Here is a 115343-nt window from a genome sequence, read left to right as displayed (position 1 = left end):
CCCAGGCGCAGGCCCGCGGCGCCGAAGGCCTTGGACATCGTGCGCGACAGCACCAGGTGGGGGCGGCCCTCGATCAGCGGGAGCAGCGAGGCGTGGTGGCTGAACTCGCCGTAGGCCTCGTCGACGACGACCATCGAGGGCCGGGCGGCCTGGGCGGCGTCGTACAGCGCGAGGACGGTCCCGGCGTCGACGGCGGTGCCGGTGGGGTTGTTGGGCGAGGTGATGAAGACGACCTCGGGGCGGTGCTCGGCGATGACCTTCTTCGCGGCCTCCACGTCGATGGTGAAGTCCTCGTTGCGCGGCCCGGAGACCCAGCCGGTCCCGGTGCCCCGCGCGATGAGGGCGTGCATCGAGTAGGAGGGCTCGAAGCCGATCGCGGTGCGCCCGGGGCCGCCGAAGGTCTGCAGCAGCTGCTGGAGCACCTCGTTGGAGCCGTTGGCCGCCCAGACGTTGGCCGCGGTGACCTCGTGCCCGGCGGTGCGGGTGAGGTAGCGGGCGAGCTCGGTGCGGAGCTCCACGGCGTCGCGGTCGGGGTAGCGGTTGAGGTCGCGGGCGGCCTCGCGGACCCGCTCGGCGATGCGGTCGACGAGCGCGTCGGGCAGCGGGTACGGGTTCTCGTTGGTGTTCAGCCGGACCGGTACGTCGAGCTGGGGCGCCCCGTACGGGGACTGGCCGCGGAGTTCGTCGCGGATCGGGAGGGCGTCCCAGGCGTTGTTCACGTTGCTCACTGCTGCGGAACCTTCCAGCCGAACCTGGCCTTGAGCGCGGCGCCGTGGGCGGGGAGGTCCTCCGCCTCGGCGAGGGTGACCACGTGGTGGGTGACCTCGGCCAGCGCGTCGCGGGTGTAGTCGACGATGTGGATGCCGCGCAGGAAGGACTGCACGGAGAGGCCCGAGGAGTGGCAGGCGCAACCGCCGGTGGGCAGCACGTGGTTGGAGCCGGCGCAGTAGTCGCCGAGGGAGACGGGCGACCAGGGGCCGACGAAGACCGCTCCCGCGTTGCGGACCCGGTCGGCGACGGCCGCGGCGTTCTCGGTCTGGATCTCCAGGTGCTCGGCGGCGTACGCGTCGACGACCTTGAGGCCGTCCTCGATGTCGTTGACGAGGACGATCGCGGACTGGCGGCCCGACAACGCCGGTTCGATCCGGTCGGTGACGTGCCGGGTCGCGGCGACCTGGGGCTTCAGCTCGGCCTCGGTGGCGGCGGCGAGCTCCTCGGAGTCGGTGACGAGGACGGCTGCGGCCATGGGGTCGTGCTCGGCCTGGCTGATCAGGTCGGCGGCGACGTGCACGGGGTCGGCGCTCGCGTCGGCGAGGATCGCGATCTCGGTGGGGCCGGCCTCGGCGTCGATGCCGATGCGGCCCTTGAGGAGGCGCTTGGCGGCGGCGACGTAGATGTTGCCGGGTCCGGTGACGAGGTTCACGGGCAGGCAGTCCTCGGTGCCGTACGCGAACATCGCGATGGCCTGGGAGCCGCCGGCGGCGTACACCTCGTCGACGCCGAGGAGGGCGCAGGCGGCGAGGATCGTGGGGTGCGGCAGGCCGCCGAACTCCTTCTGGGGCGGTGAGGCGACGGCGAGGCCCTCGACACCCGCCTCCTGGGCCGGGACCACGTTCATCACGACGGAGGACGGGTAGACCGCACGGCCGCCCGGCACGTAGAGCCCGACGCGCTCGACGGGGACCCACTTCTCGGTGACCGTGCCGCCGGGGACGACCTGGGTGGTGTGCGTGGTGCGGCGCTGCTCGCGGTGGACGAGGCGGGCGCGGCGGATCGACTCCTCCAGGGCGGCGCGCACGGCGGGGTCGAGGGCGTCCAGCGCCTCGGTGATCGCGTCGGCGGGGACCCGGATCGAGTCAAGCCGCACGCCGTCGAGCTTCTCGCCCCAGTCGATCACTGCCGCGGAGCCACGATGGCGTACGTCCTCGCAGATGGGCCGCACCGTCTCCAGGGCGGCTTCCACGTCGAACTCGGCACGGGGCAGCAGGTCGCGCAGGTCGCCGCCCTCGGGGAGGGCGGTGCCGCGCAGATCGATTCGAGAGATCACACCGCAATTCTCTCAGACCGGTTCCGGCGTCCGGTCGCCCGTATCACTGGCTGATACATGTCCCGGCTGTCACTGCTGACCGTTAGCTTTCACACGGTCACACAGAGGGAAGAACGGCTGTACGAAGCGCGGGCGGACCGCGCGGACGGAGGTGAGCGGTGACCGAACCGCACGACGGAGAGATCCCCGACGGGCTCAGCGCGGCGGAGCTGGGGATGTGGCAGTCCTTCCGGAACGGCACGACCTACGATCTGCGCTCCCACGACCCGGTGCGCGACGATCCCTTCTCACCCCACATCTGGGGGCCCGAGCGCAGCGTCGGGGCCCGGACGGTGGCGCGGCTGCTGCTGAGCGGGCCGCCCGCCAGGCCGGGGCGGGTGGCGGCGCTGAAGCTCCGGGGTGTGCGCATCACGGGCAAGCTGGATCTGGCGGGCGGCCGCGTCTCGCCGTACGTGGAGCTGACGGGCTGCCGCTTCGAGCAGGAGGTGGTGCTGCCCGAGTGCCATTTCACGACGCTCCGGATGGTGGGCTGCGCGGTGCCCCGCCTGGACGCGGCCCGGCTGCACACCGAGGGCGATCTCCATCTGCCGCGCTGCCGGATCGAGCGCGGCATCCGGCTGACCGACGCCCAGATCGGCACGGACCTGCTGATCAACCAGATCCGCATCGGACCCGACCGGCGCGGCCGTTCCTTCGTGGGCGACGGGATGGCGGTGGCGCAGGACCTCCAGGCGGAGATGATCGAGACGCGCGGCGAGCTGAGCCTGCGCGGGGCGAAGGTCGGCGGTTCGCTGAGCCTGCGGGGCAGCCGGCTGCGCGCCTCGGACGGGCGGCGCGCGCTCAACGCCCCGCAGCTCAGTGTGGAGCGCACGCTGTACATGACGGAGGCCTGGGTCAGTGTCGACACGGGGAACCAGGGCACCACTCCCCCGTTCGGCATCGCACGCGGCGGCGGCCCCGCGCGCGGGACGCGGGCGCAGGTCTTCGAGTGCCGGGGCGCGGTGCGGCTCGACGACGGCCGGTTCGGGGACGCGGTGGACCTGCACAAGGCCAGATTCGTCCTCGCCGGGCGCGAGGAGCTGTCGCTGCGCCGGATCGTCACCCCCGAGCTGCGCTTCAACGCGGAGCGCCCCCAGGAGGGCCGGGTCGTGCTGAACGGCGCGAGGGTCGTCACGCTGATCGACGTGTCGACCAGCTGGCCCGGTCCCGGCGGCCTGGCGATGGGCGGCTTCGTGTACGAGAACCTCGTCCCGTACGGGCACTTCCCCCTCTCCCGGCGCCTGGAGTGGGTGCTGGCCGCGACCCCGGAGTACGTCCCGGAGCCGTACGAGCGCCTCGCGACGGTGCTCCGCAGCTGCGGGGAGGACGCGGACGCCCGCGAGGTACTGCTGGCCAAGCAGCGGCGCCGGCGGGAGACGCTGCCGCCGGCGGGCAGGATCTGGGGCTACCTCCAGGACTGGACGGTGGCGTACGGCTACCGGCCGGGGCGCGCCCTGGTGTGGATGGCCGTGCTGTGGGCGGCGGGGGCGGTGGCCTTCTCGCAGTACCGCCCCGAGTCGATCAAGGGGAGTGAGCATCCGCAGTGGAATCCCGCGCTGTACGCGCTGGATCTGCTGGTCCCCGTGATCAATCTCGGGCAGGACGGCTACTGGCTGCTGAAGGGCGGCTGGCAGTGGGCGGCCGCGGCGCTCGTGCTGCTGGGGTGGATATTGGCCACGACGGTGGCGGCGGGCGCTTCGAGGCTGCTGCGGCGGGGCTGAGCGGCGGGCGGACGCCCGTCGGGGCGGACGCCTGACGCCCCGGGGCTCGAAAGGCCGGTCGAGGCCCGGCAGGACGGCCGGTCGGCGCTGACGCGAAGGTCGGAATCCGGCCAGCCACAAGCGCTTCCTTTGCCCTTTCTTGACCATGTTCAGGGCAACCCTTCCACTCGCTACAGAAGCTTCACAGAGCTCCTCTGGCGCAGCCCCCACCAGGGCTTTTCAATGGTCTGCACCATGGCTTTCCTCCGTGCACTGCTGACGTCCGCGCGCACGTTCCGGTACGGCCCCGGGCTGTCCTCCGGGCTGCCGGCGGACGACGCGGTGCTGCTCGACGCCCCGGACGAACGGCTCGCCCCGGCGCTGGTCGCGGCGGCCCTCGGAGAGTTCGAACCGGCCGCCAAGCTCCTGGCCACCACCCGGGACGCCGCCGACTGGGAGACCCGCGACCGCAGCCTGGCCCGGCTGGTCGCCTTCGCCCGCAGCCGGGACGGCTGGCTCACCGGCTGGCTGGCCGCCTCACCGCGCGATCCGGACGCCCTGCTCGTCAAGGCGGGACTGGCGGTGCGCCGGGCATGGGAGTCACCGGCCCACGCCGAGCTGCTGCGCGAGGTCGGTCCGCTGATCTCGGCGGCCGCCGAGGCCGATCCCCGCGACCCGGTGCCCTGGCGGCTCGCACTCGAACACGCCCGCGGCACCCACGCCTCGCACACGATGTTCGAGTCGCTGTGGGAACAGGCCGTGCGCCGCTCGGCCCACCACTACGGCAGCCATGTCGCCGCGCTCCGTTACCTCTCGGCCCAGTGGTACGGCTCCCACCGCGAGTGCTTCGACTTCGCCGAGCGGGCGGCCGAGGACGCGGCGAGGGACTCCCTGGTGCAGGCCCTGCCGGTACGGGCGGCCTTCGCCCTGCTGCGGGACGAGAAGGCCGCCGCGCGGATGACCTCCGTGCAGGCGGACCGGATCGACCGCGCGGCCGATCTCGCGATCAGGCTCTCGGCCGGATTCCCGGCCGGTGATGCCTGGCCGGCGGAGGTCCGCAATCTGCTCGCCTACGTCCTGGTCGCGCGGGGCCGCCCGGCCGACGCCCTGGAGCAGTTCCGGCTGATCGGGCCGTACGCCACCTCCTTCCCGTGGGCGTACGTGACCGGGGAGCCGCTCGGCGGATTCCTCGAAGCGCGGGCGGTGGCCAGGCTCCGGGTGGCCTCTTCCACACCGTTGCGCGGCAGGCCGGAACACAGCGGGCGCCGGGGCCATTAGGCTTGGCCGTTGTGACCACCGCTCGCCTGCCACTCTTCCCGCTGAACGCGGTGCTGTTCCCCGGCCTCGTGCTGCCTCTCAACGTCTACGAGGAGCGCTATCGCGCCATGATGCGCGAGCTGCTCGAGATCGACGAGGACGAACCGCGCCGCTTCGTGGTGGTCGCGATCCGCGACGGCCGCGAGACCGCTCCGACGGCCACCGGGATGCCGGGCACGGTCGCCGCGGCACCCCCCGCCGAGCGTGCCCCGGCCGACGGTTTCGGGCCCGATCCGATCCAGACCTTCCACCGGGTCGGCTGCGTCGCGGACGCGGCAAAGATCCGTGAGCGCGCCGACGGCAGCTACGAGGTCCTGGCGACGGGCACCACACGCGTCCGGCTGCTCTCGGTCGACGCGAGCGGCCCGTTCCTGACGGCCGAGGTCGAGGAACTCTCCGAGGACCCGGGCAGCGCCGAGGGCGAGGCCGCGCCCCCGGACGAGGCGGGAGCCCTCGCCGAGGGCGTCCTGCGGGCCTTCCGCAGCTACCAGAAGCGGCTGGCCGGGGCGAGCGAGCGCTCCCTGATGACGGGTTCGGACCTGCCGGACGACCCGTCCGTGATCTCGTACCTGGTGGCCGCCGCCGCGGTTCTCGACGTCCCGTCGAAGCAGCGGCTGCTCCAGGCCCCCGACACCGCGACCCGGCTGCGCGAGGAGCTCGCGCTGCTGCGCAAGGAGACCGCGGTGATCCGGCACCTGCCGTCGCTGCCGGCGATCGACCTGACCCGCGCCCCCACGCACCCCAACTGACCCGAGGACCTGCCAGGTGGCGAAGAAGTCCAGGAAGCAGCAGCCCGGCGGCACCCCGGCCACGGTCGCACTGACCACGGCGGGCACCGCGTTCACGGTCCACTCCTACGAGCACGACCCGGCCTCGGCGTCCTACGGCGAGGAGGCCGCCCAGGCCCTGGGCGTCTCCCCCGACCGGGTCTTCAAGACCCTGGTGGCCGAGGTCGACGGCGAACTGGTCGTCGCCGTGGTCCCGGTGGCGGGATCACTGGACCTGAAGGCACTGGCATCGGCGGTGGGCGGCAAGCGCGCCACGATGGCGGACCCGGCGGCGGCGGAACGCACCACGGGCTATGTACGGGGCGGAATCTCCCCGCTGGGCCAGCGCAAGCGGCTGCGTACGGTGCTGGACGCGTCGGCCGGAGCGCACGCCACGATCTGCGTGTCGGCGGGCCGCCGGGGCCTGGAGGTCGAGCTGTCCCCCGGGGACCTGACGACCCTGACCACGGCGACGGTCGCCCCGATCGGCCGGGCCTGACCGGGCGTAGCCCATTCAGCCCGTCAGGCGCTTGAGGCCCGGGGCCCGCTCACGGGCAGGCGAACAGGCCCGCCGCGGGCGCCCCGCCCGCACGGGCAGGAGAACAGGCCCGCCGCGGGCGCCCCGCCCTACGACCGCTCCGGCCACTCCCCCGCGCGCTTGCCGTCCTCGCCCACCGGCCCGGGCCCGAACGCCGACTCCGGCTCAGCCCCGGGGGACCCGGCCGCGGAGGCGTCCGAGGACCCGGACCCGTAGGACGCCCCGTACGCCCCCCACTCCGGCTCAGGGTCCCGCGGCCCGAACAACGCCGTCAGGCCCAGGTGCACGATCATCGCGGCGACCGGCCAGGAGAGCATCCCCGCGCCCACCGCGTGCAGTTCCAGCGGCGCGTCGAACGTGACCCCCTTGCCGACCTCCTTGGCGTGGGCCACCACATCGGACGTGGGCCCGAGCCAGGTGCCGATCCCCCACGCAAGCAGGGAGCCGAGCAGCCCGCCCACGGCGAGTGCGACCACCAGGGGGATGCCCCCGCGGCGGCGGAAGAGGAAGACGACGACCGCCGAGACCAGGCCGAAGGCCAGCGCGAGCAGAACGAACGTGCCGTCCGCCCCGATCGCCTCCTCGCCCTCGCTGTTCTTGAGGAAGACCGCGGTGTCGTCGGAGACGAGCGGCACCCTCGGTGCCAGCAGCAGCCAGAGAAGCCCGAGGCCGATCCCCGCCACCGTCAGCAGTCCGGTGATCACCGCGGCTTCGCGGATCTCCGCGCGCCGCTCGGCCCGGCCCGGCTGCTCCCCGGGCAGAGCGTGCGACCCGGAGGGCGGGACCTGCCACGGATCGTTCGGCTGGGGCTGGTGCGGCGGCGTCAACGGTGCGGTCACGGTGCCATCGTGCCAGGCGTGCCCTCGTACCGCCTCACCGGACCGCCGCACGGCGGTACGCCCAGGTGGCGACGGCCAGCGAGAGCACACCGACCGCCGCGCACACCGCGAGGTCGAGGGCGACGACCGCCCAGTCGGGGTGGGCGTCGAAGGACCGGGACAGGGCCTCGACTCCGTACGTGGAGGGGAGCAGATCGCGCGCCCAGCCGACGGGGCCGGGCAGCCGCTCGGCCGGGAGCACGCCCAGCAGCAGGGCGGCCGACATGCCCAGCTGTCCGAGGAGCGTCGCCAGCTCCTGGCGCGGCGCCAGCAGACCGAGCGCGGCGCCCAGCCCGGAGAGCGCGGCTCCGGAGAGCGGGATGACCGCGACGAGCACCCAGAGATGGGTCATCGGCAGGCCGAAGAGCGCGCTGCCCGCCACCGCGGTGACGATGGTGCCGGGCACGGTGAACGAGGCGTACGCACCCGCCGCCCCCAGCACCACGGCGGCCGGCGGCACCGGAAGCGTGGCGTAGTGGTCGAGCCCGCCGCCGGCCCTGAGCTGGCCGAAGTACTGGGCGAGCAGATTGAGCGCGACGAAGGCCACGACCAGCACGCTGGACCCGGCGACGACGGCCCGCGCCTCCTCACCGCCGTCGACGACCCCGCGCATCAGGACCATGATCCCGACGGACTGGAAGGTCGCGACGAACAGCAGCGGAATCCGCGCGACCCGCGCCCGTGACAGCTGCGCCCGGTACACGGCGGCGAGCGACGGCAGGAGCCTGGCCCGGGGCGCGAGCGGGGCGGGGGCGGTGCGGGCGGGAGGACCGGTGCGCACCGCGGGGGTCCGCGGCTTCGCGCCGGTGGCCTTCGCGGACTCCGTGGGAACGACGCTCGTCACCTGGCACAGCTCCCGTCCGACACGTACATGGTCACGTCCACCGTCATGATCACGCCTTCACCAGTCCCTCGGTGGCCCTGGCCGCGTCCCCGCCGAGCGCCAGATAGACGTCCTCCAGGCTGGGCGTCGCCAGCGTGAAGTCGTCCAGCGAGGAGAACGCCGCCCCGCCGGTCACCGCCGCGACCGCGGCCCGCGCCTCGTCCGGGCAGAGCCGCAGCACCCACCGGCGCCCCGACTCCTGTGCGGAGGCGCGCAGCGCGGCGACCTCGGGGACGTCCAGCGGCGCGCGCTCGCGCCACACCAGCTCGACCCGGACCTCTCCGGCGACGCGTTCCTTGAGGCCGGAGGGGGTGTCGCAGGCGATGACCTTGCCGCGTTCCATCACGGCGACCCGGTCCAGGACGGTCTCGGCCTCGATGACGTTGTGGGTCACCAGCAGCACCGTCGCCCCGTGCTCGGCGCGCCGCCGGTCGACGGCGGACCAGACGGAGCGACGGGCGACGGGGTCCATCCCGGTCGTCGGCTCGTCCAGCACCAGCAGGGGGCGCTCGCCGACCAGCGCGGCGGCGAAGCAGGCGAGCCGCCGCTGCCCGCCGGACAGCTTCTTCAGCGGGCGTCCCGCGAGCGCGGTGAGTCCCAGCTCCTCCAGCACCTCGTCGCGCGCCGCCCGCGCCTCCCGTACCGGCAGGCCCCTGAGCCGCCCGGTGGTCTCGGCGGCGAGCGACACGGTCAGTTCGTCGAGGGCGGTGGACTCCTGGCCGAGGTAGCCGATGAGCCGGGAGGCCCGCTCGGGGTGGCGCACGAGATCGTGCCCCAGCACCTCGACGCTTCCGGAGTCGGGGCGCATGAGCCCGGTGAGCTGGCGCACGAGCGTGGACTTGCCCGCGCCGTTGGGTCCGAGCAGCCCGAAGATCTCGCCGCGCCGGACGTCGAGGCCGACCCCGTCGGTGGCGCGCACCTCGGGGGTGGCGGCCCGGCCGCGTCGGCCGCGGACGGCGGGGTAGGTCTTGACCAGATCACGCACCGCGCACACGGTCCCGGTCCCGGTCTGTGCCTGTGCTGTGCCCGTACTCACGAGGTATGAGAGTACGGGGTCGGATGCCCCGTATTGCGTCCGGGGCATGGCAGTGGCGCCCCGCTCACTCCCCCACGGGGGCGTGCTCGGCGGCGGCCCGTACATCGATCTCGCGCCAGAAGCCCGCCCGGATGGCATAGCGGTCGTGCTCGTCGATCTGGTCGTCCTTGTGTGCGAGCAGCCCGAAGCGCGCCGCGTACCTCAGCAGTTCCCCGTCGATGCGGTGCGGGATGCGGGGGTACATCGTGGACAGTTTCTGCAGGTGGACGGTCTCCGGGAGCCGTTCCATCCAGCGCCGGGCGAAGACCTGGCCGACCTCGAAGGGGTCACCGCCGACGGTGGTGATGTCCTCCTCCCGGTCCGCCCAGCGCTGCTCGGCGCTGGTGAGCTGGGCCAGGGTCGGCAGGGACGCGGTCTCGGCGGGTTCGCCGAGCGGCCCGCCGCGCTCCACCCAGCCCTTGTCGGACGACCAGCGCAGGGTGGCGTTGGGGGCGGGCTGCGGGGCGGAGGGCTGCGCCGTCCGGTCCCCGGGCGCGCGCAGGCTCGCCAGGTCCTTGGGGGTGGGGACGCCCTTGTGTCCCGGCGCGGGCTGGGGATGCGGCGCGGTGTCGCCGGCCGGTGCCGCGGTGCCGTTGCGGGCCGCGGCGGCCTGGGCCTCCGACGCCCGCTCGGCGGAGGCGGCGAGGGCCGCCTCCGGCAGGGGCGCGGAGAGGATCGCGGCGATCTCGGGGCGCGGGACGGGCGCGGGCGCGCACACGCCGCCGGTCTCCTTGGCGCGTACGGCCTTGGTGATCCAGGCCCGGTCGAGCACCCGCCGCTCGTCGGCCTCGGCGACGAGGTCCTCGGACTGGTTGTAGTCCCCGTCGGCGGCCTGGACCGCCCAGAGGTGGACGGCGACTCCGTGTTCCTTGGCGGACATGAGGCCGGGGAGCAGATCGCCGTCACCGGTCACGAGCACCACGTCGGAGCAGGCGCGGTTCCTGGCCAGCTCGGTCAGCTCCGCGTGCATGGCCGCGTCGACGCCCTTCTGCGCCCACCGTCCGTCACTGCGGGTGAGCGCGCCCAGCCGAACCGTGACCCGCGGCATGACCCGCAGCCTGCGGTGCTCGGGCTGCGGTACGCGGTCGGGGGCGCCGTCGAACCAGTAGATGCGCAGCAGGGGCTGTTCCGTGTCGGCCTCGGCGCGCTCGCGCAGGCCCTGGATCAGGGCCGTGTGGTCGACGGTGATGCGGGAACGGGCGGGCTCTCCGGCCAGCAGACTCGCGGCTGCGCCCAGCAGGTAGCCGGCGTCCACCAGGACGACGCAACGGTCCACGCGTTCCACCCTCTTCCAGGAGATCGGGAGCGGAGTCAGCGGGCCCGGACATGGGGGGTGGGCACGCTCACCCGGGGTGTCCGGGTTCGCTCACTCAGGGTTTCCTTCGAGTCTGCCCGACGGCAGGGTCGTTAAGGTCCGGAACTCGATCATCGGCGTGGCGGATCCGGAAAACGGCGCATCATACCTCCCCTACTACACTGGGTAATGATCCAACATGCGGCCTTTGTGGTGATATGTGAGTCTGACAGCGGTTCTGGACCCCCCGGATCTCCCACAGGAGGTAGCACCATGGCGAAGAACAAGAATCGCAAGCAGGGCAGCCAGCACGACCGCGCGTCCGCCGCGGAGCGAGGCGCCGAGGAGGCCAAGTCCACGGCCTACGAGTCGCAGACCCAGGCGCAGTCCCAGGCTCAGGGCAGCCCGTCCGATGTCGCCCGCAAGCACCAGAAGCGCTTCGGCCACAACTGACGGTCCGTAGGGCCGACAGGCCGAGAGGGGCGCCCCGCCGATGGCGGGGCGCCCCTCTCGCTGTACCCGGGCCGGTCAGCCGGCCAGGCAGGACGGGCCGAGCAGCACCTTCAGGTCGCCGAAGAGGGCGGGGTCGGGCTTGACGCGGTGCCGGTCGAGCCGGAGCACGGTGGTCTTGCGCGGGCCCTGGAGCCTGATGCGCACCTCGGTGTCGCCCCGGTGGTTGTTCAGCACCTCACCGAGCCTGCTGACCATGGGCGGGGTGACCCTGACCGTGGGGATGGTCAGGACGACGGGCGCGTTGGACCCGGCGTTGGAGATGTCGGGGACCTGCATCTCCATGGCGACCAGGCGCGGCACGTCCTCGCGCTTGTCGAGGCGTCCCTTGACGAAGACGACGGTGTCCTCGACGAGCTGGGTGGAGACCAGCTGGTAGGTCGCCGGGAAGAACATGCATTCGATGGAGCCCGCGAGGTCCTCGACGGTCGCGATGGCCCAGGCGTTGCCCTGCTTGGTCATCTTGCGCTGAAGGCCGGAGATGATGCCGCCGACGGTGACGATCGCGCCGTCGGAGTGCTCACCGCCGGTGAGCTGGGAGATCGCGGCGTCCGACTTGTCGGACAGGACGTGCTCCAGCCCGAAGAGCGGGTGGTCGGAGACGTACAGGCCGAGCATCTCGCGCTCCTGCGCGAGCAGATAGGACTTCTCCCACTCGATGTCGGAGAACTCCACGTCGAGACCGAAGCCCGGCTCGTCGCTCGCCTCGTCGCCCATGCCGCCGAAGAGGTCGAACTGTCCCTCGGCCTCCTTGCGCTTGACCTGGACCACGTTGTCGATCATCGGCTCGTGGTGGGCGACGAGCCCCTTGCGGGTGTGGCCCATCTCGTCGAAGGCGCCGGCCTTGATCAGCGACTCGATGGTGCGCTTGTTGCAGACGACCGCTTCGACCTTGTCGAGGAAGTCGGGGAACGTGGAGTACTTCCCCTTGGCCTTGCGGCACCGGATGATCGAGTCGACGACGTTCTGTCCGACGTTGCGGACGGCGGTCAGGCCGAAGAGGATCACGTCGTCGCCCTGGGCGGCGAAGTTCGACTCGGACTCGTTGACGTTCGGCGGGAGCACCTTGATGCCCATGCGCCGGCACTCGTTGAGGTAGACCGCCGACTTGTCCTTGTCGTCCTTGACGGAGGTCAGCAGGGCCGCCATGTACTCGGCGGGGTAGTTCGCCTTGAGGTAGGCCGTCCAGTAGGTGACCAGGCCGTACGCGGACGAGTGCGCCTTGTTGAAGGCGTAGCCCGCGAAGGGCACCAGGACGTCCCAGAGCGCCTGGATCGCCTGGTCCGAATAGCCGTTCTTCTTGGCGCCGGCCTGGAAGAGGACGAAGTTCTTCGCCAGCTCCTCGGGCTTCTTCTTGCCCATCACGCGGCGCAGGATGTCGGCCTCGCCGAGGGAGTACCCGGCGATGATCTGGGCGGCCTTCTGGACCTGCTCCTGGTAGACGATGAGGCCGTAGGTCAGGCCCAGCGTCTCCTTGAGCGGCTCCTCCAGCTCCGGGTGGATCGGGGTGATCTCCTGGCGGCCGTTCTTGCGCTCGGCGTAGTTCGTGTGCGAGTTCATGCCCATCGGGCCCGGCCGGTAGAGGGCCGAGACGGCGGAGATGTCCTCGAAGTTGTCAGGCTGCATCTGGCGCAGGAGCGAGCGCATGGGGCCGCCGTCGAACTGGAACACGCCGAGCGTGTCACCGCGGCAGAGCAGCTCGTACGTCTTGGGGTCGTCCAGCGGCAGGGCGAGCATCTCCAGGTCGACGCCCTTGTTGGCCTTCACCATCTTGATGGCGTCGTCCATGATCGTCAGGTTGCGCAGACCCAGGAAGTCCATCTTGAGCAGGCCGAGCGACTCGCACTGGGGGTAGTCCCACTGCGTGATCGTCACACCGTCGGTGTGCCGCACCCAGATCGGCGCGTGGTCGACGATGGGCTCGCTGGACATGATCACGCCGGCCGCGTGCACGCCCATCTGCCGGACGAGGCCCTCCACGCCCTTCGCGGTGTCGATCACCTTCTTGACGTCCGGCTCGTTCTCGTACATCCCCCGGATCTCGCCCGCCTCGCTGTAGCGCGGGTGCTTCGGGTCGGTGATGCCGTTGAGGTCGATGCCCTTGCCGAGGACGTCGGCGGGCATGGCCTTGGTGAGGCGGTCACCCATCGCGTACGGGTAGCCCAGGACGCGCGCCGAGTCCTTGATCGCGTTCTTGGCCTTGATCTTGCCGTAGGTGCCGATCATGGCGACCTTGTCGGCGCCGTACTTCTCGGTGACGTAGCGGATCACCTCGACGCGCCTGCGCTCGTCGAAGTCGATGTCGACATCGGGCATGGAGACGCGCTCGGGGTTGAGGAAGCGCTCGAAGATCAGCCCGTGGGTGATCGGGTCGAGGTCGGTGATGCCCATGGCGTACGCGACGATCGAGCCGGCGGCCGAACCTCGGCCGGGTCCCACCGCGATGCCGTTGTTCTTGGCCCACATGATGAAGTCGGCGACGACGAGGAAGTACCCCGGGAACCCCATCTGGATGATGATGTCCATCTCGTACTCGGCCTGCTTCTGCCGGTCCTCGGGGACACCGCCGGGGTAGCGGCGGCCCATGCCGACCCGGACCTCCTCCTGGAACCAGGTGACCTCGGTGAAGCCGTCCGGGATCTCGAACTTCGGCATGAGGTCGCGCTTCTCGAACATGCCGGCGGTGTCGATCTGCTGCGCGACCAGGAGGGTGTTGGCGCAGCCCTCCTGCCAGGCGTCGGAGGAGTCGACGCCGTACATCTCCTCCGTCGTCTTGAGGTAGTAGCCCGTGCCGTCGAAGCGGAAGCGGTCCGGGTCGGAGAGGTTCTTGCCGGTCTGGATGCAGAGCAGGGCGTCGTGCGCGGTCGCCTCGTTGGCGTAGGTGTAGTGCGAGTCGTTCGTCACGAGCGGCGGGATGTCCAGCTTCCGGCCGATCTCCAGGAGCCCGTCACGGACCCGGCGCTCGATCTCGATGCCGTGGTCCATCAGCTCCAGGAAGTACTTGCCCTCGCCGAAGATGTCCTTGTAGTCGGACGCGGCCTGGACCGCCTCGTCGAACTGCCCGAGCCTGAGCCGGGTCTGCACCTCGCCGGAGGGGCACCCGGTGGAGGCGATCAGGCCCTCGGACCACTGGGAGATGGTCTCCTTGTCCATCCGCGGCCACTTCTGCAGCCAGCCCTCGGCGTAGGCGTCGGAGGACAGCTTGAAGAGGTTGTGCAGCCCGGTGCTGTTGGCCGCCCAGATCGTCTTGTGGGTGTAACCACCGGAACCCGAGACGTCGTCCCGCTTCTGGTGCGGCTGGCCCCACTGGATCTTGCGCTTGTGCTTGCGCGACTCGGGCGCGACATAGGCCTCGATCCCGATGATCGGCGTCACCCCGGCCTTCTTCGCCGAGTGGAAGAAGTCGTACGCCCCGTGCAGGTTGCCGTGGTCGGTCATGGCGATGTGCGACATCCCCATGTCGTTGCACGCCTCGAACATGTCCTTGAGCCGCGCGGCACCGTCCAGCAGCGAGTACTGGGTGTGGACGTGCAGGTGCGTGAATGGCGGCTTGCTCACGGCGCTGTGCCTCCGGAGGTCTTCAGGGCGGCGCGGAGCGCCTCGCTGAGGGGTGGTGATCGGGCGACGGACGGGAGATGACGGCTTGGGGGGACGACGTGGAAGTCTACGTCTCCGAGGTGACCGGCGTCGGGCACTCCGGGGTACGGTCGCGCGTTGGAAGACGAGGGACGCCCGTCCCTTTTGTCATGAACGCCATGTACCAGGAGGCACCCAGCGATGTCGGACACGCACACCGGCGCAGAGCAGCGCGGGGAGCAGATTCTCGCCGTTTTCGACACCGCTTTCGGTCAGCTCCTGGCTGCCGACCCCGCAGCGTTCCGGGTCAAGTTCCGCAAGATGGCGGGCTCGGCCTTCGCGTTCTACCGGGGCTCGGCGGGTCTCTTCTACGCCGACCTCGACCGTGAGCAGCACACCGGCGCCTATCTCGACGAGCGGACGAGCCGGGTGTGGATCCACGGCGATCTGCACGCCGAGAACTTCGGCACGTACATGGACGCCAACGGCCGGCTCGTGTTCAACGTCAACGACTTCGACGAGGCCTATGTGGGCCCGTTCACCTGGGACCTCAAGCGCTTCGCCGCCTCCGTGGCTCTGATCGGTTACGCCAAGGCCCTGAGCGACGACCAGATCACCGAGCTCGTCCAGGTCTACGCCGCCGCGTACCGGGAGCGGATCCACGCCCTGGCGACCGGCGCCAAGAACGACGAGGTGCCGCCCTTCACCCTGGACACCGCCGACGGCCCGCTGCTCGGCGCGCTGCGCGACGCCCGGTCCCTGACACGGTTCGGGCTGCTGGACTCGATGACGGAGATCCGGGACTTCGAGCGCCGTTTCACCGCGGGCGGCGGCGCGATCGACCTGGACGCCGCCACGCGCTACAAGGTGCTGGCCGCCTTCGACGGCTATCTGGAGACGCTGCCCGAGTCGAGCCTGGCCCGGCCCGACTCGTACCGGGTGAAGGACGTCGTCGGCCGCCGGGGCATCGGCATCGGGTCGGCGGGCCTGCCCTCGTACAACATCCTTCTGGAGGGCAACAGCGACGCCCTGGAGAACGATGTCGTGATCTATCTCAAGCAGGCGCAGACCCCCGCGGTCTCCCGGCACGTGACCGACGCCTCCGTGCGGGACTACTTCCAGCACGAGGGGCACCGCACGGTGATCTCCCAGCGCGCGCTCCAGGCGCACGCCGACCCGTGGCTGGGCTGGACCGAGCTGGACGGGTCCGGGCAGCTGGTCGCCGAGGTCTCTCCGTACGCGGTCGACCTCGACTGGTCCGACATCGACGAGCCGGAGGAGATCGCGGCGGTCGTCGCCGACCTCGGCCGGGCGACGGCGACGATGCACTCGGCGGCGGACGACGAGAGCGGGCACTCGCTGGTGCCGTTCTCCACCGAGCGCGCGATCGACGCGGCCATCGCGGCCGACGAGGAGGGCTTCGGCGACCTGCTGGTCGACTTCGCCCACAGCTACGGTGCCCGCGCCCGCCGCGACCACCAGATCTTCGTGGACCTCTTCCGCAACGGCCGCATCCCCGGCCTGTAGGGGCCCGCGCGCTTCCTTAGGGACCGCTTACGGGTACGCATGACACACTCTCCGGCGATGGACGTATCAGGGACGCAGATCAGAGCGGTACGCGCGGCGCTGTTCACCGCGCTCGTCGTCACGCTCTCCTCCGCGTCCCATGTGCTGCTCTCCCGGGTCCCGCTGCCGCTGACGGCGATCGCGCTGCTGGCCGGCGCCGTGTTCGCCGTGGCGTTCGCGCTGGCGGGCCGGGAGCGCGGCTTCGGGGCGATCGCCGGACTGCTGGTTCCGCTGGAGCTGGCGGCCGACACCGTGTTCACCACCGGCCAGCACCTCTGTTACGGGGCCGCGGGCGGGCCGATCGCGGGCCCGCTGCGCTCGGTGGGCGTCGATGTGCTCTGCGGCGGCGAGGCCGGTGCGTCCGACCGGCTCTCCGGCGTGGCCGCGGTCGGCACACCGCTGGCCGGGGTGACCGCCACGGGCGACCACGCCGCGGCCCTGCTGGCCTCGCCCGGACCGGCCGTGCCGTGGCTGCTGCTGGCCGCGCACGTGACCGTGGGCCTGCTCGCCGCCGCCTGGCTGCGGCGGGGTGAGTCTGCGCTCGCGGGGCTGCTGGTCGCGGCCGCCGCCCTGGCGTTCCGGCCGCTGCTCACCGCGGTCGCCGTGGTGGGGGCGCCCCTCCGGCGGACGCCGGGCGGGGCCCGCGGCGCGGGACGGCCGCACCCGCTCGCCCCGGCCCGTCTCCTCGTGCACTCCGTGGGCCGCAGGGGCCCGCCGCGCTCGGCCCGCACCTCTGCCTGAGTACGCGGTACGAAACCCCCCTGAACCCGTTACGGAGCACCCCCATGAGCAAGCGCAACAGCCAGGCCAACAAGTCCGCCGCCCGTGAGCGGCTGCGCGTGGAGCGCGAGCGCCAGGCCAAGAAGGACAAGGCGCGCAAGCAGATCGTCGTCGGCGTCTCGGTCGTCGCCGCGCTGGCGATCGCCGGAGGCGTCAGCTACGGCGTGATGCAGCTGAACAAGCCCTCCGCCTGGGAGGCCGCGGCGGACGCGAAGAACATCACCGCCCCCAAGAACACCTCGGGCGACGACGGCACGACCGTCGTGATCGGCGAGTCGAGCGCCAAGAAGACCCTGGAGCTGTACGAGGACTCGCGCTGCCCGATCTGCGCCACGTTCGAGCAGACGGTCGGCGAGACGGTGGCCAAGGACGTCGACGCCGGCAAGTACAAGATCAAGTACGTGGGCGCGACCTTCATCGACAACTCGGACAGCGGCGAGGGCTCGAAGAACGCCCTCAGCGCGCTGGGCGCCGCGCTGAACGTGAGCCCGGACGCCTTCCTCGAGTACAAGACCGCGCTCTACTCCGCGAAGTACCACCCCGAGGAGACGAACGACAAGTTCGCCAAGGACAGCTATCTGCTCGACGTGGCGGACTCGGTGGACGCGCTGAAGGGCAACAAGGCGTTCCAGAAGGACGTCGAGGACGGCACGTACGACGCCTGGGCGATGAAGATGTCCGAGACGTTCGACAAGAGCGGGGTGCAGGGCACGCCGACCCTCAAGATGGACGGCAAGACGCTCACCGCCGAGGGCAGCGAGAACGCCCCGATGACGGTGGCGGACTTCAACACGGCGATCGACAAGGCGCTGAAGGGCTGACACACGCCTGCCTGACGGGCCGTACCCGCATGCGGGAGAACTCACGGTCCGACAGGGACAGCGGGCGCAACTTCTGGCGACATCCGGCCGACAGGCGGGCGAACTTCCATGGTTCGCCCGCCTGTTCGCTTTACCCGCCAGTAGGGTGATCGCCCGTGACCAGACGACAGCTCTCCGCCACACCCAGCCGCCGCACCGTCGTGAAGGCCGCCGCCGCCACCGCGGTCGCCGCCCCGGTGCTCGCCGCCACCGGCGCCCGTGCCGCCGACGGCCCGGCCTTCCTGCACGGCGTCGCCTCCGGCGACCCGCTGCCCGACGGCATCCTCCTGTGGACCCGCGTCACCCCCACCCCGGACGCCGTGCCCGGCTCGGGCCTCGGCGCCTCCACGGGGGTGGTCTGGGAGGTGGCCGAGGACCAGGCCTTCACCCGGGTCACCGCCCGGGGCACGGCCGTCGCACGGGCCGAGACCGACCACACCGTCAAGGCCGACGTCCGGGGACTGCGCCCGGCGACGACGTACTGGTTCCGCTTCATGGCGGCCCCGCCGGGCGGGCCGGAGGGCGGGCACGGCGTCGTCTCCCCCGTCGGCCGCACCCGCACGGCGCCCGCCGCCGGGACCACCGTCCCCGGCATCCGCTTCGGCGTGGTCTCCTGCGCCAACTGGGAGGCCGGCTGGTTCTCCCCGTACCGCCATCTCGCGGCCCGTGCCGATCTCGACGCCGTGCTCCACCTGGGCGACTACATCTACGAGTACGCCTCCGGCAGTTACCCGACCCAGGACACCGTCGTACGTCCCCATGCCCCGCTCCACGAGATCACCACCCTCGCCGACTACCGCCTGCGGCACGCCACGTACAGGACGGACGCCGACCTCCAGGCCCTGCACGCCGCGCATCCGGTGATCGCGATCTGGGACGACCACGAGTTCGCCAACGACGCCTGGTCGGGCGGCGCCGAGAACCACACCCCCGGCGCCGAGGGCGACTGGGCCGCACGGGTCGCCGCGGCGAAGCAGGCCTACTTCGAGTGGATGCCGGTCCGCGCCTCCACGGAGGGCACCGTCTACCGGCGGCTGAGCTTCGGCAGCCTGGCGGATCTGCACCTGCTCGACCTGCGCAGCTTCCGCTCCGAACAGGCCACGATCGGCAGCGGCAAGGTCGACGACCCGGAACGCTCCGTCACCGGACGGGCCCAGCTGGACTGGCTGAAGGCCGGGCTGGCCGGGTCGGACGCCGCCTGGAAGCTGGTGGGCACCTCGGTGATGATCTCGCCGGTGGCCTTCGGCGCGCTCCCGGCCGATCTGCTGGCGCCGATAGCGGAGCTGCTGGGCCTGCCCGGTGGGGGCCTGGCGGTCAACGTCGACCAGTGGGACGGATACACGGACGACCGCAAGGAGCTCATCGCCCATCTGCGGGACCGGGCCGTCACCAACACCGTGTTCCTGACGGGGGACATCCACATGGCGTGGGCCAACGACGTTCCGGTGAAGGCGGCGACGTATCCGCTGTCCGCTTCGGCGGCCGTCGAGTTCGTGGTGACGTCGGTGACCTCCGACAATCTGGACGACATCCTTCGGGTGGCACCCGGGACCGTGTCGGCGGTCGCCGCGACGGCGGTCAAGGCCGCCAACCGCCATGTGAAATGGGTCGACATGGACTCGCACGGCTACGGAGTCCTCGATGTGACGGCGGAGCGCTCACAGATGGACTACTACGCGGTGTCCGACAAGACGGACAGGAACACGACGGCCGCCTGGGTCCGCTCCTACCGCACGCTCAGCGGCACCCAGAAGGCCGAGAGGGCCGACGCCCCGGTGCGCTGACCGCGCGGTTCCGGCCACCCGCCGGTCCGTCAACACGGTGACACGCCGTCATGTCCGTGATGTGTCCGCGATTTCGAATGCGGACACATCACCCGTGAAAGTAGCGCGCCGCATGACGTTCTCGTCTCAAACCTCGGGACGCACCAAAGAATTTTTCGCCATTGCCCCTTACGTACCCCGATCATTGGGCCTGATCGATCCTCCTCCGAACGTGACATGGCCACGTAATCTCCCGGCGGCGGGTGAGGAAGTACCTCCCCCACATGTCCGCGAGGAGTCACCGTGCGCGCTCTTTCCCGCATATCCCGTCTGAGCCGTCCCGCCCTGACCGTCGCCGTTCTGGCCGGAACCCTGGCCCTGACCCCGCTCTCCACCGCGCCCGTGGGAGCCGCCTCCGCGGCGTCCGCGGAGGAGTGCGCCGACACCACCACGAGCGCGACGGCCCGTGAGGCCCACCCCGGCGGCTCCGCCCACGCCGCCGAGCCCAACGAGGTCAGCGCGGCCAAGGCCAAGGCCATGGACGCGGACCTGAGGCAGAGACTGGCGGACCGAAGAGTGACCGGCTCCGCACTCGCCGCAGGAGCGACCGTCCCGGTCTACTTCCACGTGATCCACTCCGGGACGACCGGCAAGCTCACCGCCACGCAGATCAGCAACCAGCTCGCCGTGCTCAACGCCGCCTACAGCGGCCAGGGCACCGGGAACACCGACTCCGGCTTCCGCTTCACCCTCGCCGCCACGGACTACACGGACAACGCTTCCTGGTACAACCTGAGCTCGGGATCGGCCGCCGAGAAGGCGATGAAGACGTCGCTGCGCAAGGGCGGCGCCGGCGCGCTCAACGTGTACACCGCCAACCTGGGCGGCGGCCTCCTCGGTTGGGCCACCTTCCCGAGCTCCTACAAGTCGAACCCGTCCATGGACGGCGTCGTGGTCCTCGACACCTCGCTGCCCGGCGGCGCGGCGACCCACTACGACGAGGGCGACACCGCCACCCACGAGGTCGGCCACTGGATGGGGCTGTACCACACCTTCCAGGGCGGCTGTAACGGCAACGGCGACTACGTCACCGACACCCCGGCCGAGAAGAGCCCCGCCTACGAGTGCCCCACCGGCCGTGACACCTGCGCCAGCAAGACCGGTGTGGACCCCATCCACAACTTCATGGACTACACGTACGACGCGTGCATGTACCAGTTCACCGCGGGCCAGGTGCAGCGCATGAGCGACAGCTGGACCGCCTACCGGGCGGGCTGATCCGGCAGCACCGCCACGGGGGCCGCGCACCGGGGTGTGCGGCCCCCGTGCGTGGTCACAGCGTGGCGAGGAAGCCCAGCGAGACCTTCCAGGCCAGGTCGGCGGCGGCCTGGTCGAAATCGGGCAGGTCCGGGTCGGTGAACAGGTGCCCGGCCCCGGGATAGCGGTAGACCTCGACGTCCGCGCCGGTCCGCTGCATCTGGAGGTACCAGCTGTTCAGCCAGTCGTGCGACTCGAACGGGTCGGGGTCGGCCACGTGCAGCTGCACGGGCAGCTCGTCCACGGTGGCGGTCTCCGCGATGTCCGACGTGCCGTGGAGCAGCAGCAGCCCGCGCGCCTTGGCGTCGCCGAGCGCGAGGGTCTGCGCGACCGACGCCCCGAAGGAGAAGCCGGCGTACACGAGGCCCTGGTCGGAGTAGGGCGCGGCGGCCAGCACGGCGCGCTTGAGCAGCTCGTCCTTGCCCACCTGCTCCTTGAAGGCCATTCCATCCTCGACGGTGTCGAAGGTGTGCCCCTCGAAGAGATCGGGCACGCGCACCTCGTGCCCGGCCGCGCGCAGCCGGTCGGCAGCCGCGTGCACAGCGGGCCGCAGACCAAAGGTCGAGTGGAAAAGCATGATGTTCATGAGGCCCATGGTGCCAGCTGTGCCCTGATGCTTGGAGGACGAGGGAATGGAGAACATACTGCGGCCGCTGCTGGTGGTGGGCGGCTCGCTGGTGATCACGCTGGTGGTGGGCTGGCTGGTCGATCTGCTGCTCAGGCGCGCCGACAGCCGTCACCACGAGACACCTCTGTGGGGTCTGCTGCGGCGCTGCCGGCCGCCCCTCCAGGTGGTGCTGTGCACCGCGCTGCTGCGGGGCAGCTACGCGCAGATCCGTCTGGAGGCCGTCCGGGAGCACCGCGCCGTGATCGGCCAGCTGCTGACGCTGGTACTGATCGCCGCATCGGCCTGGCTGGTCATCCGCGTCGCGGCCACGGTCGTCGAGTCCACGTACGCCCGCTACGCCTCGGCCTCCCGGGACGCCGCCAGGGTGCGCCGGGTCCGTACGCAGGTGACCCTGATCCAGCGCGTGGTCACCGCGGTCGTGGCGACGGTCGCGGTCGCCGCGATGCTGCTCACCTTCCCGGCCATGCGCACGGTCGGCACCTCGATGCTCGCCTCCGCCGGTGTGCTCGGCATCGTGGCCGGTGTCGCCGCCCAGTCGACGCTCGGCAACCTCTTCGCCGGGTTCCAGATCGCCTTCGGCGACATGGTGCGCATCGGCGACACCGTGGTCGTGGACGGGGAGTGGGGCACGGTCGAGGAGATCACCCTGACCTTCCTCGCCGTGCGGACCTGGGACGAGCGGCGGATCACCATGCCCGTGTCGTACTTCACCAGCAGGCCGTTCGAGAACTGGTCGCGCGGCGGGGCGCAGATGACCGGCACGGTCTTCTTCCAGCTGGACCACGCGGCACCGATCGCGGCGATGCGCGACCGGCTGAGGGACATCCTCGGCGAGTGCGCCGCCTGGGACGGCCGCGACTGGTCGCTGGCCGTGACGAACACCACCCCGACCACGATCGAGGTACGGGCGGTGGTCACCGCGAAGGACGCGGACGACATCTGGACGGCACGCTGCGCGGTGCGGGAGCAGATGATCGGCTGGCTCCGGGACCACCACCCCTACGCGCTGCCGAGGATTCTGACGGCCCCCGGCTCCCTGGCACCGGGCGACCACTGGCCCGAGCTGACGGGTGCGGCCGGCAAGGCGCGGGCGTCGGACGACGGCCATGGCCCGGACCTGGACAGGACCCCGCGCACGGGCCGCGGCTGAGGCCCCGCGCCCCGGTCAGTGCAGGCTGCGTACGTCCAGGTACCGGAGCACCCGGTCCACCACCTCGGGGTCCGAGCCCGGCTCGCTGCGGGCGGCGAGCACCGCGTGGCGGGCGGCCGACATCATCTCGCGCTGGATGCGGCCGATCTCCTTGAACCTCTTGGCGCGCTGCGCGTACGCCTCGCGCCGTTCCTCGTCGACCATGTCGGGGCTGATCCGCGCCCCGATGTCGTACGCCGCCCGCTGGAGCCGCTCCAGGACCTCGTCCGGGAGCGGCTCGGTGGCCTGGACCTCCTTGAGCCTGGCCCGGGCCGCCTTGGCGGCGCGGACGGCGAGGTCGCGCTCCAGGGCCTGTTCCGCGTGGGTGTCCGCCTTCACGCCGAGCTTGCGCACCAGCCACGGCAGGGTCAGCCCCTGGAGTACGAGGGTGACCATGATGACGGTGAAGGCGATGAAGACGATCTCGTCCCTGCCGGGGAACGGCTTGCCGTCATCCGTCTCCAGCGGGATCGCGAGAGCCAGCGCCACCGAGGCCACGCCGCGCATCCCGGCCCACCACATGATCACCGTCTCGCGCCAGCTGGTGGGGATCTCCTCGCTGTAGTCCCTGCGGGTGTGCAGCCGCTTGGCGAGCCAGGTGGCGGGGAGCAGCCACAGGAGCCGTACGCCGATGACGACCGCCGCGACGGCGAGCCCCCAGCCCAGCAGGCGCGGCACCCGGTCGCCGGCCGTGCCGAAGACGTTGTGGAGTTCGAGGCCGATCAGTCCGAAGGCGACCCCCGTGACGAGGGTGTCGACGATCTCCCAGAAGGACCGGCCGGTGAGCCGGCCGAGCACGTCATCGGCGTCCGCCGTGTGCTCGGCGAGGAAGAGCGCCGTGGTGAGGACGGCGAGGACACCCGACCCCATCAGCTCCTCCGCGAGCACGTAGCTGACGAACGGCACGAGCAGGGTCAGGCCGACCTGGAGGGTGGCGTCGCCCAGGAAGCCCATGAGTTTGATGGTGAGCCAGCCGAGCACCACGCCGACCACGACGGCGACGACAGCGGAGAGCACCAGCAGCCCGAACGCGGCAGGCAGCGAGAAGGTGCCGCTGACGGCGGCGGCGATGGCCACGTGGTAGAGCACGATGGCCGTGACGTCGTTGAACAGTCCCTCGCCCTCCAGGATCGACACGAGCCTGCGCGGCAGTCCGACCGAGCCCGCGACGGCCGTGGCGGCGACCGGATCGGGCGGCGCGACGAGCGCGCCCAGCGCCACCGCCGCCGCGATGGGCAGGCCCGGCACGATCGCGTGGGCGACCGTGGCCACGGCGGCCGTCGTGACGAAGACGAGGGCGACGGCCAGCAGGAAGATCGGCCGCCTGTTGGCGGCGAACTGCCGCCAGGAGGTCCGCTGGACGGAGGCGTAGAGCAGCGGCGGCAGGACGGCGGGGAGGATGAACTCCGGCGGGATGTCCACGTCGGGCACGAAGCTGGCGAAGGCCATGACGATCCCCGCCAGGGTCATCAGGATCGGTGCCGGCAGCCGCAGGCGCTCCCCGAGCGGGACCGTGACCACCGCTCCGAGCAGGAGCAGGAGCAGCAGTGCCATCTGGTCCACGTCGTGCCTTCCGCAGCGCCCTGGCCAGGGGCCCGTCGCTCAGCCGGTCAGGGTCCCAGCCTGCCATGCGGACCTGTGCGGCCCCGGCACCCCCCGGCGGGCCGGAAGGTCAGAGCGGGCGGCGCATGGCGCGGTGGGGCATCCCGGCGTCCGGGAACTCCGGCCCGTACGCCACGTATCCGAGCCGCTCGTAGAAGCCGAGCGCGTGTGTCTGGGCGTGCAGGTCCACGGCGGCCAGGCCGAGCGCACGGGCCTCCTCCTCCACGGCGCGGACCAGCGCGGCTCCGACACCCAGGCCGCGGGCCTCGCGGGTCACGGCGAGCCGGCCGAGCGAGCCGACGGTGAGGTCGCCGCCGGTCCTGTCCAGCGCGTCGGCACCGTGCAGCAGCCGCCCCGTGCCGAGCGCGGAGCCGTCCTCGGCCACGGCCAGGACATGGACGGCCGAGGCGTCGTGGGAGTCGTACTCGATCTCCTCGGGCACCTGCTGCTCGCCGACGAAGACGTCCTTGCGGACCTGGAAGCAGGCCGCGAGGTCGCTCTCGTCGAGGGCCCTGCGGGTGCTGTACGTGGCGGGTCCCGAGGTCACTGGCTCTCCGCCGCGATCGTGTCGAGGGCGTGGCGCAGGTCGTCCGGGTAGGAGCTCTCGAACTCGACCCAACCGCCGTCGGCGGGGTGCTCGAAGCCGAGCCGGACCGCGTGCAGCCACTGCCGGGTCAGGCCGAGGCGCTTGGCCATGGTGGGGTCGGCGCCGTAGGTCAGGTCGCCGACGCAGGGGTGGCGGTGGGCGGACATGTGCACGCGGATCTGGTGCGTGCGCCCGGTCTCCAGCTTGATGTCGAGCAGGCTGGCCGCGCGGTAGGCCTCGATGAGGTCGTAGTGCGTCACGGAGGGCTTGCCCTCGGCGGTGACGGCCCACTTGTAGTCGTGCTGCGGGTGGCGGCCGATGGGGGCGTCGATGGTGCCGCTCATCGGGTCGGGGTGGCCCTGCACCAGCGCGTGGTACTTCTTCTCGACGACCCGGTCGCGGAACTGCGCCTTGAGCAGGGTGTAGGCCCGCTCCGACTTGGCCACGACCATCAGGCCCGACGTGCCGACGTCCAGGCGGTGCACGATGCCCTGGCGCTCGGCGGCGCCGGACGTCGAGATGCGGTACCCGGCCGCGGCGAGGCCGCCGATCACGGTGGTGCCCGTCCAGCCGGGGCTGGGGTGGGCGGCGACACCGACCGGCTTCATGATCACGACGATGTCGTCGTCGTCGTGGACGATCTCCATGCCCTCGACGGGCTCGGCGACGATCTGGACGGGAGCGGGTGCCTGGGGCATCTCCACTTCCAGCCAGGCACCGCCGTGCACCCGCTCGGACTTCCCGGCCACCGCACCGTCCACCTGGACCTTCCCGGCAGCGGCCAGCTCGGCGGCCTTGGTGCGGGAGAAACCGAACATCCGGGAGATGGCGGCGTCGACACGCTCGCCTTCCAGGCCGTCGGGTACGGGCAGGGTGCGGACCTCGGGATACGTACTCACCAGTCGAGTATGCCTTGCGCCCGCTAGTCCTTGTGCACGGTGCCGTCGGGGTCCAGGCCCTTGAAGGAGAGGATCACGATGAGGATTCCGCCGCACACGATCGCGGAGTCCGCGAGGTTGAACACCGCGAAGTGCGCGGGGGCGATGAAGTCGACCACTGCGCCCTCGAACACGCCCGGCGCGCGGAAGATGCGGTCGGTGAGATTGCCGAGCGCCCCACCGAGCAGCAGCCCCAGGGCGATGGCCCAGGGCAGGCTGTAGAGCTTGCGGGCGAGCCGGACGATGACGATGATCACGACGGCCGCGATGGCCGTGAAGATCACGGTGAACGCCTCACCGATCCCGAACGCGGCACCCGCGTTGCGGATCGCGTCGAACTTCAGCCACTCGCCGAAGATCTCGATCGGCTCCTCGTGCTCCAGCTTCGCGACCACGATCATCTTGCTGATCAGGTCCAGGAGATAGGCAAGGACGGTCACGACGAGGAGGACCAGGATCTTCTTCCTGCCCCGGCCGCTGTCCGCGCCTTCGCCCTCGGCCGGGGAGGAGCCCCCGGCAGGCTGCTGGGGCTCAGCTCCGTCGGCCCCTTCGGCATCGGGGATATCCGGCGTACCGATGATGCGCTCCGCCTCTGCCACGTGAGTCCCTCAACCTAGGTGCCTGACTGAGGACGAGGGTACGACACACCCGGGCGATCAGGGGCCTCCGGCCCCGTACCAGCCGTACCCGGAGGTGCGTGCGGGCCCCGCGGCCCCGGGCGGAGTTTGCGGGGCCCGGCCTGATCCGTGCGAGAGGCCCTAACCCCGGCGCTCCTGCTTCTGCTTGTCCTCCACGCAGAGCGTGGCCCGGGGGAAGGCCTGCATCCTCGCCTTGCCGATGGGCTTCCCGCAGACCTCGCAGAGCCCGTACGTCCCCGCGTCGAGCCGGGCGAGGGCGCGCTCGGTCTGGTCCAGCGTCTCCTGGGCGTGGGCCGCCAGGGACAGCTCGTGCTCGCGGGTGATGTTCTTCGTGCCGGTGTCGGCGTCGTCGTGGCCCGCCCCGTCACCGGAGTCGCGCATCAGGCCCGCCAGCGCCTCGCCCGAGGCCTCCAGCTCGGCCCGCAGCCGCGTGGCCTCGCCCGTGAGCTCGGTCCGCGCCTCCTCGACCTCCTCCTCGGTCCAGGGGTCCTCCCCCGGCCTGACCGCGAGGTCACCCGGCGCCGTCGCGGCGGCGACCCTGGCGGGAGGGACCGCTGTCGCGGTGCCCTCTCCTACAGCCGTGGTCCGGGCCGCGCTCTTCTTGGCTACCACCGTGTGGGCTCCTGTCTGCTCGGCGGCCTGGGCCGCCCCCGTTGCCTTCTCCGAAGCCTTCTCGGCTGCGTCTGAACCGGCCGTGCTCTTCTTCGCCGCGGTCTTCTTCGCCGCGGTCTTCTTCGCCGCGGTCTTCTTCGCCGCCGTCTTCCTGGCCGCCGCCTTCTTCGCCGCGCTCTTCTTCGCCGGCCCGTGGTGCGCCGGGTCCTGACCGGCCTCGTCCGGCGGATGTGCCGCCGGCTCCTCGCCGGCCGCCTTCTCCTCGTCCGCCTCCTCGGCCGCGCTGCCGGCCTTCTTTTCGGCAGCCGCAGCCGTGGATCCCTCGGACGCCGTGTTCGATCCGGCGGTCTTCTTCGCCACCATGGCCGCGGCCCCTTCACATAGTGTGATCTTGCACGCGAATCGTGCTGGGACGATAAATCGACCCCAGCTCCGCGGCAACGGGGCACGCCGCCGGTGTGCCCCTCCCCGCGGCCGGGCGGTGACGCGCCTGCAAGCGTTGTGCCCAGCTCCCCGCGTGGTAATCCGCCCCCGCGCCCTTCGCGGGAACGCCTCCGCCCCGTATGACCATTCGGGTCACGCCCCGCGGGGCGGATAAACCGGTCGGCCGTCGCCCGTACGGGCCCGTACACTGGCCGCAGCGAGAGGCATGGATGGGACGAGTAGCGTCGTACGCAGCCAGGAGCGACCCGGGGACGGTGGAAGCCCGGGGGCGAGCGCGCCGCGAAGATCACCCCTGAGCCGCCGGAAGAAAGCCTGGACAGGGGGCCCGCCCACCGTCCGCAAGGCGACTAGACCCGGCATCGCGACCCCAATGAGGGGGCCACGGGCGCACGCCCGGGGCCAAGGAGGGTGGTACCGCGGGAGCCGATCCGGTTCTCGTCCCTCCGACGGAAGTGGAAGACGTCCGCCGGAGGAAAGCCCGCACATGACATCGCCGCAGTACCGCCAGGTACCCGCCCAGGTCGACCTGCCCGCCCTTGAGCACGCCGTGCTCGACTTCTGGCGGGACGCCAAGGTCTTCGCCAAGAGCCTCGAACAGTCCGAGGGCCGCCCCGAGTGGGTCTTCTACGAGGGACCGCCGACCGCCAACGGCATGCCCGGCGCCCACCACATCGAGGCCCGCGTCTTCAAGGACGTCTTCCCGCGCTTCCGCACCATGCAGGGCTTCCACGTCGGCCGCAAGGCCGGCTGGGACTGCCACGGCCTCCCGGTCGAGCTGGCCGTGGAGAAGGAGCTGGGCTTCAGCGGCAAGAAGGACATCGAGGCGTACGGCATCGCCGAGTTCAACGCCAAGTGCCGTGAGTCCGTGACCCGCCACACCGACGCGTTCACCGAGCTCACGACGCGCATGGGGTACTGGGTCGACCTGGACGACGCCTACCGCACGATGGACCCGGAGTACGTCGACTCCGTGTGGTGGTCCCTGAAGCAGATCTTCAACAAGGACCTGCTGGTCCAGGACCACCGCGTCGCCCCCTGGTGCCCGCGCTGCGGCACCGGCCTCTCGGACCACGAGCTCGCCCAGGGTTACGAGACGGTCGTCGACCCCTCGGTCTTCGTGCGCTTCCCGCTGACGAGCGGCCCGCTGGCCGGCGAGGCCGCGCTGCTGGTCTGGACGACGACCCCCTGGACCCTGGTCTCCAACACCGCCGTCGCCGCGCACCCCGACGTCGACTACGTGGTCGCGACGGACGGCCAGGAGAAGCTGGTCGTGGCCCGCCCGCTGGTGGAGAAGGCGCTCGGCGAGGGCTGGGAGCTCACCGGCGAGAGCTTCACCGGCCGCGAGATGGAGCGCTGGACGTACGACCGCCCCTTCCAGCTCGTCGAGTTCCCGAGCGAGGCGCACTTCGTCGTCAACGCCGAGTACGTCACGACCGAGGACGGCACCGGTCTGGTCCACCAGTCCCCCGCCTTCGGCGCCGACGACCTCCTGGTCTGCAAGGCGTACGGCCTGCCGGTGGTCAACCCGGTGCGCCCCGACGGCACGTTCGAGGAGGACCTCCCGCTGGTCGGCGGTGTCTTCTTCAAGAAGGCCGACGAGGCCCTGACCGAGGACCTGGCCGCACGCGGCCGACTCTTCCGCCATGTCCCGTACGAGCACAGCTACCCGCACTGCTGGCGCTGCCACACGGCCCTGCTCTACTACGCGCAGCCGTCCTGGTACATCCGCACGACAGCGGTCAAAGACCGGCTGCTCCAGGAGAACGAGAAGACCAACTGGTTCCCGGACTCCGTCAAGAACGGCCGCTTCGGCGACTGGCTGAACAACAACGTCGACTGGGCGCTGTCCCGCAACCGCTACTGGGGCACCCCGCTCCCGATCTGGCGCTGCGAGGACAACCACCTGACGTGCGTGGGGTCGCGCGCGGAACTGACGGAGCTCACGGGCACCGACCAGTCGTCGCTCGACCCGCACCGCCCGTTCATCGACGAGATCACGTTCACCTGCTCGCACGAGAACTGCCAGCTGGAGGCGTACCGCGTCCCGGAGGTCATCGACGCCTGGTACGACTCGGGTTCGATGCCGTTCGCGCAGTGGGGCTACCCGTACAAGAACAAGGAGATCTTCGAGAGCCGTTACCCGGCGCAGTTCATCTCGGAGGCCATCGACCAGACCCGCGGCTGGTTCTACACGCTGATGGCGGTCGGCACGCTGGTCTTCGACAAGTCCAGTTACGAGAACGTGGTCTGCCTGGGCCACATCCTCGCCGAGGACGGCCGGAAGATGTCCAAGCACCTGGGCAACATCCTCCAGCCGATCCCGCTGATGGACCAGCACGGCGCCGATGCCGTCCGCTGGTTCATGGCGGCGGGCGGGTCCCCGTGGGCGGCGCGCCGCGTCGGCCACGGCACGATCCAGGAGGTCGTCCGCAAGACGCTCCTCACGTACTGGAACACGGTGGCCTTCCAGGCCCTGTACGCCCGTACGTCGGGCTGGGCGCCGTCCGCGGCCGACCCGGCCCCCGCCGACCGGACGGTCCTGGACCGCTGGCTGCTCGGCGAGCTGGGCACCCTGGTGAACGAGGTCACGGCTGCGATGGAGGCGTACGACACCCAGCGCGCCGGCAAGCTGCTCTCGGCCTTCGTCGACGATCTGTCCAACTGGTACGTCCGCCGCTCCCGCCGCCGCTTCTGGCAGGGCGACAAGGCGGCGCTGCGCACCCTGCACGAGGTCGTGGAGACGGTCACCCGGCTGATGGCCCCGCTGACCCCGTTCATCACCGAGCGTGTCTGGCAGGACCTGGTCGTCCCGGTCGCCCCGGACGCCCCGGAATCGGTGCACCTGTCGTCCTGGCCGAAGGCGGACGACGCGGTGATCGACCCGGAGCTCTCCTCCCAGATGGCGCTGGTACGCCGCCTGGTCGAGCTGGGACGCGCGACGCGTGCGGAGTCGGGCGTCAAGACCCGGCAGCCCCTCTCGCGCGCTCTGGTGGCGGCCTCCGGCTTCGAGTCCCTCTCCCCGGAGCTGCGGGCCCAGATCACGGAGGAGCTGAACGTCTCCTCCCTGGCCTCGCTCTCGGAGGTCGGCGGCTCGCTGGTCGACACCACGGCCAAGGCCAACTTCCGTGCGCTGGGCAAGCGCTTCGGCAAGGGCGTCCAGGCGGTCGCCAAGGCCGTGGCGAACGCCGACGCGGCCGCGCTCTCGCTGGCCCTGCGTGAGGGCACGGCGTCGGTCGAGGTGGACGGCGAGCAGATCACCCTCGCCCCCGACGAGGTCATCATCACGGAGACCCCGCGCGAGGGCTGGTCGGTGGCGTCCGACTCGGGCGCGACGGTCGCCCTGGACCTGGAGATCACCCCGGAGCTGCGGGCGGCCGGACTGGCCCGTGACGCGATCCGCCTGATCCAGGAGGCCCGCAAGAACAGCGGCCTGGACGTGGCGGACCGGATCGCCGTCCGCTGGACGTCGGAGTCCCCGGAGACGACCGAGGCCCTGACCGCGCACGCGACCCTGATCGCGGACGAGGTCCTGGCCCTGGACTACGCCCAGGGCGAGGCGGACGACACGTACGGCACCCCGTTCGAGGACGAGGGCCTGTCGCTCGCCTTCCGCCTCCGCAAGTCCGCCCACTGACGAACCCCACCCCAGGGCCCCTCCGGCGACACCTTGAACCCAAGCACACCGGAGGGGCCCTTCCCGTTTCCCGGCACGGCCTTTCAGGTTCGGCCGACGCCCATGTCAAGCCCCTCCGGCGTTTGAGGAGCGGGGTCCGGGGCGGAGCCCCGGTTACGGGAAGGGGCGGGCAGGGGCACAGGCCCCGCGCAGCGGCCCCGCCCCGCCCCGCGAACCGCACCCGGCGGCACGCGGCACGCGGCAACGCCAAAGGGCCGGGCCCCGGGGAAAACCCCGGGGCCCGGCCCTTTGCCTGCCGACGGCTACGCGCTCAGCGAGCGCGAACCGATCAGTTGTCGTCCTCGTCGATCAGGAACCCGCGCATCGGCGACGGCGCCTGCTGCATCGGCTGCGGCGCCTGCGGCCGCACCGGCGCCATGGGCTGCGTCATCGCGGGCGACATCTGCTGCTGGCCGCCACCGTACGACGGGCCACCGCCCATCGACTGGTTGCCGCCACCCATCTGCTGGCTGCCGTGACCACCGTGGTTACCACCCATGGTGTGTCCCATCGCACCCGCACCGGCCGGGGCCAGCGAGGGCGACGGCGGCAGCGAAGCGGCGGCGGGGGTCCGCGGCGGAGCCAGCGAGTCGTCGGCCTGGGTCTCCAGCTGACGCAGCTGGCTCTCCAGGTAGGACTTCAGACGGGTCCGGTACTCGCGCTCGAAGCCACGCAGGTCCTCGACCTTGCGCTCCAGCGTCGCGCGGGCCGACTCCAGCGAGCCCATCGCCACGCGGTGCTTCTCCTGCGCGTCCCGCTCCAGGGCGTCCGCCTTGGCACGGGCGTCACGCTCGAGGCCCTCGGCACGGCTGCGCGCCTCGCCGACGATCTTGTTGGCCTCGGAACGGGCCTCCGCGATCGCCTGGTCGGCGGTCTGCTGGGCGAGGGAGAGGACACGGGCGGCGCTGTCGCCACCGGGGCCCTGACCGGGCTGCTGCATCTGCTGCATCTGCTGCTGCTGCATCTGCTGCTGCGGAGCGTGACCACCCATGGGGCCGCCCATCGGGCCACCCATGGGACCGCCCTGCATCGGGCCGGGGCCGTGCGGACCCTGCGGACCGGGACCGTGGCCGCCCTGGGGGCCATGGCCGCTGGGACCGGCAGGCAGCTGCGGAGCTCCACCGGGCAGCTGGGGGGGACCCATCTGCGGGGGCTGCTGCTGCACCGGCGGACCAGATATGGCGGCGGGCACCGGGGCACCTGGCCGTTCCTGCTGTTCCGGCGGTTTGCGCATACCCTGCTGCTGCTGGTTCTGCGCGGCCGCGCGCGTGGCAGCGGCCAGCTTGGCGCGCAGGTCCTCGTTCTCACGCAGCAGTCGGGTCAGTTCCGATTCGACCTCGTCGAGGAAGGCATCGACCTCGTCCTCGTCATAGCCTTCTCGGAGGCGGACGGTCGTGAACTGCTTGTTCCGCACGTCCTCGGGGGTCAGCGGCATCTCTTCTTCACCTCTACGTAGTCGTCGGCAGTCGGCAAGACCGTATCGTTCACACGCTGCTCGCAAAGTTGCCCACGAGGCTGAGCAGAATGTAGACGATGATCATCAGAACGAAGAAGGACAGGTCAAGTGCCACGCCCCCGAGACGCAACGGCGGTATGAACCGCCGCAGAAGCTTCAGCGGTGGATCGGTGACAGTGTAAGTGCCCTCGAGAACGATCACCATCGCCTTGCCTGGCTGCCATGAACGTGCGAACTGGAAGACGTAGTCCATGACCAGCCGGAAGATCAGCACGATGAGGAAACACATCAGCGCGATATAGACAACATCCAGTGCGACGCCCATGTCCCGCGCTTCCCTCTCCCCTGGCTCTCGTAGCCCGGCCTCCCGGCCGGGTTTGTTCCCGTTGTTCTCAGCTCTGGTTGAAGAACCCGCCCTCTGCGATGCGGGCCTTGTCCTCCGCCGTGACATCGACGTTAGCAGGCGACAACAGGAACACCTTCTGCGTCACGCGCTCAATGCTGCCATGGAGACCGAAGACGAGTCCCGCGGCAAAGTCGACAAGTCGCTTCGCATCCGTGTCGTCCATCTCCGTGAGGTTCATGATCACCGGAGTGCCCTCACGGAAGTGTTCCCCGATGGTACGGGCCTCGTTATAGGTCCTGGGGTGCAGCGTGGTGATCCGGTAGGGCTCCCGCTCGGACACGACCTTGGGCATGATCACCGGTGCGTTCTTCTCCAGGTTCGGGCGTTCAGGTGTGATGGATGCCACGGGTGCGATTCGGGCGGGTCGTCCGCTTTCCGCCGGGAGCTGAACAGGCTCCCGAGGTGCGGGCGGCTGCACCGCTCGTACCGGTTCGTCCCGTTCCCGCTCAATCTGATGCGCGGGCTGGTGCCGCCGCCGGTCCCGCTCGGGCTCCGGCTCGGGTTCGAATTCGTCGTCGGGGTCGAACCCCGGACCGTCGTACCCATCGTCCTCCACGAGGCCGAGGTAGACCGCCATCTTGCGCATCGCGCCGGCCATGCTCCGAGTCCTCCGCTCTGTGGTGGATCGGCATTCGTGTCACCAAGTGCCCGAGATCCACTCCGGCCTGCCCGCTCTGGGCGGGAATGACCATATTTTCTGCTGTGGTCCGACTTGCTTCGCGACGTTACCCGAGCCGGGGTCGGACTCCGAGTACCGCCGTACCGACGCGTACATGTGTCGCTCCGGCCGCCACCGCGTCCTCGAGATCCGCGCTCATCCCAGCAGAGACCATGTTCGCAGCCGGATGGTTCCCGCGCAGGCGGGATGAGATTTCCATCAGCCGGTCGAACGCGGCCCGTTGCCGCCCGGCGTAGGGGCCGGCGAGCGGGGCGACCGTCATCAGGCCGTCGAGTCTGAGCCCCGGAGCCGCCTCCACCGCGTCGGCCAACTCGTCGACCGCGTCCGGCGCGACACCACCGCGGTCCCCGCGTTCGCCGCTCTCCGCGTCGAGTGCGACCTGGATGAGGCAGCCGAGTTCGCGCTCGCCCCGCACCGCCGCCGCCGAGAGTGCGGTGACAAGCCTCACCCGGTCCACGGACTGGACCACATCGGCATAACCGGCCACGGAGCGAACCTTGTTGGTCTGCAATTGCCCGACAAAGTGCCATGCGAGGGACAGATCCGCACAAGCGGCGGCTTTTGGTGCCGCGTCCTGGTCACGGTTCTCCGCGACCTGCCGCACACCGAGTTCGTGCAGAATTCGCACATCGCTCGCGGGATACGTCTTGGTGACCACGATGAGCGTCACCTCTTCCCGCTTGCGGCCCGCGGCCGCGCAGGCGGAGGCAATGCGTTCCTCCACCTGTGCCAGGTTTGCCGCGAGTTGAGTCCTGCGATCCGTCATGCCCTATCAGTCCAACCAGACATATCCGGCGAGCCGTCCTGTGGTGCGGTCGCGGCGGTACGAGAAGTGGTCGCCGGACTCCAGGGTGCAGAACGGCGAGCTGTGCCGGTCGCTCACACCGAGCGCTTCGAGCTGGGCGTGGACTCCGGCGGTGACGTCCACGGCGGGGGTCCCCCAGCTGGTCTCGGACCACGAGGCCGGAACCACCTCGGCGACCTCGGCGCGCATACGCTCCGGAACCTCGTAGCACCGCCCGCAGACGGCCGGGCCGGTGTGCGCGGTGATCCTGGACGGCTCGGCGCCGAGGGCGGTCATCGCCTCCACGGCCGCCGGGACGACACCCGCGACCAGACCGGGCCTTCCCGCGTGGGCCGCCGCGATCACACCGGCCACCGGGTCGGCGAGGAGCACGGGTGTGCAGTCGGCGGTGAGGACCGCGAGCGGCACTCCGCGCCTGGCGGTCACCACCGCGTCCACGGCGGGGATGCCGGAGGCCTCGCCCCAGGGCCCCTCGACCACGGCCACGTCGCGCCCGTGCACCTGGTTCATCCAGACGACCCCGGCCGGGTCAAGGCCGAGGGCGCCGGCCGCGCGTGCCCGGTTCGTGGAGACAGCGGCGGGGTCGTCACCGACCGCGCCGCCGAGGTTGAGCTCCTCGTACGGAACGGCGCTCACCCCGCCCCACCTGTCGGTGAAGGCGAAATGGGCGCCGCCCGCCGAAGACTCCGCGGCCGGGGCCGCGTGCTGCGGACCTATCACTTCAAGAAGTCCGGTACGTCCAGCTCTTCGGCCTGGTTGTCCTGGTAGGGACGGGCCGTCGGGACGTGCGGCGGGGTGACGGGCGGGAGCGAGGTCTCGTTCGCCACAGGTGCCGGCTCGGCCGGCGCCTGGGGCTCCTCGCGCGGGGGCACGGAGCCCAGTCCGCCGGTCTGGCGCACCGGCTCGGCGGCCCGGGCCGGCGGGGCCGGCTCCTCGCGCTTCCCGGCGTTCGCCCCGAGGACGTTCTCCCGGCGGGCCGGGGGCTGTCCGCCGTCGAAGCCCGCGGCGATGACGGTGACCCGGACCTCGTCGCCCAGCGCGTCGTCGATGACCGCGCCGAAGATGATGTTCGCCTCCGGGTGGGCCGCCTCGCTCACCAGCTGCGCGGCCTCGTTGATCTCGAAGAGACCGAGGTCGCTGCCGCCGGAGATGGAGAGCAGGACACCACGGGCGCCGTCGATGGACGCCTCCAGGAGCGGCGAGGAGATCGCCATCTCCGCCGCCGCGACCGCGCGGTCGTCGCCGCGGGCGGAACCGATGCCCATGAGCGCCGATCCGGCCTCGGACATGACCGACTTGACGTCGGCGAAGTCGAGGTTGATCAGACCCGGGGTCGTGATGAGGTCGGTGATGCCCTGGACGCCCGAGAGCAGCACCTGGTCGGCCGACTTGAACGCGTCGAGCACACTGACCTGGCGGTCCGAGATGGACAGCAGCCGGTCGTTGGGGATGACGATGAGGGTGTCGACCTCTTCGCGGAGCTCGGCGATGCCGTCCTCCGCCTGGTTGGCGCGCCGCCGGCCCTCGAAGGTGAACGGGCGGGTGACCACGCCGATCGTCAGGGCGCCCAGCGAGCGGGCGATGTTGGCGACGACGGGTGCGCCGCCGGTGCCGGTGCCGCCGCCCTCTCCGGCGGTGACGAAGACCATGTCGGCCCCCTTGAGGACCTCCTCGATCTCCTCACGGTGGTCCTCTGCCGCCTTGCGACCGACGGCCGGGTTCGCCCCGGCCCCGAGGCCACGGGTGAGTTCACGGCCGACGTCGAGCTTGACGTCGGCGTCGCTCATCAACAGCGCTTGCGCGTCGGTGTTGATCGCGATGAACTCGACGCCCTTGAGGCCGACCTCGATCATTCGGTTGATGGCATTGACACCACCGCCGCCGACACCGATGACCTTGATGACTGCGAGGTAGTTCTGCGGTGCTGCCACGTCGAAGGCCTCTCGCCTCGAGTTACGTGTCGTCGCTTCGCGGTAGTCCCGCCGCGACGACGGATGCCGATTGGGTCGGTCCGAACGCCGACCCAAACCCTAACCTTGAAGTTTAGGGTTACCAGTGTGTCTGCTTCATGGACTCTTCCGAACAGGACACTAAGTCGACAAGTGGCGCACGTTCAACGAACACGCCGAACCTCCCGTTTTTCTTTTCACCCTATGTGATCACCCGTAGCGCTGACCAACCAGGGGGCTGGCCAGGCCAAACGTGCGTCAACTCTTCGACACCGCAGGGGCGGTGGGGGCACTCACGTCGAAGTGTCCCGCTTTGGGAGACGCTTTCATGAGAGCGGTGAGCACCCGCGCCTTCACGGGCCCTTCCTCGCTACTGCCCCACATCACGGTGCGACCACGGGTCAGTTCCAGGACGGCGGAGTCGTACGAGGTGATCCGTACGGTCTCGGTCTCCCCGGCCACCTTCCCAGGAAGGTCACCCGCGACGCGAACCGCTTCCCGCACGAGCCGGTCACTGCCGAAGCGGCGCAGGCTCGCGGATTGATCGGGCATCAGTTCCAACAGCGGTACATGCCCGGGGGCTTTGTCCACGGTTGCGAAGCGCACACCCTTTGCGTCCACTTCGATGAACTTATGACCCTTTTCGATCAGCAGGACCGGTTTCCGTTCGGTCACTTTAAGGCCGATACCGTGCGGCCATGACCGTACGACATCCACGGAGTCGATACGAGGCAACGTCTGGCGCAATCTGTCTGCGATCACACCGGTGTCCACCGAAATGAGCGGATCTCCGACCGGGGCGTTCGCGGCGGCCTCCACCTCGGCCCTGGTCAGGACGTCGGTGCCGGCGATCGTCACCTTCTCCAGCCGCAGCCAGGATGATCCGTAGAGCACCCAGACCGTGGCCCCGGCGGTCAGCACCAGGCCAATTCCGGCCAGAAGCAGACGCATACGGCCGTTCAGCCGGGGCTTCTGCGGGCCGATGTGCGGCGGGCGGGCCGGGGTGTCGGCTCGTTCGGCCCCACCGCGCTGGGCAGTCGTCGGTCCGGCCACGCTCGCTCCTTCGCCGGACCCGGGGCGCACGCCCCGGGTCCGCACCGCCTCACGCCTGGCGGCGTGCGGCAATCGCCTCGTACACCATGCCGACGAGCAGGTCGTCGGCGTCCCGTCGCCCGAACTCCGCCGCGGCACGGGACATCTCGTACAGCCGGTGCGGATCCGAGAGCACCGGAAGGACGTTGCCCTGCACCCATTCCGGGGTGAGCGCCGCGTCGTCCACCAGCAGACCGCCGCCGGCGTTGACCACCGGCTGGGCGTTGAGCCGCTGTTCGCCGTTGCCGATCGGCAGCGGGACGTAGGCGGCGGGGAGCCCGACGGCGGAGAGTTCGGCGACGGTCATCGCGCCCGCGCGGCAGAGCATCATGTCGGCCGCGGCGTACGCGAGGTCCATCCGGTCCACGTACGGTACCGGGATGTAGGGCGGCATCCCGGGCATGTTGTCGATGCGCGGCAATTCGTTCTTCGGGCCGACCACATGGAGGATCTGGATTCCGGACCGCTGGAGCAGCGGCGCGATCCGGGTGACCACCTCGTTGAGGTGGCGGGCGCCCTGCGAGCCGCCGGAGACCAGCAGCGTCGGCAGGTTGGGGTCGAGCCCGAAGGCGGCACGCGCCTCGGGGCGGACCCTGGCCCGGTCGAGGGTGGCGATGGTGCGGCGCAGCGGAATGCCGATGTAGCGGGCGCCGCGCAGCTTGCTGTCCGGGGTGGAGACGGCGACCCCGTGGGCGTAGCGCGAACCGATCTTGTTGGCCAGGCCGGGCCGCGCGTTGGCCTCATGGACGACGATCGGGACTCCGGCGCGCTTGGCGGCGAGATAGCCGGGCAGGGCGACGTAGCCGCCGAAGCCGACCACGCAGTCGGCCTTGGTGCGCTCCAGGATCTGCTCGGCGGCCTTGATGGTGCCGCGCAGCCGTCCCGGGACGGTGATCAGCTCGGGTGTGGGCTTGCGCGGCAGCGGTACGGCAGGGATCAGTGCCAGGTCGTACCCCCGCTCGGGTACGAGCCTGGTCTCAAGTCCGCGTTCCGTGCCGAGGGCAGTGATTCCCACGGTCGGGTCCTGCCTCCGCAGGGCGTCTGCGAGGGCAAGCGCGGGCTCGATGTGCCCGGCGGTCCCCCCGCCGGCGAGTACGACATGCACCGAAATTCACCGCTCTCCGGACGGACGCTTCGTGACGCGCCGTCTCATCGTCTTCCATCTGACCCCGGGCCTCCGCATGGCCAGGGCCGCTCTCGCCGCAGGGTCCTCTCGCGCGAAGGCGATCATGAGCCCGACAGCGAACATGGTCGGCAGCAGGGCCGAGCCCCCGTAGGAGAACAGCGGCAGCGGGACACCGGCGATCGGCAACAGGCCGAGCACCGCACCGATGTTGATCACGGCCTGCGCCGTGATCCAGGTGGTCACGCCTCCCGCTGCGTACCTCACGAAGGGGTCCTCCGTGCGTCCGGCCACGCGGATACCCGCATAGCCTAGAGCCGCGAAGAGGGCCAGTACCGACAGCGTCCCCGCCAGACCCAGTTCCTCCCCGGTGATGGCGAAGATGAAGTCGGTGTGCGGTTCAGGCAGTTGACCCCATTTTTCCACACTCGCGCCGAGCCCGGAACCGAACCATCCGCCGGACGCCAGAGCGTAGATTCCGTGCACCGCCTGCCAGCACGAGTCCCCGGGCCCCGGCTCGGACGCTCCGATGCAGCCGAGCCTGGACATCCGGTTGGGGCTGGTCTTGATGAGCAGGAAGCCGATGAGGCCGGCGAAGGCGAGCACTCCGGCGAAGAGCCGGGTGGGGGCGCCGGCCAGCCAGAGCAGCCCGAAGAGGATCGCCGTGAGAATGATCGCGGTGCCCATGTCGCCGCCGAGCATGATCAGCCCGAGCAGCATGAAGGCGACGGGGACGAGCGGCACGAGCATGTGCTTCCACTGGGCCAGCAGCCGTTTGTCCTGTTTGCGCGCGAGCAGGTCGGCGCCCCACAGGATGAGTGCGAGCTTGCCGAACTCGCTGGGCTGGAGCTGGAAGGGGCCGCCGAGGTAGATCCAGTTCTGGTTGCCGTTGACCGACATCCCTATCCCCGGCACCTGCACCAGGACCATCAGGAAGACCGTGCCCATGAGCAGCGGATAGGCCAGTGCCCGGTGGAGTTTGACGGGCATCCTGGAGGCCAGCAGCATCAGCGCGGCGCCGATCACGGCGGCGAGGAACTGCTTGCGGAAGAAGTACGTACCGGGCCTGGCGAGTTCCAGCGCCTTGATCATCGAGGCGGAGTAGACCATCACGAGGCCGAGCACGGTGATCAGCAGGCTGGACCCGAGAATCAGGTAGTACGCGGTCAGAGGGCGGTCCCAGGCCCGTCGTGCCCGCTCGTACGTCCGCCGTACCCCGGCGCCCCTGCGCGGCCCGGACGGTGTGCCGGCCCCACGGGCGCCTCCGCGCGGCGTGGAGGGCCGCCGGGGACCCGCGGCGGGCCGGCTCCGCAGGACGAGCCCGGCAGGGAGTCCCGGGCCGGCGGGCAGGGGCGGGGTGAGCGCCCGGCTGATCGCCGGGGCCGCTCGTGGGCGGTCGGCTCGGCGCGCGGCTGCGCTCTCGTCGGCCGGCATTGTCGCTGTCCCCTCCACTGCTCGTGCCCGGGGCTGTCACCGGGCGCCGGGGCCCGTGGCCGCGCTGCTCGCGCCGGGTCCCCGGGCGCCGGCTCTCCGGACAGTACGACGCGGAGGCCGGGTCCGTCAGGCGCTCTCGCCGGCGAGCCCGCGGACCGCGTCCGCGAACGCCTCGCCCCGCTTGTTGTAGTTGACGAACATGTCCATCGAGGCACAGGCCGGGGCCAGCAGTACGGTGTCGCCCGGCCGGGCCAGCCGTGCCGCTTCGCGGACGGCTTCGGACATCGCCCCAGTGTCGGTCCGGTCGAGGTCGACCACCGGTACCTCGGGGGCGTGTCGCGCCAGGGCTTCACTGATCAGCGCCCGGTCGGCGCCCATCAGCACGACACCCCTCAGCCGCTTCGCGGCCCCGGTCACCAGCTCGTCGAACGTGGCGCCCTTGGCCAGGCCGCCGGCGATCCAGACGATGGGCTCGTAGGCCGCCAGGGAGGCTTCGGCGGCGTGGGTGTTGGTGGCCTTGGAGTCGTCGATGTACGTCACGCCGTCCACGTCGGCGACGTGTTCGATGCGGTGGGCATCGGGGCGGAAGGCCCTCAGCCCGTCGCGCACGGCGGCGGGCTCGACGCCGAAGGCGCGGGCGAGTGCCGCCGCGGCCAGGGCGTTGGCGATGTTGTGCGGGGCCGGCGGGTTCACGTCGCCGACCTCGGCGAGCTCCTGCGCCTGCTTCTGCCGGTCGGCCACGAACGCCCGGTCGACGAGGATGCCGTCGACCACCCCGAGCTGCGAGGGCCCCGGTGCGCCGAGCGTGAACCCGATCGCCCGGCAGCCCTCCTCGACGTCGGCCTCACGCACGAGGTCCTCCGTCGCCGGGTCCTGCGCGTTGTAGACGCAGGCGACGGTGTTGCCCTCGTAGATCCGGCCCTTGTCGGCGGCGTAACCGGCCATGGAGCCGTGCCAGTCGAGGTGGTCCGGTGCGAGGTTGAGCACGGCTCCGGAGTGGGCGCGCAGCGAGGGTGCCCAGTGGAGCTGGTAGCTGGAGAGCTCGACGGCGAGGACGTCGTACGTCTCGTCGCCGAGCACCGCGTCCAGCAGGGACACGCCGATGTTCCCGACCGCGGCCGTGCGCAGCCCGGCCGCTTCGAGGATCGAGGCGAGCATCCGCACGGTCGTGGTCTTGCCGTTGGTCCCGGTGACCGCGAGCCAGGGTGCGGCATCGGGTCCCCGCAGCCGCCAGGCGAGTTCGACGTCGCCCCAGACGGGGACGTCCGCCTCGGCGGCTGCCTGGAAGAGCGGCTTGCCGGGTTTCCAGCCGGGAGCCGTGACGACGAGTTCGGTGGACTCGGGCAGGGTGTCGCCGTCACCGAGGCGCACGGTGATGCCGAGCGCCTCCAGTTCGGCGGCCTGTGCGCGGGAGCGCTCGTCGTCGCCGTCGTTGACGACGGTGACGAGAGCCCCCCGCTCGTGCAGGGCGCGGGCCGCGGGGATGCCGCTGACGCCGAGCCCGGCCACCGTGACGTGCTTGCCCTGCCAGTCCACGTTGCTCACTTCTTGGCTGCCCATCCGGCGTAGAAGAGGCCCAGTCCGACGATCACGCACATGCCCTGGATGATCCAGAAGCGGACCACGACAAGGACTTCGGACCACCCCTTGAGTTCGAAGTGGTGCTGGAGCGGGGCCATGCGGAAGACCCGCTTGCCGGTCATCTTGAAGGAGCCGACCTGGATGACCACCGACATGGTGATCATCACGAAGAGGCCGCCGAGGATGGCCATCAGGAACTCGGTACGGGAGCAGATCGCGAGGCCGGCGAGCGCGCCGCCGAGGGCCAGCGAACCGGTGTCGCCCATGAAGATCTTCGCGGGCGAGGTGTTCCACCACAGGAAGCCGAAGCAGGCGCCCATCAGGGCGGAGGCGACGACCGCGAGGTCGAGCGGATCGCGTACCTCGAAGCAGGCGCTGGGGTTGGTCAGCGTCTCCGCGTTGGCGCAGGACTCCTGGAACTGCCAGAGACCGATGAAGGTGTAGGCACCGAAGACCATCACCGAGGCGCCGGTGGCCAGTCCGTCCAGACCGTCCGTCAGGTTCACGCCGTTGGACATGGCGAGGATCATGAACAGCGCCCAGACGCAGAACAGCACGGGGCCGATCGACCAGCCGAAGTCCTCGACGAAGGAGAGCCGGGTGGAGGCCGGGGTGTTCCCCTGGGCGTCCGCGAACTGGAGCGAGAGCACCGCGAAGGCGATGCCGACGATCAGCTGGCCGGCCATCTTGGCCTTGGCCCGCAGCCCCAGCGAGCGCTGCTTCACGATCTTGATGTAGTCGTCGAGGAAGCCGACGAGGCCCATCCCGGTCATCAGGAACAGGACGAGCACCCCGGAGAACCGCATCTCCTCGCCGGTGATCACCTTCGCCAGTACGTAGGCGATGATCGTGGCCAGGATGAAGGCGATACCACCCATGGTGGGCGTGCCCTTTTTGCTGCCGTGGGTACGCGGGCCGTCGTCCCGGATGAACTGCCCGTAGCCCTTGCGGGCCAGAAGTTTGATCAGCAGCGGGGTGCCGACCAGCGTCAGGAAGAGCCCTATGGCCCCCGCGAAGAGGATCTGTCTCATCGGACGGCGACCTCGCCCTCGGTCGTCTCCAGCAGTGACAGGGCGACCTTCTCCAGGCCGACCGACCGGGACGCCTTCACCAGCACGACGTCTCCCGGGCGCAGTTCACTGCGCAACAGGTCGACGGCCGCCTGTGCGTCGGACACGTGCACCGACTCCTCACCCCACGAACCCTCGTTATATGCGCCCAGTTGCAGCCAGGAGGCTTCTGTTCCTCCGACAGCGACGAGCTTGCTGACGTTGAGCCGGACGGCGAGCCGTCCGACAGCGTCGTGCTCGGCGAGCGATGCGTCACCGAGCTCGGCCATCTGACCGAGCACCGCCCACGTGCGCCCCCCGGCTGCCTGTCGGGCCTTGCCCATGGCGGCCAGCGCACGGAGTGCGGCCTTCATGGATTCGGGGTTCGCGTTGTAGGCGTCATTGACGACCGTCACACCGTCCGGACGCTCGGTGACCTCCATGCGCCAGCGGGAGAGGGTGCCCGCCCCGGAGAGCGCATCGGCGATCTCGGTCACGGACATGCCCAACTCATGGGCGACGGCGGCCGCGGCGAGCGCGTTCGACACGTGGTGCTCACCGTACAGGCGCAAGGTCACGTCGCTGCACCCGGTGGGTGTGTGGAGCGCGAACGCGGGGCGGCCGTCGTCCGTGAGCCGCACGTTCTCTCCCCGTACGTCCGCATCCGGGGCCTCTCCGAAGAGGAGCACCCGGGCTTCTGTGCGGGACGACATGGCCCGCACGAGCGGGTCGTCGGCGTTGAGCACGGCGCAGCCGTCCCCGGGGAGGGACTCGACGAGCTCGCCCTTGGCCTGGGCGATCGCCTCCCGGCTGCCGAACTCGCCGATGTGGGCGCTGCCGACGTTGAGGACCAGGCCGATCTTCGGCGGCGTCAGATTGGTGAGGTAGCTGATGTGGCCGATGCCGCGCGCGCCCATCTCCAGCACGAGATGGCGCGTTTCCGCCGTTGCGCGCAGCGCCGTGAGCGGCAGGCCGATCTCGTTGTTGAGGGATCCCGGCGTCCAGACGGTGGGCGCCTTGCGCTCCAGCAGCTGGGCGATCAGGTCCTTGGTGGACGTCTTGCCCGCCGAGCCGGTGAGCGCGACGACGGTGGTGCCGAGGCGCTCGACGACGGAGCGGGCGAGGGCGCCGAGCGCCTCCACGACGTCGTCCACGACGATCGCCGGGACACCGACGGGGCGGGCGGCGAGCACTGCTGCCGCTCCTGCCTCGACGGCACGCTGCGCGTAGTCGTGGCCGTCGACCCGCTCGCCCGCGAACGCGGCGAACAGGGAGCCCTGCCGCACCTCCCGGGAGTCGATGACGACGGGGCCGGTGACGGTGACGGACGGGTCCGGTACGTCGTGCGGCTGCCCGCCGACGATTCCGGCGATCTCGGCGAGGGAAAGGGCGATCACTTGGTCATCCCTGACTGTTGTTCTCGTGGGTGTGTACGCGGTCCTGGGGGGCTTGTGCGGCGGTCGCGCGCTCCAGGGAGCGCTCGATGGCCTCGCGCAGGACCTTGCGGTCGTCGAAGGCGCGTACCACTCCGTGGACGTCCTGGCCCTGCTCGTGTCCCTTTCCGGCCACCAGCACGGTGTCGCCGGGCTCGGCCCGGGCGACCGCGGCGGCGATGGCCGCGGCCCGGTCGGCGTCGACGAGCACGTCGCCGCGCTCGTGGACGGGCACCTCGGCGGCGCCGGCGAGCATCGCGGCGAGGATCGCGAGGGGGTCCTCGGAGCGGGGGTTGTCAGAGGTCAGTACGGCGGTGTCGGCGAGCCGGGCCGCCGCGGCGCCCATCGGGCCGCGCTTGGTGGTGTCGCGGTCGCCGCCGCAGCCGAGCACGATGTGCACCCGGCCCTCGGTGACCTTCTGCAGGGAGCGCAGGACGGATTCGACGGCGTCGGTCTTGTGCGCGTAGTCCACGACCGCGAGGTAGGGCTGTCCGGCGTCGACGCGTTCCAGCCGGCCGGGGACACCGGGGACGGCGGCGACGCCGTCCGCGGCGGTCTGCGGGTCGACGCCCGCGACGGCCAGGGTGACGATCGCCGCGAGGGTGTTGGCCACGTTGAAGGGGCCGGGCAGCGGCGCCCTGGCGGTGATCCGCTCGCCCTTGGGGCCCCTCACGGTGAACGTGCTGTCCTGGGGGCCGACTTCGACGTCCTCGGCACGCCACTCGGCGTCCGGGTGGCCCTCGGCGGAGAAGGTGACGACCGGAACGGACGCCTCCTTGACCAGCCTGCGGCCGTACTCGTCGTCGAAGTTGACGACGCCGAGCTTGCTGCGCTCGGGGGTGAACAGCTGCGCCTTGGCCTGGAAGTAGTCCTCCATGCCGGAGTGGAACTCCATGTGCTCGGGGCTGAGGTTGTTGAAGACGGCGACGTCGAACACACAGCCGTCGACCCGCCCGAGCACCAGGGCGTGGCTGGAGACCTCCATGGCGACCGCCTCGACACCTCGTTCGCGCATGACGGCGAACAGGGCCTGGAGGTCGGTGGCTTCGGGGGTGGTGCGCTCCGACTTGATGCGCTCGTCGCCGATCCGCATCTCGACGGTGCCGATCAGCCCGGTGCTGCGTCCGGCACCGCGCAGTCCGCCCTCGACGAGGTACGCCGTGGTGGTCTTGCCGGACGTTCCGGTGATGCCGATCTGGAGGAGACCGGTGCCCGGCCGTCCGTAGATCTCTGCGGCGAGGTCGCCCATCCGGCCGCGTGGGTCCTCGGTGACGAGGACCGGGAGGCCGGTGCCGGCGGCGCGCTCGGCGCCCGCCGGGTCGGTGAGGATCGCGGCGGCGCCGAGGCCCGCGGCCTGGGCGGCGAAGTCGGCGCCGTGGAAGCGGGCACCGGGCAGGGCCGCGTACACGTCTCCGGGGCGCACGGCCCGGGAGTCGTGCGTGATGCCGGTGACCTCACCGGAATCCTGCGGTCCGGCACCGAGCCGGGCTGCCAGCTCTCCGAGGGACGTCGGCCTGAGCCGGTCCGGTCGGGGCGCTCCCGGGTAGTTCACAGGCGCGTCCTTCTGAGTGGTTTGGCACTGATCAGGGTGGGGCACGGCGGTGAGCGTACCGGGCGGACCGGGCCTCTCGCGAAGTGAGGGGGCGGGGTTGCGGTACTTCTCGTTCCGGTTCCCGGGATCAGGGGTGATGGTCGTCACTGAGGGTTCCCCCGAGTTACTCGCCGGGCTTGAAGGACACCGGCAGACGGGCGGGGCCGCTGCCGGAGGGTGGGATCTGGAGGGTCTTCAGGGCGAACTCCATGACCTTCTTGTAGATCGGGCCGCAGATCTGGCCGCCGAAGTAGGAGCCCTCGGTGGGGTTCTGGATCGCGCAGTAGACGGTGATCTGCGGGTCGTCGGCCGGGGCGAAGCCCGCGAAGGACGAGGTGTAGCCCTTGTAGACGCCGCGTACGGGGTCGACGCGGTTGGCCGTCCCCGTCTTGCCCGCGACCCGGTACCCCTCGATGTGGGCCTTGGTTCCAGTGCCCTCCCGGTCGTCGACCACGGACTCCAGCATCTTCGCCAGGGTCTTGGCGGTCTTCTCGCTGACCACCCGGGTGCGCTCGGGGGCTTCGGACGCGGCGTAGTTGCCGTCCGCGTCCTTCGTTCCCCGGACCAGGGTCGGCTCGATCCGGACCCCGCCGTTGGCGATCGTCGAGTAGACCGACGCGGCCTGCATGGCGTTGAGGGAGAGCCCCTGGCCGAACGGGATCGTGTACTGCTGCGAGGTCGACCAGTCCTGGGGCTTGGCGAGGATGCCCGGCGACTCTCCCGGGTAGTCGAGCCCCGTGGTGCTGCCGAGGCCGAATTTGCGCAGGTAGGAGTGCAGGACCTTGTTGGCCTCCGCCTGTGTCCTGCCGAGCTGCCCGGTGGCCAGGATGGTGCCGATGTTGCTCGATTTGGCGAGGACGCCGTTGAGCGTGAGGTACCAGGTGGGGTGGTCGATGTCGTCCCGGAAGAGCCGGTCGCCCCGGTGCAGCCGGTTGGGCACGGTGACATGGGTGCCGGGCGTGGCGACCCCCTCCTCCAGCACGGCGGCCATCGACATGACCTTGCTGGTGGAGCCGGGTTCGTACACGTCCTGGAGCGCGGCGTTGCCCAGGGCCGCCCCGTCGCTCCGCGCGATGTCGTTCGGGTCGTAGCCGGGGGCGTTGGCCATGGCCAGGACCTCGCCGGTCCTGGTGTTCTGCACGACGACGTAGCCGCGGTCCGCCTTGGACTTCTCGACCTGGTCGGCGATGGCGCGCTGGGCCGCCCACTGGATGTCGCGGTCGATCGTCAGCTCGACGTCGGTGCCCGGGACGGCCGGGATCTCCGTGGAGCCCGCGGTCGGCACCGGACGGCCGCCCGCCTGGGCGTACCGGATCTTGCCGTCCTCGCCCTGGAGCTCCCCGTTCAGCTGGGCCTCCAGGCCGCCGCCGCCCTTGCCCTCGGCGTTGACGAACCCCAGTATCCCGGCGGCGAGACCGCCGTTCGGATAGACCCGCTTGGTGGTGGGCTCCTGGAGGACTCCGGCCAGCACGTTGGCCCCGGGGCCGCCGGCGGCCTTGTCCTCCGCCGCCTTCTCGGCGAAGACGGACTTGAGGTCCTTGATCTGCTTCCAGACCTGGGGGGTCTGGCGGCGCGCCAGCACCGTGTAGCGGCTCTTGGGCGTCGAGAGCTTCTTCGCCAGCTCCGCCTCGTCCGCGCCGAGGATCGGCGCGAGCAGGGCCGCCGCCTGCTGCGGCGCGTCGGGGGCCTTGCTGTCCTCGGGGGTGAACAGCTTCGGGTCGGCCGTGATGTCGTGCGCGTCGACGCTGGTGGCCAGGGCGATGCCGCTGCGGTCGGTGATCTCGCCGCGCTCGGCGGCGATCGTGTATTCGAGGTAGCGGTTCTTCTCGGCCTTCGCGGCGTACGCGCTGGCGTCGACGGCCTGCACCTGGAGGAGGCGTACGACGAAGGCCAGCATGACGAGCGTCAGACAGAGGCTGATCAGGCGGAGCCGGGGGCGCGGGCTGCCCAGGCGGATGGACTGCTGGGAGCCGCCGCGCCGCTTCCTGGCAGCGGCCGGGGGCCGGGGGCGCCGGGTCTCGGGACGGGCGGCGGGCCGGGGGCGCCCCGATCCGCTCGCCCCGTTGCGGGGACGCGCGGGGCCGGGTACGCGGCGGCGCGGCGGTTCCTTGGACGGCACTGCGTCACCTGCCGGGGCTCGTCGAGGGAGATGAGGGAGCTGTCGGGGCCGAGGGGGCCGGGGTCGCGGAGGCCGGGTCGGTGGAGGTCGCGGTGGCGGAGGGCGAACCGGACGGCGACGCGGAGCCGGACGGCGAGGCCGGGGCGGAGGGCTCGGGGGTGGCCGTGGGGGACGGTTCGGCGGTGGCCCGCTCGGGCACGCCGCGGACGGTGCCGTCCGGGTTCAGGAAGGCGGGGCTGCCGCCGGGCACCATGCCGAGCTCCCTGGCCCTGCGTTCCAGCGCGTCGGGCTCGGAGTAGCTGTCCACGTCCCGTTGCAGGGCCTGCTGCTCGTCGGTGAGCTCGGTGGTCTCCCGCTCCAGCTTGCTCAGCCTGAACGATCCTTCGTTGAGCGCCGAGTTCAGCAGCAGGAGCGAGATCAGGCCACCGGCGAGCAGCAGCACGACCAGCAGGACGAAGGGGGTACGGGCAGCGGTGCTCGGCCCCGACGGCATCAGCCGGGCGAGGCGGCCGGCCCGCCCCTTCATCTGCTCGGCCGTCCTGGTCACCGCGGCGCCACCGTCCTCACCGGCGTCCGGCCGGACCGGCGGGGCGCGCTCATCGCTCCTCCTCGCGGATCCGCTGGGCGCCGCGCAGCCGGGCGGGTGCGGCGCGCCGGTTCTCGGCGACCTCTTCCTCGGTGGGCAGTTCGGCGCCGCGGGTCAGGAGTTTCAGCCGGGGCTGGTAGCGCTCGGGGACGACGGGCAGTCCCGGCGGGGCGGTGTTGGCCGCACCGGCCGCGAAGACCTGCTTGACGAGCCGGTCCTCCAGCGAGTGGTAGGAGAGGACGGCGATACGGCCGCCGACGGCGAGGCTCTGCACGGCGGCCGGAACGGCCCGCTCCAGGACGGTGAGTTCGCCGTTGACCTCGATGCGCAGGGCCTGGAAGGTGCGCTTGGCCGGATTGCCACCGGTGCGCTTGGCGGCCTGCGGCAGGGAGTCGCGGATCAGTTCGACGAGTCGGGCGCTGTTGGTGAAGGGCTCCTTCTCCCGTTCGCGCACGATGGCCGAGACGATGCGCTTGGCCTGCTTCTCCTCGCCGTACGCGCGCAGGATCCGCACGAGTTCGCCCGGCGGGTAGGTGTTGAGGACCTCGGCCGCGCCGATGCCGGTCGTCTGGTCCATGCGCATGTCGAGCGGCGCGTCCTGGGCGTAGGCGAAGCCGCGGTCGGCCTCGTCCAGCTGCATGGAGGAGACGCCGAGGTCGAACAGGACACCCTGGACCTTGGCGATTCCCAGCCTTTCGAGGACCTCGGGCAGTTCGTCGTAGACGGCGTGCACCAGGGTGGCCCGGTCGCCGTAGGGGGCGAGGCGCTCCCCGGAGAGGCGCAGCGCCTCCTTGTCACGGTCGAGGGCGACGAGTCTCGCCTCGGGGAAGGCGGCGAGCAGGGCCTCGCTGTGCCCGCCGAGCCCGAGGGTGCAGTCCACGACCACGGGGGGCTGCGGTCCCGTCGCCTCCAGAGCCGGGGCCAACAGGTCCAGGCATCGCTGGAGCATCACCGGGACATGTCGGGTCTGGCTCAAAGCGCCCTCTCAGGCTCTGTCCCGTGATGGCCGCACGTGCGGTCTGGTCCCCGCCCGCTCGGAAGGGGAGGTCCGCCGGCGCCGGGGAAGGAGGCGTCGGCCGACCGGCGAGCGGGAGAGGGCCGGGCCGCATGTACGCCGCACATCACGGGAGCTCGAAACATATAAAAATATGCAGTATGTGCAGGCGTGTCGGTAACTTCGCGTCACTTTAGTCCACCCTGCCATTCGATCCATTCCCGATCAACGAACCGCGCAGCGCGTCGGACGGTCGCTCCGCACCGGGAACCTCACCCGATCGGATGTATGGGTGTGAGGCTTGTGGGTTACCTCACACGAAGCCTTGTTGACGTTCTTTGTCCCCTCCCGCACCCCGCCGGGAGAGGCGGCGGCGGATAACGTCGTGGCCATGTCGACTTCTGCGCAGCCTTCCGCCGGGACCGGTTCCGCCACTGCCCCCGGTGCCTCCTCCGGCGAAACGGTCACCGACCGCCTGGTCGGCCTGAACACGCGTTACGCGGAGGCGTTCACCGACCCCGGCATGGACGCCCGGCCCGTACTGAAGGTCGCCATCGTCGCCTGCATGGACGCCCGCCTCGACCTCCACCGGGCACTGGGCCTGGAGCTGGGCGACTGTCACACCATCCGCAACGCGGGCGGCGTGGTCACCGACGACGTACTCCGGTCGCTGACCATCAGTCAGCGTGCGCTCGGCACCCGCAGCGTCGTCCTCATCCACCACACCAACTGCGGCATGGAGTCCCTCACCGAGGGCTTCAGGCAGGAGCTGGAGCTCGAGGTCGGACAGCGCCCGGCGTGGGCCGTGGAGGCCTACTCGGACGCCGACCAGGACGTCCGCCAGTCGATGCAGCGCGTGCGCACCTCCCCCTTCCTCCTGCACACGGACGACATCCGCGGATTCGTCTTCGACGTGACCACGGGCAAGCTGCGGGAGATCCTCCCCGCCTCCTGATCCGCCGACATACGGACTACATCCGGCATTTCACCCCTGGTTGTCCACAGGCGAGTGACACGAAGCGGTAACGGCAACAAGAATGCGGGTGTGACATCTCTCCGGGTCCTCCGGAGAGTGTCCGTATATCGGAGCGGGCCGGGCGGCTTTGTGCGTCCGCCCGTGCACAACGGGGCCGAGGAGGGCCGGGTGACGACCTATGACGATCGAGCGAGCCTCACAGATCTGACCACCACAGCCGAGCGGGTACGCAGGTCGGTCGAGGGTGTGATCGAGGGCAAGCCTGAGGTCGTACGGCTCTCGCTGACCGTGCTGCTCGCCGAGGGACACCTCCTCATCGAGGATGTGCCCGGGGTCGGCAAGACGATGCTGGCCAAGGCGCTGGCACGGTCCATCGACTGTTCGGTGCGACGCATCCAGTTCACGCCGGACCTGCTGCCGTCGGACATCACCGGGGTGTCGATCTTCGACCAGCAGCAGCGGGACTTCGAGTTCAAGCCCGGTGCGATCTTCGCCCAGATCGTGATCGGCGACGAGATCAACCGTGCGTCGCCCAAGACCCAGTCGGCACTGCTGGAGTCGATGGAGGAGCGCCAGGTCACCATCGACGGCCAGACCTACGAGCTGCCCGACCCCTTCATGGTCGTCGCCACCCAGAACCCGGTGGAGATGGAGGGCACCTATCCGCTGCCCGAGGCCCAGCGCGACCGCTTCATGGCACGTGTGTCGATCGGCTACCCCAGCGCGGAGGCCGAGCTCCAGATGCTCGACGTGCACGGCGGGGCCTCGCCGCTGGACGACCTCCAGCCGGTGGCCCACGCCCACGACATCGTGAAGCTGATCGACGCGGTCCGTAACGTCCACGTGGCCGAGTCCGTCCGGCGGTACGCCGTGGATCTGGTGGGCGCGACCCGCCAGCACCCGGATCTCAGACTCGGGGCCTCACCACGCGCGACCCTGCATCTGCTCCGCGCGGCCAAGGCGTCGGCGGCCCTCGCCGGGCGGGACTACGCCCTGCCGGACGACGTCCAGGCACTCGCGGTCGCGGTGCTCGCGCACCGGCTGCTGCCCACGGCGCAGGCGCAACTCAACCGGCGCACCTCCGAGCAGGTCGTGCTGGACATCCTGCAGCGCACGCCTGTGCCGACCTCGGGCGGTACGGCCACCCCGGCACAGCCCCAGCACCGGCCCGGCAGCCCGGTGTACGGCCGGCAGCCCGGCGTCCGGCCGCTGTGATGACGGCCGGAGTGCCCGGCCCCGTGGACAACGGCGACAACAAGGGGGGCCTGCGGGCCGCTCTGAGCGGGCTGACGACGCGGGGCCGGTCCTTCCTGGCCGCCGGTGTCGCGGCCGCGGTCTGCGCCTATGTCCTCGGCCAGGGCGATCTGCTACGGGTCGGCCTGCTGCTGGCGGTGCTGCCGCTGGTCTGCGTCATCGTGCTCTACCGCACCCGCTACCGCGTGGCGGGCAGTCGCCGGCTCTCCCCGTCCCGGGTGCCCGCGGGCGAGGAGGCACGGGTCCATCTCCGTATGGACAACGTGTCCCGGATGCCCACGGGGCTGCTCATGCTCCAGGACCGCGTCCCGTACGTCCTCGGGCCCCGGCCCCGGTTCGTGCTGGACCGGGTGGAGGCGGGGGGCGTCCGGGAGGTGTCCTACCGGGTCCGGTCCGATCTGCGCGGGCGCTATCCGCTGGGGCCGCTGCAGCTGCGGCTGAGCGACCCGTTCGGGATGTGCGAGCTGACGCGCTCCTTCAGCGCCTACGACACCCTCGTGGTCATCCCCCGTACCGAGCCGCTTCCGGCGCTTCGGCTGGCCGGAGAGGCCTCCGGCTACGGCGACGGCAGGCAGCGTTCGCTGGCTCTGGCGGGCGAGGACGACACGATCCCGCGCGGCTACCGCCACGGTGACGACCTGCGGCGGGTGCACTGGCGTTCCACCGCGCGCTACGGCGAGCTGATGGTGCGCCGGGAGGAGCAGCCGCAGCGGGCCAGGTGCACGGTGCTCCTGGACACCCGGCGGATCGCCTACCAGGGCGCAGGGCCGGGATCCGCCTTCGAGTGGGCGGTCTCCGGGGCCGCGTCCGTGATGGTCCACATGCTGGAGCGGGGCTTCGCGGTGCGGCTGCTCATGGACGACGGGAGCACCGTGCCGGGCGAGAGCGGCGACGGTTTCTCCGGTTCCGCCCATGACTCCGCGGACTCGGCGGGTCTGATGATGGACACCCTCGCGGTCGTCGACCATTCCGACGGGGGCGGCCTCTCCCGGGCCTACGACGTGCTGCGCGGGAACAACGAGGGGCTGCTCGTGGCGTTCTTCGGCGATCTCGACGAGGAACAGACCGCGGTGGCCGCCCGGATGCGTCAGCGCAGCCGCGGGGCCGTCGCGTTCGTGCTCGGCAGTGAGGACTGGGCGCGCGGCAGGGAGGCAGGGGCGTCCGCGTCCATGTCCCCCGGGTCGCCCGCGCCTTCCGCCGACGGTCTGCGGCTGCTGCGCGAAGCGGGTTGGACGGCGGTCAAGGTGCCACCCGGGACGGAGCTCGCCCGGCTGTGGCGGCAGGCGGGCGAGGAGCGCTCCGGCGCCGGTTCGACGACAGGGTTCTCCGGGGGATGGTCATGAGCGGGCGTACCCGACTCGCACTGTGCGCCTTCGCGGCCACGATGCTGGCGGCAGGGGCGCTTCTGCCCCTCGTCGAGACGTCGAAATGGGTGCTGCAGGCGGGCTTCCTGCTGGCGGTCCAGACCGGTGTGGGCGCGCTCGCCCGCCGGATGCGGCTCGTCCGTGTCCTGACGGTCTCCCTCCAGGTGCTCGCCACCCTTCTGACGCTGACCGTGGCGTTCGCCAGGGAGCACGCCCTGTTCGGTGTGCTGCCCGGCCCCCAGGCGGTCCAGCACCTCGCGGAGCTGCTGACCACCGGCGCCGACGACGTCAACAGATATGCCATCCCGGCACCGGCGACCGAGGGCATCCGGCTGATGCTGATCGGCGGGGTTCTGCTCATCGGGCTCGCCGTGGACGTCCTCGCGGTGACCTTCCGAACCGCCGCTCCGGCCGGTCTGCCGCTGCTCGCGCTCTACTCGGTCGCGGCAGGACTCTCCGACGGCGGTGCGGGGTGGCTGTGGTTCCTGCTCGCCGCGTGCGGGTATCTGCTGCTCCTGCTGGCCGAGGGCCGGGACCGGCTCTCCCAGTGGGGCCGGGTGTTCGGTGGTGTGTCCCGCACCTCGGGCGGTCTGTCGGCAGGCCTGGACGGGTCGTCCGGGCGTGCCATGGCCCCGGTCCGTACGGGACGGCGCATCGGCGCGGTGGCGCTGGGCATCGCCCTGGTCGTGCCCGCGGCCCTGCCCGCGCTGGACGGCGGGCTCCTGTCCGGCACGGGCGGCGGGACAGGCAGGGGCGGAGGCGGGGGCACGATCTCCGCGGTGAACCCGCTGGTCTCGCTGCAGAACAATCTGAACCAGCCGGAGAACCGGGAGGTGATGACGTATCGCACCAGCTCCGGGAGCCCGCAGGACTTCTATCTGCGCATCCTGGCGCTCGACCAGTTCAGCGGGGGCGAATGGCGTCCGTCGACCCGCCGGCTGAGCGATGTGCCGGACCGGCTTCCGCAGCCTGCGGGGCTGGCCGGGGACATCGCGGTCACCGAGGTCCGGACGAACATCTCGGCCGCGCGCTCGTACCAGCAGACGTATCTGCCGCTCCCCTATCCGGCGAGCCAGGTGAACATCCAGGGCCGCTGGCGGTACGAGCCGGAGGGCCGCACCCTCGTCGGCGACGACGGCCAGACGACGGGCGGCGCCCGCTACCAGGTCAGCAGCCTGGAGGTGACACCCACGGCCTCGCAGCTGGGCGGGGCGATGCAGCCTCGCGGGGACCTGTCCCGCGAGTACACCCGTCTTCCCTCGTCCCTGCCGGATGTCGTCGAGGAGACGGCCGAACGGGTGACCAGGGACGCGGCGAACGACTACGAGCGAGCGGTGAAGCTCCAGAACTGGTTCGCGTCGGAGGGCGGTTTCCGTTACGACACGACGGTGACCTCGGGGACCGGCACCTCGGCGATCGAGCGCTTCCTGAAGGACAAGGAAGGCTTCTGCGTCCACTTCTCCTCCACGATGGCGGCGATGGCCAGAACGCTGGGGATACCGGCCAGGGTCGCGGTGGGCTTCACCCCGGGCACGGCCCAGGCGGACGGTTCGGTGTCGGTGGGGCTGCGGGACGCGCACGCCTGGCCCGAGCTGTACTTCGAGGGCGTGGGATGGACCCGCTTCGAACCGACTCCGTCCCGGGGAAGCACCCCCTCCTACACGCTGCCGGACGTGCCCTCGCAGGACGCGACCGATCCCGCGCTGCCGACGGACGGCGCCTCCGCCGAGCCCACCGCGGCCCCGTCCTCGTCGGAGACCTGCCCGGCGCAGGAGCGTCAGCAGGGCCAGTGCGGTGCGTCCGCGGCTCCGGGCGCGGTGGACTCCGCCGGCCCGGGGACACCGCTGAGAACGTGGGCGCTGTGGGTGCTGGGTGCCGTGGTGGTGCTGGCACTGCCGTTGCTGCCGATGCTGTGGCGGCAGCGGGCCCGTGCCCGGCGGCTCGGTTGCTCCCAAGGACGCACACCGGCTGATGCCACCGCCCGGGTGATGGCCGCCTGGCGGGAGCTGACCGATACGGCTTGGGACCACGGCATTGCTCCGGACGAGTCACAGACCCCCCGCAAGGCCGCGGCCCGGGTCGTCCGGCTGGGCGGCCTCGACGGCTCGGCCGCGGCTGCGGCCCACCGGGTGGCGGGTGCGGTGGAGCAGGTGCTGTACGCACCGGAGCCCCGCGCGGCCACGGCGCCCGCCGAGGATGTACGGGCGGTTCGGGGGGGACTGTGGGCCTCGGCCGGCCGCTGGGCAAGGGTGCGTGCCACGCTCGCGCCACGTTCCGCCGTTCGGGTGATGTGGGCGGTCTCGGAACGCCGGGCGGAACTCGGCCGCACCTGGTCGGGCCGCCTGGGCCGCGCCCGCTGGCCGGCCCGCCTGCGCCGCCCGTCACGCCAGCAGGGCTGATCTCCTGCCTCTCCGCCTCTCTGCCCGCTCCGGCCGAAGCGGGCAGAGAGGCGGGGACGCCGGGCCGGGAGGGCCGGGGGCCGGGCCGGGAGGGCCGGGGGCCGGGCCAGGAGGCCGGGGCCGGGCCAGGAGGCCGGGGCCGGGCCAGGCCGGCCCAGGAGGCGGGGCCGCCGGGCCGGGAGGCCGGCCGGGGCCGGGCCAGGCAGAGGCGGGCGCGCAGGTACTCAGCCGGGACTAATGCCGGGCTGGGCCCAGTCGCGCCGGGCGGAGCTCAACCGGGACCGGGCCGGGAGGCCAGGGCGGGCCGGGCCAGGAGACCGGGCCGCCGGACAAGGCAGAAGCGGGCGCAGGTAGTCAGCCGGGACTGATGCTGGGCGGGACCCAGGACCAGGGCTGGGCCGAGCTGCGGCCGGGCCGGCGCACGGACCTGGACCGGGAACGGTATCGACCGGGAACGGTATCGACCGGGAACGGTATCCAGCCGGGAGCGGTATCCGCCCGGGACCGTGCCCGGGCACGGTCCCGGGCACACGTGAGGGGCGGTCGCTGCGAGGCGACCGCCCCTCACCTGTGAGGTCCAGCGTCACGTGCTCGGTGTGCGCGGACCACGTCCAGGACCGGCGACTGCGTGCCGGCCATGGAGCGGAAAGCTCACTGGCCCTGTTCGTCGCGGCGGCGCTGCCACCGCTGCTCGATCCGGTTCATCATCGACCGGCGCTGCCTGGGGTGTCGGCGTTCGCCTCCGCCCCCGCTCGCACTCCCGGCCGGCTGCTGCTCACCGGGCTTGGGCGCCTTGCGCCACCCGGTGACCGCCAGCACGGCGCAGCCCAGCATGACGAGGAATCCCGCCACGCTGACCCATGTCTGCTGGAAAACCATTCCGGCCATGAGGAGCGCGATACCCACCAGAAAACCGGCCACCGCCTGGTAGACCCGTCGCCGGGTGTACCTGCGCAGCCCGCTTCCCTCAAGCGCTGTAGCGAACTTGGGATCTTCGGCGTACAGCGCTCGCTCCATCTGCTCGAGCATTCGCTGCTCGTGCTCCGAGAGCGGCACGGAGTCCTCCTCGTCGTCGGCCGCGGGGGCGACCGGTATGCGGCCCTTCCAGGATAGGCAGGGATTCGCCCCCGTGAAACCCGCCCTCTAGCCATAGCCAGTCCGGACCGCCATGTCGGCTCGGCTGCTGAGGCGTAGATTCCCCGACCTCCGATCCGTCATGCCGGATGGTGTCACCCGATCATACGGGGCTCGCGGCCCGATCGGGTGTTCTGGGCAGTACTCCGTCTGCAGCTGCGTTGCTGATCAGCCGTGCTCCGGTCACTCCGCGTCCATGCTCGTGCGGGCTCCGCGTCACGGCTCAGGCGCGCTTCTCTCCCAGAACGTGCAGCTGGGTCGCCACGGAGTGGAAGGCCGGCAGTTCGGCGACGGCCGCCTCCAGCCTGAGGAGCTCCTCCATCGCACCCGGCTCGGTGTCCACGAGAACGCCGGGCACGAGGTCGGCGAAGACCCGCACCCCGTGCACCGCGCCGACCTCGACACCGGCGTCGGTGACGAGCGCCGACAGCTGGCCGGCGGTGAACCTGCGGGGCACGGGGTCGCCGCCGCCCCACCGCCCGTCGGGGTCCGTCAGCGCCTGCCGGGCCTCGGCGAAGTGTCCCGCGAGTGCCCTGGCCAGGACGGCACCGCCGAGTCCCGCACCGAGCAGGCTGAGCGCACCGGAGGGGCGGAGGGCGTCGACCGCGTTCCGCACTCCTTCGGCGGGGTCGTCCACGTACTCCAGAACGCCGTGGCACAGCACCGCGTCGTAGGCGTCACGCTCCACCACGTCGAACAGGCCGAGGATGTCGCCCTGGACACCGCGGACCCGGTCGGCGACCCCGGCCTCATCGGCACGGCGCTCCAGCGCGAACAGGGCGTTGGGGCTGGGGTCGACGACGGTGACCCGGTGGCCGAGGCGGGCGACGGGCACCGCGAAATTGCCGGTACCCCCGCCGGTGTCCAGCACGTCCAGGGCTTCCCTGCCGGTCGCCTTGACCCGGCGCTCGAGGGCGTCCTTGAGAACCTCCCAGACCACAGCGGTACGGAGGGAGGCGCGGGGGCGCAGCTGGTCCGACACGGCGATTGACTCCTCGGCGCGGTACCGCCACGGACGGCGGGGCGTGAACGGTGCAGGTGATACGGGTCCTCTCCACCCTATTGCCTCGCACCGCCCTCCCGGTCACTCCCCGTCGCACCGCCGGTCCTGTCCGTCCCGCCGGGGTTGCGGAAGGACGGGCTGGAGGACCAGCAGCCGCTCGACCAGGCGCAGGAACATGGCCGCGTCGCGCAGCAGGTCGTCCGCGTCCCGGCTGCTGGCGGCGCCGGGTATGCCCGCCTCCGCACGCGCCCTCCGCCGGGCTCCGGAGGCGAACAGGGCGCTCCATTCGGTGAGTTCGGGAGCGATGTCGGGCAACACCTCCCAGGCGCTGCGAATCCGCTCCCTGCGGCGTTTGTTCGTCTCGGGCCGGCCACGGGCGGCGAGGACGGCCGCCGCGGTGCGCAGCGCGGCGAGATGTGCGGTGGCGTACCGCTCGTTGGGCACGTCGAGCACGGCGGCCTCGTCCAGCCCCGCGTGGGCCTGGGCGAGCAGATCGAGGGCGGCGGGCGGCGCCGTGGCGCGGCGGAGCACGGGGTGGACGTCGGTTGCCGGACCGGTCAGTGAGGGGGCAGGGCTGCCTGCGCGGCGCCGCGGGGCGGCGGCTGCGGACGAGCTGGCCATGACGAACCTCCTGTCGTCGTGTGACGGCTCTGTGGCCGTCTGTATCCATCGTGACGGCCCCCACTGACAATTCCCCGGAATCCTCCTCCGACCTGGCACTTTGCCTCGAGTGCGAGTTCGGGTTAGCTTTTTGCACTGACCGGTCAGTGCAAACAATGGGGGTGGGGTCGTGGACAGCCCGCAGGGGGCGGCGCTGAGCGCCGAGGACTTCGGACTGAAGGGGCCGCGAGGCTGGGCCTTCCGGGATGTGGGGTTCACCGCGGATCCCGGATCGCTCGTCGCGGTCGAGGGGCCGTCCGGCTCCGGCCGCACGTGCCTGCTGCTCGCGCTCACCGGCAGGATGCGCGCCACCCGGGGCCACGCCGAGGTCGGTGGTGAGCGCCTCCCCGGCCGGCTCGCCGCCGTACGCCGGTTCAGCGCGCTGGGCCCCGTCCCGGGGGTCAGCGAGCTGGACCCCTCGTTCACCGTCGCCGAGCACCTGCGGGAACGCGCCCTGCTCCAGCGCCGTTTCGACTCCTCGCCCCGCGCCCTGCTGCGCTCCCGCGCCCAGCGCACCGCCACGACCCGGTCGTTGATCGACACCGCCCTGGAGGCTGCCGAACTGGACCCCGCGGCCCTGCCCAAGGCCGAGCGGACCTCCGTGCGCGACCTGGAGCGCATCGAGGCGCTGCGTCTGTCCGTCGCCCTCGCCCTGATGGGCCGTCCGAAGCTCCTCGCGGTGGACGACACCGACCTCAAGCTCTCCGCGGCGGACCGTTCGCGGGCCTGGGAGCTGCTGCGCACCCTCGCGGACGGCGGCACCACGGTGCTGGCCGTGTGCAGCGAGGCGCCCGAGGACGCGCTGACCGTGCGCACCCGCCCGGCGGACGGGGCCGGGACGCCCACCGGCGACACGGCCCGCGGGGCCACCGAGGAGACGACCACGGAGAAGGAGTCGGCCGATGCGATCGCCGAAGCTGGCCGCGCTTGAGCTGCGGAGGTTCGGCAGGGGCCGGATGCCGCGTGCCGCACTCGTGGCACTCCTCCTGCTGCCGCTGCTCTACGGGGCCCTCTACCTCTGGTCGTTCTGGGACCCGTACGGCCGGCTCGACCGCATCCCCGTCGCCCTGGTCAACGACGACAAGGGCACACGGACCGGGGGCGAACACCTCGCCGCGGGGGACGAGATCGCCGGCCGGCTCCTCGACTCCGAGGTCTTCGACTGGCACGAGGTCGGCTCCGCCGAGGCCGAGCGGGGCCTGGAGGACGGGACGTACTACCTCTCGCTGACCGTGCCCGCGGACTTCAGCGAGCGGATCGCGTCGAGCGCCGGGGACGCCCCGGAGACCGGCGCCCTCCAGGTCCGAACGAACGATGCCAACAACTACATCGTCGGCCAGATCTCCAGGACGGTGTTCGCCGAGGTCCGCAGCGCCGCGTCCACGAAGGCCTCACGCGGCTTCCTCGACCGGATCTTCATCGACTTCTCCGGCCTGCACGACGCGACGGCGAAGGCGGCCAAGGGGGCCGACGACCTCGAAAGCGGCATCAAGAAGGCGAAGGAGGGCTCCAAGGAGCTCGCGGCCGGCCTGAAGGACGCCACGTCGGGAAGCGGCAGGCTCTCCACGGGCATCACCCGGCTCGACAAGGGCGCGGGCGACCTGGAGACGGGTTCCCGGCAGGTGGCCGTCGGCACCCAGCTGCTCGCCGACGGGGTGAACAAGGCCGCCACCGACATACGCCCCTTCCTCAAGGACAACGGCAAGGCCATCGGTGACACGGCCCGGCTGGTCGCCGACTCGTCGAAGGCCGTACGGGACAACCTCGACCTGCTGGTGGAGACGGCGCCCACCGCCTCGGCCGCCGCCCACACGGCCTCCGGCGAACTGGCCGAGGTGTACCGCGCGCGCTGCGAGGAGCAGCCCCTGCCCGATCCCGGGGTCTGCCCGCAGCTGAAGCGGGCCAGTACCGCGGCGGCGGACGTCGCCGATGTCGCCGACGACGTGAACGCCCTGGTCACGAACCAGAAGGGCGACCTCGCCGAGCTGCGCACCCGGCTGGCCACCCTGGAGAAGCAGGCGGACGCGCTCGCCAAGCGCTCGCCGCACCTCGACACGGACCTGGAGTCGGCCGTCGCGAGGATCAACAAGCTCAACACCGGGGCGCACAAGGTCGCCTCGGGCGCCGACGCGCTCCACACCGGACTGGGCACCGCCAGGACGGGCGCGGGCGATCTGGACGCCGGGGTCAAGAAGCTCAAGACGGGCGCGGCCGGCCTGAAGAGCGGGCTGTACCGGCTCGGCGACGGCTCCGCGACGCTCGCCCAAGGCCTGAACGACGGCGTCGGCAGGATCCCCGACTACGACGAGGAGGACCGCGACGCCCGGACCGGTGTCATGGCGGACCCCGTTCAGCTGGCCTCCTCCTCGCTGCACGCGGCGCCCAACTACGGCACCGGCTTCGCCCCGTACTTCATCCCGCTCTCGCTGTGGGTGGGGGCGATGGTGGCCTACATGCTGATCCAGCCGCTCAACCGGCGGGCGCTGTCGGCCGGGGCCCCGGCGTGGCGCATCGCCTTCGCGGGCTGGCTGCCGGTCGCCGCGATCGGGCTGCTCCAGGTCGCGGCCCTGATGTCCGTGCTGCACTGGCGGCTCGGGCTGCAGATGACGCACGCCGCCGGGACGCTCGGCTTCCTGGCCCTGGTCACCTGCTGCTTCGCCGCGATCGTGCAGTGGCTGAACGCCCGCTTCGGCGCCGCGGGACGGATCCTCGTCCTGGCGGTCCTGATGCTCCAGCTGACCTCGGCCGGAGGCACCTACCCCGTCCAGACCAGCCCGGGGTTCTTCGGGGCGATCCACCCCTATCTGCCGATGACCTATGTCGTGGAGGGGCTGCGCCGGCTGATCACGGGCGGCGGACTCGGCCCCGTCTGGCAGGGCTGCGCGGTCCTGCTGGCCTTCACCGCGGGCGCCTTGGCGCTGACCGCGCTGTCCGCCCGCCGCAAGCAGGTGTGGACCCTGGACCGGCTCCACCCGGAGCTGAGTCTGTGACGGCGCCGGGACCTGTGAGAATCGTGCGTATGGACAGCAGTAGCACCACACGCCGCCAGATCACCCGGCAGAAGCTCTACGAGGCGGCGGTCACCCTCATCGCGGAGAAGGGCTTCTCCGCGACCACGGTGGACGAGATCGCGGAGCGGGCCGGGGTCGCCAAGGGCACGGTCTACTACAACTTCAAGAGCAAGACCGAGCTCTTCGAGGAGCTGCTGCGGCACGGCGTCGGACTGCTCACGCAGTCGCTGCGCACCGCCGCCGACGGGACGGACGCACGCGGCGGCACCCGCGTGGAGGCGCTGGACGCGATGATCAGGGCGGGCCTGGTCTTCATCGACCGCTACCCGGCCTTCACCCAGCTGTACGTCGCGGAGCTCTGGCGCACCAACCGCGCATGGCAGTCGACCCTTCTCGTGCTGCGCCAGCAGGCGGTCGCCGTCGTCGAGGGCGTACTCCGGGAGGGCGTCGCCAACGGCGAGCTCAGCGAGGAGATCGACGTACAGCTGACGGCCGCGGCCCTGGTGGGGATGGTGCTCGTGGCGGCCCTCGACTGGCAGGCGTTCCAGCCGGAGCGGACGCTCGACGACGTGCACTCCGCCCTGTCCCTGCTGCTGCACGGACGCGTCAGCGGGCACTGAGGCCCCAGGGCTCCCGGCACGCGGAGAAGCGCCGGCCCGGTGGAATTCGATCCCCCCGAATTCCACCGGACCGGCGCCCGGTACCGCCGCGGAGCCCTCCCCCGTGACCTCGTTCCCCCGTGGTCCCGGAGCTCCGCGTCGTGTGCCCCCGTTGCTTCCGGGGTGCGGCTCCGTTCCGCCGCCCCGTGTCGGCGGTCCGGGCGCCGTGCCCCTTCCGTGGTCTCCACTCTTCCGTCCGCGCAGGTCAGGGCCTATCCGCATCCCTACTCATCTCGCGCACTAGGTAGAGATACTCAGGCCTGTGTGGCAGCGCCCACCCCGGCAGCGGCCCCACTGGCTACGATCGCGTCCGTGTCCGTACTCCCCTTGGTGTTCACCAGCGGCTGGGCGAGCGGGATCAACGCCTACGCGGTGGTCCTCCTCCTCGGCGTCTTCGGCGCGACCGGACTCACCGACGAGGTGCCCGCGTCGCTCCAGCGCACGGATGTGCTCGTGGTCGCCGGGGTGCTCTTCCTCTGCGAGGCGGTCGCCGACAAGATCCCTTACGTCGACTCGGCCTGGGACACGGTCCACACGGTGATCCGTCCCGTGGCCGGGGCGGTCGTCGCCGCGCTGCTGGCCGGCGAGAGCGGCTCCCTGCCGGAACTGGCGGCCGGAGCCGTCGGGGGTTCCACCGCGCTGATGAGCCATCTGGTGAAGGCCGGCACCAGGATGGCGGTCAACACCTCCCCCGAGCCGTTCAGCAACATCGGGGTCAGCGTCGCGGAGGATCTCGGCGTCGCCGGGATCATCACCTTCGCGGTCTTCAACCCGGTGGCCGCGGCCGTCGTCGCCGCCGTCCTGCTCCTGCTCGGCCTGGTGACACTGCTCTTCCTGGCCTCCCGCATCCGCCGGTTCCTGCGCCGCAGGGCGCAGCGCCGCGAGGAGAGGAACCTGGCCGGAGCGGGCGGTCACCGGCCTCCCGGATGATCTGTCGGTGGCACCCCTTAAGGTCACTGACATGGCACGAATTGCGGTGATCGGCGCCGGGACGGGCGCGATGGCGGCGGCCGCCCGGCTCGCCGTGGCAGGCCACCGGGTGACGGTGTACGAGCGGTCAGGGACCCATGGCGGCTCGCTCGGCCGGTATGCCCGGGACGGCTTCGTCTTCGACACCGGCCCCGGACTGCTGCACCTGCCCGCGGTCTATCGCGACCTGTTCGTGAAGACGGGTAAGGAGCCGCTGGAGCAGTGCGTCACGCTGACGCAGGTGGACCCGGCGAGCCGTCATCTCTTCGCCGACGGCACCGCGGTGTCGCTGCCCAACGCCTCACGGGCGGGGGTGGTGGGCGCGCTGGACCAGGCCCTCGGGGCGGGGGCGGGCGCCCGCTGGGGAGATTTCCTGGACCGTGCGGGGACCGCCTGGGACCGGTCGCGCAGACCGCTGCTGGAGGAGCCGCTGCGCGAGGACCGGGAGGTGCTGGCCCGCGACCCCTATCCCTCGGTGCGTGTGCGCAGGCTGCTGCGGTCCCCCCGGCGGGCGGGGACGGTGGAGGAGATCGGCGCCTGGGAGCTGGCCGACCCCCGGCTGGCCGCCCTCCTCGACGGATACGCCCTGTCCTACGGCCTCGACCCCCGCCGCGCCCCGGCCGCCGCCGCTCTCCTGCCGTACATGGAGGAGACCTTCGGCAGCTGGTACGTCGCCGGAGGCATGCGTGCGCTGGCCGACGCGGTGTACGAGCGGTGCCTGGCCCGCAAGGTGGAGTTCGTCTTCGGCGCCGAGGTGGTCCGGGTCACCGAGAAGGACGGCCGGGCCGCCGGGGTCGAGCTGGCGGACGGCCGGAGTGTGGAGGCCGACCACGTGGTCCTGGGTGCGCAGCCCGCGCCCGGGCTCCTGCCGGTCCGGGAGGCGGCGCCCGCCGGGCAGCGTGAGGCGCCGGTGCCGGGCCGCTTCGTCGTCATGCTGTCGCTGAGTGGCGCCCGCGAGCGGGGCGCCGTGCACCGGACGGTGGTGCATGCCGGAGACCCGGCCGCGGAGCAGGAGGCGGTGTTCGGCGGCCGGACGGCCGAGCGGCCCACGGTCACAGTGTTGCGGCCCGACGACCCGGCCACCCGCCCCGACGAGGAGCACGAGGCGGTGACCCTCGTGGTGACGGTGGCCCCTCAGGGACGCGTCGACTGGACGGACCCGGCGCTGCGCGCACGGTTCACGGACTCGGTGGTCGACCGGGCGGCCGAGGCGGTCCCCGGCCTGCGCGAGCGGATACTCCACACGGAGGTGCGCACTCCCGCCGAGACCTCGGCCGACACCGGAGCGGAGGGCGGTTCGGTGCCGGCTCCGGCCCTGGCCGGGGCGGCGGGCGGGTATCTGCACGCGGGGAACCGCACCCCGCTGCCGGGCCTCTATCTGGCGGGCGGCTGGTCCCACCCCGGCGGCGGGCTGGCGCACGCCGGCATGTCGGGGGCCCTGGTCGCCGGTCTCGTCGTGGAGGGGGACGGCTTCCGCGGCTCCCAGTGAGCCGCGGCCGGCCCGTCGTTCCCCGCGCGGCCTCCACGGCCGCCACGACGAGGCACGCCGGTCAGTAGCGGTACTGCTCGTTCTGCCCGGTGTCGTATCCGTTCCCGTACGGGGCGGGCTGGACGGGGGCTTCCGGCGGCAGCGGGGGGTACTGCTCGCTCTCGCGCTGCTGCGGCACCCACACGCCGCCGGGCGGGGTGTCGGAGGCGTACTGCCCGGCGTAGGGGTCGGCGGGCTGCTGTCCGCCGCTGTAGGTGTCGTAGCCGTTGCCGTAGCTGTCGTACGAGGCGTACTGCCCGGTGCTCGCGGCTCCTCCGGTGCCGATGTACGGGTCGGAGTAGGCGGGGTAGCCCGTCGGGTCCGTGCCGTAGTCGTACTGACCGGTGTAGGTGCCCTGGCCCTGATAGGTGTCCTGGGCCGGGTAGCCGCCCTGGCCGTACGGGTCCTGGGCCTGCTGCCCGTAACCGGCGTACGGGTCGTGGGCGGCGTACTGCGGCTGCGGTTCCCCGTGCTGGTCGTGCCCATGCTGGCCTTGGCGGTCGCCGCCGTTGCCCGTGGAGGAGTCGCTGTAGATGCCGTACTGCCCGGTGTCGTCCGGCATCGGCTGGGGTTCGTAGACCGCCGAGTGGGTGGTCTCCGCCTCGGGGGCGCCCTGGTACTCCAGATCGGAGACCTCGAGGGTGGGCTTCTGCGCGCCTTGGTCGCCGCCCCCGCGGCGACGGCGGCTCTCACCGGGGCTGCCGCCTATGGCCCATCCCGTCGAGAAGCCCCGCCGGAAGGAGAGCGTCACATAGGTCTGCCCCGTCGCGAAGGCGATCGCCCCGACGGCGATCACCAGCACGGACGGGATGAGCACACCGAGGACCACGCCGAGGAAGCCGGCGAAGGCGAGCAGACGCCAGCGCAGGCGCGCCTTGTACTGCAGCAGCACCTCGCCCAGCAGCCACAGCGCCACTATGCCGAATGCGATGTAGAGGACCGTCCAGCCCACGCCCGCCCCCTCCTGCGGCCACCGCCCCGGTTGGTGGCGGGTACGGCCGGTCAGGACTGCTTGTGCAGTCCGAGATTCTCGTAGATCTCGAGTGTCGCCGTCGAGTTGTTGAGCGTGATGAAGTGCAGCCCCGGGACACCCTCGGAGAGCAGCTTCGCGCAGAACTCCGTGGCGAACTCGATGCCAATGGAGCGTACAGCCGCCGGGTCGGCCTTGGCGGCGAGGATGCGTTCTTTCAGTGAGGAAGGCAGCGACGCGTTGCTGAGCTGCGCGAATCTCTCCAGCTGTTTCACGCTGGTGAGCGGCATCACCTCGGGAATGACCGGGGTGTCGCAACCCGCGGCGACCACACGGTCACGCATCTGGAGATAGCTCTCCGGATCGAAGAACATCTGGGTGATCGCGTAGTCGGCACCGGCCCGGCACTTGTCGACGAAATGACCGATGTCGGAGTCCCAGTCGGAGGACCGGGGGTGCATCTCGGGAAAGGCCGCGACGCCGACGCAGAAGTCACCGGCCTCCTTGATGAGCCGGACGAGGTCGGCCGCGTAGCGCACGCCCTGCGGGTGCTCGATCCACTCGCCCATCGGGTCGCCCGGCGGGTCTCCGCGCACCGCGAGGATGTTGCGGATGCCGGCGTCGGCGTACTGCCCGACCATGTTGCGCAGCTCGGCCACGGAGTGGTCGACGGCGGTGAGGTGGGCGACCGGGGTGAGCGTGGAGTCCGCGGCGATCTGCTGGGTCGCGCGCACGGTCCCGGCCCGGGTCGAACCACCGGCCCCGTACGTCACGGAGACGAAGCTCGGTCCCACCGCCTCGACCCGGCGCAGCGCGTTCCAGAGATTCCGCTCGCCCTTCTCCGTCTTGGGCGCCCAGAACTCGAACGAGTACGACATCTCGCCGGTCGCGAGGAGCTCACGCACGGTGCGTGCGTGATCCGTCCTGGTGGAAGGTGTACCAAGGGCCATACCCGGAGGTTAACCAGGGCCCGGCGGTACCCCAACCAGAGGGACCGATTTGACCGGAATGAGGCGGATTTTGTCCACCCCTCGGACAGCCTCCACGGACGCCCCCCTCGGACACCTGCCCAGGGCCCCTGGCCGGCCCCTGTTCCCGACTCTTCCCCGAGCGCCCTCTCCGCCGGCCCTCCCGGCCGGTACGGCCCGCTTCAGAGGGAACGGGCCCGGATGCGCCGCGCGAGGGACTCGGACGCCGCTGCCGGATCCGGTGCCTCCGTGATGGCGCGCACGACGACGACGCGGCGGGCCCCGGCGTCGAGCACCTCGTCCAAATTCCCGGCGTCGATCCCGCCGATGGCGAACCACGGCCGCGCCGTGCCGAGCGAGGCGGCGTAGCGCACGAGGCCGAGGCCGGGGGCGTGCCGGCCGGGCTTGGTCGGCGTGGGCCAGCAGGGGCCCGTGCAGAAGTAGTCGACGCCCGCCTCGGCGACGGCGGCGTCGACCTCGGACTCGGCATGGGTGGACCGGCCGATCAGGGCCTCCTGGCCGATGACGGCGCGGGCGGCGGGCACGGGCAGGTCGCCCTGGCCGAGATGCAGCACGTCGGAGCCGATGGCGTGGGCGACGTCGGCCCGGTCGTTGACCGCGAGGAGCGCGCCGTGGCGCTTGCAGGCGTCGGCGAACACCGCGAGGTGTTCGAGCTCCTCGGCCGCCTCCATGCCCTTGTCGCGCAGCTGGACGATGTCCACACCACTGGACAGCACCGCGTCGAGGAACTCGGGGAGATCACCCTGCCGCTTGCGGGCATCGGTGCACAGGTAGAGCCGGGCGCCGGACAGCTGGGAGCGAGGCGTGGACATGGTGATTCCCCCGTCGGTGCGTCGATGGATCTCTGGTACGTCGATGGACGGCCGTGCCGTAACGCGGAGTGCGGGCCGCGTGTGTCACGGGGCCCGCACTCCACTCACGGTCGTCCGGTCAGACGGCGAGCGCCTGGGCCCGGCGCTTCACCTCCGTACCGCGATTCTCGCTCAGGGCCTGCGCCGGGGTTCCGGGCAGGGTCGGGTCGGGGGTGAAGAGCCAGTCCAGCATCTCTTCGTCGTTGTAGCCGTCGTCCCTCAGGAGCGTCAGGGTCCCTGCGAGGCCCTTGACCACCTTGTTGCCGTCGATGAAGGCGGCAGGCACCTGGAGCGTCCGGTTCTCACCACGTCGTACGGCGATGAGCTGGCCTTCCTTGACCAGCTGCCGCACGCGCGTCACCTCGACATCGAGCATTTCCGCGATGTCGGGAAGGTGGAGCCAGGCGGGGACGAGAGCATCGATCTTTGCGTCAATCTCGGTCACAAGGACAAGCGTGCCATCCCGGACCGACAGCCGGTAGCCGGGCCGGGCGTACGGGGCCGCGTCCGGCGCTAGAGCGCCGACAATTTCAGCGGGACGGAGGAGTCGGCGGCCCGCACCGGATCGATCCGGGCGCCGGCCTCGACGAGCTTGCGCCCCTGCGCCAGATCACGCGGCCGGCTGACGGCCAGCACGGCGACCAGGATCCCTTCGCGCAGCCAGCAGACCGTCCAGGCGGGGTTACCCGGGTCGCCCCGCCACAGCAGCGTGTCGGCGTCGGCGTGGTGCCCGGCGTACTGCACGAAGCGGCCGAACTGCTCGGACCAGAAGTAGGGCACGGGGTCGTACGTCCTGGCCACACCGTCCGCGAGGGCGGCGGCGACCGTCCGGGGCCCCTGGAGGGCGTTGTCCCAGTGGTGCACCAGCAGCCGTGTCCCGTAGCGGGCGGAGGGGAAGGACGCGCAGTCGCCCACCGCGTGGACGTCGGGCAGCGAGGTGCGCAGCGAGCTGTCCGCGGTGACCGATCCGTCCGGGCCGAGCGCGATGCCCGAGTCCGCCAGCCAGCCCGTGGCGGGCCGTGCGCCGATGCCGACCACCACCGCGCCCGCGGGGATCACCCGGCCGTCCGCCAGGTGGACGGCGCCCGGTTCGACGCGTGAGACCAGGGCTCCGGTGAGGAGTTCGGTTCCGCTCTCGGCGTACCAGCCGGCCATCGGAGCGGCGACCTCGGCGGGCATCGTGCCCGCGAGGGGGCGGTCCGCCGCCTCCACGACGGTGACCGCGCAGCCGGCGGCGCGGGCCGCGGTGGCGAACTCCGCGCCGATCCAGCCCGCTCCGACGACGACCACGTCGTGCTGCCGGTCCAGGACGGGCCGCAGCCTGGCGGCGTCGTCGAGGGTGCGCAGCAGATGGACTCCGGGCACGCCCTCGGAACCGGGCAGTACGACGGGTTCGGCCCCGGTGGCGAGGACGAGCGCGTCGTAGGCGACGGGCCCCTCGGGGGTGTCCAGTTCGTGCGCGTCGGCCCGCAGGCCGGTCACGTCGAGGCCGAGGCGCAGCGTGATGTCCAGGGCCTCGAAGTCGACGTCGAACGCGGAGTCCTCGGCCTTGCCGAGCAGGACCGCCTTGGACAGCGGCGGGCGGTCGTAGGGCTGGTGCGGTTCGGCGCCGATGAGGGTGACCGGGCCGGTGAAGCCCTGTTCGCGCAGGGCCACGGCCGTCTGCACTCCGGCCATGCCGGCCCCCACGATCACGACGTCACGTGGCCGCCGTCCCGCTGCCGGGTCCTGTGTCTGCTCACTCACCCGTCCCACCCTAATCACCTGATGCCCCGTCAGTCCGCGAGCTCCTCCACCACACTCGTCCCGCTGCCCTCCTGCGACTCCCACTCCCACGTCTCGTCCAGGCGGACCCGGCCGTCGGGAAGGTCCGTGACGGTCGAGACGCAGTGCCCGGAAGAAGTCGTTCCGTCCTGCTTCAACTGGACGTAGCGGAAGTCCAGCACGTCCGCCTCCCGGGTGCCGACGAGGTGGCCGCGGACGACGTCGCCGCCCGCGTAGTCGGCCCAGATCCGGCCGCCCCGCTCGTGGTACGTGAAGCGGGTCCGGGTGCCGACCTGGCCGGGGGCCTGGTCCGCGACGGGTGAGAGGACGAGTCCGTCGAGCGAACGGGCCACGGGTACTGCTCCCTTACTGCCTGTGGGTGGTGGGGTCTAGGCTGGCCACCGTAAGGCACTCGCGGGAGTCCGGACGTACCGGGCTGAGAGGGAGGCTGGCCGGCCTCCGACCGTACGAACCTGATCCGGGTCATGCCGGCGAAGGGAGGGGCTGGACGCCCATGCGTATCTCCGCACACGGTTCGGACGTTCTGGTCGTGGGGGGCGGCATCATCGGGCTGGTGACCGCCTGGCGGTCGGCCCAGCACGGTCTGCGCACCGCGCTGGCGGACCCGGAGCCGGGAGGCGGGGCCGCCCAGGTCGCCGCCGGGATGCTCGCCGCCGTCACCGAGCTCCACTACGGCGAGCAGATGCTGCTCGGCCTCAATCTGGCCTCCGCGGCCCGGTATCCGGCGTTCGTGGCCGAGCTGGAGGAGGCGAGCGGGCAGGAGACCGGCTTCCGCGCCTGCGGCACCCTCGCGGTCGCCCTGGACTCCGACGACCGGGCCCATCTGCGGGAGCTGCACGCGCTGCAGCAGCGTTCGGGGCTGGAGTCGGAGTGGCTCAACGGCCGCGAGTGCCGCCGTCTGGAGCCGATGCTCGCCCCGGGTGTGCGCGGCGGGCTGCGGGTCGACGGCGACCACCAGGTGGACCCGAGACGGCTGGCCTCCGCGCTGGTCACGGCGTGCGAGCGGGCCGGGGTGGTCTTCCACCGGGACCGGGTGCAGCGGCTGTCCGTGACCGGCGGCCGTGCGGCGGGGGCGGTTCTCGCGGACGGTACGGAGCTGGCGGCGGACCAGGTCGTACTGGCGGGAGGAAGCCTCAGCGGCCGGCTCGCGGGGCTTCCCGAGGCGGTCGTGCCGCCGGTGCGTCCGGTCAAGGGGCAGGTGCTCCGGCTGACCGTTCCGCCGGCCTACGCCCCCTTCCTCAGCAGGACGGTGCGGGCCGTGGTGCGCGGCAGCCAGGTCTATCTCGTACCGCGTGCCAACGGTGAGCTGGTGGTCGGCGCGACCACCGAGGAGATGGGCTGGGACACCACGGTCACGGCGGGCGGGGTCTACGAACTGCTGCGTGACGCCCACGAGCTGGTGCCGGGCATCACCGAGCTGCCACTGACCGAGACCCGGGCCGGTCTGCGGCCCGCCTCGCCCGACAACGCGCCGCTGCTGGGTCCGACGGCGCTGCCCGGGCTGCACCTCGCCACCGGCCACCACCGCAACGGTGTGCTGCTGACCCCCGTGACCGGCGAGGTGATGGCCCATGTGCTGACCACCGGCGAACTGCCCGAGGTCGGCCGTCCCTTCGCGCCGAACCGTTTCGGCCACTCGTCCGGCATCGCGTCCCCCGAAGCCCTCGCGCCGCAGGAGCAGCCCGTATGAACCAGCCCGTGCCCGACCCCGCGTCCGGTTCCACTTCCTCCACCGTTACCGATCGCTCCCCCACCACGGTTTCCGTCTCCGTCAACGGGGAACGGCGCGACATCCCCGCCGGGACCGCGCTGGACGTCCTGGTCGCAACGCTGACCGCGGCACGTTCCGGGGTCGCGGCGGCGGTCAACGAGGCGGTCGTCCCGCGCGGCGAGTGGTCCGCCACGCTGCTCGCGGACGGCGACCGCGTCGAGGTGCTCACCGCGGTCCAGGGAGGCTGACCATGTCCGACGACCTCTTCGCTCTCGGCCCCGCCTCCTTCTCCTCGCGGCTGATCATGGGCACCGGCGGGGCACCCAGCCTCGACGTGCTGGAACGCTCCCTGATCGCCTCCGGCACCGAGCTGACCACCGTCGCGATGCGGCGGCTCGACCCGACCGTGCGGGGTTCGGTGCTCTCCGTCCTGGAGCGCCTCTCCATCCGGGTCCTGCCGAACACCGCGGGCTGTTTCACCGCTGGGGAGGCGGTGCTGACCGCCCGGCTGGCGAGGGAGGCGCTGGGCACCGACTGGATCAAACTGGAGGTCGTGGCCGACGAGCGGACCCTGCTGCCCGACCCGATCGAGCTGCTGGACGCCGCGGAGATCCTGGTCGACGACGGTTTCACGGTCCTGCCGTACACCAACGACGACCCGGTCCTGGCCCGCAAGCTCCAGGACGTGGGGTGCGCGGCGGTCATGCCGCTCGGCTCCCCCATCGGTTCCGGCCTGGGCATCCGCAACCCGCACAACTTCCAGCTGATCGTCGAGCAGTCCGAGGTCCCGGTGATCCTGGACGCCGGGGCGGGGACCGCGTCGGACGCGGCGCTGGCGATGGAGCTGGGGTGCGCCGCTGTGATGCTCGCCTCGGCGGTGACCCGGGCGCAGGAGCCGGAGCTGATGGCCGCCGCGATGCGGCACGCGGTGGACGGCGGGCGCCTGGCGTACCGGGCGGGGCGCATCCCGCGCCGCCATTTCGCACAGGCGTCCTCGCCGGCGGAGGGCCGCGCGGCGCTGGATCCCGAGCGCCCGGCCTTCTGAGGCCCGGATCCCGAGCGCCCGGCCTTCCGAGGCCCGCTCCCCGGGGAACCCCTCCTGGTCACGACACGTGCATGCCCCTGTCACGGCTCGGCTCCAGAACGGCCCCGGGGAGTCCCGGGCCGACCCGCCGTGTCGGTGGCAGCTCGTAGACTCGCCCCGTGGACACGACCCTTCAGGACCCGCTTGTCGGGCAGCTGCTCGACGGCCGCTATCGCATCGACGCGCGCATCGCCGTCGGCGGTATGGCCACGGTCTACCGGGCCATGGACACCCGGCTCGACCGTGTGCTCGCCCTCAAGGTGATGCACCCGGCGCTGGCGACGGACGCCTCGTTCGTCGAGCGCTTCATCCGCGAGGCGAAGTCCGTCGCCCGGCTCGCCCATCCCAATGTGGTGGGGGTCTTCGACCAGGGCGCCCAGGGGGCGTACGTCTACCTGGCGATGGAGTACGTCGCGGGGTGCACCCTGCGTGACGTGCTGCGCGAGCGCGGCGCCCTGCAGCCCCGGGCCGCGCTGGACATCCTGGAGCCGGTCCTCGCCGCGCTCGGCGCCGCTCACCGCGCCGGCTTCGTCCACCGCGACATGAAGCCGGAGAACGTCCTCATAGGGGACGACGGCCGGGTGAAGGTCGCCGACTTCGGTCTCGTGCGCGCCGTGGGCACCGCCACGGACACCACCGGCTCGCTCCTCGGGACGGTCTCCTACCTCGCCCCCGAGCAGATCGAGCAGGGCACCGCCGACACCCGGTCCGACGTGTACGCCTGCGGTGTCGTGCTGTACGAGATGCTCACCGGCGGCAAACCGCACACCGGCGACAACGCGGCCCAGGTCATCTACCAGCACCTCAACGAGGACGTCCCACCCCCGTCCGCCGCCGTTCCCGGTCTGGCCGTCGGGCTGGACGAGCTGGTCGCGACGGCCACCGCCCGCAATCCCGAGGTGCGTCCGCACGACGCGGTGGCCCTCCTCGCCCTGTCCCGGGAGGCCCGGAGCGCGCTCAGCGAGCAGCAGCTCGACGCGGTGCCCCCGCAGGCCCTCGCGGAGGCGCACGACGCCGCCGAGGACCGTACGAGCGTGATCCCCCGAGTGATCCCCGCAGGCCAGGGCACCGCTCATCACACCAGTCGGCTGGAGATGCCCGCCGCTCTGCCGCCCCGGCAGGGCGGAGTCCGCCGCAGGCCCTTCGCGGGTGGCGGCCGTCGCGGGATATACGCGGCGCTGGTCGCCGTGCTGCTGGTGCTGGGGACCAGTGCGGGTGTCTGGTACATCAACTCGGGCCAGTTCACCCGGGTCCCCTCGCTGCTGGGCCAGACCCAGAGCGCCGCGGAGAAGCGCCTCTCGGACGCCGGTCTGGACATGAAGGGCGTCGACCGCGCCTACAGCGACACGGTGAAGCGCGGCACGGTGATCAGCAGTGACCCCGGCTCGGGTGAGCGCATCCGGAAGAACGACGCAGTGAAGCTTGTGGTCTCGCGCGGTCCCGAGATCGTGAAGGTCCCCGATGTGGAGGGCCTCTCGCTCGGCGACGCCCGGCGCGAGCTGAAGAAGACCGGGCTGGCCCCCGGGATGGTGACCCGGGAGTTCAGCGAGGACATCGCCCGCGGCGAGGTGATCCGTACGGATCCGGCCATGGGCACCGAGCGCCACCCGGACTCGGCGGTCGCCCTGGTCGTCAGCAAGGGCAGCCCCGTCGACGTACCGGACGTCACGGGCATGGGCACCGAGGACGCCACCGCCGCACTCCAGGAGGCGGGGCTCAAGGCGAAGGTGCTGCCCGAGCGCGTCAACTCCCCGGAGGCCGACGGCGACATCGCCCGGCAGGCCCCCGGCAGCGGTGCGGAGGCCGCCGAGGGCGACACCGTGGAGCTGACGGTCTCCAAGGGCCCGCGCATGCTGGAAGTCCCCGATGTCACGGGGATGGACGTCGACGAGGCCCGGAGCACACTGGAGGACGCGGGGTTCGAGGTCGAGGTCGACCGTCCGCTCCTCTCGTTCAGCGACACGATCGGGAAGCAGTCGGTCGAGGGCGGGGAGAAGGCCGCCGAAGGCTCCACGATCACCATCAGGACCAAGGCTCTTTAGATCACCGAGGACTGGCAGCACATGCGCAACCCCATAGGCGGACACGTTCCTGTGGCCGGCGGACTCGCCAAGGTCGGCCTCGGCTACGCCCGCGAGCTGGCGGCGGAGACCGTTCAGGTCTTCGTGGCCAATCCGCGCGGCTGGGCGACTCCTCCCGGGAATCCGGCGCAGGACGAGCTGTTCCGCTCGGAGTGCGCCGCCGAGTCGATTCCCGCGTACGTCCACGCTCCGTATCTGATCAACTTCGGCTCGCACACCGAGGCCACCGTCGAGCGGTCCGTCCTGTCGCTGCGCCACTCGCTGCGCCGGGCCAGGGAGATCGGCGCACTGGGTGTGGTGGTGCACACCGGGTCGGCGACCGGCGGGCGGCCTCGCGAGGAGGCCCTCGCCCAGGTGCGGACGCACATGCTCCCGCTGCTGGACGAGCTGACCCGTGACGACGATCCGTTCCTGCTTCTGGAGTCGACCGCGGGGCAGGGCTCCTCGCTCTGTTCACGGACGTGGGACTTCGGGCCGTACTTCGAGGCGCTGGACTCCCACCCGAAGCTGGGCGTCTGTCTGGACACCTGCCACATCTACGCGGCGGGGCACGACCTGACCGGCCCCGCGGGGATGCGGCAGACCCTCGACCTGCTGGTCGGCACGGTCGGCGAGGGCCGGCTGAAGCTGATCCACGCCAATGACTCCAAGGACGTGGTGGGGGCGCACAAGGACCGGCACGAGAACATCGGGGCGGGCCACATCGGCGCCGAGCCGTTCCGCGAACTGCTCGCGCACCCGGCGACCGAGGGCGTTCCCCTGATCATCGAGACTCCTGGCGGCAAGGAGGGCCATGCGGCGGACGTGGCACGGCTGAAGGAACTCCGAGGAACCCGCTGACGACGAGCAGGAATACCCCGGGGGGTATATGGGTTCCATGGATCACCAGGAACCTCGACCCGGCTCTGGGGGCTTCTCATGCAGCACGAGGCGCACGGCACGCACCAGGGGCACCATGGCACCCACCACAACCATGGCGGCGGCGCGAGCTGGAGCATGGCCGCACGCGCGACCCTGCACTGCCTCACCGGCTGCGCGATCGGCGAGGTCCTCGGGATGGCGATCGGCACCGCGCTCGGCTGGGGCAACGTCCAGACCCTGGTACTCGCGATCGTCCTGGCGTTCTTCTTCGGCTACGCGCTGACCCTGCGCTCGGTGCTGGGCGCCGGCGTCGGTCTCCGCACGGCCGTCCGGATCGCGCTGGCCGCCGACACCGTGTCGATCGCCGTGATGGAGCTCATCGACAACTCGGTGATCGCGCTCTGGCCCGGAGCCATGGACGCCGGCCTCGGGGACGCGAAGTTCTGGAGCGTCCTGGCCCTCGCACTGGTGGCGGCCTTCGTCGTCACGACACCGGTCAACAAGTGGATGATCGGCCGCGGCAAGGGGCACGCCGTGGTGCACACCCACCACTGACCGGCCGGCACGGGAGCGTCAGAGCTCGGGGCCGTCCCCGGGCTCCTCCTGGTAGGAGTAGCGCTGCTCGCTCCAGGGGTCGCCGATGTTGTGGTAGCCCCGCTCCTCCCAGAAGCCCCTGCGGTCGGCGGTCATGTACTCGATGCCCCGGACCCATTTCGGGCCCTTCCAGGCATACAGATGCGGCACGATCAGACGCAGCGGGAATCCGTGTTCCGCGGTGAGCAGTTCGCCGTCCTTATGGGTGGCGAACAGCGTCCGGTCCGACGCGAAGTCGTCCAGTCGCAGATTCGAGCTGAATCCGTATTCGGCCCAGACCATCACGTGCGTGACATGGGGCGAGGGCGGCGCCAGTTCCACGATCTCGCGGGCCAGGATTCCACCCCATTCGGCGCCCAGCATGCTGAATTTCGTCACGCAGTGGAGGTCCGCCACGACGGACGAGAAGGGCAGCGCCGAGAATTCCTGGTGATTCCAGCAGTGCTTGTCACCGTCGGCCGTCGCTCCGAAGACCCGGAACTCCCAGCGGTCCGGCTTGAACTTGGGCACCGGCCCGTAATGGGTGACCGGCCAGCCGCGTTGCAGCCGCTGACCCGGTGGAAGCCCGGACTGCTCTGCTGTGCCGCGTTCCCGGCTTTCCGGCTGACCCATGCCTCCATGGTGACAGACAGGCAGGGGTGGTCATGACCAGGGGAGAGTCGATTCGGGCAACTCATACTAAGCATGCACTTACTGGACGGCCGCGTGGCGCGATGCGAGGATGCGCGCACACATACCCAGTTCACCGGTGGAAGGAGCCTCTGCGATGCAGGGCGACCCCGAGGTCCTCGAGTTCCTGAACGAACAGCTGACCGCCGAATTGACTGCCATCAATCAGTACTTCCTGCACGCGAAGATGCAGGACAACTTCGGCTGGACGAAGCTCGCGAAGTACACCCGGGCCGAATCGTTCGACGAGATGAAGCACGCGGAGATCCTGACCGACCGGATCCTGTTCCTCGACGGACTGCCCAACTATCAGCGGCTGTTCCATGTGCGCGTCGGCCAGACGGTCACCGAGATGTTCCAGGCCGACCGCCAGGTCGAGGTGGAGGCGATCGACCGCCTCAAGCGGGGAATCGAGGTCATGCGCGGCAAGGGCGACATCACCTCGGCGAACATCTTCGAGTCCATCCTGGAGGACGAGGAGCACCACATCGACTATCTCGACACCCAGCTGGAACTGGTCGAGAAGCTCGGTGAGCCCCTCTACATCGCCCAGCTCATCGAGCAGCCGGAGAGCTGATCCGGCAACGGCACTACGGGAGCGCTCGCGGGGCGCTCAGGCGGCGTCGGAGAGCCTGCCGTCCGGTGCCGCGCCGAAGGTGACGGGCGCACCTGCCGGGGCGCCCGTCGACGCCGTACGTCCTTCGAGGAGCTCGCGGCGCGGACAGTCACCGCGGCCCAGAAGCGCCTGGATCCTGCGGACGCAGCCGCCGCAGTCGGTACCGGCCTTGCAGGCGGAAGCGATCTGGCGGGGTGTGCACGCTCCGCCGTCCGCATGCTGCTTGACCTGGTCCTCGGTGATGCCGAAGCAGGAGCAGACGTACATGCGGTTCACCTCCCGACGGGTCGATCGCTGCGCCGTCCCGATATCTCGGTGAGGCTAACCTAACCTTACCCGGGAGGCCTCTCCCGCAAAAGCCCCGGTACGACCGTGGGGCACGGATCACATGGATCCGTGCCCCACAGGTGTAACCAGGAGTGATTCCTACTGGTCGCGGTACATCTCGGCGACGAGGAAGGCCAGGTCCAGGGACTGGCTGCGGTTGAGCCGCGGGTCGCAGGCCGTCTCGTAGCGCTGGTGCAGATCGTCCACGAAGATCTCGTGGCCGCCGCCGACGCACTCGGTGACGTCGTCGCCGGTGAGCTCGACGTGGATGCCACCGGGGTGCGTCCCGAGCTGCTTGTGCACCTCGAAGAAGCCCTTGACCTCGTCCAGGACGTCGTCGAAGCGGCGCGTCTTGTGGCCGGAGGCCGCCTCGAAGGTGTTGCCGTGCATCGGGTCGGTCACCCACACCACGGCGGCACCGGAGGCGGTGACCTTCTCGACCAGCTCGGGGAGCTTGTCGCGGACCTTGTCGGCGCCCATGCGGACGATGAAGGTCAGCCGTCCCGGCTCGCGCTCGGGGTCGAGGCGGTCGATGTAGCCGAGCGCCTCGTCGACGGTGGTCGTCGGGCCGAGCTTGATCCCGATGGGGTTGCGGATCTTCGAGGCGAACTCGATGTGCGCCCCGTCCATCTGGCGGGTGCGCTCACCGACCCAGACCATGTGGCCCGAGGTGTCGTAGAGCTGACCGGTGCGCGAGTCGGTGCGGGTCAGCGAGGACTCGTAGTCGAGCAGCAGCGCCTCGTGCGAGGCGTAGAACTCGACGGCCTTGAACTCCGCCGGGTCCGTGCCGCACGCCTTCATGAAGTTCAGCGCGTTGTCGATCTCACGGGCCAGGGCCTCGTAACGCTGCCCGGACGGCGAGGACTTCACGAAGTCCTGGTTCCAGGCGTGCACCTGGCGCAGGTCGGCGTAACCACCGGTGGTGAACGCGCGGACCAGGTTCAGCGTGGAGGCGGACGCGTGGTACATCTGCTTCAGCCGCTGGGGGTCCGGGACTCGGGCGGCCTCGGTGAATTCGAAGCCGTTGACGGAGTCGCCGCGGTAGGTCGGCAGCGTCACGCCGTCGCGGGTCTCGGTCGGCTTGGAGCGCGGCTTGGAGTACTGCCCCGCGATCCGGCCGATCTTCACGACCGGCACGGACGCCGCGTACGTGAGGACGGCGCTCATCTGGAGCAGCGTCTTCAGCTTGGCCCGGATGTGCTCGGCCGACACGGCGTCGAAGGCCTCGGCGCAGTCGCCGCCCTGCAACAGGAACGCCTCGCCCTTGGCGACGGCTCCCAGTCGGGCGCGCAGCTGGTCGCACTCGCCCGCGAAGACGAGCGGCGGATACGACTCGAGGTCCGCGAGTGCTTCGCGCAGGGCCTCGGCATCGGGGTACTCGGGCTGCTGCGCCGCGGGAAGGTCTCGCCAGGTGTGGCCACCGGCGACGGAGGTATTGGCGTTCACGGTCACCTTCACAACATTACGGGGTCGCGGGGCGCGTCCATCCATGCGCTCAACAATTGAGACGCGCGCTCGTTTGTCCGCGGCATCCGCTATGGTTCGTGGCATGTTCGCGCAGACGACCCAGAACTGGTGGTGGACCGCTCATCCGGCGGCCCGCTGAATCATCGCGCGTACAGACTTCGCGAAGGCCGCCCGGGGGGGCGGCCTTCTCTGCGTTTCGGAGCCGGGAGCCGTTCCTCCATCAGGAAGGAACGCCCATGCCCGACCGCTCCGTCGACCTCCTCTCCGCCCTGCTCAGGGACGACGCCCCGCCTTTCGCCCTGCTGCGCAGACGTACGCCGGGCCGGGACCACGACACCGTCGAGGTCCTGACCGGCGAGGTGCGGGAGGTCGAACAGCTCGCCGGCATCCCTGTCGGCCCGCTGCCCACACTGGCCCTGGTGCCGTTCCGGCAGATCGCCGAGCGTGGTTTCGACGTGCGCGACGACGGCACCCCGCTGGCCGTGCTGGTCGCCGACGAGGCGTACGAACTGCCGCTGGCCGAGGTGCTCGCACAGCTGCCCGGCCATGACGTGCGGGTCGAGGGCGGCGCCTTCGACGTTCCCGACGAGGAGTACGCGGACATCGTCCGGCGGGTCATCGAGGACGAGATCGGGCAGGGCGAGGGCGCGAACTTCGTGATCCGGCGGACCTTCGGCGGTGAGATCCCCGGCTTCGGCCGTGCCGACGCGCTGGCGCTGTTCCGCCGGCTGCTGGCCGGTGAGCGCGGGGCGTACTGGACGTTCGTGGTGCACACCGGGGAGCGGACCCTGGTCGGCGCCAGCCCCGAGGTGCATGTGCGGATGTCCGGCGGGACGGTCGTGATGAACCCGATCAGCGGGACCTACCGCTACCCGGACCAGGGGCCGACCGCCGAGAGCCTGCTCGCCTTCCTCGGGGACCGCAAGGAGACGGAGGAGCTCTCCATGGTGGTCGACGAGGAGCTGAAGATGATGTGCACCGTCGGGGACATGGGCGGCGTGGTCATCGGGCCCCGGCTGAAGGAGATGGCCCACCTCGCGCACACGGAGTACGAGTTGCGCGGGCGTTCCTCGCTGGATGTGCGGGAGGTCCTGAAGGAGACCATGTTCGCGGCGACGGTCACCGGCTCCCCCGTGCAGAACGCCTGCCGGGTGATCGAGCGGTACGAGCCGGGAGGCCGCGGCTACTACGCGGGCGCCCTGGCCCTGCTGCGCCAGGAGCCCGGCGGCTCTCAGACCCTGGACTCGCCGATCCTGATCCGCACGGCGGACATCTCGGCCGCGGGCCGGCTGAGCGTGCCGGTCGGGGCGACGCTCGTACGCCACTCCGACCCGGCGGGCGAGGTCGCCGAGACCCATGCGAAGGCGGCGGGGGTGCTCACCGCGCTGGGCGTCCGGCCCGGCAGGCCGGAGGCGGAGGCGAGCCGTCCGCGGCTGGCCTCCGATCCGCGGGTGCAGGCGGCCCTGGACGACCGGCGCGGTGGGCTCGCCCCCTTCTGGCTGCGGATGCAGGAGCGCACACGGGACCTGTCCGGCCATGCGCTGGTGGTGGACGGCGAGGACACCTTCACGGCGATGCTGGCGCATCTGCTGCGCTCCTCGGGCCTCACCGTGTCGGTGCACCGCTACGACGAGCCGGGACTGCGCGAGACCGTGCGGGCGCACGAGGGCCCCGTGGTGCTGGGGCCCGGTCCCGGCGATCCCGGGGACGCCTCGGACCCGAAGATGCGCCTGCTGAGGGAGCTGGCCGCCGAGCTCGTGCGGGAGCACCGGCACGGGCTGCTGGGCGTCTGCCTCGGTCATGAGCTGATCGCGGCGGAGCTGGGCCTCGAGATCGTGCGGAAGGCGGTGCCGTACCAGGGGGCGCAGACCCGGATCGATCTGTTCGGCAGGCCCGAGACCGTCGGGTTCTACAACAGCTTCACCGCGCGTTGCGACGACGCCGCGGCCGCCGAGCTGGGTGCGCACGGCATCGAGGTGAGCCGGGAGGCCGCCTCCGGCGAGCTTCACGCACTGCGGGGCGAGGGCTTCGCCTCGGTGCAGTTCCACCCGGAGTCGGTGCTGACCCTGCGCGGCGCGACGATCGTGACCGAGCTGCTGGCGGCGCTGCCGGTGCTCAGCTGAGAGCCGGGGACGACCTGGATTGGCATATGCCAGTTGACAACTTTGGTTGCCGTTCGTGGGTGCGGTAACTAAAGTTGTCGTCATGACACGGAGCGAGGTTACACACACGGAACTGACCGCACTCGAGAAGTCCCTCTGCGACGCCCTGGACCCGCTCGCGTCGGCCTTGCGCGCCCGGAGTTCAGGGCTCCCCGAGGACCGGATGTGGGCGGCGGACCCGATCGAGGTGTCGCTGTCGGTCCTCGAGGGCTGGAAGGTGGTGGACTCGGCGGTCGCGCGGCTGACGGAACAGGCCGCGCGGACCGCCGGCTCCTACGGGGCGAGTTACGAACAGCTGGGGGCGGCCTGGGGCATAACCCGGCAGGGCGCCCGCAAGAAGTGGCCCGATGCGGTGAGCAGACCGGCCGCGGGGGCCGAGCCGGGCAGGGTCGAGCTGTTCGGGGGCACGGCCGAGCTCTTCCGGGAGCCGTCGTCCGGTGGCTGGCGGTGGACGGGGCAGGGTGCGGACGGCACGCGGGGCGCGGCGGACGGCGCTCTCCACTGCGGCACGAAGGAGGAGGCCGCCGCCTACGCGGGCGCGTTCCTGAAGGAACACGCGGGCGACGCGGCGGGCTAAGGCGTGGGGAGGGCGGGGACGAGGACGTTGTCGCTGCGGCGTCCCGCCAGGTAGTCGGTGACGTTCCGCACGGTGGCTTCGATGATCTGCCCCACGGCGTCCCGCGTGTAGTACGCCTGGTGCGAGGTCACGATGACGTTGGGAAAGGTGACAAGCCTGGCGAGGGTGTCGTCGTCGATGCCTTCCACGGACTTGTCCATGTAGAAGAGCCCCGCCTCCGCCTCGTACACATCGAGCCCGACACCGGTGAAACGGCCGGCCCGCAGTTCGGTGACGAGTGCGTGGGTGTCGATAAGTCCGCCGCGGCTGGAATTGACGAGGATCGCGTCGTCCTTCATCAGGGACAGTGCCTCCTTGCCGATGATGTGCTCGGTGGCCGGCAGCAGCGGCACGTGGAGGCTGATCAGGTCGGCCTCGGCGAAGAGCTGCTCCTTGTCGACATAGGTCATGCCGAGCGCGGTGCAGGCGGGGTTCTCGGCGACATCCCAGCCGAGGAGATTCATGCCGAATCCGTGCGCGATCCGGGTGAACGCCTCGCCGATCTTCCCGGTGCCCACCACACCGGCCGTGCGGCCGTGCATGTCCCGCCCGAGGAGTCCGTCGAGCCGGAAGTCGAAGTCCCGGGTGCGGCTCACCGCGCGGACGATGCGGCGGTTGACGGCCATGGCCAGGGTCCAGGCGAATTCCGCGACCGAGTAGGGGGAGTAGTACGACACCCGGGCGACGCGCAGGGCGAGCCGTTCGGCGACGTCGAGATCGATGTTGTTGAAGCCGGTGGAGCGCTGGGCGATCATCTGCGTCCCGCCCGCCGCGAGGGTCTGCAGGACGGGACCGCCGAGGTCGGCGTTGACGCTGGTGGAGATGATCTCGTAGCCCGCGGCGATGGGAGCGGTGTCCGCGGTCAGGAAGACGTCCAGGCAGCGGACGTCGTGCAGGCCGGCGAAGGCCTTCTCGATCAGGGGCTTCTCGTCGGACTGCACGCCGAATGCCAGGATTTCCACGACGTCTCCCAGGTGGAGGGGTGGGGCCGGTCCCCGCGAAATATACGGCCCGCACCCGCCGCACGCCGCTCGGCCGGACGGGTCGGCCGGGCGGCGGGGCTCAGCCCTGCCGAGCGCGGGGCTCAGCCGAAGAAGACCCCCGCTTCCGCGTAGAGAGCGGGGTCCACCGTCTTGAGGCGGGCCGTCGCCTCGGCGATGGGCACCCGCGTGATGTCCGTTCCTTGAAGCGCGACCATGACGCCGAAGTCGCCTTCGTGGACGGCGTCGATGGCGTGCAGCCCGAAGCGGGTGGCGAGCCAGCGGTCGAAGGCGCTCGGCGTGCCGCCCCGCTGGACATGGCCGAGGACCGTGGTCCTGGCTTCCTTGCCCGTGCGCCGCTCTATCTCCTTGGCCAGCCATTCACCGACACCGGAGAGCCTGACATGACCGAACGAGTCGTGGGAGTCGTCCTTGAGGATCATCTCGCCGTGCGCGGGCGCCGCACCCTCGGCGACCACCACGATCGGCGCGTAGCTCGCCCTGAAGCGGGAGGTGACCCATTCGCAGACCTGGTCGGTGTCGAAGCGCTGCTCCGGGATGAGGATGACGTTGGCCCCGCCGGCCAGTCCGGAGTGGAGCGCGATCCACCCGGCGTGCCGCCCCATCACCTCCACGACGAGGACCCTCATATGGGATTCGGCCGTGGTGTGGAGCCGGTCGATGGCCTCGGTCGCGATGCCGACGGCCGTGTCGAAGCCGAAGGTGTAGTCGGTCGCCGAGAGGTCGTTGTCGATGGTCTTGGGAACGCCGACGCACTTGATGCCGTACTCGTCGGACAGCCTCGCCGCGACACCGAGCGTGTCCTCACCGCCGATCGTGATCAGGGAGTCGACCTCGTGCTTGACGAGGCTCTCCCTGATCCGGCGGACGCCCTGGCCGGCGTACTCGGGGTCGAAGGGGTTGGTCCGGGAGGAGCCGAGGATGGTGCCGCCGCGCGGCAGGATGCCGCGCACCGCCGGTATGGACAGCGGCACGGTCTCGCCCTCCAGGGGCCCGCGCCATCCGTCCCGGAAGCCGGTGAAGTCGTAGCCGTACTCCTGCACGCCCTTGCGGACGATGGCGCGGATGACCGCGTTGAGACCGGGGCAGTCGCCGCCCCCGGTCAGTACTCCGACCCGCATTGGAAGCATCCCTTCGCCGAAGTGAGCTCGCTACGGGCCACGCTAATGGTGACCCAGGTCACTCCGGGATGGGTCGTACGGTCAATTCCGCGGCGGTTCGCGGCGGTTGTCCCGTCACACGTCGTCGAGGCCGGCCTCGATCGCGTACCGGACGAGCTCCACCCTGTTGTGCAGCTGGAGCTTGCCCAGGGTGTTCTGGACGTGGTTCTGCACCGTGCGGTGGGAGATGACCAGGCGCTCGGCGATCTGCTTGTACGAGAGCCCCTTGGCGACCAGCCGCAGGACCTCCGTCTCGCGGTCCGTGAGCTGCGGGACCTTCGGACGGTCGGGGGCCGCGGGGGCGGGGTCGGAGGCGAGCCTGCGGTATTCGCCGAGGACCAGTCCGGCCAGACCCGGCGTGAAGACCGGGTCGCCCGCCGCGGTGGCCCGCACGGCGTCGGTCAGCTCCTGGGTGCTGGCGGACTTGAGCAGGTAGCCGGTGGCTCCCGACTTCACGGCCTCCAGGACGTCGGCGTGCTCACCACTGGCGGAGAGCACCAGCACCCGCAGCCCCGGGTTGGAACCGACGAGCTCCTTGCAGACCTGGACTCCGGGCATCCCCGGCAGGTTCAGGTCGAGCACCAGGACGTCCGGGGCCGCGGCCCTGGCCCGTCGCACGGCGCCCGGACCGTCACCGGCGGTCGCGACGACGTCGAAACCGGACTCGGCCAGGTCGCGGGCGACGGCGTCGCGCCACATCGGGTGGTCGTCGACCACCATCACCTTGATGGGCCGTTCCTCGGATGCCTGCGTGTTCTCGGATGCCTGCGTGTTCGGTGTACTCATCGGGCCGATCCTGCCTTCCCCCGTGAAACCTTCGGAACCTTCAACTCGACCTCGGTGCCCTGCCCGGGCACCGAGATCAGCTCTGCCGTACCGCCCAGATCGCGCAGCCGGCCGCGGATGGAGAGGGCGACGCCGAGCCGGCCCTCGCCCTCCGCCTGGTCCAGCCGCCCTTCCGGGATGCCGGGGCCGTCGTCCCGGACAGTGACGACGACCGCGTCGGGCTCGTCCTCGACCAGGATCCAGGCCTGGGCGTCCGTCCCGGCGTGGACCCGTACGTTGTCCAGCGCGGCACTCACCGCGGCGGCGAGCTCACGCGCGGCGCCCGCCGGGAGCAGCACCGGGGCGCCCGGCTCCGCGAAGCTGACCCGGGAGCCGGCGTGAACGGCGAGCAGGGTGCGCAGATCGCACTCGGCGTCCTCGGCGTCCTCGGTGTTCTCGTCGGCCTCGCCGCTCTCGCCGGCCACCACCCGGACCACCGCTCCCTCGGCGCTGTCCTCGGAGACCCGGGTCGTGGGCACCAGGCCGCTGGAGACCAGGGTGCGCAGGGCGATCTCCTGTTCCCCGGCCATCCGGCCGAGTTCGGCCGCCTCGCCGCCCAGTGCCGTGCCGCGTCGCTGGACCATGGCCAGTACCTGGAGGACGCTGTCGTGGATGTCGCGGGCCAGCCGCTCCCGCTCGCGGGTCGCCGCCTCGATCTCCAGGGCGCGCGCCAGGGTGCGTTCACTGGCGCGGGCGACCTCGACGACGTATCCGATGGCGATGGAAGCGACCCACACCAGCAGGACGTTGTGGAAGGTGTCCTCGCTGGGCTCGCCGCGCTCGACGATGTTGGCGGCGGCCACCAGGGTGGAGGCGAAGGCGGCCCAGCGCCAGCCGCCCTTGAGCGCGAAGGCCAGGACGGAGCCCGCCGTCCAGATCGACGGGAGCGTCGGGCCGTCGATGTGCTGGGCGTCGAGGTCGGCGAGCGGGGTCAGCAGGATGCCGGTGAGGGCGACGACGAGGTCCAGGCCGAGGAAGCGCTTGGTGCAGCTCGCCGCGTTGGCCACCCTGGGCAGCGTGACGAGCGTCCAGAGGGCGAGGAACGCCAGGAAGGCGACGGCCACCCAGGGCCGCTCGAACGTCGCGCGGCCGAAGCCCGCGAGCAGCGCCGCGTAGACCAGGGTCAGCACGCGGTACGCGGTCAGCGCACGCCACAGCGGCTGCTCGACCGACATCCTCACGACCCGTTCACGCCCGGCCATGTCCCCTCCCCCGGTTCCCGCCCCTGCCATGCTGCCCGCCCCGGAGGGCCGATGGCGCGTCTACGCGCCGGGCCGTTCCGTTCCCTTGTTCTTCGCTTCGAGCTTCGCGTCCTCGGCGATCTGCCGCTTGGCCGCCGTCGCGTAGATGTCCACGTACTCCTGGCCCGAGAGCTTCATGATCTCGTACATGACCTCGTCGGTCACCGAGCGCAGGATGAAACGGTCGCCGTCCATGCCCTGGTAGCGGCTGAAGTCGAGCGGTTCGCCGATCCTGATGCCCGGGCGCATCAGCTTGGGCACCAGCTGTCCCGGGGGCTGGATCTTCTCCGTGTCGATCATGGCCACCGGGATGACGGGCGCGCCGGTGGCGAGGGCCACCCGGGCGAGGCCGCCGGGCTTGCCCCGGTAGAGCCTTCCGTCGGGCGACCTGGTGCCCTCGGGATAGATACCGAAGAGCCCGCCGCTCTCGACGACCTGGATACCCGCTCTGATGGCCGCCTCCCCGGCGCCCCGGGCACCGGAGCGGTCCACCGGGAGCTGCCCCACGCCCTTGAAGAAGGCGGCGGTGAGCTTGCCCTTGACCCCGGGTGCGGTGAAGTACTCCGCCTTGGCGATGAAGGTCACCTTGCGGTCGAGGACGGCCGGCAGGAAGAAGGAGTCGGAGAACGAGAGGTGGTTGCTCGCGAGGATCGCCGGCCCCCGTGCGGGGATGTTCTCCAGGCCCTCCACCCACGGCCTGAAGGCGAGCTTCAGGGACCCGCCGATGGAGAACTTCATTGCGCCGTAGATCAACTCGGGTGCCTCCTGTGTGCTGTCCGACAGACCTTAACCTGTGGCGCCGCGGCCCCTCCCGCCCGGCACGGGAGGCCGGGCCCCCGCAGGCGTACCCGGCAGCTGACGTCCGGTCGGGCGGTGACGGCCCTGGTCGGTGTCGGCCCGGTCGCGTACGGTGAAGTAATCCTTTTGCACACCCCCCGCACCCCCGCCCGCTTCATGAACAGGAGACCCCGGTGCCGGTCCTCCCTGGAGCCGAGCCGTTCCGCCACGAGGGCGGAGAGGTCGGCGTCCTCCTCTGTCACGGATTCACGGGTTCGCCGCAGTCGCTGCGCCCCTGGGCCGACTATCTGGCGGAGCGCGGGCTCACCGTGTCCCTCCCGCTGCTGCCCGGACACGGCACGCGCTGGGAGGACATGGCGGTCACCGGCTGGCAGGACTGGTACGCCGAGGTCGACCGGGAGCTGCGGGCCCTGCGGGAGCGGTGCTCGCGGGTCTTCGTCTTCGGCCTGTCCATGGGGGGGGCCCTGGCGCTGCGCCTCGCCGCGAAGCACGGGGACGAGATCGCGGGCCTGGTGCTGGTGAATCCGGCGAACAAGGTGCACGGCCTGTCCGCGTACGCCCTGCCGGTCGCCCGTCATCTGGTGCGGACGACGAAGGGGCTGACGAGCGACATCGCCCTGGAGGGCTCCGAGGAGGTCGGCTACGACAGGGTGCCGCTGCACTCCGCGCACTCGGTCCGGGCGTTCTTCCGGCTGGTCGACGCCGATCTTCCCCAGGTGACCCAGCCTCTCGTGCTGCTGCACAGTCGGCGGGACCATGTCGTCCCGCCGGCCGACTCGGCCCGGATCCTCAGCCGCGTCTCGTCCCGGGACGTCGAGGAGATCCTGTTGGAACAGAGCTACCACGTGGCGACGTTGGACCACGATGCGGAGCGGATCTTCGACGAGAGCTTCCGGTTCATCGGCCGCCTCGCACCCGATGCCGGCAAGAAGGGGAGCACGTCCGGTGGCTGAGCACGACGCGGAGCGCGCGGGCAGTGACGAGGAGCGCGAACCGCGCCCCACGGAGGGGACGGCCGTCCCCGAGGGTACGGAGGGGGCCCGGCCGATCGACGAGGCCGCCGCCTGGGAGGCGATCGTCGCGGGGTACGGCGAGGAGCCGCCGGACCCGCCGGGGGCCAAGCCCTTCAAGTCCATCGAGGACCTGGCCCTGCTGGAGAACGACCAGCTCAATGTCCTTGATCCCGCTCCCGACTCCGGCGCGGGCGAGGACCCGGACAAGGGCACGGGCGGCAAGGCGTCCGGCGGACCGCCGGAGAGGAAGCCGCTCGGCGGTTCGGTCGTCTTCGCGCCGGGGGTCGCCGGTCCGCGTGACTACGGCCTGGCGGAGCCCACCGAGGGCGACATCGAGGACCCGGACGACAGCGAGGAGGGACACTTCGTCCCGCCGGAGCCGCCGCCGCTTCCCGAGGCCGATGTGGCGGCGAAGTTCGCCTGGCTCGCGGTCGTCGGCGGACCGGTGCTGATGCTGATCGCCGTGCTGATGCAGTGGGACATGACGTGGTGGCTCACCACGCTCTCCATCGGCGGCTTCCTGGGCGGCTTCGCCACGCTGGTGGCACGCATGCCCCACGACGACGAAGAGGACGACGACCCGGGCCGCGGCGCGGTCGTCTGACCCCGGGACGGCCCGGCAGCCGGGCAGGGACGGAGGGTCACCCAGCCCCCTCGCCCTGCCCGGGTGCCAGCGCCCTGCCCAAGTACCGGAGCTCTGCCGGGCGCGCCGCACGGGCCGCCAAGCCCCTCGCTCCACCGGGCCCCCCTCGCCCCGCCGGATGCTGGCGCCCCGCCCGGCCCTGGAGCCCCGCCGGATGCTGGCGCCCCGCCCGGCCCCGGAGCCCCGCCGGACGCCGGAGCCCCGCCCGGCGCCGGAGCCCCGCCCGGCGCCGGAGCCCCGCCCGGCGCCGGACGCCGGGCGCCGCCAGGCGTCAGGTTGCCCGGCGCCCGGGTCCTGCCCGGCGCGTGGCGGAACGAGGCGGGACCGGACCGCCGCCCCCGGCCGTTCACTCCCCCGCCGGTACCCGCAGGGCGGCCAGTACGGGCAGGTGGTCCGTGGCCGCCCGCAGGTCGGTGGCCGTGATGCCCGGCAGCTCGGCGGGAACGCCGCAGCCGAGCACCTCGATGCCGTCGGTCGCGAACACCGCGTCGATCCGCTTGCGCGGCGCGTCGGGCGGGAAGGTGTTCTCGCCGCCCCACGGCCGCACCGTCCGGCAGTCCTGGAGCCGCCCGGCGAGCCGCCGGAACGCGTTCCCCTCCGGTACGTCGTTGAGGTCGCCCGCCACCACGGCGTGCCGGACACCCATCGCCTCGACCCGGTCCAGCAGCATCCCCGCCTGAGCCCGCCGTTCCTCACGCTGGAGGCTCAGATGGCAGCTCACGACACCGAGCCGCGCCCCCGCGATCCGTACCACCGCCGTGGCCAGACCGCGCCGGTGCTGCCCAGGGGTGAGCGGCAGCAGGACGTCCTCGGTCCGCTCCACCGTGGCGCGCAGCGAGCAGAGCAGCATCGGCCCGGCCGCGGTGGCACCGCCGCTGAGCATCACCAGGTCGGTCATCGCGGCGAGCCGGGCCGCCGCCTTGCGCCAGCGGAAGAAGCGCGGCGCCTCCTGGACGCACACCAGGTCGGGGGCGCAGGCGCTGATGACGCGGGCCAGAGCCTCGGTGTCGTCGCGCAGCGAGCGGACGTTGTAGCTGAGCACCCGGATGACGGCCGAACCGTCCGGCTCGGTACGGGAGTCGGGCAGCGGCATAGGCATGGTGACCATGGAAGGCACGATACGACGGACGCCCGCCGCTCCCCGGAGGGCGCGACGGGCGTCGGACATGCCGTGGTGGAGGTCAGCCCTGGCGCGCCAGGTCCGCCGCGCCCACGAGACCGGCCTTGCCGCCCAGCTGGGCGGCGAGGACCTGGGCGTGCGGCCGCCATTCGCCGCCGATCAGCCAGCGCCGGAACGACTTGCGGATCGGGTCGAGGACCAGCTCGCCCTCGTCCGACACGCCGCCGCCGACGATGAAGGCGGACGGGTCGAAGAGCGAGGCGAGGTCGGCCAGTCCGGCTCCGGCCCAGCGGGCCAGCTCACGGAACGAGTCGACGGCCACCGGGCAGCCCTGCCGGGCGGCCTCGCTGATGTGCTTGCCCTCGATGCCCTCCACGGAGCCGTCGCCGAGTCCCAGCAGGATCACGGCGTTCTCCGGGGTGGCGTTGGCGCGCTGCTTCGCGTACCTCACGAGCGCGCGCCCTGAGGCGTACTGCTCCCAGCAGCCCTGGCTGCCGCAGCCGCAGAGCAGCCCGTCCGGGACGACCCGGATATGACCGAATTCCGCCGCCACACCGAAGCGTCCCCGGCGCAGCTTGTTGCCGATGATGATGCCGCCGCCCAGGCCGGTGCCGAGCGTGATGCAGATGACGTCGTCGTGGCCCTGGCCGGCGCCGAAGCGGTATTCGCCCCAGGCCGCCGCGTTGGCGTCGTTCTCGACGACGACGGGAAGGCCGACGCGCTGCTCGACCTTGTCCTTGAGCGGCTCGTGGCGCCAGTTGATGTTCGGTGCGAACAGCACGGTGGCGCGCTTGTCGTCGACATATCCGGCCGCGCCGATGCCGACCGCCTCGACGTCGTGTCCCTCGCTCGCTCCGGCCACGGCAGCGCTGATCGCGTCCACGATGCCTTCGGCCGTCGGCGGGGTCGATACCTTGAACGTCGAGAGGATCCGGCCCTCTTCGTCGACCACTCCAGCCGCGATCTTCGTGCCGCCGATATCGACGCCGATGGTGAGTCCCATGAATCCCTCAGTTTCGGTCGAGCCCCGCTACGGCCAACCGTACCCGAGCCGGGGACGGGTATTTCCTGTCCCGGGTCAGTCCAGGTCGATGTGTTCGCTGCCGCCGGTGCCCTCGTCGCGCGGGTCCGAGGGGTCTTCGGCCGCCTTCTTCGTGGAACCGGGGGTGCTTCCGGTGCCTCCGGCGCCTTCGGTCCCCCGGGTCCAGCGGCCTTCCTGGCCCTCGACGGCGGAGCGGTAGGCGGCCAGGAGCTCGTTCCCGGCGGCGGCGAGATGGTCGAAGAGTTCGGGGTTGCGCTCGATGACGGGCTCGACCGCCGACTTGGCCTGACGGATCACCTGCCGCACGGTGCCCTGGGCGGCCATGCCGAGCAGCGGCGACTGGAGCGAGGAGACCTTGTCGGCCACCGCGTCGATCAGCTTGCGCAGCTCCTCGGCGGCGGAACCCGGCTGCTGTCCGTACTCCGCCCGCCGGCGGGCCTTCTCCGCTTCGAGGTCCTCGGCGCAGGCCTCCGCCCACGCGTCGTCGTCGACGGGACGATCGGTGGCTTCACTCATGGCGGACTCCTGCGGCGCGGTTGTCTGCGTGGCCGTGGGGGCCACGTACTACCGACGTTACCCGAACGGTGGTACCCCGTTCATTGTGTCCGGGGCCAGAGCGCGGGATCAGGTGTGAACCGGACACGCAGAACGCCGTCGGTGAGTGCCGCCCCGGAGACGGTGCAGCGGCGCAGCGCCGACTCCAGGCGCAGGATCCGGTGGAACGGACCTGCGGTGAGGAGCAGTTCGTCGCCGCGCCGGACGAGCCTGAGGTCCTCCTTGGCGGCCCCGGGCAGCGGCAGGCACCAGGCGATCACACCGTCCCCCGCGTCCTCGGTCCACCAGGGGTCCTCGGCGCGGCCGGGCGCCCGGTCGTCGGGGGCACGGCCGTCCGCGAGAAGTGCCAGGTCGTCGAGGGTGCGCGGCTCCCGGCCGAGGTGGGCGCTCTCGTGTACGGGGGTGCCGGGCGCCCACTCCTGGTGCCAGTGGTCCAGGGTCTTCTCCTGCCGGGCGGCGAGATCGGCGAACCAGGGGTCGGCGGAGTGGCGGGGCAGGACCCGGGAGGCCACGACGGCGTCGGTGCGCAGTCCGTACAGGGCGAGCCCGGTGCGGGCCGCGCTCAGGGCCTCCTCACCGGCAGGTCCCGGCTCGGCGACCAGCCGCACGGTGGTCGCGCCGTCCTCGATCAGGGCCTCGACGCTGGCCAGTTCGGCATCCTTGCGCGCGGCGGCCTCGTACAGCCACTGGGCGGGCATGGGGACCCCGGCCAGCTGGGCGAGGACGGGGCGCAGGGCGCGGGCGGCCTGGCGTTCCCTGGGCAGGAGGCGGCGCAGATAGCGGCGCAGCTGTGCCGGCAGTGTGAGCAGGGCGAGAGCCTCGGTCAGCGGGGGCAGGTCGACGACGAGGACCTCGTAGCCCTCCCGCGCCCAGTCCCCGTCGGCCGCCCGGCGCAGGGTGTGCAGGAGGGCGAGCTGCGCGCTGCCCGGCAGTTCGGTGAGCTCCTCGCCGTCCAGCCGGTTGGCGCCGAGCAGGTCGAGCACCCCGGACGCCCGGTCCTGGAGCTCGATGAGTTCGGCGCGGAAGTGTGCGGCGGAGTCGACCCGGGCGTAGGAGAGCCGCTCGGTGACCTCCGCGGGTCCCGGACCCGCGGGGAAACCGGGTACGGCATCGGCGGAGACCAGGAGTGTGCGCCGGCCGCCGCGGGCCGAGTCGAGCGCGGTCGCCGCGGCGACGGTGGTACGGCCCGCGCCGCCGGGGCCGGTGACGAGGACCGTACGCACGCGGTCAGGCCTTCGGGACGGACTCGACGCGCTTCTTCAGACCGGCGAGGGCGCGGTCGATGATGACCTTCTCGGCCTTGCGCTTGATCATGCCGAGGAGCGGGATCTTGACGTCGACGGCGAGCCGGTAGGTGACCTCGGTGCGGTCACCGTCGCCCAGCGGCGCCAGCGCGTAACTGCCGTCGAGCGCGCGCAGCATCTGGGACTTGACGAGGGTCCAGCCGACTTCGTACGGGCTGTTCCAGGTGTACGCGAGGACGTGGTCGTCCTTGATCGCTCCGGCGTCCAGGACGAGGCGGACCTGCTCGGCGCGTCCCTGGTCGTCGGTGGCCAGGATCTCGGCCTCCTTCACCTCGCCCGTCCACTCCGGATAGCGGGCGAAGTCGGCGATCACTCCCATGACGTCGGCCGGTGCCGCCTCGATCGTGATGCTCGAGCTGGTGTGTTCAGCCATCGCCGTGGCCCTCCAGTGCGGTGTACCGGTCGCGTTCGGCAGAGGCCTGCCGTGTGCAGGCTATCGCGTGTCCACCGCCGCCCCGCCCGCGCCCCGGCCCCTGGCCGGTGGCCGTGTCGCTCACCACTCCAGGACCCAGGGCCGCCCTGTCGAGGCGAAGTGTCCGACGTTGACGCACTCGGTGACACCGATGCGCATCCGGCGGACCAACGGCTGGTGGACGTGGCCGAAAATCGCGTAGCGGGGACGGGTGCGGCGGATGGCTTCCAGGAGCGCGCGGCTGCCACGCTCGAAGCGCCGCGCGACGGTGTCGTAGGTCAGTTCCGGGACCTCGGGCGGGATGTGCGAGCAGAGGACGTCCACCGGTCCGAGCGCCTCGACCTTGGCGGCGTACTCCTCGTCGCTGATCTCGTACGGGGTGTTCATCGGCGTCCTGAGGCCGCCTCCGACGAACCCGAAGACCCGGCCGCCGATCTCCGCACGCTCTCCGTCCAGCACGGTCGTACCGGCATGGGCGTACTCGGGCCAGAGCGCGGGCACGTCGACGTTGCCGTAGGTGGCGTAGGTGGGGGTGGGCATGGCCGCGAACATCTCGGCGTACTGCTTGCGTACGGCGGACAGGATCGCGGCATTACGGTCCCGGCCCGCCCAGAGCTCACGTCCGAAGGCCCGCGCCTCCTCGAACCGCCGCGCGGTGCGCAGCTCGACGATGCGGTCCGCGTTCTCCCTGCCGAAGAGATCGGGGAAGATCCCGCGCGAATGGTCTGCGTAGTCGAGGAAGAGGACCAGGTCGCCCAGACAGATCAGCGCGTCCGCGCCGTCCCCGGCGCGCGCCAGCGCGTCCGTGTTGCCGTGCACGTCGCTGACGACGTGGACGCGTGTCCGTCGAGTGGTGATTGTGTGTGGATCGCGCGGTTCGCCGGCTCGCATGCGGATCACCCTAGGTCGCCGGGCGGCGCTCTGGGTAGAGGCCGCCGGACCTGCGGTTACTTCCGGATCGGGACACGGGTGGACTAATGTGCGCCGAAGGACCGCCGATATGTGTGATGCATGAGACATCTGGCCGGAACCCCCTTTCGGGAACCGTCTACCGGTGGGTAACGTCCCGCCAGTCCAGTCGTGCTCACCCCACTGAGCATCTGCCAGTCTTGGACCTATCCGGTGCGTCGCACAGAGCCGTGGAACCGGAGCCCGATGAGGAGCAGCAGTCTTGCGCGAGTTCAGCCTTCCGGCCCTGTACGAGGTCCCTACGGACGGCAACCTGACGGATCTCATCCGCCGCAACGCCGCTCAGCATCCCGACGTCGCGGTGATGAGCCGGAAGGTGGCCGGCGTCTGGACCGACGTCACGGCGACCCAGTTCCTCGCTGAGGTCAGGGACACCGCCAGAGGCCTCATCGCCTCGGGCATCCAGCCCGGCGACCGGGTCGCGCTCATGTCCCGCACCCGTTTCGAGTGGGTCCTGCTGGACTTCGCCATCTGGAGCGCGGGCGCGGTGACCGTGCCGGTCTACGAGACCAGCTCCCCCGAGCAGGTCCAGTGGATACTCGGCGACTCGGGCGCCGTCGCGGTCGTCGTCGAGAGCGACACCCACGCACGGTCCGTCGCCTCCGTGCGCGACCGGCTCCCCGCCCTCCAGCACGTCTGGGAGATCGAGCGGGGCGCGGTCGGCGAGCTGGTGGCGGCCGGCAACGGAGTCTCCGACGAGACGCTGGACCTGCGCATGGTGAGTGCCAAGGCCGACGACCCGGCGACCATCGTCTACACCTCGGGCACCACCGGCCGCCCCAAGGGCTGTGTGCTGACGCACCGCAGCTTCTTCGCGGAGTGCGGCAACATCGTGGAGCGGCTGAAGCCCCTCTTCCGTACCGGCGAGTGCTCCGTCCTGCTCTTCCTGCCCACCGCGCACGTCTTCGGACGGCTGGTCGAGGTCGCCTCCGTGATGGCCCCGATCAAGCTCGGCTGTGTGCCGGACATCAAGAACCTCACCGATGAGCTGGCATCCTTCCGGCCGACGCTGATCCTCGGGGTGCCCCGGGTGTTCGAGAAGGTCTACAACTCGGCGCGCGCCAAGGCGCAGGGCGACGGCAAGGGCAAGATCTTCGACCGCGCCGCCGACACGGCGATCGCCTACAGCCGCGCGCTCGGCACGCCGCAGGGCCCCTCGGTGGGCCTGAAGGTCAAGCACAAGGTCTTCGACAAGCTGGTGTTCAGCAAGCTGCGGGCCGTGCTCGGCGGTCGCGGCGAGTACGCGATCTCCGGCGGCGCGCCGCTGGGCGAGCGGCTCGGTCACTTCTTCCGCGGCATCGGCTTCACGGTGCTGGAGGGCTACGGCCTCACCGAGAGCTGCGCCGCCACCGCCTTCAACCCGTGGGACCGCCAGAAGATCGGCACTGTCGGCCAGCCGCTGCCGGGTTCGGTGGTGCGGATCGCCGACGACGGCGAGGTGCTGCTGCACGGCGAGCACCTGTTCACCGGTTACTGGCAGAACGAGGCGGCGACGGCCGAGGCGCTCGCGGACGGCTGGTTCCACACGGGTGACATCGGCACGCTCGACGAGGACGGCTACCTCGCGATCACGGGCCGCAAGAAGGAGATCATCGTGACGGCGGGCGGCAAGAACGTCGCCCCCGCGGTGATCGAGGACCGGATCCGCGCGCACGCGCTGGTCGCCGAGTGCATGGTGGTCGGCGACGGGCGTCCGTTCGTCGGCGCGCTGCTCACCCTCGACGAGGAGTTCCTCTCCCGCTGGGCCGAGGAGAACGGCAAGCCCGCCGGGTCGACCGCGGTGTCGCTGCGCGAGGACCCCGACCTGCTGGCCGAGGTGCAGCGGGCCGTGGACGACGGCAACGCGGCGGTCTCCAAGGCGGAGTCGGTACGCAAGTTCCGCATCCTGGCCGCACAGTTCACCGAGGAGGCGGGCCACATCACCCCCTCGCTGAAGCTGAAGCGCAACGTCGTGGCGAAGGACTTCGCGGACGAGGTCGAGTCGATCTACCGCGGCTGAGCCCGCACCCGCCTGACGAGGAGGGGGCCCGTACCTGACCAGGTACGGGCCCCCTCCTCGTGGTCGTCCGAGCCGCTTCCCCGGCCCGTGCCGAGATGTCAGAGCAGCGTCCTGAGCTTCTCGGCGAGCAGGTCCCAGCGCCACTTCTCCTCGACCCACTCCCGGCCCCGTTCCCCCATCCGGCGACGCAGCTCGGGGTCCTGGAGCAGGGTGACGATCCGGTCGGCGGACTCCTCGGCGGAGCCGCCCCGCACCACCCATCCGGTCTCGCCGTCGAGCACGGCGTCGGGCGCTCCGCCGGAGTCGCCCGCGACGACGGGCAGCCCGGTCGCCGACGCCTCCAGGTAGACGATGCCGAGGCCCTCCACGTCGAGTCCGCCGCGCCGGGTGCGGCAGGGCATGGCGAACACGTCGCCCGCGCCGTAGTGCGCGGGCAGCTCCTCCCAGGGCACCGGCCCGGTGAAGCGGACGGAGTCCTGGACGCCGGTCTCGGCGGCCAGCTTCTTCAGCTGCCCGGCGTAGGGGCCGCCGCCCACGATCAGCAGGACGGCGTCCGGCACCCGGGCCAGGACGGCCGGCATGGCGAGGATGAGGGTGTCCTGGCCCTTGCGCGGGACGAGCCGTGACACGCACACGATGACGGGCCGGTCGGCGAGTCCGAGCCCGGCCCTGATCCGGTCCCCGCCCGAGGCCGGGTGGAAGGTCTTCTCGTCGACGCCGGGCGGCAGCTGGACCATCCGGTCCGCGGCCTCCGGGGTGAGCGCGGCAGCGATCCTGGAGCGGGTGTACTCGCCGAGATAGGTGAGGGTGTCCGTGCCCTCGCCGATGCGGCGCAGCAGCTGCCGGGACGCGGGCAGCTGGGCCCAGCCGGCCTCGTGGCCGTGCGTGGTGGCCACGATCCGGCGGGCGCCCGCTCTGCGCAGCGCGGGCGCCATGAGCCCGAGCGGTGCGGCGGCGCCGAACCACACGGAGGAGCATCCGTGCTCGCGCAGCAGCCGGACCGCCTGCCGGGTCACCCGGGGGGTCGGCAGCAGCATCGTCGTACGGTCGCGTACGACGGTGAAGGGCTGTTCCGCGTCGAAGGCGGCGGTGGCCTCCGCGCCCTCCGCACCGCGCTTCCAGGTCGACGCGTACACGACGAGCTGCTCGGGGTCCATGCGCAGCGCCATGTTGTGCAGGAAGGCCTGGATGCCGCCGGGGCGGGGCGGGAAGTCGTTCGTCACGATCAGGGTCTTGTCCATCGCCGCCGACAGTACCGGGCGCCTCGACGGCCCTGCCTGACGGCTCCCGCACAGCCTGGACCTGCATCATGGCCTGCATGACGGTCAGGACGGGCAGGGGTGGCCAGGGGGGCCGGATTCTGTCCCTCGCCGTGTGGGGCCTGACCCGGGCGGTGCTGCTGCTCTGCGTCTTCAAGGTGTTCACGGTGCCGGGCCCGGATGTCACCAGCGATGTCTCGGTGATCTATCACGGCTGGTACGAGGTGTTCCGCGCAGGTTCGTATCCGCTGGACGACGTCACCTGGCAGTACCCGCCTGCCGCGGCGCTCGCGATGCTCTCGCCGGATCTGCTGCCCTTCCTGGAGTACGCCTCCGCCTTCTTCGTCCTCGTGCTGCTCTGCGACGCGCTGGTCCTGGGGCTGCTGCTGTACGCGGGCAGCCGGCCCGGTGCCCGGAACGCCGGCGCCTGGCTGTGGGTGGCGGGTGTGCCGCTGCTCGGGCCGACGGTCTACGCCCGGTACGACCTGATGGTGACGGCCGTCGCGGTGACCGCGCTGCTCGCGGGCGTGCGGCACCCCAGGGTGATGGGGGCGCTGGCCGCCTTCGGCGCGCTGCTGAAGGTGTGGCCGGTGCTGGTGCTGGTGGGCACGGCCCGCGGGCGGGCGACGCGGCGGTCCTGGGGTGCCGCGGCGGTGACGGCCGCCGTGCTGGTCCTGGCCTCGGCGGTGGTGGTGCCGGGCGCGTTCGCGTTCCTGACGTTCCAGCGCGACCGGGGGCTGGAGATCGAGTCGCTGGGCGCGCTGGTCTTCCATGTGGCGCGGCAGTTCGGCTGGGAGGGCCGGGTGGAGCTGCGGTACGGCTCGATGGAGTTCGCCGGTCCGCATGTCGCGCTGGTGAGCACCCTGGCCCTGGCGCTGAGCGTGCTCGCGTTCGGCTGGCTGCTGATGTGGCGGCTGCGGGCCCGTACGTTCGCGGTCCACACCTCGGCGGACGCGGCGTTCACCGCGGTGCTGCTGTTCACGGTGACCAGCCGCGTCATCAGCCCCCAGTACATGGTGTGGCCGCTCGGCGTCGGCGCGGTGTGCCTGGTGTTCCGGGGCAGCCGGATGGCGCTGCCCGCGTGCCTGGTCCTGGTGGCCACCGGGGTCACCCTGCTGGAGTTCCCGCTGGGCTTCGCGCACGTGGTGGCGAGCGACGCGGAGGGCGTGGCGCTCATGGCCGTACGCAACGGTCTGCTGGTCGCCGCGACGCTGATCGCCGGGCTCCGGCTGTGGCGGGAGACCGTGCCGGGGGCGCGAGCGGAGCCCGCCTCCCCGGATCCGGTCAGCCGAGCCGGTCGCTCAGATACTCCCGCCAGCGCGCCGTGAAGTCCTGGGGTGTGGTGCCCAGCACCGACTGCATGGCGTGCTCCACCGCCCCGTCCCGCTCGGAACGGCTCCCCACGGCCTTGTAGAAGGCGACCAGCGCCTCGTCGCCCCAGTCCCGCGCTATCAGCTCACAGGCCAGCCAGCCGCTCTCGTACGCCCGCGAGAGCCCTTCCGCGTCGCCGCCGAAGCCGAAGTCCTCGTCGGCGGGCAGCTCCGCGGGCAGGTCGCCGCTCCTGACCGCCTCGGTGAGCTCCGGTGCGATCTCCTGGGCGGTGCGGCTCTCCTGGCGGTAGGCGGCGAGGTCGGCGAAGCCCTCGGAGAGCCAGACCGGGGTGGCGGCCGACGTGTGGGCCCGGGTCGCCACATGGGTGCTCTCGTGGGTGAGGACGACCCGCTGCCCGAAGTCGCCGAGCATGCCGTAGGCCTGCGGATTGACGATCACCCGGTCCGCGGGCGCCCGGCCGCCGCCTCCCACCTCGCCCGTGGTGACGGCGGCTATGCCCCGGTAGCTGGCCGTCGGGGAGTCGAGGAGCCCCGCCATGTCCTCGACGGTCTCCGGGACGAGCACCACCACCCGTTCCGTCCAGGGCTCGGGCCAGGCCTCGTCGACGGCCGGTACGGCGCCGTCGGCGGTGTCCGCGATCCGGCGCAGCTCCGCCGGCCGGCGGCCGACCCCCAGGACCAGGCTGTGGGTGCCGCGTACGACCTCGACGTCGCCCTGCTGCCAGAGCTGCTCCGGGCTGCCGTCGGCGGCCCGGTCGGCGGATATGTACCAGCTCCCGCCGTCGCCCCGGCGGACCAGCTCCACCGTGCGGGACGAGGACATGGGCTCCTTGTCGTACCCCTTGAAGCGGTAGCGCAGTTCGACCTGCGCGGTGACCCGGCCGGCCCCCTCGCCGCTCACGCCCTTCACCTCGTACGCCCATGACTCCAGCGGTACGTCGGCGAGGTTGCGCAGCTCGGTGCGCTGGGCCGCCCTGAAGGACGTGGCCCGGGGGTCGAGCGCGGCCAGGTAGGCGGCGGTGTCGTGCTCCATGAGCGCGGTGGCGCGGCGGTCCAGGGCGGCGCCGACCTCCTGGACGGTGAGGCCGGTCGCGGTGTCCCCGGGGGCGGCGCAGGCGGGCGCGAGCAGCAGGGCGGCGAGCACGGCACCCGCCGTGCGCCGTCCGCGGGTACGCTCCCGCCGCGCGTCCTGCGTCCGAACAGCCATCCAGCCGATCGTACGGTCAGACGCGGGTGACCGAGGAGACGGGCATCATGCCGACGGGGTCGTAGCGCACCGGGGCGCCGGGATACGGAGCGTGGATGACCTGCCCGTTGCCGGCGTACATCCCGATGTGGCTCGCGTCGGCGCGGTAGGCGACGAGGTCGCCGGGTCTGGCCTGCGAGAGCGGCACCATGCGGCCCGCGTACCGCTGTGCCTGCGAGGTCCTGGGCAGACCCACCCCGGCCCGGGCGTACGCCCACTGCATCAGCCCGGAGCAGTCGAACCCGTCGGGACCGTTGGCGCCCCAGACGTACGGACGGCCCAGCGCCTGCCGGGCCGCCATGAGGGCCGCCATGGCGCGTGCGGAGCCGGCCGCGTCCGCCGGGAACTCCTGGGAGCGGCCGGAGCGCGAGGCGCGGCCGAGGGACTCCCGGTCGGCCGCGGGCAGGGCGCGGAGCAGCTGCCGCGCCCGGTCCAGCTTGCCCTCCACGGTGCGCTTGTGGCGTGCCACGGCCTCCCGGTCGCGTTCCATGGCCGCCAGGGCGGCAGCGGCCTCCGCGCGGCTCTGGGCGATCCTGCGCTGGGCCCGTTGGAGCTTGTGCAGGGTCAGCGCCCTGCGCTCGCCCGCGCGGTCCAGGGCCTCGGCCCGGTCCAGGTAGGTGTCGGGGTCCGAGGAGAGCAGCAGCGCCACCGAGGGGTCGATGCCGCCCGAGCGGTACTGCGCGCCGGCCATCGAGCCGAGCACCGCCCGCATCTCGTTGATGTCCTCCTGCGTCCTGGCCGCCGCGTCCTGGGCCCTGGCGATCCGGCCGCGCAGCGCGCCGAGGTTCTCCCGGGCCGCGTTGTACAGCTCGGTGGCGCGCTCGGCCTCCCCGTACAGCCGGTCGACGGTGGCCCTGGCCGACTCGTGGGTGTCCTCCGGCCGTGCGCTCGCCGGCGCGGTGCCGAGGGTGGCCGCCGCGGTGGCCGCGGCGGCGGACAGGACGGTGGCCCGGATGCCACGGTTGAGGCCGGGCCGGGTGGGGCGGCGATGCGAGACCACAGGAAGCCGCGCTCCCTTCCGCTGTTCGCAGATGTGCGCAGCCCCTGCCGCCCGGGGCGGGCGGACCGACGACCGGGAGCTGCGCGGCAGCGCAGACAGTAACCGGACGGCTAGATCCTGACCAAGGACCACGCCGGGAGGGGAAGGGCGCACCATACAGCTCCGCCCCGCCGGTGACCTGTGGTCTCCGGCGGGGCGGAGCGTCAGTGAGGGGTGCCGCGATTCGCCCGTTCGGGCGTCAGACGCGGACGCCGAACTGGAAGGTGCCCATGTAGTCCATCGACTCGTAGCGGACCACGGTGCCGGGCTTCGGGGCGTGCAGGATCTGGTTGTTGCCCGCGTACAGGCCGACGTGCGAGGTGTTGTTGAAGAAGACGAGGTCGCCGGGCTTTAGGGCGCTGCGGCCGATCCGGACGCCGTCGTTGATCTGGGTGTACGTGGTGCGGGTGATCTGGACGCCGGCCTGGGCGTAGGCCCACTGGGTCAGGCCCGAGCAGTCGAAGGAGTTGGGGCCGGTGCCGCCGGAGACGTAGGGCTTGCCCTGCTGCGTGGAGGCGGCCTGGAGGGCCGCGGCGCCACGGGCGGACGCGGGGACCTCGTTGCCGAGCTGGACCCGCTCACCGGCGGCGCGGCTGGCGCGCTGCTCGTCCTCGGCCATCTTGGCCCGCTCGGCGGCGGTGAGGGTGTTCAGCAGCTTCTGGGCGTCGGCCAGCTTGCCCTGGTACTTCTTCTTGTTCTCGTTCAGCGTCTCGCGGACGTCGGCGAGATCGGTGAGCTTGGCCTGCGCCTCCTTGCGCTGCTGCGCGAGGGTCCGCTGCTTCGCCTGGATCTTCTGCAGCGACTCGGCCTGCTTGGCCGTCAGCTGGTCCAGCGCGGAGGCCTGGTCGAGGAAGCTGTCCGGGTCCGAGGAGAGCAGCAGCTGGACGGACGGGTCGAGTCCGCCGGAGCGGTACTGCGCGGTGGCGAGCGAACCGAGCTCGCCGCGCAGGGTGTTGAGCTCGTCCTGGCCTCGGGCGACCTTGTCCTGGAGGGCGTCGGCCTGCTTCTTGAGCTTGTCCTGCTGCTCCTTGGCGCCGTTGGCCTTCTCCGTGGCCTCCTCGGCCTCGTGGTAGAGCTTGTCGACCTTGGCCTTGACCTCGCTCTTGGTCGGCTTGGGGTCGGCCTGGGCGGCCTGGGAGGACAGGGCCACGGCCGCGGCGGCGGTCGCGGTGAGCACGGTCACGCGGGTGCGGCTCGGCTGCTTGGGACGACGGTGGGACGCCACGAAGGCGAGCTCCTTCTTCCTCGAGCCGCCTACCGGGCTGTGGGGGATACGTCTGACTCCCCGGCTCCGTGCACGTCACGGACTCGGCGGTTCCTTCGCCGTCACCCCGGATGGGCGATCAACCGTGCGAAGGTTCGAGGCCTGACCCTAGTGACCATCTTGTGATCAGTTCAAATCCTCACGAGCAAAATCTCGTCACACCAGGCACTTCTTTACTTTCATCACACTGGGTGTAGCGATGAGTTGACGGTACGTTCCATAAATTCCGGCAAGTCGCCCATGCCACACAAGTCGCCTCAGACGCGCGAAAGGCGCTTCAGGAGCAGAGCGGACGCGACCGGCCGCGCCCCCGCCTTCGCGACGCCGTCGGCCACCTCACGGTCGGTGGAGACCACGACGACGGGTCTGCCCGGCGGTTCCGCGCGCGCCAGTTGCCTGATCAGTTCGTCGGCGGTCACGCCCGCCTTGCTGAACAGCACGCGCACTCCGCGCGGCGGTGCGAGCAGGACGGGAACGGCCAGTTCGGCACCGTCGAAGACGCAGGTCATCTCGGCGCCGGTCTGGGCGGCGAGGACCGACAGACCGCCCAGCAGGCGCAACCGCTGCTTCTCCAGCGGCATCTGCGGATAACCGGTCTTGGTGACGTTGTAGCCGTCCACGATCAGATGCGCCTGCGGAAGGGCGAGCAGCTGGTCGAGCAGCGCCGGATCGGTCTCCGAAAGGGCCCTGGCCGCAATGTCCTTGGGCGACATCCTGCCGGGCTCCACCGCGTCGACGCTGTCCGCCGGTCGGATCGACGAGGGAGGAAGGGCCAGTTCGCGGCGGAGTCCCTGGGCCGCGTCGAGCACGGTGTCCAGGAGCAGCCGCAGCCGCATGTCCTCGACCGAGCGGCCCTCCCTGGCCGCACGGCGCCCCGCCTCGACGGAGGCCTCAGCCTCGCCGAGGCGCGCCCTGAGCCTGCGGGACTCGCTCTCGGCGGCGGAGACCTGTGCCGCGGCCTCGGCCCGCACCCCGTCGGCCTCGGCGCCGGCCTTGCGCAGGGCGGCCTCGCCCCGCTTGACCTCGCTGAGGGCGCTGCGCAGCTTGCGGTGCAGGGAGTCGGCCTCCTTGCGGGCCGCCTCCAGCTCCGCGCGCAGCCGCTCGGTGTCGGCCCTGGTCTGGTCGCGGGCGTGGACGAGCTCCTCGCGCAGCCGCTCCAGCTCGCGCCGGGTCTCCTCGTCCGCCCGTTCGGCGTGAGCCCGCTGGACCTCCTCGCCGGCCGCGGCCACCAGCTTGACCCAGCCGGACGGCCGCAGCACATAGGCCGCCGCCGCCACGTCGACGGGGTCCGCCGCGGCGGGCGGCGCCCCGGACTTCAGCGCGTCCGCCAGCTCCGGCTGGGTCTGCACGACCCGTTCGCCGATGCGCCGGCGGAACACCGGGTCGCTCTCCAGGGCCGCCGCCATCGCGTTACCCGCGAACTTGGCCCGCCTGCTCGGGGTGAAGCGGGCGTACTGACGGAGCTGGGAGGGGAGTTCGCCGACGGTCAGGCCGCCGAAGGCGTCCGAGACCAGCGCCACCACCTTGCGGCGCACGCCCTCGGGCAGGGGACGGTCGAGCGACTCCGCGGTGCCGTCGGCCGAGTCGGCCGGTCCGGCGCCGCCTGTCGGCTGCTCCACCATCCATCAACCCCAATATGTCTGTCCGCGCGGCTCCGTCAGGAGTCGGCTCCCGGCCTGTCGACCAGCTCGATCTGGTCCACCGCGTTGCACCAACGGCAGCGCACGGACTCGATGGTCTCACTGACGACCTCGCGCTCCTCGACACTCGACTCCCCGGCCAGGTCGAGATGGACGTACTCCACGACCTTGGAGGAGCGCGTCACGTCGAAACGGGTGAGGTTGCCACAGAGCGTGCAGCGCCAGCGAGTCCCGTCCGTCGGCTGGGGAACCGTCGTCATCGTTGCGTCCTCTTTCATCGTTCGTCGAGTCTTGTGCGTACCCAGGTCTTCGATCTCGCGGTGCGCCGTCGAACTGCGGATGTCCTGCGGTAACCCTACGGCCTTGCGCATACCTATCGGCACGGCGAGGCGGTCTGTCCCGTTCTCGACTGGTGCGTCATGCTCTGTACGTGACCGATTGGCGGAAAGTCGACTGGCGGGAACGGGCCAGGGAGCTCGGGACCGCGGCCTCTGCGGGCGGCGCCCCCGTCACGTACGGGCTCATCGCGCTCTGCTCCGCGGTGTTCCTGATGAGCCCGCTCTCCGGCTTCAACCCCGTCTACGGCAGCAGCCCGGACTCGCTGCTCGCCGCGCAGGCCGGATACTTCGAACGCTGGGGCGTCATCCCGAGCGAACTCGCCGAGGGCTCCGCGCGGGCGCTGCTGACCCCGCTGACCGCGCTGTTCGTCCACGGCAGCTGGCTGCACCTGCTCGGCAACATGCTGTTCCTCTACGTGTTCGGCGCGATGGCCGAGGAACGCATGGGCCGGGCCGAGTTCACCTTCTTCTATCTCCTGTGCGGCTACTTCGCCCTGGTCGCCTACGCCGTGGTGCACGCGGATTCCGATCAGACACTGGTCGGCGCGTCGGGGGCCATCTCGGCGGTGCTCGGCGCGTTCCTCTATCTGTTCCCCCGGGCCAGGGTCACCAGCCTCTTCCCGTTCCTGTTCTTCCTGCCCCTGCGCTTCCCCGCCTGGATCGTCCTCGTCTTCTGGTTCGTCCTGCAGTGGCTGGCGGCGCGGAGCGCGGGCAGCGGCCCTGGCGTGGCGTACCTCGCGCACGTCGCGGGCTTCGCGGCCGGCTTCCTCTACGCCTGGGTGCGTTTCCGGGGTGGTACTAGAGTGAAGTCTCCAGCCACGGCCACTGAGGGAGAAAGCCAGCCGTGATCACCGCGATCGTTCTCATCAAAACCAGCGTGGACCGGATTCCCGAGATCGCGGAGGCCATCGCCGCGCTGGACAGCGTCAGCGAGGTCTTCTCGGTCACCGGTACGTACGACCTGATCGCCATGGTCCGGGTGGCCAGGCACGACGACCTGGCCGATGTCATCCCCGGCCGGATCAGCAAGATCCCGGGCGTCGAGGCCACCGACACCCATGTCGCGTTCCGCACGTACTCGCAGCACGACCTCGAGGCGGCCTTCGCCATCGGTCTCGACGCGTAGTACACCCCACCTCGTACGGCATACGGCTCCGGCCGGGTGCGGGAGCCGTCTCCCGCGCCCGGCCGGAGCCGTATCGCTGTCGTCAGACCTGGGCCGCGCCCCGGTCGGGGACGCAGCGGCCGTCCTCCGTGCGGTAGGTCCAGCGGGCGCCCGTGGCCACCAGCTCGCGGACCGCGCCGAGGAAGCGGTCGATGTGCTCGTCCGGCGTACCGGCGCCGAAACTCACCCGGATGGCGTTGAGGGACCTCTCCCCCGGCGCGGCCTCGGGCGCGCCGCACTCGCCCGGGTCCTGCGGCTCGCTGCCGAGCAGGGTCCGCACCAGCGGGTGGGCGCAGAAGAGGCCGTCGCGCACCCCGATGCCGTACTCGGCGGAGAGGGCCGCCGCGAAGTGCGAGCTGTTCCAGCCCTCGACCACGAAGGAGATGACACCCACCCGGGGGGCGTCGTCGCCGAACAGCGAGAGCACCTTGACCTCGGGGACGTCCGCGAGGCCCTCACGGACCCGGGTGACCAGCTGCTGCTCCCGCGCGACCAGGCGGTCGAAGCCGGCCTCGGTCAGGGCCTTGCAGGCGGCGGCGATGGAGTAGACGCCGATGACGTTGGGCGAGCCGGCCTCGTGCCGGGCCGCGTTGGTGTGCCACTCGACGTCCACGCCGCCGTCGGCGCGCCGGGCGACCTTGCGGGAGGCGCCGCCGCCCGCGAGGTAGGGCTCGGCGTCCCGCAGCCAGTCCGTACGGCCCGCGAGGACACCCGAGCCGAAGGGCGCGTACAGCTTGTGCCCGGAGAAGGCGACCCAGTCGACGTCCAGCTCCGCGATGTCCACCGGGTGGTGGGGCGCCAGCTGCGCGGCGTCGAGCACGATCCGCGCCCCGTGGGCGTGCGCGGCGGCGGCGAGCTCCTTCACCGGCCACAGCTCGCCGGTGACGTTGGACGCGCCGGTGACGCAGACCAGCGCGGGGCCGTGGGGCTCGCGGTCGGCCAGCGCGCGTTCCAGGGTCGCGACGGCCTGCTCGGGGGTCCGAGGAGCGTCCAGGTAGCTCACCCGGGCGTCCCGCCAGGGGAGCAGCGAGGCGTGGTGCTCCGTCTCGAACACGAACACCTGGCAGTCCGCGGGCAGCGCGGCGGCCAGCAGGTTGAGGGAGTCGGTCGTCGAACGGGTGAAGACCACCTGGTCGTCGGCACGGCAGCCGAGGAACTCCGCCACGGTCACGCGGCTGGCCTCGAAGAGGTCGGTGGAGAGCTGCGAGAGGTAGCCGGCGCCGCGGTGGACACTGCCGTAGTACGGGGCGTAGGCAGCCACGTCGTCCCACACCCGCTGGAGGGCCGGGGCGCTGGCCGCGTAGTCGAGTGCCGCGTAGGTGACATCTCCGCCGGTAACCAGCGGAACGGTGACATCCGCACCGAGAACCGGCAGAGGCGCACAAATGGACTGGTCGACGGCAGCGGTGGAGACAGACATGGCGAACTCCCGTAAGAGGCAGGCGAAATCCACGCACCGGCGTCGGACAGGACGCTGCGGCACGGGAAGGAAAGGAAAAAGGGTGCGCGGAGAAGGGCGTTGAGCCCTATCGCATTCGCTTGCTCACAAGAGGCTCCCTGGGACCAGGACCCCAAGGGGTGGCATCCAACGATGCCGAGGGGCCCGCGCTTGCCGCAGACCTCGCTGCCTGCGGCCTGGTCTTCACCCGGGGCACCCCGCCACGGACGGAGGGTTGCCGGACAGCGGGCCGGGGCCGTAGTCGCTGTCACTCATGACCTGCGCAGCATCTTGCCACAACGCCGCGCACACGCAAAGGGCGCAGTCCGTATCGCGGACTGCGCCCTCGCTCACACCCGGTGCGCCGTCAGGCGTTGCTGGCCGCCACCCAGCGCTCCAGCGCCTTCTTGGCGGCGCCCGAGTCGATCGACCCGGCGGCCAGGGCCATCTTGGCGGCGATCTGCTCGTTCAGCGTGGACTCGGCGGGGTCCAGCGCGACCAGCGCAGCTGCGGAGTTGAGCAGCACCGCGTCGCGCACGGGGCCGGTCTCCCCGTCGAGCAGCCGGCGGGCGACATCCGCGTTGTACGAGGCGTCGGCCCCGCGCAGCGCCTCTACGGGCACCAGGTCGAGGCCGACGTCGCGCGGGTCGAACGCCTGCTCGCGCACGGTCCCGTCCCGCACGATCCAGACCCGGGAGGTCGCGGTGGTGGTCAGCTCGTCCAGGCCGTCGTCGCCCCGGAAGACGAGCGCGGAGTTGCCCCGGCCGGCCAGGACGCCCGCGACGATGGGCGCCATCTTCACGTCGGCGACCCCGATCGCCTGGGAGCGCACCTTGGCCGGGTTGGTGAGCGGGCCGAGGATGTTGAAGGTGGTCTGCGTGCCGAGCTCCTTGCGGGCCCGCGCGGCATAGCGCAGGGCCGGGTGGAACTTCACGGCGAAGCAGAAGGTGATGCCCGCCTCCTCGGCGACGGCCACGACTCGCTGCGGGGTCAGCTCCAGATTGACGCCCAGCTTCTCCAGCACGTCCGAGGCCCCGCTCGCCGACGAGGAGGCGCGGTTGCCGTGTTTGACGACCTTCGCGCCCGTCCCCGCGACGACGATCGCCGACATGGTGGAGATGTTGACCGTCTTGGCCATGTCCCCGCCGGTCCCCACGATGTCGACCGTGTGGCCGGGCACGTCGATGGTGTGGGCGTGCTCGTACATGGCGCGGACGAGTCCCGCGACCTCGTCCACGGTCTCGCCCTTGGCCCGCAGCGCGACTGCGAAGCCCGCGATCTGGACGTCCGTGGCATCGCCGCTCATGATCCGGTCCATGGCCCACGCGGTGTCGTCCGCGCCCAGGTGCTCACCGCGCAGCAGGGGGGTCAGCACACCGGGCCAGGTACGGTCCGCCACGCTGTCGCCGCCGTCCGGGGTCACAACGTTCATGGTCCGCTCCTGGGGGTCCACAGCCGATAGAAGGATGTCTCCCACCTTATCGAGGCTCCGGGACAGCGAAGAGCCCCGTCCATCGGATGGACGGGGCTCCCGCTGTGGCGTTCAGCTCAGGTGATCAGTGGTGGCCGTGGCCGCTGGTGATCTCCTTGTACTCCTCGACAGTGGGCTTGGCGATCTGGTTGTCCTCGCCGTAGTAGCTCTGGCTGAGCCGTGCCCGCACCTTCTGGAGCGTGGAGGGCTTGCGCTCGACACCGTTCTCGTCGACCGTCGGGCCGATCTCGAGCGGCTTGTACTGCTCGTGCGCGGTGAGCGTGTGCAGCTGCTCCGGACCGAGCGGCTCGTGGATCTCCACGAACTCACCGTGCGGCAGGCGCTTGATGGTGCCGGACTCGCGCCCGTGCAGCACCTTCTCCTTGTCGCGGCGCTGGAGGCCGAGGCAGATGCGCCGGGTGGCGACGAACGCCAGGACCGGGCCGACGAAGAAGGCGATACGCACGAACCAGCTGATCGCGTTGAGCGACAGGTGGAAGTGGGTCGCCCAGATGTCGTTGCCGCCGCCGATGAGCATGACGAAGTAGATCGTCACCCAGGCGACACCGAGACCCGTACGGGTCGGGGCGTTGCGCGGGCGGTCCAGGATGTGGTGCTCGCGCTTGTCCCCGGTGATCCAGGACTCGATGAACGGGTACAGCGCCAGTGCCGCGAGGACGACGCCGAACAGGACCAGCGGGATGAGCACGCCCAGGACCAGCGTGTGGCCCCAGAGGTTGATCTCCCAGCCCGGCATCACACGGACGAAGCCTTCCGCGAAGCCCATGTACCAGTCCGGCTGGGCGCCCGTGGACACCTGGTCGGGCCGGTACGGGCCGAGCGCCCAGATCGGGTTGATCGTGGCGATCGCGGAGAGGATCGCGATGAAGCCGAAGACCAGGAAGAAGAAGCCTCCGGCCTTGGCCATGTAGACCGGCAGCAGCGGCATGCCGACGACGTTCTTGTTCGTACGCCCCGGACCCGCGAACTGCGTGTGCTTGTGGAAGAACACCAGGATGAGGTGGGCGACCACGAGCCCGAGCATGATGCCCGGCAGCAGCAGGATGTGGATCGAGTAGAACCTCGAGATGATCTCCGTCCCGGGGAACTCCCCGCCGAACAGGAACATCGAGATGTACGTACCGACGATCGGCATCGACAGGATCGCGCCCTGTGTGAACCGCACACCCGTACCGGAGAGCAGGTCGTCCGGGAGCGAGTAGCCGGTGAACCCGGTGAACATGCCGAGCACGAACAGCAGGAAACCGAAGAGCCAGTTGATCTCACGCGGCTTGCGGTACGCACCGGTGAAGAACACCCGGAACATGTGCACGAACATGCCCGCGAGGAAGATGATCGCGGCCCAGTGGTGGATCTGGCGGACCAGGAGACCACCGCGGACGTCGAAGCTGATGTCCAGCGTCGAGGCGTACGCCGCGGACATCCGGATGCCCTGCATCGGCTCGTACGAGCCGTGGTACACGACCTCGTTCATGCTCGGGTTGAAGAACAGCGTCAGATACACACCCGTGAGGATGATGATGATGAAGCTGTAGAGGCAGATCTCACCGAGCATGAAGGACCAGTGGTCCGGGAAGATCTTGCGCATGTTGGCCTTGGCCAGGCCGTAGATGCCCAGCCGGCCGTCCGCCCAGTCGGCGACCCGCTCACCGGCGGGCGCCTTGCGCTGGGTCTCTGTTTCCGTCGCAGTACTCATCCGCGCTCCCAGAAGGCAGGACCGACGGGCTCTTCGAAGTCACCGAGCGCCTCGAGGTTGCCCTCGCTGTTCACACCGATCCGCAGCTGCGGAAGGGCGTGACCGGCCGGACCGAAGATGACGCGGGCGCCGTCGGAGAGGTCGAAGGTGGACTGGTGGCACGGGCAGAGCACGTGATGCGTCTGCTGCTCGTACAGGCTGATCGGGCAGCCGACGTGGGTGCAGATCTTCGAGAAGGCCACGATTCCCTCGTGGGCCCACTCGCGCTCGCGCTTGTCCTTGATGTTGTCCGGCTCGATGCGGATGATCATCAGGGCGGCCTTGGCGATCTGCGTCTGGAAGTCGTGCGCGTCCTCCTCCAGGCCCTCGGGCATGGCGAAGGTCAGCGAACCGACGACCACGTCCTCGGGACGCAGCGGCTCCATGGTGTTCATGTTGACGAGCTGCTTGCCCTTGGCCCACAGGGTGGACCGGAGCTTCTTCTCCGGCAGCGGACCGAGGTCGCGCAGCAGCACCACGCCGGAGAGCGGCACCAGGGCCAGCGCACCGAACATCGTGTTGCGGATCAGCTTGCGGCGCCCGATCGCGGACTCCGCGGCACCGGCCGCGAAGTCGGCCATGACCTTGGCCTTGACCTCGGGCTCCGCCGAGATGGCGTGCCGGTCGTCGGCGACCTCCACGTCCGACATCAGGGTGCGCGCCCAGTGGACGGCGCCCGCGCCGATGCAGAAGAGCGCGACGCCCAGGGTCAGTCCCAGGGAGAAGTTCAACGCGCTCACATGCCCGAACGGCCAGATGTAGACGATCTTGTCGACCGGGAAGATGACGTAGGAGGCGATGAAGCCGACCGTCGCCAGCATGGACAGCGTGAACATGAACGCGACGGCGCGCTCGGAGCGCCTGGCGGCACGTTCGTCGATGTCCTGGATGCGCGGCTTGTGGGCCGGCAGTCCCGGGTTGGCGAACGGGTCGTCCGCGACCACTGCCGCGCCGTGCGCGGCGCCCTGCTCTACCGGCAGGTGCTCTTCTGGAATCTGTTGGCTACTCATGACTTCTTGGCCTTAGCGGTGTGGGCCGCGACCCAGACGGCGATGGCGATCAGGCCGCCCAGACCGAAGATCCAGCCGAAGAGACCCTCACTGACGGGGCCGAGGCCACCGAGCGAGAGGCCACCGGGGGTCTGGGACTCATCACCGTTGACGGTCTTGATGTACGCGATGATGTCTTTCTTCTCCTGCTCCGGCATGGTGCTGTCCGGGAAGGAGGGCATGCTCTGCGGGCCGGTCTGCATGGCCTCGTAGATGTGCTTCGGGCTCACGCCTTCGAGGCTCGGGGCGTACTTGCCGTTCGTCAGCGCGCCGCCCTCACCGGTGAAGTTGTGGCACTGCGCGCAGTTGGTACGGAACAGGTCACCGCCCTTGGCCACGTCGGCGCCCGAGGGGTCGACCTGGCTCTTGGTGGGCGTGATCGGACCGGCGCCCAGCGACGCGACGTACGCCGCGAGCTGGTCGATCTCGGCCTGGTTGTAGATGACCTTCTTCTTCGGCACCTGGGCGCCCGGCTGCTGGGCCGGCATGCGTCCGGTGCCGACCTGGAAGTCGACGGCGGCGGAGCCGACGCCCACGAGGGACGGCCCGTCGGTGGTGCCCTGACCGCCGGATCCGTGGCAGCTGGCACAGCCCACGGAGTAGAGCTTCTTGCCCTCGTCGATGGCGAGGGACTGGGCGGTTTCGTCGGCCTGCGCCTTACCCGCAGGCGCGAACGCGGCGTACAGCCCCCCGGTAGCCGCCAGCGCGAGGAGTAGTACGACGACGGCCGCCAGCGGATGGCGTCGTCGTGCGGAGAGCTTTTTCACGGATTACCCCGGTGTCAGGATCTTCTGCGTCGATGATGGGCGGGTGCGAGCCCGGTTACTTGATCATGTAGATCGTGGCGAACAGACCGATCCAGACGACATCGACGAAGTGCCAGTAGTAGGACACGACGATGGCCGCGGTGGCCTGTTCATGGGTGAACCTCGAGGCCGCGTATGTCCTGCCCAGAACGAGCAAGAAGGCGATGAGACCGCCTGTCACATGCAGACCGTGGAAGCCGGTCGTCAGGTAGAACACCGAGCCGTACGGGTCGGAGGACAGGGAGAGACCCGCCTCCTTGACCAGCTCGGTGTACTCGAGGACCTGGCCTCCGATGAAGATCGCACCCATCACGAACGTGATGATGAACCAGGTGCGGAGCTTCTTCACATCGCCCCGCTCCGCGGCGAAAACGCCGAGCTGGCAGGTGAGAGAGGAAAGCACCAGGATCGTGGTGTTCGTCGCCGAGAACGGGAAGTTCAGATGGTGAGCCATCTCCTTCCAGTGATCGGGTCCCATCACCGATCGCAGGGTGAAGTACATCGCGAAGAGGGCCGCGAAGAACATCAGCTCGGAACTCAACCAGATGATGGTTCCGACGCTGGTGAGGTTCGGCCGATTGACCGACGGGTGCGCGTGCCCGGTTTCTACTGTCGTTGCTGTCGCCACGACCGACATTATGTCGGTCGCTTATCCCGCCCTCACTCCGGGGGGTGCCGTTCGGTGTGTCAGCGGCGTGTGTCCTCACCGAACGGCCCATCGAATCGCTGCCTTTACCGGTGCTGACAGGCTGTCCGCCGGAGTACGATCCGCCCATCGGTTCATGCCCCGAGAGCCCCGAAGACACAGACGTCACGGAGGAACAATGCAGCCGACCGCCACGGTCCTGGTCTACAGCGACGACGCCAACACCCGTGAGCAGGTGAGGCTGGCAGCCGGGCGCAGGCCTGCCGCGGACGTGCCGCCGGTGAAGTTCCTGGAGTGCGCCACCCTGCCGGCCGTCCTGAGCGCGCTGGACCGGGGCGGTGTCGACGTCTGCGTGCTGGACGGCGAGACGGCCCCCGCGGGCGGTATGGGCGTCTGCAGGCAGATCAAGGACGAGATCTTCGACTGCCCGCCCGTGCTGCTGCTGATCGGGCGGCCCCAGGACGCCTGGCTGGCCACGTGGAGCCGTGCGGACGCCGCTGTGACGCATCCGGTCGACCCGGTCGACTTCTCGGACGCCCTGGCGTCTCTCCTGCGCCACAGGCTCTCCGTGGAGGCCTGAGGGCCCGGGGGCGAAGGGGCCCCGATCCCCTTCGCGGTGTCCTGGCGAGGCGCTGCGCACTCCGGGCCGGATCAGACCTGGGGGCGCAGCCGCGCCGTCTGGACGCCGGTGCCCGTGTCGGGCGTGCCGCCGCCGTGCAGGGCGCTGCCCTTCTGCCAGACGTCCCAGGCGAGGTTCCAGTCGCCGAAGCCGTTGTCGAACGGGGTCATCGTCTCGCCGTCGCTGCCGACGACCTTGACGATGTCCCCCTCCCGCACGGTCTCGAAGAACCACTGGGCGTCGGCGGTGCTCATGCCCGTACAGCCGTGGCTGACGTTGGCGTTGCCCTGCGAGCCCGTGGACCAGGGCGCCGCGTGGACGTACTCGCCGCTCCAGGTGACGCGGGTCGCCCAGTAGACCGGCAGGTCGTAGGACTCGGAGGAGCCGGCCGCGATGCCGATGCTCTCACCGCGCATACGTACGAACTGCTCCTTGGCCAGCACGACCTTGACGCCGTTGCGCGTGTCGAAGCCGGGCTTGCCGGTGGTGACCGGGATGGTGTTGATCACTTCGCCGTTGCGCAGCACGGTCATGGAGTGGTCGGAGGCGTCGGTGATCGCTTCTATCCGGTCGCCTGTCGTGAGTTTCAGGGGCTTCGTCTCGGCGCCGTGCAGGGCGTCGGTGACCTTGATGCCCTTGAGGTTGCTGCGGACGTCGATGGTGGCGTCGGCCGGCCAGTACTCCTTGGGCCGGTAGTGCAGCGTCTTGGCGTCGACCCAGTACCAGGAGCCGGTGACGGCGGGGGTCGACCGGACCTGGAGCCCGCGCTCCACGGTGGCCCTGGCCGCCCTGCCGTTGACCGGAGCACTGAGTTCCGCTGTGAGGGGCTGTCCGACGCCGTAGGTGCCCGCCTGAGGGCCCAGGGAGACGTTCAGGAGCTTCTTGGGCGAGTCCGTGCCGAAGGCGTAGGTACGGCTGCCGGGGGCGCCGTCGCCGTTCTCGGTGGAGATCTTGACGGTGTATCGGGTGCCGGCGGCGAGCGAGGTGGTGGAGTGCCACCGCTTCCCGTCGGCGTCGAGCTCGCCGGCCAGGTGCCGGCCCTCGGTGTCGACCGCCGTCACGTCCGTGATCTTGGCGTCGTCGTCCTTGACGGTGACTTCGAGGGGGGTGTCGGGGTCGGCCTTCTTGTTCTCGGCCGGACCGTTGAAGGAGATGAGGTCGGCCGCGTCGTAGGGCTTCAGCGACAGCGGATCACCATCGGGCTCGCCACAGGCGGTCGCACCTGCAACCAGGGTCACGACCAGCAGAGTGCAGCTCACTACGGCGCGGATGCTCGGCGTGTGGTTCATGAACCCACGCTAAGAAGATTCATCCGATCCAGCGCGTTCAGTGACTGCAAACGGGGGCCCGGTCCGCTCATTGCTGAGCGGACCGGGCCCCCGTACGGGTGCTGTGCGTCCTTGGACGGCGTGTCCTACTGGGTGCGGTTCTCGCCCCGGTAGTACTCGAAGACCCAGCCGAAGAGGCCGATCAGGAGCAGCGGCGCCGAGAAGTAGGCCAGCCACCAGCCGAAGACGACGGCCAGGAAGAGGAAGGCTCCACCGATGGCCAGCGAGAGCGGCTGCCAGCTGTGCGGGGAGAAGAAGCCCACCTCGCCGGCCTCGTCCGCGACATCGGCTTCCTTGTTGTCCTGGGCCAGCGCGTCGACCCGGTTGGCCGTGAAGGCCAGGTAGAAGCCGATCATGATGGTCAGCCCGAAGGACAGGACCAGCGCGGTGGTGCCCACAGGCTCCTTGGACCAGACGCCGTAGGTGATGGCCATGGCCAGCATGAAGACGCTGAGCCAGATGAAGAGCTTGCCCTGGATCTTCACTTGCCGTCCTCCTTGCCGCCGACGAGGACCTTGTCACCCTCGGAGAGGTGATCCAGCTGCTCGAGCGCCGCGATCTCCGGGTGGTGCAGGTCGAACGCCGGGGATTCGGAGCGGATGCGCGGCAGGCTGAGGAAGTTGTGCCGGGGCGGCGGGCAGGACGTCGCCCATTCGAGCGAACGGCCGTAGCCCCACGGGTCGTCGACCTCGATCTTCTTGCCGTACTTGGCGGTCTTCCAGACGTTGTAGAAGAACGGCAGGATCGACAGACCGAGCACGAACGAGGAGATCGTCGAGATCGTGTTCAGGGCGGTGAAGCCGTCGGCCGCGAGGTAGTCCGCGTAACGACGCGGCATGCCCTCGGCTCCGAGCCAGTGCTGCACCAGGAACGTGCCGTGGAAGCCGATGAACAGCGTCCAGAACGTCACCTTCCCCAGCCGCTCGTCCAGCATCTTGCCGGTGAACTTCGGCCACCAGAAGTGGAATCCGGCGAACATCGCGAAGACCACGGTGCCGAAGACGACGTAGTGGAAGTGCGCGACGACGAAGTACGAGTCGGAGATGTGGAAGTCCAGCGGCGGCGACGCCAGGATCACGCCGGTCAGACCACCGAAGGCGAAGGTGATCAGGAAGCCGACCGACCAGAGCATCGGTGTCTCGAAGGACAACGACCCCTTCCACATCGTGCCGATCCAGTTGAAGAACTTCACACCGGTCGGTACCGCGATGAGGAACGTCATGAAGGAGAAGAACGGCAATAGCACGCCACCGGTGACATACATGTGGTGGGCCCACACCGTCACCGAAAGACCGGCGATGGCAATCGTCGCGCTGATCAGACCGATGTAGCCGAACATCGGCTTGCGGCTGAATACCGGGATGATTTCGGAAATAATTCCGAAGAATGGTAGCGCGATGATGTACACCTCTGGATGGCCGAAGAACCAGAAGAGGTGTTGCCAGAGCAATGCGCCGCCATTGGCCGCGTCGAAGATGTGCGCACCGAATTTACGGTCCGCCTCCAGCGCGAAGAGCGCGGCGGCCAGCACCGGGAAGGCCAGCAGGACCAGGACACCGGTCAGCAGGACGTTCCAGGTGAAGATCGGCATGCGGAACATCGTCATGCC

105 protein-coding genes and 2 riboswitches (1 of these 107 running past the window's edge) are annotated in these 115343 nt (G+C 71.1%); of the genes, 38 read left to right on the top strand and 67 right to left on the bottom strand.

Going from position 1 to position 115343, the window contains the following annotated elements:
- Both ACWCQM_RS19265 and hisD read right to left on the bottom strand, forming a co-directional pair.
- Positions 1-728 carry the 5' portion of a histidinol-phosphate transaminase gene (locus ACWCQM_RS19265; protein ID WP_450916382.1) on the bottom strand. 391 nt of this gene lie to the left of the window's left edge, so only the first 728 of its 1119 coding nucleotides appear in the window; it begins with the start codon at positions 726-728; its stop codon lies beyond the left edge, outside the window.
- Positions 725-2047 carry a histidinol dehydrogenase gene (gene hisD, locus ACWCQM_RS19260; RefSeq protein WP_450916381.1) on the bottom strand — a complete coding sequence of 441 codons (1323 nt, stop codon included), beginning with the start codon at positions 2045-2047 and terminating at the stop codon, positions 725-727. The genes ACWCQM_RS19265 and hisD overlap by 4 nt, the downstream gene beginning before the upstream one ends.
- Before the next feature lie 158 nt (positions 2048-2205).
- Here hisD and ACWCQM_RS19255 point away from each other — a divergent pair, with 158 nt between their 5' ends.
- The 4 genes from ACWCQM_RS19255 (at position 2206) to ybaK (ending at position 6369) form a co-directional block, all read left to right on the top strand.
- Positions 2206-3807 (top strand): oxidoreductase, encoded by a 1602-nt coding sequence (locus tag ACWCQM_RS19255; RefSeq protein ID WP_267076244.1) that lies wholly within the window; start codon positions 2206-2208, stop codon positions 3805-3807.
- A gap of 222 nt (positions 3808-4029) precedes the next feature.
- Positions 4030-5064: a hypothetical protein gene (locus ACWCQM_RS19250; RefSeq protein WP_450916380.1), complete on the top strand. Its 1035-nt coding sequence runs from the start codon at positions 4030-4032 to the stop codon at positions 5062-5064.
- Between the two features lie 11 nt (positions 5065-5075).
- Positions 5076-5852: an LON peptidase substrate-binding domain-containing protein gene (locus ACWCQM_RS19245; RefSeq protein WP_450916379.1), complete on the top strand. Its 777-nt coding sequence runs from the start codon at positions 5076-5078 to the stop codon at positions 5850-5852.
- 16 nt (positions 5853-5868) lie between these two features.
- Positions 5869-6369, top strand: coding sequence for a Cys-tRNA(Pro) deacylase (gene ybaK / locus ACWCQM_RS19240; protein WP_450916378.1), 501 nt, complete (start codon positions 5869-5871; stop codon positions 6367-6369).
- Positions 6370-6497: 128 nt separating this feature from the next.
- Here the strand turns inward: ybaK and ACWCQM_RS19235 are convergent, their stop codons facing one another.
- The 4 genes from ACWCQM_RS19235 to ACWCQM_RS19220 form a co-directional block, all read right to left on the bottom strand.
- The gene (locus ACWCQM_RS19235) at positions 6498-7247 is read right to left on the bottom strand and encodes an ABC transporter permease (RefSeq protein WP_450916377.1); all 750 of its coding nucleotides are present in this window, start codon (positions 7245-7247) and stop codon (positions 6498-6500) included.
- Positions 7248-7281: 34 nt separating this feature from the next.
- Positions 7282-8067: an ABC transporter permease gene (locus ACWCQM_RS19230; RefSeq protein WP_450916479.1), complete on the bottom strand. Its 786-nt coding sequence runs from the start codon at positions 8065-8067 to the stop codon at positions 7282-7284.
- A 112-nt stretch (positions 8068-8179) separates the two neighbouring features.
- Positions 8180-9163: an ABC transporter ATP-binding protein gene (locus ACWCQM_RS19225; RefSeq protein ID WP_450916478.1), complete on the bottom strand. Its 984-nt coding sequence runs from the start codon at positions 9161-9163 to the stop codon at positions 8180-8182.
- Between the two features lie 106 nt (positions 9164-9269).
- Positions 9270-10529, bottom strand: a complete 1260-nt coding sequence (locus tag ACWCQM_RS19220; protein ID WP_450916376.1) for an NYN domain-containing protein — start codon at positions 10527-10529, stop codon at positions 9270-9272.
- A gap of 282 nt (positions 10530-10811) precedes the next feature.
- On the opposite strand from ACWCQM_RS19220, the gene ACWCQM_RS19215 reads away from it, so the two are divergent.
- Positions 10812-10991 (top strand): hypothetical protein, encoded by a 180-nt coding sequence (locus ACWCQM_RS19215; RefSeq protein WP_073747716.1) that lies wholly within the window; start codon positions 10812-10814, stop codon positions 10989-10991.
- A gap of 75 nt (positions 10992-11066) precedes the next feature.
- Here the strand turns inward: ACWCQM_RS19215 and dnaE are convergent, their stop codons facing one another.
- Positions 11067-14606, bottom strand: a complete 3540-nt coding sequence (gene dnaE, locus ACWCQM_RS19210) for a DNA polymerase III subunit alpha (protein WP_450916375.1) — start codon at positions 14604-14606, stop codon at positions 11067-11069.
- Between the two features lie 219 nt (positions 14607-14825).
- Here dnaE and ACWCQM_RS19205 point away from each other — a divergent pair, with 219 nt between their 5' ends.
- From ACWCQM_RS19205 to ACWCQM_RS19185, 5 genes are all read left to right on the top strand, one after another.
- Entirely contained in the window at positions 14826-16151 is a 1326-nt protein-coding gene (locus tag ACWCQM_RS19205; RefSeq protein WP_450916374.1) for a DUF2252 domain-containing protein, read from the top strand.
- Positions 16152-16208: 57 nt separating this feature from the next.
- Positions 16209-16931 carry a hypothetical protein gene (locus ACWCQM_RS19200; RefSeq protein ID WP_450916373.1) on the top strand — a complete coding sequence of 241 codons (723 nt, stop codon included), beginning with the start codon at positions 16209-16211 and terminating at the stop codon, positions 16929-16931.
- A gap of 44 nt (positions 16932-16975) precedes the next feature.
- On the top strand, positions 16976-17791 hold the full coding sequence (locus ACWCQM_RS19195) for a DsbA family protein (protein WP_450916372.1): 816 nt from the start codon (positions 16976-16978) through the stop codon (positions 17789-17791).
- 155 nt (positions 17792-17946) lie between these two features.
- On the top strand, positions 17947-19614 hold the full coding sequence (locus ACWCQM_RS19190; protein WP_450916371.1) for an alkaline phosphatase D family protein: 1668 nt from the start codon (positions 17947-17949) through the stop codon (positions 19612-19614).
- Positions 19615-19896: 282 nt separating this feature from the next.
- A complete protein-coding gene (locus ACWCQM_RS19185) occupies positions 19897-20871 on the top strand; it encodes a zinc metalloprotease (RefSeq protein WP_450916370.1) in 975 nt (324 codons plus the stop codon).
- A 55-nt stretch (positions 20872-20926) separates the two neighbouring features.
- Here ACWCQM_RS19185 and ACWCQM_RS19180 read toward each other — a convergent pair whose 3' ends face one another.
- Positions 20927-21505, bottom strand: a complete 579-nt coding sequence (locus ACWCQM_RS19180) for a dienelactone hydrolase family protein (protein ID WP_450916369.1) — start codon at positions 21503-21505, stop codon at positions 20927-20929.
- A gap of 37 nt (positions 21506-21542) precedes the next feature.
- On the opposite strand from ACWCQM_RS19180, the gene ACWCQM_RS19175 reads away from it, so the two are divergent.
- On the top strand, positions 21543-22688 hold the full coding sequence (locus ACWCQM_RS19175) for a mechanosensitive ion channel family protein (protein ID WP_450916368.1): 1146 nt from the start codon (positions 21543-21545) through the stop codon (positions 22686-22688).
- Between the two features lie 15 nt (positions 22689-22703).
- Here the strand turns inward: ACWCQM_RS19175 and ACWCQM_RS19170 are convergent, their stop codons facing one another.
- The 5 genes from ACWCQM_RS19170 to ACWCQM_RS19150 form a co-directional block, all read right to left on the bottom strand.
- The gene (locus tag ACWCQM_RS19170) at positions 22704-24290 is read right to left on the bottom strand and encodes a Na+/H+ antiporter (protein ID WP_450916367.1); all 1587 of its coding nucleotides are present in this window, start codon (positions 24288-24290) and stop codon (positions 22704-22706) included.
- 109 nt (positions 24291-24399) lie between these two features.
- On the bottom strand, positions 24400-24876 hold the full coding sequence (locus ACWCQM_RS19165; protein WP_450916366.1) for a GNAT family N-acetyltransferase: 477 nt from the start codon (positions 24874-24876) through the stop codon (positions 24400-24402).
- Complete coding sequence (locus tag ACWCQM_RS19160) at positions 24873-25814, bottom strand: RluA family pseudouridine synthase (RefSeq protein ID WP_450916365.1); 942 nt, start codon at positions 25812-25814, stop codon at positions 24873-24875. Before ACWCQM_RS19160 ends, ACWCQM_RS19165 begins: the two co-directional genes overlap by 4 nt.
- 23 nt (positions 25815-25837) lie before the next feature.
- Positions 25838-26452: a signal peptidase II gene (gene lspA, locus ACWCQM_RS19155; RefSeq protein ID WP_450916364.1), complete on the bottom strand. Its 615-nt coding sequence runs from the start codon at positions 26450-26452 to the stop codon at positions 25838-25840.
- Between the two features lie 159 nt (positions 26453-26611).
- Entirely contained in the window at positions 26612-27466 is an 855-nt protein-coding gene (locus ACWCQM_RS19150) for a TraR/DksA family transcriptional regulator (RefSeq protein WP_450916363.1), read from the bottom strand.
- A gap of 565 nt (positions 27467-28031) precedes the next feature.
- Between ACWCQM_RS19150 and ileS the strand changes: the two genes are divergently transcribed.
- Complete coding sequence (gene ileS, locus ACWCQM_RS19145; protein WP_450916362.1) at positions 28032-31181, top strand: isoleucine--tRNA ligase; 3150 nt, start codon at positions 28032-28034, stop codon at positions 31179-31181.
- A 328-nt stretch (positions 31182-31509) separates the two neighbouring features.
- On the opposite strand, the gene ACWCQM_RS19140 is transcribed toward ileS, so the two are convergent.
- The 16 genes from ACWCQM_RS19140 to rsmH all read right to left on the bottom strand — a co-directional run bounded on the left by ACWCQM_RS19140 (position 31510) and on the right by rsmH (position 49499).
- On the bottom strand, positions 31510-32655 hold the full coding sequence (locus ACWCQM_RS19140; protein WP_450916361.1) for a DivIVA domain-containing protein: 1146 nt from the start codon (positions 32653-32655) through the stop codon (positions 31510-31512).
- Positions 32656-32704: 49 nt separating this feature from the next.
- Positions 32705-33001: a YggT family protein gene (locus ACWCQM_RS19135; protein ID WP_073747700.1), complete on the bottom strand. Its 297-nt coding sequence runs from the start codon at positions 32999-33001 to the stop codon at positions 32705-32707.
- A gap of 67 nt (positions 33002-33068) precedes the next feature.
- Entirely contained in the window at positions 33069-33680 is a 612-nt protein-coding gene (locus ACWCQM_RS19130; protein WP_450916360.1) for a cell division protein SepF, read from the bottom strand.
- A 127-nt stretch (positions 33681-33807) separates the two neighbouring features.
- A complete protein-coding gene (locus ACWCQM_RS19125) occupies positions 33808-34527 on the bottom strand; it encodes a YggS family pyridoxal phosphate-dependent enzyme (RefSeq protein ID WP_450916359.1) in 720 nt (239 codons plus the stop codon).
- A 6-nt stretch (positions 34528-34533) separates the two neighbouring features.
- Positions 34534-35286, bottom strand: coding sequence for a peptidoglycan editing factor PgeF (gene pgeF / locus ACWCQM_RS19120; protein ID WP_450916358.1), 753 nt, complete (start codon positions 35284-35286; stop codon positions 34534-34536).
- On the bottom strand, positions 35283-36497 hold the full coding sequence (gene ftsZ, locus ACWCQM_RS19115; RefSeq protein ID WP_450916357.1) for a cell division protein FtsZ: 1215 nt from the start codon (positions 36495-36497) through the stop codon (positions 35283-35285). The genes pgeF and ftsZ overlap by 4 nt, the downstream gene beginning before the upstream one ends.
- Positions 36498-36773: 276 nt before the next feature.
- The gene (locus tag ACWCQM_RS19110) at positions 36774-37568 is read right to left on the bottom strand and encodes a cell division protein FtsQ/DivIB (protein ID WP_450916356.1); all 795 of its coding nucleotides are present in this window, start codon (positions 37566-37568) and stop codon (positions 36774-36776) included.
- 49 nt (positions 37569-37617) lie between these two features.
- A complete protein-coding gene (murG, locus tag ACWCQM_RS19105) occupies positions 37618-38712 on the bottom strand; it encodes an undecaprenyldiphospho-muramoylpentapeptide beta-N-acetylglucosaminyltransferase (protein ID WP_145802162.1) in 1095 nt (364 codons plus the stop codon).
- A 6-nt stretch (positions 38713-38718) separates the two neighbouring features.
- Positions 38719-40164 (bottom strand): putative lipid II flippase FtsW, encoded by a 1446-nt coding sequence (ftsW, locus tag ACWCQM_RS19100; protein ID WP_450916355.1) that lies wholly within the window; start codon positions 40162-40164, stop codon positions 38719-38721.
- A gap of 126 nt (positions 40165-40290) precedes the next feature.
- Complete coding sequence (gene murD / locus ACWCQM_RS19095; RefSeq protein WP_450916354.1) at positions 40291-41724, bottom strand: UDP-N-acetylmuramoyl-L-alanine--D-glutamate ligase; 1434 nt, start codon at positions 41722-41724, stop codon at positions 40291-40293.
- The gene (gene mraY, locus ACWCQM_RS19090) at positions 41706-42776 is read right to left on the bottom strand and encodes a phospho-N-acetylmuramoyl-pentapeptide-transferase (RefSeq protein WP_073747692.1); all 1071 of its coding nucleotides are present in this window, start codon (positions 42774-42776) and stop codon (positions 41706-41708) included. The genes murD and mraY overlap by 19 nt, the downstream gene beginning before the upstream one ends.
- Entirely contained in the window at positions 42773-44191 is a 1419-nt protein-coding gene (locus tag ACWCQM_RS19085; RefSeq protein ID WP_450916353.1) for a UDP-N-acetylmuramoyl-tripeptide--D-alanyl-D-alanine ligase, read from the bottom strand. The genes mraY and ACWCQM_RS19085 overlap by 4 nt, the downstream gene beginning before the upstream one ends.
- A gap of 4 nt (positions 44192-44195) precedes the next feature.
- Entirely contained in the window at positions 44196-45926 is a 1731-nt protein-coding gene (locus ACWCQM_RS19080; protein WP_450916352.1) for a UDP-N-acetylmuramoyl-L-alanyl-D-glutamate--2,6-diaminopimelate ligase, read from the bottom strand.
- A 16-nt stretch (positions 45927-45942) separates the two neighbouring features.
- A complete protein-coding gene (locus ACWCQM_RS19075; RefSeq protein WP_450916351.1) occupies positions 45943-47937 on the bottom strand; it encodes a peptidoglycan D,D-transpeptidase FtsI family protein in 1995 nt (664 codons plus the stop codon).
- 4 nt (positions 47938-47941) lie between these two features.
- Positions 47942-48484, bottom strand: a complete 543-nt coding sequence (locus tag ACWCQM_RS19070; protein WP_450916350.1) for an FtsB family cell division protein — start codon at positions 48482-48484, stop codon at positions 47942-47944.
- Positions 48485-48533: 49 nt separating this feature from the next.
- Entirely contained in the window at positions 48534-49499 is a 966-nt protein-coding gene (gene rsmH, locus ACWCQM_RS19065) for a 16S rRNA (cytosine(1402)-N(4))-methyltransferase RsmH (RefSeq protein WP_450916349.1), read from the bottom strand.
- Positions 49500-49908: 409 nt separating this feature from the next.
- Here rsmH and ACWCQM_RS19060 point away from each other — a divergent pair, with 409 nt between their 5' ends.
- The 4 genes from ACWCQM_RS19060 (at position 49909) to ACWCQM_RS19045 (ending at position 55510) form a co-directional block, all read left to right on the top strand.
- Positions 49909-50472 carry a beta-class carbonic anhydrase gene (locus ACWCQM_RS19060; protein WP_450916348.1) on the top strand — a complete coding sequence of 188 codons (564 nt, stop codon included), beginning with the start codon at positions 49909-49911 and terminating at the stop codon, positions 50470-50472.
- Between the two features lie 189 nt (positions 50473-50661).
- Entirely contained in the window at positions 50662-51708 is a 1047-nt protein-coding gene (locus ACWCQM_RS19055; RefSeq protein WP_267076213.1) for an AAA family ATPase, read from the top strand.
- On the top strand, positions 51708-53090 hold the full coding sequence (locus ACWCQM_RS19050) for a DUF58 domain-containing protein (protein WP_450916347.1): 1383 nt from the start codon (positions 51708-51710) through the stop codon (positions 53088-53090). The genes ACWCQM_RS19055 and ACWCQM_RS19050 overlap by 1 nt, the downstream gene beginning before the upstream one ends.
- Positions 53087-55510: a transglutaminase family protein gene (locus ACWCQM_RS19045; protein ID WP_450916346.1), complete on the top strand. Its 2424-nt coding sequence runs from the start codon at positions 53087-53089 to the stop codon at positions 55508-55510. The genes ACWCQM_RS19050 and ACWCQM_RS19045 overlap by 4 nt, the downstream gene beginning before the upstream one ends.
- Positions 55511-56161: 651 nt before the next feature.
- Here the strand turns inward: ACWCQM_RS19045 and ACWCQM_RS19040 are convergent.
- The 3 genes from ACWCQM_RS19040 to ACWCQM_RS19030 form a co-directional block, all read right to left on the bottom strand.
- The gene (locus tag ACWCQM_RS19040) at positions 56162-56566 is read right to left on the bottom strand and encodes a DUF3040 domain-containing protein (protein WP_033303312.1); all 405 of its coding nucleotides are present in this window, start codon (positions 56564-56566) and stop codon (positions 56162-56164) included.
- A 301-nt stretch (positions 56567-56867) separates the two neighbouring features.
- Entirely contained in the window at positions 56868-57626 is a 759-nt protein-coding gene (locus ACWCQM_RS19035; RefSeq protein ID WP_450916345.1) for a class I SAM-dependent methyltransferase, read from the bottom strand.
- A gap of 102 nt (positions 57627-57728) precedes the next feature.
- Positions 57729-58268 carry an SAV_6107 family HEPN domain-containing protein gene (locus ACWCQM_RS19030; protein ID WP_450916344.1) on the bottom strand — a complete coding sequence of 180 codons (540 nt, stop codon included), beginning with the start codon at positions 58266-58268 and terminating at the stop codon, positions 57729-57731.
- Between the two features lie 169 nt (positions 58269-58437).
- Between ACWCQM_RS19030 and ACWCQM_RS19025 the strand changes: the two genes are divergently transcribed.
- The 5 genes from ACWCQM_RS19025 (at position 58438) to ACWCQM_RS19005 (ending at position 64435) form a co-directional block, all read left to right on the top strand.
- Positions 58438-59238, top strand: a complete 801-nt coding sequence (locus ACWCQM_RS19025) for an ATP-binding cassette domain-containing protein (protein WP_450916343.1) — start codon at positions 58438-58440, stop codon at positions 59236-59238.
- Positions 59210-61297: a YhgE/Pip family protein gene (locus ACWCQM_RS19020; RefSeq protein ID WP_450916342.1), complete on the top strand. Its 2088-nt coding sequence runs from the start codon at positions 59210-59212 to the stop codon at positions 61295-61297. The genes ACWCQM_RS19025 and ACWCQM_RS19020 overlap by 29 nt, the downstream gene beginning before the upstream one ends.
- A 29-nt stretch (positions 61298-61326) precedes the next feature.
- The gene (locus ACWCQM_RS19015; protein ID WP_267076206.1) at positions 61327-61938 is read left to right on the top strand and encodes a TetR/AcrR family transcriptional regulator; all 612 of its coding nucleotides are present in this window, start codon (positions 61327-61329) and stop codon (positions 61936-61938) included.
- 351 nt (positions 61939-62289) lie between these two features.
- On the top strand, positions 62290-62907 hold the full coding sequence (locus tag ACWCQM_RS19010; RefSeq protein WP_450916341.1) for a DUF4126 domain-containing protein: 618 nt from the start codon (positions 62290-62292) through the stop codon (positions 62905-62907).
- 31 nt (positions 62908-62938) lie between these two features.
- Entirely contained in the window at positions 62939-64435 is a 1497-nt protein-coding gene (locus ACWCQM_RS19005) for a phytoene desaturase family protein (protein WP_450916340.1), read from the top strand.
- A gap of 61 nt (positions 64436-64496) precedes the next feature.
- Here ACWCQM_RS19005 and ACWCQM_RS19000 read toward each other — a convergent pair whose 3' ends face one another.
- From ACWCQM_RS19000 to ACWCQM_RS18975, 6 genes are all read right to left on the bottom strand, one after another.
- On the bottom strand, positions 64497-65426 hold the full coding sequence (locus tag ACWCQM_RS19000; protein ID WP_450916339.1) for a hypothetical protein: 930 nt from the start codon (positions 65424-65426) through the stop codon (positions 64497-64499).
- Positions 65427-65476: 50 nt separating this feature from the next.
- Positions 65477-66394, bottom strand: a complete 918-nt coding sequence (gene metF, locus ACWCQM_RS18995) for a methylenetetrahydrofolate reductase [NAD(P)H] (protein ID WP_450916338.1) — start codon at positions 66392-66394, stop codon at positions 65477-65479.
- Between the two features lie 200 nt (positions 66395-66594).
- A complete protein-coding gene (thiE, locus tag ACWCQM_RS18990; protein ID WP_450916337.1) occupies positions 66595-67245 on the bottom strand; it encodes a thiamine phosphate synthase in 651 nt (216 codons plus the stop codon).
- Between the two features lie 118 nt (positions 67246-67363).
- Complete coding sequence (locus tag ACWCQM_RS18985; protein WP_014045440.1) at positions 67364-67729, bottom strand: Rv2175c family DNA-binding protein; 366 nt, start codon at positions 67727-67729, stop codon at positions 67364-67366.
- A gap of 68 nt (positions 67730-67797) precedes the next feature.
- Entirely contained in the window at positions 67798-69030 is a 1233-nt protein-coding gene (locus tag ACWCQM_RS18980) for an NAD(P)/FAD-dependent oxidoreductase (protein ID WP_450916336.1), read from the bottom strand.
- A gap of 29 nt (positions 69031-69059) precedes the next feature.
- Positions 69060-69401, bottom strand: coding sequence for a hypothetical protein (locus ACWCQM_RS18975; RefSeq protein ID WP_450916335.1), 342 nt, complete (start codon positions 69399-69401; stop codon positions 69060-69062).
- Between the two features lie 51 nt (positions 69402-69452).
- Positions 69453-69565: riboswitch (TPP riboswitch) on the top strand.
- On the opposite strand from ACWCQM_RS18975, the gene thiO reads away from it, so the two are divergent.
- From thiO to ACWCQM_RS18945, 6 genes are all read left to right on the top strand, one after another.
- Entirely contained in the window at positions 69563-70759 is a 1197-nt protein-coding gene (thiO, locus tag ACWCQM_RS18970; RefSeq protein ID WP_450916334.1) for a glycine oxidase ThiO, read from the top strand. It overlaps the preceding riboswitch by 3 nt.
- The gene (thiS, locus tag ACWCQM_RS18965) at positions 70756-71028 is read left to right on the top strand and encodes a sulfur carrier protein ThiS (RefSeq protein ID WP_450916333.1); all 273 of its coding nucleotides are present in this window, start codon (positions 70756-70758) and stop codon (positions 71026-71028) included. Before thiO ends, thiS begins: the two co-directional genes overlap by 4 nt.
- 2 nt (positions 71029-71030) lie before the next feature.
- Entirely contained in the window at positions 71031-71825 is a 795-nt protein-coding gene (locus tag ACWCQM_RS18960; protein WP_450916332.1) for a thiazole synthase, read from the top strand.
- 158 nt (positions 71826-71983) lie between these two features.
- Positions 71984-73906, top strand: coding sequence for a Stk1 family PASTA domain-containing Ser/Thr kinase (pknB, locus tag ACWCQM_RS18955; RefSeq protein ID WP_450916331.1), 1923 nt, complete (start codon positions 71984-71986; stop codon positions 73904-73906).
- A gap of 21 nt (positions 73907-73927) precedes the next feature.
- On the top strand, positions 73928-74785 hold the full coding sequence (locus ACWCQM_RS18950) for a deoxyribonuclease IV (RefSeq protein ID WP_450916330.1): 858 nt from the start codon (positions 73928-73930) through the stop codon (positions 74783-74785).
- Between the two features lie 78 nt (positions 74786-74863).
- Positions 74864-75361, top strand: a complete 498-nt coding sequence (locus tag ACWCQM_RS18945; protein ID WP_450916329.1) for a DUF4396 domain-containing protein — start codon at positions 74864-74866, stop codon at positions 75359-75361.
- A gap of 18 nt (positions 75362-75379) precedes the next feature.
- Here the strand turns inward: ACWCQM_RS18945 and ACWCQM_RS18940 are convergent, their stop codons facing one another.
- Positions 75380-76012, bottom strand: a complete 633-nt coding sequence (locus ACWCQM_RS18940) for a sulfite oxidase-like oxidoreductase (protein ID WP_267076192.1) — start codon at positions 76010-76012, stop codon at positions 75380-75382.
- 154 nt (positions 76013-76166) lie between these two features.
- Between ACWCQM_RS18940 and bfr the strand changes: the two genes are divergently transcribed.
- Complete coding sequence (gene bfr / locus ACWCQM_RS18935; RefSeq protein ID WP_007451289.1) at positions 76167-76646, top strand: bacterioferritin; 480 nt, start codon at positions 76167-76169, stop codon at positions 76644-76646.
- Between the two features lie 36 nt (positions 76647-76682).
- Here bfr and ACWCQM_RS18930 read toward each other — a convergent pair whose 3' ends face one another.
- Both ACWCQM_RS18930 and ACWCQM_RS18925 read right to left on the bottom strand, forming a co-directional pair.
- Positions 76683-76952, bottom strand: a complete 270-nt coding sequence (locus ACWCQM_RS18930; protein ID WP_073747666.1) for a (2Fe-2S)-binding protein — start codon at positions 76950-76952, stop codon at positions 76683-76685.
- Between the two features lie 159 nt (positions 76953-77111).
- Entirely contained in the window at positions 77112-78458 is a 1347-nt protein-coding gene (locus ACWCQM_RS18925) for a class II 3-deoxy-7-phosphoheptulonate synthase (RefSeq protein ID WP_073748041.1), read from the bottom strand.
- 43 nt (positions 78459-78501) lie between these two features.
- Here ACWCQM_RS18925 and ACWCQM_RS18920 point away from each other — a divergent pair, with 43 nt between their 5' ends.
- The 3 genes from ACWCQM_RS18920 to ACWCQM_RS18910 all read left to right on the top strand — a co-directional run bounded on the left by ACWCQM_RS18920 (position 78502) and on the right by ACWCQM_RS18910 (position 81218).
- Complete coding sequence (locus ACWCQM_RS18920; protein ID WP_450916328.1) at positions 78502-78618, top strand: trp operon leader peptide; 117 nt, start codon at positions 78502-78504, stop codon at positions 78616-78618.
- 97 nt (positions 78619-78715) lie between these two features.
- Complete coding sequence (locus ACWCQM_RS18915; protein ID WP_450916327.1) at positions 78716-80602, top strand: anthranilate synthase family protein; 1887 nt, start codon at positions 78716-78718, stop codon at positions 80600-80602.
- A gap of 82 nt (positions 80603-80684) precedes the next feature.
- Positions 80685-81218 (top strand): hypothetical protein, encoded by a 534-nt coding sequence (locus ACWCQM_RS18910; RefSeq protein ID WP_450916326.1) that lies wholly within the window; start codon positions 80685-80687, stop codon positions 81216-81218.
- Here the strand turns inward: ACWCQM_RS18910 and ACWCQM_RS18905 are convergent.
- The 5 genes from ACWCQM_RS18905 to ACWCQM_RS18885 form a co-directional block, all read right to left on the bottom strand.
- Positions 81215-82219 carry a 2-hydroxyacid dehydrogenase gene (locus ACWCQM_RS18905; RefSeq protein ID WP_450916325.1) on the bottom strand — a complete coding sequence of 335 codons (1005 nt, stop codon included), beginning with the start codon at positions 82217-82219 and terminating at the stop codon, positions 81215-81217. The two genes, ACWCQM_RS18910 and ACWCQM_RS18905, sit on opposite strands and share 4 nt — an antisense overlap.
- 122 nt (positions 82220-82341) lie before the next feature.
- On the bottom strand, positions 82342-83379 hold the full coding sequence (locus ACWCQM_RS18900) for a 6-phosphofructokinase (protein WP_450916324.1): 1038 nt from the start codon (positions 83377-83379) through the stop codon (positions 82342-82344).
- 114 nt (positions 83380-83493) lie between these two features.
- Positions 83494-84204, bottom strand: a complete 711-nt coding sequence (locus tag ACWCQM_RS18895) for a response regulator (protein WP_450916323.1) — start codon at positions 84202-84204, stop codon at positions 83494-83496.
- A complete protein-coding gene (macS, locus tag ACWCQM_RS18890) occupies positions 84201-85445 on the bottom strand; it encodes a MacS family sensor histidine kinase (protein WP_450916322.1) in 1245 nt (414 codons plus the stop codon). Before macS ends, ACWCQM_RS18895 begins: the two co-directional genes overlap by 4 nt.
- Positions 85446-85505: 60 nt before the next feature.
- Positions 85506-86237, bottom strand: a complete 732-nt coding sequence (locus ACWCQM_RS18885) for a lysophospholipid acyltransferase family protein (RefSeq protein WP_073747659.1) — start codon at positions 86235-86237, stop codon at positions 85506-85508.
- Between the two features lie 218 nt (positions 86238-86455).
- On the opposite strand from ACWCQM_RS18885, the gene ACWCQM_RS18880 reads away from it, so the two are divergent.
- Both ACWCQM_RS18880 and ACWCQM_RS18875 read left to right on the top strand, forming a co-directional pair.
- Entirely contained in the window at positions 86456-87235 is a 780-nt protein-coding gene (locus tag ACWCQM_RS18880; protein ID WP_450916321.1) for an alpha/beta hydrolase, read from the top strand.
- Positions 87228-87899 carry a hypothetical protein gene (locus tag ACWCQM_RS18875; protein WP_450916320.1) on the top strand — a complete coding sequence of 224 codons (672 nt, stop codon included), beginning with the start codon at positions 87228-87230 and terminating at the stop codon, positions 87897-87899. The genes ACWCQM_RS18880 and ACWCQM_RS18875 overlap by 8 nt, the downstream gene beginning before the upstream one ends.
- Positions 87900-88284: 385 nt before the next feature.
- Here the strand turns inward: ACWCQM_RS18875 and ACWCQM_RS18870 are convergent, their stop codons facing one another.
- The 6 genes from ACWCQM_RS18870 to ACWCQM_RS18845 all read right to left on the bottom strand — a co-directional run bounded on the left by ACWCQM_RS18870 (position 88285) and on the right by ACWCQM_RS18845 (position 93262).
- Positions 88285-89046 carry an endonuclease/exonuclease/phosphatase family protein gene (locus ACWCQM_RS18870; protein ID WP_450916319.1) on the bottom strand — a complete coding sequence of 254 codons (762 nt, stop codon included), beginning with the start codon at positions 89044-89046 and terminating at the stop codon, positions 88285-88287.
- A gap of 73 nt (positions 89047-89119) precedes the next feature.
- Positions 89120-90061, bottom strand: a complete 942-nt coding sequence (locus ACWCQM_RS18865) for an ROK family glucokinase (RefSeq protein ID WP_450916318.1) — start codon at positions 90059-90061, stop codon at positions 89120-89122.
- A 75-nt stretch (positions 90062-90136) separates the two neighbouring features.
- Positions 90137-90616 carry a DUF5304 domain-containing protein gene (locus ACWCQM_RS18860; protein ID WP_450916317.1) on the bottom strand — a complete coding sequence of 160 codons (480 nt, stop codon included), beginning with the start codon at positions 90614-90616 and terminating at the stop codon, positions 90137-90139.
- Positions 90617-90696: 80 nt separating this feature from the next.
- Positions 90697-91878, bottom strand: a complete 1182-nt coding sequence (locus tag ACWCQM_RS18855; RefSeq protein WP_450916316.1) for an ArsA family ATPase — start codon at positions 91876-91878, stop codon at positions 90697-90699.
- Between the two features lie 4 nt (positions 91879-91882).
- Positions 91883-92332: an SRPBCC family protein gene (locus ACWCQM_RS18850; protein ID WP_073747652.1), complete on the bottom strand. Its 450-nt coding sequence runs from the start codon at positions 92330-92332 to the stop codon at positions 91883-91885.
- 120 nt (positions 92333-92452) lie between these two features.
- Positions 92453-93262, bottom strand: coding sequence for a metallophosphoesterase family protein (locus tag ACWCQM_RS18845; RefSeq protein WP_450916315.1), 810 nt, complete (start codon positions 93260-93262; stop codon positions 92453-92455).
- A 280-nt stretch (positions 93263-93542) separates the two neighbouring features.
- Between ACWCQM_RS18845 and ACWCQM_RS18840 the strand changes: the two genes are divergently transcribed.
- Complete coding sequence (locus ACWCQM_RS18840) at positions 93543-95339, top strand: AMP-dependent synthetase/ligase (RefSeq protein WP_450916314.1); 1797 nt, start codon at positions 93543-93545, stop codon at positions 95337-95339.
- A 98-nt stretch (positions 95340-95437) separates the two neighbouring features.
- Here ACWCQM_RS18840 and ACWCQM_RS18835 read toward each other — a convergent pair whose 3' ends face one another.
- Positions 95438-96580, bottom strand: coding sequence for a glycosyltransferase family 4 protein (locus ACWCQM_RS18835; protein WP_450916313.1), 1143 nt, complete (start codon positions 96578-96580; stop codon positions 95438-95440).
- Between the two features lie 77 nt (positions 96581-96657).
- Between ACWCQM_RS18835 and ACWCQM_RS18830 the strand changes: the two genes are divergently transcribed.
- The gene (locus ACWCQM_RS18830) at positions 96658-97926 is read left to right on the top strand and encodes a glycosyltransferase 87 family protein (RefSeq protein ID WP_450916312.1); all 1269 of its coding nucleotides are present in this window, start codon (positions 96658-96660) and stop codon (positions 97924-97926) included.
- Here the strand turns inward: ACWCQM_RS18830 and ACWCQM_RS18825 are convergent.
- From ACWCQM_RS18825 to ACWCQM_RS18805, 5 genes are all read right to left on the bottom strand, one after another.
- A complete protein-coding gene (locus tag ACWCQM_RS18825) occupies positions 97883-99136 on the bottom strand; it encodes a hypothetical protein (protein ID WP_450916311.1) in 1254 nt (417 codons plus the stop codon). The genes ACWCQM_RS18830 and ACWCQM_RS18825 overlap by 44 nt on opposite strands.
- A gap of 16 nt (positions 99137-99152) precedes the next feature.
- A complete protein-coding gene (locus tag ACWCQM_RS18820) occupies positions 99153-100175 on the bottom strand; it encodes an NlpC/P60 family protein (protein WP_450916310.1) in 1023 nt (340 codons plus the stop codon).
- 238 nt (positions 100176-100413) lie between these two features.
- A complete protein-coding gene (locus tag ACWCQM_RS18815; protein WP_450916309.1) occupies positions 100414-101439 on the bottom strand; it encodes an NlpC/P60 family protein in 1026 nt (341 codons plus the stop codon).
- A 296-nt stretch (positions 101440-101735) separates the two neighbouring features.
- Positions 101736-103097 carry an NYN domain-containing protein gene (locus ACWCQM_RS18810; protein WP_450916477.1) on the bottom strand — a complete coding sequence of 454 codons (1362 nt, stop codon included), beginning with the start codon at positions 103095-103097 and terminating at the stop codon, positions 101736-101738.
- Positions 103098-103135: 38 nt separating this feature from the next.
- Complete coding sequence (locus ACWCQM_RS18805; protein WP_014156692.1) at positions 103136-103378, bottom strand: hypothetical protein; 243 nt, start codon at positions 103376-103378, stop codon at positions 103136-103138.
- 152 nt (positions 103379-103530) lie between these two features.
- Between ACWCQM_RS18805 and ACWCQM_RS18800 the strand changes: the two genes are divergently transcribed.
- Positions 103531-104304: a rhomboid family intramembrane serine protease gene (locus tag ACWCQM_RS18800; protein WP_450916308.1), complete on the top strand. Its 774-nt coding sequence runs from the start codon at positions 103531-103533 to the stop codon at positions 104302-104304.
- Positions 104301-104582, top strand: coding sequence for an Lrp/AsnC family transcriptional regulator (locus tag ACWCQM_RS18795; protein WP_072483264.1), 282 nt, complete (start codon positions 104301-104303; stop codon positions 104580-104582). Before ACWCQM_RS18800 ends, ACWCQM_RS18795 begins: the two co-directional genes overlap by 4 nt.
- A gap of 82 nt (positions 104583-104664) precedes the next feature.
- Here the strand turns inward: ACWCQM_RS18795 and ACWCQM_RS18790 are convergent, their stop codons facing one another.
- From ACWCQM_RS18790 to ctaE, 6 genes are all read right to left on the bottom strand, one after another.
- Positions 104665-106041 (bottom strand): aminotransferase class V-fold PLP-dependent enzyme, encoded by a 1377-nt coding sequence (locus ACWCQM_RS18790; RefSeq protein ID WP_450916307.1) that lies wholly within the window; start codon positions 106039-106041, stop codon positions 104665-104667.
- A 180-nt stretch (positions 106042-106221) separates the two neighbouring features.
- Positions 106222-106339, bottom strand: a riboswitch (SAM riboswitch).
- Between the two features lie 87 nt (positions 106340-106426).
- Positions 106427-107491 (bottom strand): anthranilate phosphoribosyltransferase, encoded by a 1065-nt coding sequence (gene trpD / locus ACWCQM_RS18785; RefSeq protein ID WP_450916306.1) that lies wholly within the window; start codon positions 107489-107491, stop codon positions 106427-106429.
- A 124-nt stretch (positions 107492-107615) separates the two neighbouring features.
- Positions 107616-109247: a cytochrome bc1 complex cytochrome b subunit gene (gene qcrB / locus ACWCQM_RS18780; protein WP_450916305.1), complete on the bottom strand. Its 1632-nt coding sequence runs from the start codon at positions 109245-109247 to the stop codon at positions 107616-107618.
- Positions 109244-110296: a cytochrome bc1 complex Rieske iron-sulfur subunit gene (qcrA, locus tag ACWCQM_RS18775; protein ID WP_267076169.1), complete on the bottom strand. Its 1053-nt coding sequence runs from the start codon at positions 110294-110296 to the stop codon at positions 109244-109246. Before qcrA ends, qcrB begins: the two co-directional genes overlap by 4 nt.
- A complete protein-coding gene (qcrC, locus tag ACWCQM_RS18770; protein ID WP_073747641.1) occupies positions 110293-111102 on the bottom strand; it encodes a cytochrome bc1 complex diheme cytochrome c subunit in 810 nt (269 codons plus the stop codon). Before qcrC ends, qcrA begins: the two co-directional genes overlap by 4 nt.
- A 55-nt stretch (positions 111103-111157) precedes the next feature.
- A complete protein-coding gene (gene ctaE / locus ACWCQM_RS18765; protein WP_014045480.1) occupies positions 111158-111778 on the bottom strand; it encodes an aa3-type cytochrome oxidase subunit III in 621 nt (206 codons plus the stop codon).
- A gap of 187 nt (positions 111779-111965) precedes the next feature.
- Here ctaE and ACWCQM_RS18760 point away from each other — a divergent pair, with 187 nt between their 5' ends.
- A complete protein-coding gene (locus tag ACWCQM_RS18760; protein WP_073747640.1) occupies positions 111966-112367 on the top strand; it encodes a DNA-binding transcriptional response regulator in 402 nt (133 codons plus the stop codon).
- 71 nt (positions 112368-112438) lie between these two features.
- Here the strand turns inward: ACWCQM_RS18760 and ACWCQM_RS18755 are convergent, their stop codons facing one another.
- The 3 genes from ACWCQM_RS18755 to ACWCQM_RS18745 form a co-directional block, all read right to left on the bottom strand.
- A complete protein-coding gene (locus ACWCQM_RS18755) occupies positions 112439-113695 on the bottom strand; it encodes an Ig-like domain-containing protein (RefSeq protein ID WP_450916304.1) in 1257 nt (418 codons plus the stop codon).
- 125 nt (positions 113696-113820) lie between these two features.
- The gene (locus tag ACWCQM_RS18750) at positions 113821-114219 is read right to left on the bottom strand and encodes a cytochrome c oxidase subunit 4 (protein WP_073747638.1); all 399 of its coding nucleotides are present in this window, start codon (positions 114217-114219) and stop codon (positions 113821-113823) included.
- Positions 114216-115343: cytochrome c oxidase subunit I (locus tag ACWCQM_RS18745; RefSeq protein ID WP_450916303.1), on the bottom strand; the 1128-nt coding region annotated here is incomplete at its 5' end. The genes ACWCQM_RS18745 and ACWCQM_RS18750, both read right to left, overlap by 4 nt.

The organism is Streptomyces sp. NPDC002125, from assembly GCF_053593715.1.
This window is presented reverse-complemented; position numbering and strand designations above follow the sequence as displayed.

Coding starts and splice junctions, on each gene's coding strand:
- ACWCQM_RS19250 (WP_450916380.1), top strand. CDS start 4,030: ATGGTCTGCACCATGGCTTTCCTCCGTGCACTGCTGACGTCCGCGCGC.
- ACWCQM_RS19215 (WP_073747716.1), top strand. CDS start 10,812: ATGGCGAAGAACAAGAATCGCAAGCAGGGCAGCCAGCACGACCGCGCG.
- ACWCQM_RS19205 (WP_450916374.1), top strand. CDS start 14,826: ATGTCGGACACGCACACCGGCGCAGAGCAGCGCGGGGAGCAGATTCTC.
- ACWCQM_RS19200 (WP_450916373.1), top strand. CDS start 16,209: ATGGACGTATCAGGGACGCAGATCAGAGCGGTACGCGCGGCGCTGTTC.
- ACWCQM_RS19195 (WP_450916372.1), top strand. CDS start 16,976: ATGAGCAAGCGCAACAGCCAGGCCAACAAGTCCGCCGCCCGTGAGCGG.
- ACWCQM_RS19180 (WP_450916369.1), bottom strand. CDS start 21,505: ATGGGCCTCATGAACATCATGCTTTTCCACTCGACCTTTGGTCTGCGG.
- ACWCQM_RS19175 (WP_450916368.1), top strand. CDS start 21,543: ATGGAGAACATACTGCGGCCGCTGCTGGTGGTGGGCGGCTCGCTGGTG.
- ACWCQM_RS19150 (WP_450916363.1), bottom strand. CDS start 27,466: ATGGTGGCGAAGAAGACCGCCGGATCGAACACGGCGTCCGAGGGATCC.
- ileS (WP_450916362.1), top strand. CDS start 28,032: ATGACATCGCCGCAGTACCGCCAGGTACCCGCCCAGGTCGACCTGCCC.
- ACWCQM_RS19140 (WP_450916361.1), bottom strand. CDS start 32,655: ATGCCGCTGACCCCCGAGGACGTGCGGAACAAGCAGTTCACGACCGTC.
- ACWCQM_RS19135 (WP_073747700.1), bottom strand. CDS start 33,001: ATGGGCGTCGCACTGGATGTTGTCTATATCGCGCTGATGTGTTTCCTC.
- ACWCQM_RS19130 (WP_450916360.1), bottom strand. CDS start 33,680: ATGGCCGGCGCGATGCGCAAGATGGCGGTCTACCTCGGCCTCGTGGAG.
- ACWCQM_RS19125 (WP_450916359.1), bottom strand. CDS start 34,527: ATGACGGATCGCAGGACTCAACTCGCGGCAAACCTGGCACAGGTGGAG.
- ftsW (WP_450916355.1), bottom strand. CDS start 40,164: ATGCCGGCCGACGAGAGCGCAGCCGCGCGCCGAGCCGACCGCCCACGA.
- murD (WP_450916354.1), bottom strand. CDS start 41,724: ATGGGCAGCCAAGAAGTGAGCAACGTGGACTGGCAGGGCAAGCACGTC.
- mraY (WP_073747692.1), bottom strand. CDS start 42,776: ATGAGACAGATCCTCTTCGCGGGGGCCATAGGGCTCTTCCTGACGCTG.
- ACWCQM_RS19060 (WP_450916348.1), top strand. CDS start 49,909: ATGTCGACTTCTGCGCAGCCTTCCGCCGGGACCGGTTCCGCCACTGCC.
- ACWCQM_RS19050 (WP_450916347.1), top strand. CDS start 51,708: ATGACGGCCGGAGTGCCCGGCCCCGTGGACAACGGCGACAACAAGGGG.
- ACWCQM_RS19045 (WP_450916346.1), top strand. CDS start 53,087: ATGAGCGGGCGTACCCGACTCGCACTGTGCGCCTTCGCGGCCACGATG.
- ACWCQM_RS19030 (WP_450916344.1), bottom strand. CDS start 58,268: ATGGCCAGCTCGTCCGCAGCCGCCGCCCCGCGGCGCCGCGCAGGCAGC.
- ACWCQM_RS19020 (WP_450916342.1), top strand. CDS start 59,210: ATGCGATCGCCGAAGCTGGCCGCGCTTGAGCTGCGGAGGTTCGGCAGG.
- ACWCQM_RS19015 (WP_267076206.1), top strand. CDS start 61,327: ATGGACAGCAGTAGCACCACACGCCGCCAGATCACCCGGCAGAAGCTC.
- ACWCQM_RS19005 (WP_450916340.1), top strand. CDS start 62,939: ATGGCACGAATTGCGGTGATCGGCGCCGGGACGGGCGCGATGGCGGCG.
- metF (WP_450916338.1), bottom strand. CDS start 66,394: ATGGCCCTTGGTACACCTTCCACCAGGACGGATCACGCACGCACCGTG.
- thiE (WP_450916337.1), bottom strand. CDS start 67,245: ATGTCCACGCCTCGCTCCCAGCTGTCCGGCGCCCGGCTCTACCTGTGC.
- thiO (WP_450916334.1), top strand. CDS start 69,563: ATGCGTATCTCCGCACACGGTTCGGACGTTCTGGTCGTGGGGGGCGGC.
- thiS (WP_450916333.1), top strand. CDS start 70,756: ATGAACCAGCCCGTGCCCGACCCCGCGTCCGGTTCCACTTCCTCCACC.
- ACWCQM_RS18960 (WP_450916332.1), top strand. CDS start 71,031: ATGTCCGACGACCTCTTCGCTCTCGGCCCCGCCTCCTTCTCCTCGCGG.
- ACWCQM_RS18950 (WP_450916330.1), top strand. CDS start 73,928: ATGCGCAACCCCATAGGCGGACACGTTCCTGTGGCCGGCGGACTCGCC.
- ACWCQM_RS18945 (WP_450916329.1), top strand. CDS start 74,864: ATGCAGCACGAGGCGCACGGCACGCACCAGGGGCACCATGGCACCCAC.
- ACWCQM_RS18940 (WP_267076192.1), bottom strand. CDS start 76,012: ATGGGTCAGCCGGAAAGCCGGGAACGCGGCACAGCAGAGCAGTCCGGG.
- bfr (WP_007451289.1), top strand. CDS start 76,167: ATGCAGGGCGACCCCGAGGTCCTCGAGTTCCTGAACGAACAGCTGACC.
- ACWCQM_RS18930 (WP_073747666.1), bottom strand. CDS start 76,952: ATGTACGTCTGCTCCTGCTTCGGCATCACCGAGGACCAGGTCAAGCAG.
- ACWCQM_RS18920 (WP_450916328.1), top strand. CDS start 78,502: ATGCGCTCAACAATTGAGACGCGCGCTCGTTTGTCCGCGGCATCCGCT.
- ACWCQM_RS18915 (WP_450916327.1), top strand. CDS start 78,716: ATGCCCGACCGCTCCGTCGACCTCCTCTCCGCCCTGCTCAGGGACGAC.
- ACWCQM_RS18910 (WP_450916326.1), top strand. CDS start 80,685: ATGACACGGAGCGAGGTTACACACACGGAACTGACCGCACTCGAGAAG.
- ACWCQM_RS18900 (WP_450916324.1), bottom strand. CDS start 83,379: ATGCGGGTCGGAGTACTGACCGGGGGCGGCGACTGCCCCGGTCTCAAC.
- ACWCQM_RS18895 (WP_450916323.1), bottom strand. CDS start 84,204: ATGAGTACACCGAACACGCAGGCATCCGAGAACACGCAGGCATCCGAG.
- macS (WP_450916322.1), bottom strand. CDS start 85,445: ATGGCCGGGCGTGAACGGGTCGTGAGGATGTCGGTCGAGCAGCCGCTG.
- ACWCQM_RS18870 (WP_450916319.1), bottom strand. CDS start 89,046: ATGGTCACCATGCCTATGCCGCTGCCCGACTCCCGTACCGAGCCGGAC.
- ACWCQM_RS18865 (WP_450916318.1), bottom strand. CDS start 90,061: ATGGGACTCACCATCGGCGTCGATATCGGCGGCACGAAGATCGCGGCT.
- ACWCQM_RS18860 (WP_450916317.1), bottom strand. CDS start 90,616: ATGAGTGAAGCCACCGATCGTCCCGTCGACGACGACGCGTGGGCGGAG.
- ACWCQM_RS18850 (WP_073747652.1), bottom strand. CDS start 92,332: ATGGCTGAACACACCAGCTCGAGCATCACGATCGAGGCGGCACCGGCC.
- ACWCQM_RS18845 (WP_450916315.1), bottom strand. CDS start 93,262: ATGCGAGCCGGCGAACCGCGCGATCCACACACAATCACCACTCGACGG.
- ACWCQM_RS18835 (WP_450916313.1), bottom strand. CDS start 96,580: ATGGACAAGACCCTGATCGTGACGAACGACTTCCCGCCCCGCCCCGGC.
- ACWCQM_RS18830 (WP_450916312.1), top strand. CDS start 96,658: ATGACGGTCAGGACGGGCAGGGGTGGCCAGGGGGGCCGGATTCTGTCC.
- ACWCQM_RS18825 (WP_450916311.1), bottom strand. CDS start 99,136: ATGGCTGTTCGGACGCAGGACGCGCGGCGGGAGCGTACCCGCGGACGG.
- ACWCQM_RS18805 (WP_014156692.1), bottom strand. CDS start 103,378: ATGACGACGGTTCCCCAGCCGACGGACGGGACTCGCTGGCGCTGCACG.
- ACWCQM_RS18790 (WP_450916307.1), bottom strand. CDS start 106,041: ATGTCTGTCTCCACCGCTGCCGTCGACCAGTCCATTTGTGCGCCTCTG.
- trpD (WP_450916306.1), bottom strand. CDS start 107,491: ATGAACGTTGTGACCCCGGACGGCGGCGACAGCGTGGCGGACCGTACC.
- qcrB (WP_450916305.1), bottom strand. CDS start 109,247: ATGAGTACTGCGACGGAAACAGAGACCCAGCGCAAGGCGCCCGCCGGT.
- qcrA (WP_267076169.1), bottom strand. CDS start 110,296: ATGAGTAGCCAACAGATTCCAGAAGAGCACCTGCCGGTAGAGCAGGGC.
- ctaE (WP_014045480.1), bottom strand. CDS start 111,778: ATGTCGGTCGTGGCGACAGCAACGACAGTAGAAACCGGGCACGCGCAC.
- ACWCQM_RS18760 (WP_073747640.1), top strand. CDS start 111,966: ATGCAGCCGACCGCCACGGTCCTGGTCTACAGCGACGACGCCAACACC.
- ACWCQM_RS18755 (WP_450916304.1), bottom strand. CDS start 113,695: ATGAACCACACGCCGAGCATCCGCGCCGTAGTGAGCTGCACTCTGCTG.